The organism is Luteolibacter yonseiensis (assembly GCF_016595465.1).
GTDB classification, from domain to species: domain Bacteria; phylum Verrucomicrobiota; class Verrucomicrobiia; order Verrucomicrobiales; family Akkermansiaceae; genus Luteolibacter; species Luteolibacter yonseiensis.
In genome coordinates this window covers 230,687-346,029 of record NZ_JAENIK010000004.1, presented here as the reverse complement: position 1 = coordinate 346,029, position 115,343 = coordinate 230,687, and the positions used below count along the sequence as shown (strand labels likewise).

The 115,343-nt window shown below is 61.6% G+C and carries 72 protein-coding genes and 1 tRNA gene (1 of these 73 cut by a window edge); 31 read left to right on the top strand and 42 right to left on the bottom strand.

Translation table 11 applies throughout. The annotated features are described in order from the left end of the window. Both JIN84_RS03080 and JIN84_RS03075 read right to left on the bottom strand, forming a co-directional pair. Window positions 1-658 carry the 5' end (the start) of an anaerobic C4-dicarboxylate transporter family protein gene (locus JIN84_RS03080; RefSeq protein WP_200349539.1) on the bottom strand. It extends 668 nt beyond the left edge of the window, so 658 of the gene's 1,326 nt are visible here — the first part of the coding sequence; the start codon lies at window positions 656-658; the stop codon falls past the left edge of the window. A 12-nt stretch (window positions 659-670) separates the two neighbouring features. Beyond that, window positions 671-2,158 carry a DcaP family trimeric outer membrane transporter gene (locus tag JIN84_RS03075; protein WP_200349538.1) on the bottom strand — a complete coding sequence of 496 codons (1,488 nt, stop codon included), beginning with the start codon at window positions 2,156-2,158 and terminating at the stop codon, window positions 671-673. A gap of 264 nt (window positions 2,159-2,422) precedes the next feature. Between JIN84_RS03075 and JIN84_RS03070 the strand changes: the two genes are divergently transcribed. Both JIN84_RS03070 and JIN84_RS03065 read left to right on the top strand, forming a co-directional pair. Continuing rightward, entirely contained in the window at window positions 2,423-4,093 is a 1,671-nt protein-coding gene (locus tag JIN84_RS03070; RefSeq protein ID WP_200349537.1) for a putative transporter, read from the top strand. Next, window positions 4,090-5,388, top strand: coding sequence for an ATP-dependent 6-phosphofructokinase (locus tag JIN84_RS03065; protein WP_200349536.1), 1,299 nt, complete (start codon window positions 4,090-4,092; stop codon window positions 5,386-5,388). The genes JIN84_RS03070 and JIN84_RS03065 overlap by 4 nt, the downstream gene beginning before the upstream one ends. A 2-nt stretch (window positions 5,389-5,390) precedes the next feature. Here the strand turns inward: JIN84_RS03065 and JIN84_RS03060 are convergent, their stop codons facing one another. The 4 genes from JIN84_RS03060 to JIN84_RS03045 form a co-directional block, all read right to left on the bottom strand. Next, on the bottom strand, window positions 5,391-7,547 hold the full coding sequence (locus JIN84_RS03060; protein WP_200349535.1) for an esterase/lipase family protein: 2,157 nt from the start codon (window positions 7,545-7,547) through the stop codon (window positions 5,391-5,393). Between the two features lie 216 nt (window positions 7,548-7,763). Next, on the bottom strand, window positions 7,764-8,795 hold the full coding sequence (locus JIN84_RS03055; protein ID WP_200349534.1) for an SbmA/BacA-like family transporter: 1,032 nt from the start codon (window positions 8,793-8,795) through the stop codon (window positions 7,764-7,766). Window positions 8,796-8,819: 24 nt separating this feature from the next. Beyond that, the gene (locus tag JIN84_RS03050; RefSeq protein WP_200349533.1) at window positions 8,820-9,272 is read right to left on the bottom strand and encodes a potassium channel family protein; all 453 of its coding nucleotides are present in this window, start codon (window positions 9,270-9,272) and stop codon (window positions 8,820-8,822) included. Window positions 9,273-9,290: 18 nt separating this feature from the next. Beyond that, complete coding sequence (locus JIN84_RS03045) at window positions 9,291-10,685, bottom strand: efflux transporter outer membrane subunit (RefSeq protein WP_200349532.1); 1,395 nt, start codon at window positions 10,683-10,685, stop codon at window positions 9,291-9,293. A gap of 353 nt (window positions 10,686-11,038) precedes the next feature. Between JIN84_RS03045 and JIN84_RS03040 the strand changes: the two genes are divergently transcribed. Both JIN84_RS03040 and JIN84_RS03035 read left to right on the top strand, forming a co-directional pair. Next, window positions 11,039-12,238 carry an efflux RND transporter periplasmic adaptor subunit gene (locus JIN84_RS03040; RefSeq protein WP_200349531.1) on the top strand — a complete coding sequence of 400 codons (1,200 nt, stop codon included), beginning with the start codon at window positions 11,039-11,041 and terminating at the stop codon, window positions 12,236-12,238. Between the two features lie 6 nt (window positions 12,239-12,244). Then, window positions 12,245-15,388: an efflux RND transporter permease subunit gene (locus JIN84_RS03035; protein WP_200349530.1), complete on the top strand. Its 3,144-nt coding sequence runs from the start codon at window positions 12,245-12,247 to the stop codon at window positions 15,386-15,388. A 610-nt stretch (window positions 15,389-15,998) separates the two neighbouring features. Here JIN84_RS03035 and JIN84_RS03030 read toward each other — a convergent pair. The 5 genes from JIN84_RS03030 to JIN84_RS03010 all read right to left on the bottom strand — a co-directional run bounded on the left by JIN84_RS03030 (window position 15,999) and on the right by JIN84_RS03010 (window position 23,378). Next, entirely contained in the window at window positions 15,999-16,199 is a 201-nt protein-coding gene (locus tag JIN84_RS03030) for a hypothetical protein (RefSeq protein ID WP_200349529.1), read from the bottom strand. Between the two features lie 130 nt (window positions 16,200-16,329). Next, window positions 16,330-17,334, bottom strand: coding sequence for a hypothetical protein (locus JIN84_RS03025; RefSeq protein ID WP_200349528.1), 1,005 nt, complete (start codon window positions 17,332-17,334; stop codon window positions 16,330-16,332). 151 nt (window positions 17,335-17,485) lie between these two features. Beyond that, window positions 17,486-18,304 carry a tetratricopeptide repeat protein gene (locus JIN84_RS03020; RefSeq protein ID WP_200349527.1) on the bottom strand — a complete coding sequence of 273 codons (819 nt, stop codon included), beginning with the start codon at window positions 18,302-18,304 and terminating at the stop codon, window positions 17,486-17,488. A gap of 12 nt (window positions 18,305-18,316) precedes the next feature. Further along, a complete protein-coding gene (locus JIN84_RS03015; protein WP_200349526.1) occupies window positions 18,317-22,606 on the bottom strand; it encodes an Ig-like domain-containing protein in 4,290 nt (1,429 codons plus the stop codon). Window positions 22,607-22,649: 43 nt separating this feature from the next. Further along, window positions 22,650-23,378 (bottom strand): hypothetical protein, encoded by a 729-nt coding sequence (locus tag JIN84_RS03010; protein ID WP_200349525.1) that lies wholly within the window; start codon window positions 23,376-23,378, stop codon window positions 22,650-22,652. A 229-nt stretch (window positions 23,379-23,607) separates the two neighbouring features. Here JIN84_RS03010 and JIN84_RS03005 point away from each other — a divergent pair, with 229 nt between their 5' ends. Beyond that, window positions 23,608-29,118 carry a DNRLRE domain-containing protein gene (locus tag JIN84_RS03005; protein ID WP_200349524.1) on the top strand — a complete coding sequence of 1,837 codons (5,511 nt, stop codon included), beginning with the start codon at window positions 23,608-23,610 and terminating at the stop codon, window positions 29,116-29,118. A gap of 109 nt (window positions 29,119-29,227) precedes the next feature. Continuing rightward, window positions 29,228-32,917, top strand: a complete 3,690-nt coding sequence (locus tag JIN84_RS03000) for a pilus assembly PilX family protein (protein WP_200349523.1) — start codon at window positions 29,228-29,230, stop codon at window positions 32,915-32,917. A 450-nt stretch (window positions 32,918-33,367) separates the two neighbouring features. Here JIN84_RS03000 and JIN84_RS02995 read toward each other — a convergent pair whose 3' ends face one another. The 14 genes from JIN84_RS02995 to JIN84_RS02930 all read right to left on the bottom strand — a co-directional run bounded on the left by JIN84_RS02995 (window position 33,368) and on the right by JIN84_RS02930 (window position 52,099). Continuing rightward, window positions 33,368-34,204: a DUF4394 domain-containing protein gene (locus tag JIN84_RS02995; RefSeq protein WP_200349522.1), complete on the bottom strand. Its 837-nt coding sequence runs from the start codon at window positions 34,202-34,204 to the stop codon at window positions 33,368-33,370. Between the two features lie 143 nt (window positions 34,205-34,347). Then, window positions 34,348-35,916, bottom strand: a complete 1,569-nt coding sequence (locus JIN84_RS02990) for an alkaline phosphatase D family protein (protein ID WP_200349521.1) — start codon at window positions 35,914-35,916, stop codon at window positions 34,348-34,350. A gap of 15 nt (window positions 35,917-35,931) precedes the next feature. Next, window positions 35,932-36,732, bottom strand: a complete 801-nt coding sequence (locus JIN84_RS02985; protein ID WP_200349520.1) for a glycerophosphodiester phosphodiesterase — start codon at window positions 36,730-36,732, stop codon at window positions 35,932-35,934. A 3-nt stretch (window positions 36,733-36,735) separates the two neighbouring features. Then, window positions 36,736-38,766: a LamG-like jellyroll fold domain-containing protein gene (locus tag JIN84_RS02980; RefSeq protein WP_200349519.1), complete on the bottom strand. Its 2,031-nt coding sequence runs from the start codon at window positions 38,764-38,766 to the stop codon at window positions 36,736-36,738. A gap of 258 nt (window positions 38,767-39,024) precedes the next feature. Beyond that, window positions 39,025-40,977 carry a biosynthetic arginine decarboxylase gene (speA, locus tag JIN84_RS02975; RefSeq protein WP_200349518.1) on the bottom strand — a complete coding sequence of 651 codons (1,953 nt, stop codon included), beginning with the start codon at window positions 40,975-40,977 and terminating at the stop codon, window positions 39,025-39,027. Window positions 40,978-41,022: 45 nt separating this feature from the next. Continuing rightward, window positions 41,023-43,401, bottom strand: coding sequence for a tetratricopeptide repeat protein (locus tag JIN84_RS02970; RefSeq protein ID WP_200349517.1), 2,379 nt, complete (start codon window positions 43,399-43,401; stop codon window positions 41,023-41,025). Between the two features lie 43 nt (window positions 43,402-43,444). Continuing rightward, a complete protein-coding gene (locus JIN84_RS02965) occupies window positions 43,445-43,873 on the bottom strand; it encodes an ExbD/TolR family protein (protein WP_200349516.1) in 429 nt (142 codons plus the stop codon). 11 nt (window positions 43,874-43,884) lie between these two features. Next, window positions 43,885-44,709 carry a MotA/TolQ/ExbB proton channel family protein gene (locus JIN84_RS02960; RefSeq protein WP_200349515.1) on the bottom strand — a complete coding sequence of 275 codons (825 nt, stop codon included), beginning with the start codon at window positions 44,707-44,709 and terminating at the stop codon, window positions 43,885-43,887. A gap of 197 nt (window positions 44,710-44,906) precedes the next feature. Then, window positions 44,907-46,505 carry a prenyltransferase/squalene oxidase repeat-containing protein gene (locus JIN84_RS02955; RefSeq protein WP_200349514.1) on the bottom strand — a complete coding sequence of 533 codons (1,599 nt, stop codon included), beginning with the start codon at window positions 46,503-46,505 and terminating at the stop codon, window positions 44,907-44,909. A gap of 58 nt (window positions 46,506-46,563) precedes the next feature. After that, window positions 46,564-47,016, bottom strand: a complete 453-nt coding sequence (locus tag JIN84_RS02950) for an ExbD/TolR family protein (protein WP_200349513.1) — start codon at window positions 47,014-47,016, stop codon at window positions 46,564-46,566. Window positions 47,017-47,023: 7 nt separating this feature from the next. Continuing rightward, window positions 47,024-47,458 (bottom strand): ExbD/TolR family protein, encoded by a 435-nt coding sequence (locus JIN84_RS02945; RefSeq protein WP_200349512.1) that lies wholly within the window; start codon window positions 47,456-47,458, stop codon window positions 47,024-47,026. 48 nt (window positions 47,459-47,506) lie between these two features. Next, window positions 47,507-48,283: a MotA/TolQ/ExbB proton channel family protein gene (locus JIN84_RS02940; protein ID WP_200349511.1), complete on the bottom strand. Its 777-nt coding sequence runs from the start codon at window positions 48,281-48,283 to the stop codon at window positions 47,507-47,509. Between the two features lie 40 nt (window positions 48,284-48,323). Next, the gene (locus tag JIN84_RS02935) at window positions 48,324-49,163 is read right to left on the bottom strand and encodes a tetratricopeptide repeat protein (RefSeq protein ID WP_200349510.1); all 840 of its coding nucleotides are present in this window, start codon (window positions 49,161-49,163) and stop codon (window positions 48,324-48,326) included. An 11-nt stretch (window positions 49,164-49,174) separates the two neighbouring features. Next, window positions 49,175-52,099: a tetratricopeptide repeat protein gene (locus JIN84_RS02930; protein WP_200349509.1), complete on the bottom strand. Its 2,925-nt coding sequence runs from the start codon at window positions 52,097-52,099 to the stop codon at window positions 49,175-49,177. 192 nt (window positions 52,100-52,291) lie between these two features. Between JIN84_RS02930 and JIN84_RS02925 the strand changes: the two genes are divergently transcribed. From JIN84_RS02925 to JIN84_RS02895, 7 genes are all read left to right on the top strand, one after another. Continuing rightward, window positions 52,292-53,848: an excinuclease ABC subunit UvrC gene (locus JIN84_RS02925; protein ID WP_234043158.1), complete on the top strand. Its 1,557-nt coding sequence runs from the start codon at window positions 52,292-52,294 to the stop codon at window positions 53,846-53,848. 779 nt (window positions 53,849-54,627) lie between these two features. Further along, complete coding sequence (locus JIN84_RS02920; RefSeq protein ID WP_200349508.1) at window positions 54,628-60,024, top strand: RCC1 domain-containing protein; 5,397 nt, start codon at window positions 54,628-54,630, stop codon at window positions 60,022-60,024. Window positions 60,025-60,034: 10 nt separating this feature from the next. After that, window positions 60,035-60,424, top strand: coding sequence for a hypothetical protein (locus JIN84_RS02915; protein ID WP_200349507.1), 390 nt, complete (start codon window positions 60,035-60,037; stop codon window positions 60,422-60,424). Between the two features lie 326 nt (window positions 60,425-60,750). Beyond that, window positions 60,751-61,170: an Rrf2 family transcriptional regulator gene (locus tag JIN84_RS02910; RefSeq protein ID WP_200349506.1), complete on the top strand. Its 420-nt coding sequence runs from the start codon at window positions 60,751-60,753 to the stop codon at window positions 61,168-61,170. Between the two features lie 57 nt (window positions 61,171-61,227). Further along, the gene (locus tag JIN84_RS02905) at window positions 61,228-61,878 is read left to right on the top strand and encodes an NAD(P)H-dependent oxidoreductase (RefSeq protein WP_200349505.1); all 651 of its coding nucleotides are present in this window, start codon (window positions 61,228-61,230) and stop codon (window positions 61,876-61,878) included. Between the two features lie 41 nt (window positions 61,879-61,919). Then, entirely contained in the window at window positions 61,920-62,678 is a 759-nt protein-coding gene (locus JIN84_RS02900) for an SDR family NAD(P)-dependent oxidoreductase (protein ID WP_200349504.1), read from the top strand. Window positions 62,679-62,889: 211 nt separating this feature from the next. Next, complete coding sequence (locus tag JIN84_RS02895; RefSeq protein ID WP_234043156.1) at window positions 62,890-64,077, top strand: MFS transporter; 1,188 nt, start codon at window positions 62,890-62,892, stop codon at window positions 64,075-64,077. Window positions 64,078-64,156: 79 nt separating this feature from the next. Here JIN84_RS02895 and JIN84_RS02890 read toward each other — a convergent pair whose 3' ends face one another. Next, on the bottom strand, window positions 64,157-65,461 hold the full coding sequence (locus JIN84_RS02890; RefSeq protein WP_200349503.1) for a sulfatase family protein: 1,305 nt from the start codon (window positions 65,459-65,461) through the stop codon (window positions 64,157-64,159). 85 nt (window positions 65,462-65,546) lie between these two features. Further along, window positions 65,547-67,733, bottom strand: a complete 2,187-nt coding sequence (locus JIN84_RS02885) for a PQQ-dependent sugar dehydrogenase (protein WP_200349502.1) — start codon at window positions 67,731-67,733, stop codon at window positions 65,547-65,549. A gap of 261 nt (window positions 67,734-67,994) precedes the next feature. On the opposite strand from JIN84_RS02885, the gene JIN84_RS02880 reads away from it, so the two are divergent. The 3 genes from JIN84_RS02880 to JIN84_RS02870 all read left to right on the top strand — a co-directional run bounded on the left by JIN84_RS02880 (window position 67,995) and on the right by JIN84_RS02870 (window position 72,046). Next, window positions 67,995-71,369, top strand: coding sequence for a cadherin-like domain-containing protein (locus JIN84_RS02880; protein ID WP_200349501.1), 3,375 nt, complete (start codon window positions 67,995-67,997; stop codon window positions 71,367-71,369). A gap of 189 nt (window positions 71,370-71,558) precedes the next feature. Next, entirely contained in the window at window positions 71,559-71,885 is a 327-nt protein-coding gene (locus tag JIN84_RS02875) for a hypothetical protein (protein ID WP_200349500.1), read from the top strand. Between the two features lie 86 nt (window positions 71,886-71,971). Beyond that, window positions 71,972-72,046 (top strand) — tRNA-Cys (locus JIN84_RS02870). A gap of 83 nt (window positions 72,047-72,129) precedes the next feature. Here the strand turns inward: JIN84_RS02870 and JIN84_RS02865 are convergent. From JIN84_RS02865 to JIN84_RS02845, 5 genes are all read right to left on the bottom strand, one after another. Then, window positions 72,130-73,365, bottom strand: a complete 1,236-nt coding sequence (locus tag JIN84_RS02865) for a hypothetical protein (RefSeq protein ID WP_200349499.1) — start codon at window positions 73,363-73,365, stop codon at window positions 72,130-72,132. A 134-nt stretch (window positions 73,366-73,499) separates the two neighbouring features. After that, entirely contained in the window at window positions 73,500-74,084 is a 585-nt protein-coding gene (locus tag JIN84_RS02860; RefSeq protein ID WP_200349498.1) for a lipid-binding SYLF domain-containing protein, read from the bottom strand. Between the two features lie 23 nt (window positions 74,085-74,107). Then, window positions 74,108-75,763, bottom strand: a complete 1,656-nt coding sequence (locus JIN84_RS02855; RefSeq protein ID WP_234043155.1) for an esterase/lipase family protein — start codon at window positions 75,761-75,763, stop codon at window positions 74,108-74,110. Next, window positions 75,760-77,478: a SulP family inorganic anion transporter gene (locus JIN84_RS02850; protein ID WP_200349497.1), complete on the bottom strand. Its 1,719-nt coding sequence runs from the start codon at window positions 77,476-77,478 to the stop codon at window positions 75,760-75,762. Before JIN84_RS02850 ends, JIN84_RS02855 begins: the two co-directional genes overlap by 4 nt. Continuing rightward, window positions 77,475-78,392 (bottom strand): polyphosphate kinase 2 family protein, encoded by a 918-nt coding sequence (locus tag JIN84_RS02845; RefSeq protein WP_200349496.1) that lies wholly within the window; start codon window positions 78,390-78,392, stop codon window positions 77,475-77,477. Before JIN84_RS02845 ends, JIN84_RS02850 begins: the two co-directional genes overlap by 4 nt. A 247-nt stretch (window positions 78,393-78,639) precedes the next feature. Here JIN84_RS02845 and JIN84_RS02840 point away from each other — a divergent pair, with 247 nt between their 5' ends. Then, entirely contained in the window at window positions 78,640-79,443 is an 804-nt protein-coding gene (locus tag JIN84_RS02840; RefSeq protein WP_200349495.1) for a transporter, read from the top strand. A 57-nt stretch (window positions 79,444-79,500) separates the two neighbouring features. Here JIN84_RS02840 and JIN84_RS02835 read toward each other — a convergent pair whose 3' ends face one another. Next, window positions 79,501-80,157 (bottom strand): response regulator transcription factor, encoded by a 657-nt coding sequence (locus tag JIN84_RS02835; RefSeq protein ID WP_200349494.1) that lies wholly within the window; start codon window positions 80,155-80,157, stop codon window positions 79,501-79,503. A 206-nt stretch (window positions 80,158-80,363) separates the two neighbouring features. On the opposite strand from JIN84_RS02835, the gene JIN84_RS02830 reads away from it, so the two are divergent. Continuing rightward, window positions 80,364-81,272 (top strand): nuclear transport factor 2 family protein, encoded by a 909-nt coding sequence (locus JIN84_RS02830; RefSeq protein ID WP_200349493.1) that lies wholly within the window; start codon window positions 80,364-80,366, stop codon window positions 81,270-81,272. A 294-nt stretch (window positions 81,273-81,566) separates the two neighbouring features. Here JIN84_RS02830 and JIN84_RS02825 read toward each other — a convergent pair whose 3' ends face one another. Then, on the bottom strand, window positions 81,567-82,118 hold the full coding sequence (locus JIN84_RS02825) for an LbetaH domain-containing protein (protein WP_200349492.1): 552 nt from the start codon (window positions 82,116-82,118) through the stop codon (window positions 81,567-81,569). Between the two features lie 24 nt (window positions 82,119-82,142). Between JIN84_RS02825 and JIN84_RS02820 the strand changes: the two genes are divergently transcribed. The 4 genes from JIN84_RS02820 to JIN84_RS02805 all read left to right on the top strand — a co-directional run bounded on the left by JIN84_RS02820 (window position 82,143) and on the right by JIN84_RS02805 (window position 85,274). Then, complete coding sequence (locus JIN84_RS02820; RefSeq protein ID WP_200349491.1) at window positions 82,143-83,195, top strand: SH3 domain-containing protein; 1,053 nt, start codon at window positions 82,143-82,145, stop codon at window positions 83,193-83,195. Between the two features lie 26 nt (window positions 83,196-83,221). Beyond that, window positions 83,222-83,584 (top strand): SpoIIAA family protein, encoded by a 363-nt coding sequence (locus JIN84_RS02815; RefSeq protein WP_200349490.1) that lies wholly within the window; start codon window positions 83,222-83,224, stop codon window positions 83,582-83,584. Window positions 83,585-83,654: 70 nt separating this feature from the next. After that, the gene (locus JIN84_RS02810) at window positions 83,655-83,984 is read left to right on the top strand and encodes a hypothetical protein (RefSeq protein ID WP_200349489.1); all 330 of its coding nucleotides are present in this window, start codon (window positions 83,655-83,657) and stop codon (window positions 83,982-83,984) included. 27 nt (window positions 83,985-84,011) lie between these two features. Then, entirely contained in the window at window positions 84,012-85,274 is a 1,263-nt protein-coding gene (locus JIN84_RS02805; protein WP_200349488.1) for an alpha/beta fold hydrolase, read from the top strand. Window positions 85,275-85,405: 131 nt separating this feature from the next. Here the strand turns inward: JIN84_RS02805 and JIN84_RS02800 are convergent, their stop codons facing one another. After that, complete coding sequence (locus JIN84_RS02800; protein ID WP_200349487.1) at window positions 85,406-86,755, bottom strand: right-handed parallel beta-helix repeat-containing protein; 1,350 nt, start codon at window positions 86,753-86,755, stop codon at window positions 85,406-85,408. A 347-nt stretch (window positions 86,756-87,102) separates the two neighbouring features. On the opposite strand from JIN84_RS02800, the gene JIN84_RS02795 reads away from it, so the two are divergent. Both JIN84_RS02795 and JIN84_RS02790 read left to right on the top strand, forming a co-directional pair. Further along, window positions 87,103-88,941, top strand: coding sequence for an ABC transporter ATP-binding protein (locus JIN84_RS02795; RefSeq protein ID WP_200349486.1), 1,839 nt, complete (start codon window positions 87,103-87,105; stop codon window positions 88,939-88,941). Continuing rightward, a complete protein-coding gene (locus JIN84_RS02790) occupies window positions 88,938-90,791 on the top strand; it encodes an ABC transporter ATP-binding protein (protein ID WP_200349485.1) in 1,854 nt (617 codons plus the stop codon). Before JIN84_RS02795 ends, JIN84_RS02790 begins: the two co-directional genes overlap by 4 nt. Window positions 90,792-90,820: 29 nt before the next feature. Here JIN84_RS02790 and JIN84_RS02785 read toward each other — a convergent pair whose 3' ends face one another. The 4 genes from JIN84_RS02785 to JIN84_RS02770 form a co-directional block, all read right to left on the bottom strand. Further along, window positions 90,821-91,540, bottom strand: a complete 720-nt coding sequence (locus tag JIN84_RS02785; RefSeq protein ID WP_234043153.1) for an RNA polymerase sigma factor — start codon at window positions 91,538-91,540, stop codon at window positions 90,821-90,823. Between the two features lie 26 nt (window positions 91,541-91,566). Then, window positions 91,567-93,801, bottom strand: coding sequence for a protein kinase domain-containing protein (locus JIN84_RS02780; RefSeq protein ID WP_200349483.1), 2,235 nt, complete (start codon window positions 93,799-93,801; stop codon window positions 91,567-91,569). A 105-nt stretch (window positions 93,802-93,906) separates the two neighbouring features. Beyond that, on the bottom strand, window positions 93,907-94,488 hold the full coding sequence (locus tag JIN84_RS02775) for a pentapeptide repeat-containing protein (RefSeq protein WP_200349482.1): 582 nt from the start codon (window positions 94,486-94,488) through the stop codon (window positions 93,907-93,909). Between the two features lie 45 nt (window positions 94,489-94,533). Further along, on the bottom strand, window positions 94,534-95,661 hold the full coding sequence (locus tag JIN84_RS02770; RefSeq protein ID WP_200349481.1) for a condensation domain-containing protein: 1,128 nt from the start codon (window positions 95,659-95,661) through the stop codon (window positions 94,534-94,536). Between the two features lie 103 nt (window positions 95,662-95,764). On the opposite strand from JIN84_RS02770, the gene JIN84_RS02765 reads away from it, so the two are divergent. The 3 genes from JIN84_RS02765 to JIN84_RS02755 all read left to right on the top strand — a co-directional run bounded on the left by JIN84_RS02765 (window position 95,765) and on the right by JIN84_RS02755 (window position 100,311). Further along, complete coding sequence (locus JIN84_RS02765; protein ID WP_200349480.1) at window positions 95,765-96,769, top strand: sensor histidine kinase; 1,005 nt, start codon at window positions 95,765-95,767, stop codon at window positions 96,767-96,769. Then, complete coding sequence (locus JIN84_RS02760) at window positions 96,766-97,395, top strand: response regulator (protein WP_200349479.1); 630 nt, start codon at window positions 96,766-96,768, stop codon at window positions 97,393-97,395. The genes JIN84_RS02765 and JIN84_RS02760 overlap by 4 nt, the downstream gene beginning before the upstream one ends. Window positions 97,396-97,746: 351 nt before the next feature. Then, entirely contained in the window at window positions 97,747-100,311 is a 2,565-nt protein-coding gene (locus JIN84_RS02755) for an MFS transporter (RefSeq protein ID WP_200349478.1), read from the top strand. A gap of 52 nt (window positions 100,312-100,363) precedes the next feature. Here the strand turns inward: JIN84_RS02755 and JIN84_RS02750 are convergent, their stop codons facing one another. Both JIN84_RS02750 and JIN84_RS02745 read right to left on the bottom strand, forming a co-directional pair. After that, entirely contained in the window at window positions 100,364-102,526 is a 2,163-nt protein-coding gene (locus tag JIN84_RS02750; RefSeq protein ID WP_200349477.1) for an ELWxxDGT repeat protein, read from the bottom strand. Window positions 102,527-102,884: 358 nt separating this feature from the next. Further along, complete coding sequence (locus JIN84_RS02745) at window positions 102,885-104,075, bottom strand: GAF domain-containing sensor histidine kinase (protein WP_200349476.1); 1,191 nt, start codon at window positions 104,073-104,075, stop codon at window positions 102,885-102,887. Between the two features lie 229 nt (window positions 104,076-104,304). Between JIN84_RS02745 and JIN84_RS02740 the strand changes: the two genes are divergently transcribed. The 4 genes from JIN84_RS02740 to JIN84_RS02725 all read left to right on the top strand — a co-directional run bounded on the left by JIN84_RS02740 (window position 104,305) and on the right by JIN84_RS02725 (window position 110,781). Beyond that, entirely contained in the window at window positions 104,305-107,454 is a 3,150-nt protein-coding gene (locus JIN84_RS02740; RefSeq protein ID WP_200349475.1) for a hypothetical protein, read from the top strand. Window positions 107,455-107,662: 208 nt separating this feature from the next. After that, window positions 107,663-108,406, top strand: coding sequence for an RNA polymerase sigma factor (locus JIN84_RS02735; protein ID WP_200349474.1), 744 nt, complete (start codon window positions 107,663-107,665; stop codon window positions 108,404-108,406). Next, window positions 108,403-109,779, top strand: coding sequence for a serine/threonine-protein kinase (locus JIN84_RS02730; protein ID WP_200349473.1), 1,377 nt, complete (start codon window positions 108,403-108,405; stop codon window positions 109,777-109,779). Before JIN84_RS02735 ends, JIN84_RS02730 begins: the two co-directional genes overlap by 4 nt. Window positions 109,780-109,872: 93 nt before the next feature. Continuing rightward, window positions 109,873-110,781, top strand: coding sequence for a dienelactone hydrolase family protein (locus JIN84_RS02725; RefSeq protein WP_200349472.1), 909 nt, complete (start codon window positions 109,873-109,875; stop codon window positions 110,779-110,781). A 100-nt stretch (window positions 110,782-110,881) separates the two neighbouring features. On the opposite strand, the gene JIN84_RS02720 is transcribed toward JIN84_RS02725, so the two are convergent. Further along, window positions 110,882-115,207, bottom strand: coding sequence for a beta strand repeat-containing protein (locus tag JIN84_RS02720; protein WP_200349471.1), 4,326 nt, complete (start codon window positions 115,205-115,207; stop codon window positions 110,882-110,884). Window positions 115,208-115,343: the final 136 nt, after the last annotated feature.

Genomic DNA, 115,343 nt, shown 5'->3' with positions numbered 1-115,343 from the left:
CTTCCGCCCTGCCGGGTGGTTCGATTTCACCGGAGGCGAGCAGGCGTTGGTATTCCGGATCATCCTTCAGTTCCTTGCCCACCCGAAGCTGGACGAACGCCGCGATCAGGACCGCGAGCAGCGTGGAAGGCACGCAGATGAGCAGGATCTGGACAAGTCCGAAACCATGGGTGGAAAGCAGACCGATCATCGCCGCCGTCGCCGCGGACACCGGGCTCGCGGTGATGGCCTGCTGGGAGGCGATCGTCGCCACCGCCATCGGACGTTCGGGACGGATCCCGTTCTCATGCGCCACTTCGTAGATCACCGGCAGTAGGGGATAGACGATGTGTCCGGTGCCGGCGGCGAAGGTGAACGCATAGGTCACCAGCGGAGCGACGACGGTGACCTGCTTGGGATTCTTGCGGATGATCTTCTCCGCGACGCGCACGAGGAAATCGATCCCGCCCGCCACCTCCATCGCGGACGCCGCCATGATCACCGTCAGCACGATGAGCAGCACCTCGCCCGGAATCGCCGAGGGGGCGATGCCGAAGCCGAGGACGAGGATGAGCAGGCCGACCGCCCCCCACAGGCCGAGGCCGACGCCGCCCATGCGGGCTCCCATCGCGAGGGCGCCGAGAATGACCAGGAATTCGAGAATGAGTTTGATGTCCATGATGGATGCCGGTTAGCGGACGAGATCGTAGCGGACGACGAAGTTCAGGCGGTTCGCATCGCCTTCGGAACCGTCGAGCGTTTCCTTGTGACCGTAGAGATATTCGAGACCCATCCGGAAAGACGCGGTCGGATGCCACATCAGGTTCACGCTGCTGTAGAGCGTGTCCTGGATGGCGAAGGGGCCGAGCGAGTCGGGCGCGTCCGTATGCACGTAGCCGCCGGAAATCGTCGAGCGCCACCGGCCGTTCCAATGGTGGGTGTATCCGGCCATCGCCGCGAAGACGGGAATGGCTTCGAAATCACCGCCGTCGAAGGCGGCATCCAGATTCTCACCGCTGAGGTCGTTGATGTAGCGCGAGATGCCCTCGCCATAAGTCGCCTGGGCGGAAAGCTTGTCCTTTTCCCCGATGTTCAGCGAGCCCGAGAAATTCACCCCCCAGCCCAGCACGTCGTCATCCGGGCCGTGGTCGCTTTCATAAGACAGCTCGCGGAAAATCGCCGCACTTTGGATGTGGCCGGTGTCTCCCTCCCAGCGCGCTCCCACCACGCTGTCGGGGAGGCGGCTGACGGTGGAGGAGCCAGGGGCGAAGTCGGGAAGCACCGTATCGATCTTTGATTCGGGTTGCTCCACGCTGGCGAAGAGCTGGACCTCGCCCACGTCGTCATAGACCGGCAGCGTGTAGCGGATTTGCGGCTGGCGGCGGTTGACGATGCCGTTGGGTCCCTGGTAGTCGACCACGTCCGGGAAGGCGTCGATGTCCATGAACGCGGAGAACGTCTGGCCGATGAGGAAGTTCCACGCCTGTCCGTAGAAGTGGCGCGTGCGGAACTTCATCGCGCTCGAAGCCGAGTCATCGAAGAAATCATACTCACTGTAGATGCGCAGCGTGTCGTCGTTCGCGACGGGGCGGCGGAGCTCGAGGCTGAGGCGCGTGCCCTTCGCCTGGAACGCGGTGCGCTCGCCGCCGTCCCATCCGGACTGGCCTGGCACCGGGATGCTCGAAGGCACGAACTGGTTGGGATTGCCATTGTCCTCGAAGTCCAGGATGGAGTCGATGCGGGCGGAGCCGCCGATCTTGAACAGGGTGTCCGTGCCGGGAATAGGGATGAACCCCTTCAGCTTGGGATCCAGCGGGGCATTGTTCACACGTGGCGCGGCTTGCTGCAGGTCGGCAAAGGTATCCGCGTCACGGATGGCGGAAATTTCCTTCGGCTCGGCGACGACCGGGGGGGCTCCAACCGGCACGTCGATTCCGGCGGCCGCCATATCGGGTTCCTTTTCGGCGGGTTTCGGGGATTTCCGGGCGGTGGTTTTTTTTGAAGGGGCCGCCTTCTGGTTTTCGAGCGTGGCGATGCGCGCGTTCTGCTCGGCGATGGTTTTCTGCATCTCCCTCACCATGGCCTTGAGCTCCTCCACATCACCGTTTTCCGCGGATGCGCAAGGTGCCTGCGCGAACAAGGCGAGCGCGGCGAGCGATGACGGCAGACGGGTTTTCATTTGCGTTGGGAACGGCGGGATTGAAAGTGCCTCATTCCTCACCGCGCCTGAGCTTTACCAGCGCGGGATACGAAAAGATGGGAAAGAGACCGGTTATCGAATCGTTCGGGAGAATGCACGTCGTGCAAAACCGGGTCAATCGGACCATGGTCGTATCCGGCCGGGGAAGGGAGTGCCGTCCTCCGATCCGGGGCTGACATCGCAAGCCGGTAGGACCAAGGTCCGATAGACCCGGGGCGGCACAGGCTCCAGCATGCATGCTCCATGAGCTGGCTCTCAGAACTTCACCAGACGCAGCCCGTCGCGCATGCGATCGGGGTGCTTTCCTTCGTCTGTGTATTGGGCATGGCGTTCGGCAGCATGAAATTCCGCGGCATCGGCCTCGGCACCTCGGGAGTCCTGTTCGCCGGGATCATCGTCGGCCATTTCGGCGAAGCGGTGGACCACCAGACGCTGGATTTTGTGAAAGAGTTCGGGCTGATCCTGTTCGTCTTCACCATCGGACTCCAGCTTGGCCCGGGCTTCTTCGCCGCGCTCAGGGAGCAGGGGGTGAAAATGAACCTGCTGGCCTTTGTCATCGTCGTCCTCGGCGCGGTGGGCGCTCCGTTGGCGGGGTGGATCGCAGGCTTTGATCCGGCGGCCGTGCTCGGAATTTTTTCCGGAGCATCCACCAACACCCCTTCGCTCGGCGCGGCGACCCAGACGCTCGGCACCATTCCCGGCATCGCCACGGACCGCCTGACGCTGCCCGCGCTCGCCTACGCGGTGACCTATCCGGCCGCGATCATCGGCATCATCGGCACGCTGCTCCTGCTCAAACAGATCCTGCGGATCGATCCGGTCGCCGAGGCCTCCGGGTTCGCCGCGAAAAGCAGCCGCCAGGTCGAGCCGCTCGAACGCCGCACCCTTGTCGTGACGAACCCGAACCTCGAAGGGGTGGCGCTCGGAAGCATTCCCGGCCGCCTGGAGGCGGGTGTCACCATCTCCCGCATCTGCCATGAAGGGGAAACCCGCATCGCGGGCGAAACGTCCGTCCTCCATCTCGAGGACCGGCTGGCGGTCATCGGCACACCGGCGGCCCTGGACCAGTTCGCACGCGTCATCGGCCGCACCAGCGATGAAGATCTCGTGTTGCGTGATGAATCGATCAGCTATCGCCGCGTGGTCGTCACCGACCGCGGGGTGCTCGGAAAAAACGTGGGCCAGCTCGACCTCGGCGAGCGCTTCGGCGTGGCGGTGACCCGCGTCACCCGGGCCGATCTTGAGATGTCGGCGGTTCCCGGACTGCGCCTGCAGTTCGGCGACCAGCTCCAGATCGTGGGGCGGGACAAGGATCTCGACGCCGCGGCGAAGTCCCTCGGAAATTCCCTGAAGGAGATCAATGAAACCCATTTCGTCCCGTTTTTCATCGGTCTGGTTCTCGGAGTCATGCTGGGCACCATGCCCATCGCGTTTCCCGGCATTCCGCAGCCGGTGAAACTCGGTCTTGCGGGAGGGCCATTGGTCGTCGCGCTGATCCTCGGTCGTGTGGGGCGGATCGGCCGCCAGGTCTGGCACATGCCGGTGAACACGAACCTCGCCTTCCGCGAGTTCGGCATCGCGCTGTTTTTCGCCGCGGTCGGCCTCACCGCCGGTTCCAAGTTCTTCGCCACCGTATTCAGCACCACCGGCGTGCAATGGCTCGCCGCCGGGGTGTGTGTCACGATGGTGCCGTTGCTGGTGGTGGGCGTCTTCGCCCGCGTCGTCTTGAAAATGAACTTCATGGATCTGAGCGGCCTGCTGGCCGGCAGCATGACCGATCCTCCCGCGCTCGCGTTCGCCTCGAACATTTCGGGATCCGACGCGCCCGCCGTGGGTTACGCGACCGTCTATCCGCTCACCACCCTCATGCGCATCCTTGCCGCACAGATTCTCACGATTATCCTCTTCCAGTGAACTCCACGCATCCCACCCTTCTGGGCGACGCCCTCCACCCGTCGCCCCTGTCATTCGCCATTTCGGAAAACCTCCTCGTCCCTGCACATATCGAATGGCCCGGAGGAACTCCACCGGACGACCTGCTGTTGTTCGAGAAAGCGGGGCCGAGAGGACGCCTGTTCTTCGATCCCGCCACGACGGTCGCCGCCATCGTCACCTGCGGCGGGTTGTGCCCCGGCCTGAACAACGTCATCCGCTCGGTCACGCGCGAGCTGATCCGTGGCTATGGGGTGAAATCCGTATGGGGGATCCGCAGTGGTTATCGCGGACTGGATCCTTCCATAGGCAAGCCGCCGCTGGACCTCACCGAAGATGCCGTGGAGGAGATCCATCAGAAGGGCGGCACGCTGTTGGGCACTTCGCGCGGGCCCGTGGACGTGACCCGGGCCGTGGATTTCCTGATCGACCGCGGAGTGAACATCCTCTTCACCGTGGGCGGGGACGGCACCCAGCGCGGTGGTCACGCGCTTTTCACCGAAGCCCAGAAACGCGGACACCCGCTCGCGGTGGTCGGCATCCCCAAGACCATCGACAACGACGTGCTCCACGTCACCCGCACCTTCGGCTTCGGCACCGCCGTCAGCGAGGCCGTGCGCGTGATCGACAGCGCGCACACCGAGGCGCGCAGCGTGGAAAACGGAGTTTCCGTGGTGAAGCTGATGGGCCGCCATGCCGGGTTTATCGCCGCCGCGGCGACCGTCGCCAGCCAGGACGTGAATTTCTGCCTGGTGCCCGAGCAGCCTTTTTCCCTGGACGGACTTCTTGCCGCGCTGGAGAAGCGTCTCGATAAGAAAAGCCATGCCGTGGTGGTGGTGGCCGAGGGCGCCGGACAGGAATTGCTCGGTACCGGCGGAGGGACCGACGCCTCCGGCAACGCGAAGCTCCGGGACATCGGCCAGTTCCTGAGGGATGAGATCAACGCCCATTTCAAATCACGCGGGCTTGAGATGACGATGCGCTACTTCGATCCCAGCTACCAGATCCGCGGTTGTCCGGCCAATACGGAAGACGCCCTGCTCTGCGACCGGATGGGCCGCCACGCCGTGCACGCCGCCATGTCGGGCAGGACGGGACTCGTCATCAGCTATCTGAACGGCCATTTCGTCCATGTCCCTATCAATCTCATCGCCGCCGGCGGCAAACGCCTTGATCTGGAGGGTGAACTCTGGCGTGCCGTGATTTCATCCACCGGCCAACCCGATCTCTCACCCTTGGCAAGCGGCGGGTCCGCAAGTCCGCCAAAGGTCTGCTAATATCAATAGGTCTGGAGCAGGGCCAGAATGAGCAAGCCATAGCACGCGAGCGTCACGCATCTCACCCTGGAGCGCCTCCATCTTCCACCGGCCAGCCACTTGTTCAAAAACAGGGCCGATTTGACCAAAATGTAGCCGATGAGGGTCAGGAGCGCGATGATTCCTGCCCAGATCATCCAGCAGTGATTGACGCACTTTTCAAGAAACAGCTCCCTGCAGCTCCTTGATTGTCCCTCCAGATTCTCCCTGTCCTCTTCCATCAGATAGTGGATCATGGACTGTTTCGCCGCATAATCATCCAAGGCGGCGCTGTGCTGGCCTGTGACGAATTTCGTCTGCAGCATGAATTTCTTCCAGTTTTCCTCAGGCATCTCCGCCGGTTTCTCAAATCCATAATACCCAGCCGCGCCGATGTCCGGATTGATCCACGAGGTCAGGCCGGACTCGAAGAAGTGGGGGAAAATGCCGACCACCCAGTCGGAGCTGCCGACATAGTTGCGGATGCCGCCGACCCTTCCCTCCAGGGAGCTTCCGACATTTGCGAAATAATCCTGTCTGACGACGCTTCCGGCGAAGATCACCTTGTCAACCTTCAGCGCCTTATACTTGGTCAGGGCGCTGGCCAGAACATAGGTTCCGTTGCTATGTCCGACAAAATGGATGGTCTCCATGTTTGGATACTTCGCCATCAGCTCCGTCAGCTCGTCCATGAACCATCGGACGTTTTTCTGCCGCTCCTGCCAGACAAGGAAGGAGCCCATGGGAAAGTAACCGTAACTCGGGCGGTAAACGAGGAGCTTCGGCGTGCGGACCTTTCGCTTCAGGATGGCCAGGTCGGCCTCCGCTTCTTCCTTTTCCTTCAGCAGCGCGGGGTCAGAGTCCTGCCGCAACCGCTCATCCAGAGTCCGCAGGGTTTCCTCAAGTACGATCCTTTGCTTTTTGTCGTCGGCCTTCTCCTTCTCCTTTTTGGCGATGAATTTCTCCTGCAACGGCGTGACGAAGTCCGAAGTCCATTGTCCGAGATCGCGGATGCCGTGGAGGACGATCACGCCTTCCGTAACATCATAATCCTCGGCCTCCGGCACGCCGGGACTCATTCGTTTGAGAACCCGGATCTCATCGTCATCCCCGAATGATCTGAGAAACAGGTCCCGCCTTGCCCGCTTGATTTTCCCCTCCGCGTCCAACCGGCTCACCGGAGTGCATTTGTCGCCAAGATCAACGATGTTCTGATGGTTGGTTTGATTCAGCTGCACCCAAACGAAACGTTTTCCGGAAACGTTCACATCCCGGCTGTCATCCTTGTCCACCAGGTCGTCGGTGTCGCCGAGAAGCTGCACCACTGTCGGGCGCAGGATCTTCCGTTCGTCAACCGGCTTTGAACCGGTTCCCGCGGGCTGGGGCGGGCTTTTCATCACATTGAGCCATTGCATCCGCAGGTTGGAGACGAATGGTGATCCATTCTCAGTCTGAAGAATCAACGAGCCGGTGCGGGTGCTCGTGGCGATCCATTTACCGCACCACATTTTCGTCAACGAGCCGATGCCTGCGGCGGACGGTGGCTTGCGCAGCGACCAGCCCCGGTTCATTCCCGCGAGCAGGACGAAGCGTTTGACATTCCGCGTCCATTCCTGCGGAAACTTCCCGGAGGCATCCGTTGTTGTCGAAGGCGGCACGTCCTGGAGCTGTCCGCATCCATATACATAGGCTTTCCGCGCCAGCAGGGCTCCCATGCTGTAACCCACGAATTCTATCTTTTCATAAGTCTTTTCCTCATGCCGGCGGTTCACCTCATCCCGGATTTCTTTGGATATGCTGAAACAATCCGCATTGGAAAAAGGATCGGAGGAATATGTCATCAGGATGACATCGGCGTCCTTGCGCGCGTCTTTCACCGCGCACAAGACATCATTCATTCCGCCCTCCCTCCCCCTGTAACCCTGCACCACCACCACCAAGGTCCGGGCGTTGGGAACAATCTGCCATTCCTTTGGCGTCACCCAGTTTTTCGGAACCGGCTTTTCACGGTAATGAAGGTAGATTCCGCCGGACAGGGCGCCGGCTGCCAGCAACAGGAATATCACCGCAACGGTTTTCCTGAGGTATCTGAACCAGACGGTTTTCGTGACGGGGGGATGGGTGGTGTCCTGCGTGCTCATGGGAAGGTGGGGAGGGGGTTGCGGAGATGGAATTCCTGCGCCGGAGTCATACCGATCAAACACAGTGCTAACAGATGGCCGCATGCGGAGAAGAAGAATCCCAAATCCCTATCAGGAAATTCAAGGGCGGCGGGAGGTGCGGTCCATGGATGGGTTTGAATCGAATTCCGGCACACCCGCCGGTGGTATGACAGTGAGGAGGCATATGGCGGGCTCTCACCGCCGGTTGTCTCCATATTTCTCCACCGCTTCGACGAACTCCCCCAGCCGGGTGACCACGGAGGCATAGGAGGAGATGGCCTGGAACTGGTTGATGACCAGCGAAAACGCCCCAAGGAGTGTCGCGAACGCCATCGCCGACTGGCCGATCACCCCGAACTCCACCTCCCGGCTGATGAACATCGGCGCCACGATGAGGACCGGGATGAGCTGGATCATGTAGTTGTAGCCGGTCGTGAAAAAGCTGAGGTTCCGGTTGATGGAAATCACCCGGCGGAAGTTGTCCACCAGTCCGTCAACCCGCGCCATGAGGCGTTCGCGCACTTCCGGCTCCCTGCCGTCCCGCGAGATTTCCCGGGCGTGCGAATGGGTTTCGATGAGCGAGGCGCGGAAGTTCGCCTCGAAGTCGGCCTGCCGGTAGTTCAGCCGGATCAGCGGACGGCCCAGCCAGATGGTGAGGACCGAGCCCGCCAGGGCATAGACCACCGCGATCATGAAAAGCCTGGGGCTGATCGTCCACAGCACGCCGGAAAACGAGATCACCGTCATGGTGCCGTTGAGGATCATCAGCACGAACGACAGCGTGCTTGTCGTCAGCTGCCTCACGTCCTCGGTCATCCGCTGGTCAGGATTGCTGACGGTTCCGTCCCCGCTCATGTGCAGGTAGATCCGGCTGTCCATGTAGAGTCCGGCGATCCGGTGGGTCAGGAAATCCCGCCACAGGAGGCCGAGCCGTTCCTCGGTGAAACGGAACATGACGCCGACAAAGGTGGAACCCGCGAAGACACCGATGTACAACCAGGCGAAGTGGACGAAGCCCGCGGAATCACGCCGCTCGATGGCGGACATGAAGTAGCGTCCGACGAAGCTGTTGGCCACGTTCATGCCGTTGATGCACAACATCAGCAGGAGCAGAGCGGCCAGCAGCCACCGGGCCCTGCCTCCCACCGGCGATTTCAGGAACATGCCGATGGCCCCCAACAGGCGGCGGAAGGTCCTGCGGCTGAAAGGTGGGTCGGATTCACTCACAGGAATGCGGATTTCTCCAAGGGGTCAGTGCTCGGGATGCTGCGTGATCGTTCTCCTGAGAACGCGGGAAAGCAGGTGATGGACGATGGTGAAAAGAATTCCGGTGCTCCAGCCGAACATGAGCACGCCGGTGACCGCCTCGACCGCTCCGAGGATGCGCCATTTTTCATCCAGCAGCACGTCGCCATAGCCCAGCGTGGAATAACTCGTGGCGGAGAAATAAAACGAGGTGGCGAAGTCCGCGAAGCAGCCCTGGAACTGGTAGAACGCCGCCCAGATGGTGATCTGGATCAGGTGGAGGAGCAGCAACCCGTAAACCACGCGGACGATCAACCAGAACGTGTGGCCCGGTCTGTAGTCGGTTTCATCCCGCGGCCACAGCCGCCACAGCCAGCGCACTCCCAGGATCATTCCCCCCGAGTGGGTCGCGACGCAGGCGGAAACGAGCAAAAGGAGGTTCAGCAGCAGTGCGAGCATCGGGTGTGGCGGGTTGGCTCACTTCCAGCCGCCGCCCAAAGCACGGTAGGCCTGGACCACGGACAGGAGGCGGTCGCGCCGGGCGTCCGCGAGTTCCAGTTCGGCATCGAAGAGGCTGCGTTCGGCATCAAGCACTTCGAGGTAGCTGGATGAGCCGCCGCTGAAGCGTTCCGAGGAGACCGAGGCCACGTTACGGTAGGAGTTCACGAGGCGGGTTTGCTGTGTGACGATCTCCCCGGTTTTCACATGGGCGTTGATCGCGTCGGCGGCTTCGCGGAAAGCCTGCACGGCGGCGCTCTTGTGCGCGGCCTGAGCCTCTCCCGCGCGGGCCTTGGCGGCATCCACTCGCGCCTTGTTGCGGCCCGCGTCGAAAATCGGCCCGGTGAGGTTGGGGCCTATCGAATAGGTGCCGGACTTGCCTTCCAGCAAATTGTTCAGATCGCTGCTGAGCAGGCCGCCGCTTCCGGTGAGGGAAAGCGTGGGCAGGCGCAGCGCCTCGGCCACGCCGATCTCCGCCACCGCCGCCTGATAGGCCTGGTTGGCCGCGGCCACATCGGAGCGGCGTTCCATCAGGCCCGAGGACAGGCCGCCGTTGATCCGCAGCGACGAGTCGAGGTTGTCCAGGCTGCCCTTGCGGGCGATGCCCCCGGGATACTCGCCCAGCAGCGCGCGGATCTCGTTCTCCTTCTCGAAGATGGCTTTTTCCGTGATGGGGATGGCGGTGAGCGCCTGGCCCACCAGCGCGTCCGCCTGGCCGACCTCCAGATCCGAACTCACTCCGCCATCGCGGCGGCTGGTGACAAGGTCCAGCGATGACTTGCGGCTGTCCGCGGTCCTGCGGGAAATGGCCAGACGCTCCTCGAGGTTTTTCAACTCGATGTAGGCGGAGGCCACGGACGCCACCAGGCTCGTCTGCACGGCGTCCCGCAGGTACTGGGACTGGAGCAGGCGGGAGCGGGCCGCTTCGTTGCTGCGGCGGATGCCTCCCCAGAGGTCGATTTCCCAGCTCAGGTTCGCCGTGATGTCGTAGGATTCCGAGTGGCGGTCGCCCCCGGGTCCTACCTGGCCGGCGTTGGGCGAGGCATAGTGCGCGGTGGCACCCGTGCCAGCACCAATGGTAGGGAACCAGTCGGCACGCGAGACCGCTTCCAGGGCGCGTGCCTGTTCGATGCGGAAGGTGGCTGCGACGAGATCCGGATTGTTCGCGATCGCCCGGCTGATCAGGTTGCGCAGGTCCGGATCCGAAAACACCTTGTGCCAGGACTTGTCTCCGAAGGAGCTGCCATGAGGGGCGGAGTCGCTTCGTATCGCCCCGGGGAGATCCAGTTCGGGAGACCCCGGCTGTGGTCCGAGAACGCAGGAACTCAGGAGGATGGAAACGGAAACAAGGGCTATCGGATCGAGCGGTCGCATCTTGAGGTGAAATCTGGGAATGAAGGAACGCGGAGAGTAAGGTCCGGGCCCTGTTCCGGCAAGCCGGACGTATGGGAACTGGGTGGCGGGAAGAGTATCCGGTTCACTGTTTTCTGAGGGAAGGCGGGGGTGGTTGCGAAGCGTTCCGGATCTCCTTCCCGGAAATAGGCAGGCAATTCACCGTCCAAGGAAGTCCATCTGGTTTGCAACCATCTGCCCAGTCGGACCAAGGTCGTATTGACGTTGGGACGCGGTTTATCCTAGTACCGAGGCGGTTATTTTCGCAGGCCGGTGACGCGTCGTGTCACCGCTTCCGGGGCGAAGGGAGGATTCCGAACCTAGAAAACCATAATTTGAAAACGAATTTCCGAATTTCCAGACAGTGGCCCGACCACGTTTCGAGGACCGGCCTCCTGACCCTGTCCCTGGTGGCGGCCGGGTTGAGTTCCTGCAAGAAGCCCGAGGCCGTCGCTCCGCCGCCTCCCGTGGTCGAGGTGATGGAGATCAAGCCTTCCGACGCGCCGCTTTCCACCACGCTCATCGGCCAGCTTGACTCGCCGCAGAACGTCGAGGTCCGCGCCCGGGTGGAGGCCTTTGTCGACGACATGAATTTCATCGAAGGCGCGGAAGTGAAGGCGGGCGACGTGTTGTTCAAACTCGACCGCAAGCCGCTGCTCGAAAAACTCGATGCGGCGAACGGAGCGCTCGGCGAGGCCGAGGCGGCGCTTCACAAGTACCGGACGGACGTGGCCCGGCTCACTCCGTTGTATGAAAAACGTGCGATCCCCAAGCAGGACCTGGACAACGCCCTCGCCTCCGTCGATGTCGGGGAGGCGGGTGTCGTCACCGCCAAGGCGCGTGTCGAGTCCGCGAAGATCGATCTGGAATATTGCGAGGTGAAGGCGCCCATCACCGGCTTGATCGGCGCGAAGCAGGTTTCCATCGGCGAACTGGTGGGCAAGGGCGAACCGACGTTGCTCGCCACCATGTCCACGCTCGATCCGATCTGGTTCTACTGCAATGTCAGCGAGGTGGAATACATGCGCGCGCAGGTCAAGAGCCAGGAGACGGGCAAGGAGATCTCCAAGCTGCCGCTGTCCCTTTCCCTCGGAGACGGCAAGGTCCGTCCCGATCTCGGTAAATTCGTGTTCATCGACCGCGCGGTGGATGCCAAGACCGGCACCCTGCGGATCAGGGCGGAGTTTCCCAACAAGGACAAGCTGCTCAGGCCCGGCATGTTCGCCCGTGTGAACGTGGACCTCGGAGTCCGCAAGGACAGCATCCTGATCCCGGAGCGCGCGCTGCTGGAGCTTCAGGGAAAAACCTTCGTCTGGGTGGTGGGCCAGGATGCCAAGGCCAGCCAGCGGCCGGTCCAGGTAGGCGAGCAGGTGGGATCCACTTTCGTCATCCTCGAGGGATTGCAGGTCGGCGAGCGCATCATCGTCGAAGGGCTTCAGAAGGCCCGCGAAGGAGCCGCGGTGAACCCGAAGACCGCGGTGCAACTGGCGGAGACGGCATCCGCCGCCCCTGTGGAAAAGGCCCCCAGCAAATAAACCATCATGGCCGAATTCTTCATCCGCCGTCCCATCGTGGCGATGGTCATCTCCATCGTCACCTGTATCGTGGGCCTCATCTCCCTGAAACGACTCCCGATCGCGGAGTATCCGATCGTCAGTCCCACGCTGATCCAGGTGACGTCCACCTATCGTGGAGCGGCCGCGGAAGCGGTCATGGAATCGGTGGCCACACCCATCGAATCCAAGGTCAACGGCGTGGACAAGCTGCTCTACATGCAGTCCTACAATGCCAACGACGGCAAGCTGACCCTCAACGTCACCTTCGACGTCGGCACGGACGTGGACATCATGCAGGTGAACACGCAGAACCGCGTGGGCCAGGCGGAGGCCCAACTGCCGGACGCGGTGAAACGCGAAGGCGTCATCACCAACCGTTCCAGTCCGGACATCCTGCTGGCCATCGGATTGTCCTCGCCCAAGGGCACCTACGACGGTGTCTTCCTCGGCAACTACGCGGACATCAACCTGGTGGACCAGATCAAGCGCGTGCGCGGCGTGGGTGATGTGAAGAATTTCACCGCGCAGGATTATTCCATGCGCATCTGGCTGATGCCGGACAAGCTCGCCTCCCTCGGCGTTACTCCCACCGACATCGGAAACGCCATCAAGGAACAGAACGCCCAGTCGCCCGCCGGCCGCATCGGCGCCGAACCCGCACCCCCGGGGCAGGAAGGCCAGTTCAACGTCCGCGCCCAGGGACTTCTGAAGGATCCGAAGGAATTCGAGGAAATCATCATCCGTTCCAACAGCGACGGGTCGCAGGTGAAGATCAAGGACGTCGGCCGTGTGGAACTCGGCGCGCAGACCTACGACCTCCGCGCCCGGATGAACAAGGCCCCCGCCGGAGCGCTCGGCGTCTATCTGGCTCCCGGTGCCAACGCCCTGGAGACCGCCGGCAACGTGAAGAAGATCCTCGAGGAGGCGAAACTGCGTTTCCCGCCGGACATGAATTACGAGATCACGCTCGATTCCACCCTGCCGATCAAGGCGTCGATGGAATCGATCGTCCACACCCTGTTCGAGGCCATCGTGCTCGTGCTCATCGTGGTGTATATCTTCCTCCAGAGTTTCCGTGCCACGATCATCCCCATGCTGACCGTGCCCGTGTCGCTGCTCGGTGTGTTCATCGCCTTCCCGATGCTCGGCTTCAGCGTGAACACGCTCACCATGTTCGGGCTGGTGCTCGCCATCGGCATCGTGGTGGATGACGCGATCGTCGTGGTGGAGGCCGTCCAGCACCACATCGAGCACGGGCTCTCACCCGTGGATGCCACGCGCAAGGCGATGGCGGAAGTGTCCGGCCCGGTGGTCGCCATCGCGCTCATCCTCTGCGCGGTGTTCGTCCCCGTCGCTTTCATGGGTGGTGTCACCGGCCGCCTTTACCAGCAGTTCGCCATCACCATCGCGGTCTCGGTCATTTTCTCCGCGATCAACGCGCTCACACTCAGTCCGGCGCTTTCCGCCCTGCTGCTGCGCAAGCCGACTCCCGGCCGTGGTCCGATCGCCTGGTTCTTCAAGAAGTTCAACGCGTTCTTCGACTGGATCATCGAGAAATACGGCAACATCGTCGGCGGCCTCACCCGCAAGGCGACATTCTCCATGCTGCTGCTCGTCATCGTCTGCGGCGGCATCTGGGGCCTCGGCAAGGTGGTGCCGGGCGGATTCATCCCGGATGAGGACAAGGGATATCTTTTCGTCGCCATCGAGCTGCCGGAGGGCGCGTCGTTGCAACGCTCGGACGAAATCCTGAAACAGGTGGAGGAAGTCGTGAACAGCACGCCCGGCGTGCGCTCCGCCCTCGCGCTGAGCGGCATGAACATTCTCAACAACCTGAACGTCTCGAACGCCGCGCTCATGTTCATCGGTCTGGATGACTGGAAGGAGCGCGCGTCCCCGGGGATGCACGCCAAGGCGCTCGCGGAAACGTGGAACAGGAAATTCGCCGGCATTCCCGGCGCGCGGATCTTCGCCTTCGGGCCTCCGCCCCTTCCCGGCTATGGCAATGTCTCCGGTTTCACGATGCAGCTTCAGGAGCGTTCCGGCGGCGACATCGCCCAGCTCTCCGAGATTGTCAGCCAGGTGCAGGCCGCCGCGGCGAAGCGCCCGGAAATCGGCCGCCTCACCACCACCTTCAATCCGGCCACCCCGCAGGTGAAGGTCGAGATGGACCGCGAGAAAGCCCGCACGCTCGGCGTGCCGGTGGACAGTGTTTTCCAAACCCTGCAGGCCTACCTGAGCGGCCTATACGTGAACGACTTCGTGAAGTTCGGCCGGGTCTACAAGGTCTTCCTGCAGGCGGAATCGGAATTCACCAACACACCCGACGACATCGGGAAATTTTACGTCCGCAACAATGATGGCGGCATGGTGCCGCTCAGCACGCTGGTGAAGGTCACCAAGATGTCCGGCCCGAACTTCGCCACCCGCTTCAACCTCTTCCTCTCCGCTGAAATGATGGGCGCCCCCGCTCCGGGATACAGCTCCGCGCAGGCGCTCAAGGCGATGGAGGAGGTGATGGCGGAAATGCCTTCCAATGTCGGCTACGAGTGGTCCGGTCTCACGCTCCAGGAAAAAAAGTCGGAAGGGCAGGCGGGCGTCATCTTCGGCATGGCGGTCGTCTTCGTCTTCCTGCTGCTGGCCGCGCAGTATGAAAGCTGGTCGCTGCCGTTCGCGGTCCTGCTTTCCGTGCCCACCGTCATCCTTGGAACGATGGTCGGGCTGTTGCTCAACAAGTATGAGATGAACGTCTACGCGCAGGTCGGCCTGGTCATGCTCATCGGCCTCGCGGCGAAGAACGCCATTCTCATCGTCGAGTTCGCCAAGATGAAACGTGACGAGGGTGTGCCCACGCTCCAGGCCGCGCTGGAGGGTGCGAAGCTGCGGCTGCGCCCGATCCTCATGACATCGTTCGCCTTCATCCTCGGTTGTGTGCCCCTGATGCTTGCCAAGGGGTCGGGTGCCGCCTCGCGCGCCACCATGGGCACCGGAGTGGTTTACGGAATGACGATCTCCACGGTCATCGGCCTGTTCCTGATTCCGGTCTGCTATGTCTTCGTCCAGAAGTTCACCGACCGGAGACAGAAGAACAGCCCCCGGCCGCCCGCCGAACCTGTCGCCGGTCACTGAATCGAGGAAAGTGGCTTGGCGTAATTGGCGCAATCCCTTTGTCCGGCGGCGATGGCGTTTCGCAAAATGCTGTGATCCAAGTGGCGACGCCTTGAATAACACACATTCCTGAAACGAAGCATCGGTTTGCGATCATCCGGCGATCATCCGGCGATCATCCGGCGATCATCCGGCGATCATCCGGCGATCATCCGGCGATCATCCGGCCCGCATCCGGCCCGCATCCGGCCCGCATCCGGCCCGCATCCGGCCCGCATCCGGCCCGCATCCGGCATTTTCCACAGCACCAAAGGTGCGGAATGAGACAGCCCGGGGCAAGCACCGCGCAGCCCCGGTTGGATGTCACATCAGACTCCAAGTCCTACAGGGACGACATCCATGGCACGCCGCACCACCGGATTGCGTCCTTTCAGGACTTCATACTTCGGGGATCGTGGTCCCGGGGTTGCGCTTCGCTCACCCCGGGCTTTCACATTCCGCACCTTTGGTGCTGGGAATACCGCCGTGCCGGACACTCAAACTGTCCCGTCGTGGATCCATGTTTTGTAGGTCCATGTTTGGAAGAGTGCGGGGAGGTGTCCTTCCGCCGGATGCGGCGGAAGGATTGATCTCAGTTCATTTGATGGTCGAACCACTCGTCGGTCCTTTTCTGCCGTGCGTCGGTGCGGATTTCATGGCGTTCGGTGTATTTCGTATACCTTTCATTGCGCCTGTCCATGCGCTCCTGGAGTTGTTCGTTGCTCGCGCACGATGTGCAGAAAGGAATGGCTGCGATGGCCGCCAACAGGAAGGGGATGTTTTTGATTTTCATGGTTTGCTCGTCGGGTTGATTTGCTCGCGTATGCGAAAGATGGCCGGGGAAGATGAAAAACAAGGAAACCCTGTCGGGAGAACCCTGTCGGGAGAACCTGTTGAAAACCTTCACCCCCCGGCAGGAGGCGTCACTCCTTCGATGGCGTGCCTCCGGCGGGAGGCGGATTGTTCTTCAGCCATTCCTCGCGGGCCTTGAGGTTCTCTTTCAGGGAGTGGATATTGGTTCCCTCCCGGTCGAGTTCGGTGAATTTGCGCATGATCTCGGCCATGTCCCGCGCCAGGTCGGCCCGTGCGTCATCCAGCATCGCTTCGCCGTCCCGGGCCTCGTCCCGGCCGATTTCCCTTGTCGCGCCCACGCTGGGCAGGGTGAGTTCGCGCTTCTGCGCACGCAGGTCGTCGATGATGGCATCCGTCCGCCCGAGCTCCTCTTCCATCGCTTCCTTGCTATTTTCCGTCTGCTTGCCGGTCGCCAGGTTGCTGGCGAGGGATGCCCTCCGGGCCTGGTTCCGTTCCAGGGCCTTGTCCAGTCCCTCGACCAGCTCGCGCCGGATCTTTTCGTCCGAGGTCGAGTCCCGGCGGTTCTGTTTCCAATCCTCGCTGATCCGGGTGTTCTCCACCGCCCAGCCTCTCCAGTAGTGGCCGCCGTCGGACTCGTATTTCTCGATGTCCACATGACCGGGCTGGGAGCGCGCGATTTCAACGATCTGCTGGATCCGTTTTCCGACGCGCTCGTCGAAGATCGCGATTTCCCGCTCAAGCATTTCCTTCGGCGCGCCGGGGTCCTTGCGGATGCGCTCGAACGCCTCCATGCGCTTCTGCCGGTAGACGCCGGTCGTGCGGACCAGCGCGTGCATGACGTCGGCCTTCACATTGGCCACGCGGGTTTTCGATTCGTTGGAATCCCTGAGGGACGAGAGCCTCGTCACAATGTCGGAGATCTGCTTCTCCACCCGCTCATCCAGCGCGTGCAGGTCTTTTTTCACCGATTCGAAGCGCACCTCCCTTTGGGCGATGTGCTCCTTCAGGTCGGCCACCGATTCGACACGTGCGGCATAGTCGATGGCCGGAGGTGTCTGTGACAGGCAAAGGGTGGGCAACAAACCCGCCATCAGGATAATTGGGACTTTTGACATGATTCGAAACAAGGATATTCCCCATACCCCATCAAGCGGAGAGTGCTTCGGGGGAATGGGACGTTGGTCTGATCTCGCGGATCCTTTTTTCGCTGGTTTCTTGTCCCGGTTCTGCCGCCTGTGGTGCGGGCATGCATGGGTGGACCGTGGGTCAGGGCCTGCCCAGATTCTCTTCTTTCCGCCGCAGGATCGACTCCCTGAGCTGCGCCACAGGCGGGCTTTCCGTTTCGATATCAAGCAGGGCGATGGCCGAATCACAGGCGGAAGCCGCGTCCCGGTACCGGCCCGCGGCTTCATGGATGTCCGCCCGCAGCAGCGAAAATTCAACCGAAGGTCGATACCTGGCAACCAATGTGTCCACCCGCCGGAGCGCGGCATCATGACGGCCTAGCGAACATTCCAGGCGGATCGCGCTCCGCTGGAGTTCGATGACATTGCCGAAGAGGCCGATGCCGCGGTCCAGCAGCGAGACCGCCATGTCGGCGTCTCCGGAGCCCGCCCGTTGGACCAGCCACGCGGCGGCGTTGAGAAAATCGACGGGAGCCGGCTGGTCGTCGGTTTCCAACTGGCGGAGCTTGGCGGTGATGGCTCCGTCGGTGTTTCCCGCCTCATGTCGCAGGCGGGCCATCAAGGCCCAGGCATCGGCGAACCGGGGAAATCGCCGGTTGATTTCCTCCAGCCGGGTGATGGCGTTTTCCGGGTTTTTCCGTGCGACGCTGACACGCGCCTGCAACAGGAGCGTGGCGGGATCGTCCGGCGAAATGGAAAGCGCCTTCACCGCGACAGGGATCGCCTGCCGGACGTGGCCCGTTTGAAGGAACAGCTCTGCCTTGCGTCTCAATAGTTCCGGATCATCCGGAGACTCCGCGAGATGACTGTCGATCTCCGCCAGGGTGTGCCCCGGGTCCGGATGGGCGGATAGCGGCACGATCAAGCAGGCCAGGCCAAGGGCGGGAAGAGGAAATCTCATGCTCCGGAAATGTCAGGGGCGGACCGCCAGCCGCAGGTGGAACGACGCCGGCAGGGGACCTGCCGTGATCGTGGCCTTCGCCTCCAGCGTTTCAGGATTCTCATCCGGAGAAATCACGCGGGTCGTGATGACCGCGGTCTGGCTGCCGTTGCCCGCACCGGAGAGGTGCCAGTTTTCCAGATCCGTGGACCACTCGATGGTGGCGGTGACATCCACCGCTTCCTTGGACCGCTTGAAATGTGCGACAAAAACCCCATCGCCCGCGTCGATGGCCCTGATTGGATTGCCGCCATCCGCGACGTCGCCACGGCCTCCCGTGTAATACTCGATGATGTTCGGCACGCCGTCCTGATCGTGATCGTCCGAGGGGCCTCCGAAGTCATGTTGGTGGAGCCAAGCGCTGAAGGGGCGGTCGCCGATCATCGCTGTCGCGGAATTCTGAACGCCCAGCTCATAGGATGGCTTCGCCACGAGGGTGACCGTCAGTGTCTCATCGCCTTCCGAAAGGTCATCCGTCAGGACGGTGGTGCTGACGACCGCCGATGTCCGGCCGTCCGGAATGCTGACGCTCCCGGGCATGGTGGTGAAATCGGCGCCGGCCGTTGCGGTGCCGGACAGATGGTAGTCCACCTCGAGAGATCCGTCCGTACCGCCATCACGGCTGAAGGTGAAGGCGAGTGTCTGATCCTCGCCGAATTCACCGGCAGCCGCATCCGTCGCGAGGATGGAAACCTTTGGTTTCGCCACGACCCGTACTTCGGTCGGAAGGGCGGAACCCTCGAGACCCTCGTTGTCGATGGCTTTCACGAAAAGGGTGTGTGTCCCGACGGGCGGGTTTTCCCATAGGAAGGCATGGGGCGGAGTGGTGGATTCGCCCAACAGGGTCGTCCCGGAAAAATAGCGGACCTTCGCGATCTGCCCGTCAGGGTCGGAAGCCGTGGCTTGGAGCGTGATCGGCTGGCCTTCCGTGAAGACGGCGGCATTGGCCGGAGAATCCAGCGAGACGGTCGGCGGGTATTGGGTGCCGGTGGTGGTGAAGGTCCGGACGTCGGTTTTCGCGACGCTCGTGCCATCGCTGGTCTCCGCATACCACTCGTATCGTCCTGCGGGATCAAGGCCACCCCAGTCCATCCCGGTCTCGCCGGGCGGTCCGGCAACCGTGCCGATTTCCTCGAACGGATGCCCCCTGCCCATCAGGTCGACGGAGAGGTTGAACTGGCTGTCCGCATCCGTTTCGTAGCGGTTCAGGGTGGGGGAATAGGTTTTGATTTCGATGCGGTTCAGCGAGGGGCGGAATTTCAGGATCCGCAGCCAGCCATCCCCGCCATTGGTCCGTGACTGATAGTCCGCCAGCAGCGAATGGACCGTGCGTCCCTGCCACGTGTCCGAGCGGCGTCCTTCTCCCGCGATGTGACCGCCATGCATGAGGATGAGGTTGGGATTGTTTTTAAGCGCCTCGTAAATCGCCGAGCCTTGGGGGCTGAATGCGGCGGGATTTCCCGTATTCACCGTCCAGTGGGTGATGATGATCCCGCAGCGGGTCGGGTGGGCCTTGAGCAGCGCGTCCGCCCACGCCAGGTCATCGTCGTCGGGGGTGTTGTCGAATTCGAAGCTGATCACGATGAAATCCAACCCGCCCGCGCTGAAGAGGATGTAATTGTTGTCCGCGCTGTGGGGGACGGAGGTGCCGCCGTAGTAAGGCTTGCCCGCGAAATGATTGACCCCGGTCGTGGGGTGGACGCCGAACCAGGTGTTGAAGCCCGTCGTGGTTCCATCGGCGTTTCCAATCGGCGTCTGGTCATGGTTTCCCACGGCGAGGACGTAGGGGATCCCGTGGGGCAGCAGGGTGGTCAGGGGATTTTCCAGCCGGTACATGGCGTCCGATGCGATGGCCCATTCGCTCGCCGCGGTGGCCGGCTTGTCGCCATACTGCGTGATGTCACCGAGGTGGAGCACGCCTTCGATGCCCAATGTCTTCCTCTGCGAGACGATCCAGTCCGTCTGCGCGGAGAAGATTCTCCCGAGATTGCCACCTTCGTTTTCAGAATAAAACTGGGTGTCCGGCAGGGCGACGAGCGTGAAGTCGCTGAGCGGACCGCTGGCCGTGTCTCTCCCGAAATAACGGACGGTGAGTGACGTGTCATCCGGATCTTCCGTGAGGACTTGCAACCTCGCGTTGCGGGGAACGCCGGATTGCCCGGCCGAGGGAGAGGTCGCCGTGATGGCGGGTGGCACATCCAGATCGAACGGTGCCCCGGTGGTCCTGGACACCCCGTTGGTCAGGATGCCGGAGGCCGCACCGGCCACGCTGCTTTGGATGTCGCCGGAAATTTCGTTCATGTCGTAGCGGGCCACCAGTCCGGATGCCGTGGGGATCCCGCTGTTCAGACCCGAGCGGATCTCGGCGGAAGTGCGGGCCCTGTTCCATACGCGGACCTCGTCCATGAAGCCGGAGAACCACCCGCCGGGTGTGCCGTTGGAATCCAGGCTGGTCCCGAGCGTGGTGTGGAGAACGGAATCCGACCTCGGGGTGGAACCCTTCACCTCAACGGCCGCTTCAAGATTTCCATTCAGGTAAAGGCGGAATTCGTCGCCGTCACAGGTGGCCGCGGCATGATGCCAGACGCCGTCCGGCAGATGGGTTTTTCCGACAAGCGGATGGTACCCGCCCGTCTCCCTATCCTTGAAATTCGCGGCGATTTTTCCTGTAGCCTCGTCGATCCCGAGGAAAAAATTGCACCCGATGTCCTCCGTCCTGCCCTTCGCGACGAGCGGGATGGCTTCGATCCCTCCCACATGGATTGCGACTCCGCCCGGCTCGCGCCGGAACCAGCACTCAAGGGTGAAATCCACCAACCGGAATGCGGGACTGTTGCCGAAGGTGACGAAGTCATCCGTCCCGTCAAAGTAAAGTCCGCCGCTGCCCGAGGCGGGAACGACGTTGATCGTGGCCGGAGCGGAGCGGGTGACGAATCCCCGGTTGTCGGTGACACGGGCGTTCAATGTGTGCGTGCCGAGAGATGCCGCGTTCCAGGTGAACTGGTAGGGCGGCGAGGTATCGGTGCCTAGAAGAACCTCGCCATCGTAAAACCTGACCGCGGAGACCGCGCCGTCGTCGGACGCGTTCGCCGCCAGGAGGATCGGGGAGCCTGCGGTGTGGGTGGCTGCGTTTGCCGGAGAGGTGAGGGAAATCTCCGGAGCATTGCCGGTGGCGGTGATCCTGGAGAAGAAGGCGAAGCTGAAGGCGTCTTCCGCCGCGGTGTCCATGTTCTGGAGCCCGACTCCGGGGAGGTCCCGGCTTTCAACGATCCAGCGGCCGTTGTCCTCATCCCACTCCGCGGAAACGATATTGTCCGCATTGTTTGTCGCTCCCCCCTCGGCGCTGATCAGAAGAGTGCCCGTCAGATGGGTATGACCGGAAATCGACAGGAGCCACTGCCCGGTACCGCCCTTCCTGACGGTGAACGAACCCGCCGCGACATCCGTGGTGGCGTTGCCGTTCACCCGCCCGATCGCCACCAGATTGTTCGTGCCGACGGCGGATTTCGGAAGATAGGAGAAAGCGACCGGGTCGTTTTCGTAAGAGGCTCCGTTGGATCCGTTGTCGTGGCAGAAGATGGAGAAGCTGCCATCGGTGTTGGCCTGGGAAAGCGCGTGGTTGTCCTCGTTTTTCGCGCCAGTCACGAGCAGCACTCCGTTTTGTGAGGCGGCGGTGACGAGAGGTGAAAGGTTGAGCCGGTAGATGCCTTCCGTCGTGGCGGAGTCGATGAAATGGGTCCCCCGCACAAGGCCGGGAGAGCCTGTCAGGCTGGTGATGGGGCCTCCGTTCTCGGCATTGACCGCGACACCGCCGGCCCAGGTGTTGTAAGGCAGGAAGGCGAACGAGACATTGATGTTCGCCTCATCTCCCTCCGGCGCGCGGAAGACGGGTACATAATACCGGGCACCGGAGATCTCAACCGCCGTGGTGGCCTGGTGCGCACCGATGGCGGGACCGCCGACGGCGCTGTCATCACGGCTGTTCTGGGATGGCGAGGTGATGAGGACGCCCGCCGCCGGATCGCTGGTGTTGCCGAATGAGAGATTGTAGTCCCCGCGGTTGCCACCGGTGATGGAGACGCCGGTGGATGCTCCGGCCTGAAGCGCGAGCGAGACCGACGGAGAGGCGCTTGTGAGCGAGTTGTTGGTCCCGTTGAGCTGGCGGACGAGGAGGTTGCCGAATTCGGTTCCCGCAAGGGAGGCCGGATTGAGGAGGACGAATGGGAGCAGCCCGATGGCGGGCCGGATTGGGAAGAAGGACATGCCGCTGGAAATCCTGGTGTGGATGATGCGAGGGAGCTCCAGGTCAACCGGGTTCCTCCAGTTGGAGCACCTTCACCGGCATGCGGGCATCCTTGACATCGGCGGCGTAGATGATGATGCGGTGGAAATTCCCCCGGTTGAATTCCAGGGAGGATGAGTGACAGCTTTTCAGTCCGCCGGAAACGGGATAGGAAATGTCCAGCGGCAGGGCGGCGGCGCCGGGAGCCAGCTTGCGGTCGAAGGTCTTGCCCGGTTCCAGGCGGATTTTTTCGGTCCCGATCACAACCGCCATCGGGGCGGCCGTGAGGTTGGTGAAATGGACGCTGCCCTCGGCGCGCGCCACGGCGTCGTCCGGCACCACGATGGCACGGGGTTCGCTCCAGTCCTTGCCGCCGCGCCAGACGAGCGCGAGGCTTGCTCCGCACGCCTGGAGCGGAAGGTCCAGCCATTTCAAACCCTTGTCCGACCGGAGGCTGAGTTTTCCATCCTTCGGCGCCGTGAAAGTGGCGGGGGCGGTGGTCTGGCCCAGGCGGACCTTGATGGAGGCCCCTTCTCCTTCGCCGGGCGTCCCGTCTTCCGAAAGCGCCGGCAGTTTCACGGCACGGGGCGGGATCGTTCCCTCGGGCGCGGGAAGCTCGTAGCGGACGCCGTCGCGGATTTCCTGCTTGAAGGGCGGCGGGTTGCCCACGGCCAGCAGCCGCAACCGGTGCTGCGGAACCTCGGCCGCCATGGAGAGTCCGGCGAGCCCTAATGATAACAATAGTCGGAACATGCTTTTTAGAAACGCGTGATGACCCGGAATGACACGAACCCGTTTGTTACAATATCGGAACACAATCAGGGGAGTTATGTGACTTTATGTAACAGGATCGATGTGGATTTTGCATGATGGGAATCAAGTCACAGTTTCGTCTCACAAAATCTTTTCGCATCAGGAGGGTTTCAGGGTGTTCTCCGCCAGATCCGCCAGCGCGGTTCATGTTTCCCCTTCCCTTCATACCATGAAATTCAAACATCTATCATCTCTCCCTCTCGCGATCTTCGCCGCGTCCTGCGCGCAGACATGGGCCGCCGAACCGGTGACAATCGTCTTTCAAAACGGCTTGAAACACCCCGCCGACCCCTCGGAGCTATACAATGGAGAGGTGGACCGCCAGATCACCCTGACGGGCGGAAGCTCCGGGACCACGATGAACATCGATGGCGGTGGCGACAAATGGGGGGATTCCGCTTATTCCAACGCGCTGCTCCGGTTCAATGACATCGAAACCATCATCCCGCAGGGCGCGAAGATCATCGAGGCGAAGCTGACCGTAGTGGCGGGAACGGGAGGCAATGACCATAGCGGAGACATCTTCCAGGTCTACCGCCTGACAAGGGAGTTCGACTCGTCGTCAAGCATGGCGACCCGTGATGGCGTCGTGGGTTTCGGTGATGACGGGGTGATCGGTGATTCGGACTGGCTGCTGGGAACCTTCCGGCCACCGAACGTGACCGGCGGCTTGAGCGCTTCCACCGACATCACCCGTGCGGTGCAGTCATGGGTGGATGGATCGCCGAACTACGGCATTGGAATCAACCCGAACCGGGGAACCAACGCGTGGATCTTCAATTCCTCCGGAGCCACCAACCCCAGCCTGCGCCCGAAACTCGAGGTGACCTATATCCTCGGGGATGACGCGAAGTCGGTCGACTATCAGCAGGGACTCAACGGATACACCGGCGCGGCGGACATGATTCTCAACCGGAACGGCGCCACGAGCACGACGCCGGGGAACAGCGAGCTGGGACGCAACTTTCCGAATGAGAAGGGTCTCGACGGATTGAATCCCGCCAACACCAATGAGGCGGACATTCCGGGCCTGTTGCGCTTTGACGGCATCGAGCAGAGCCTCACGGGGCGCAAGATTGAAAAGGCGACGCTGAAATTCGTCACAGGCGGCTTCGGCACACTCAACGCGGACAAGAACCTCGTCTTTGTGGATGACAGTTCGCATAGCTCGGGTCCGTTCACCGTGCACCGCCTGCTGGTTCCATTCACTGAAACCACCAAATATGGCCCGACCGGCAGCTTCACCGGCGAAAGCGGCAAACTCCTCGCCGCAGGGAACATCATCACCCCCGCCGTCGCCACCCTCAGGGACATGGCGAGGACGGAAGTGGTGGATGTGGATGTGACCGAAGCGGTGAAGGCGTGGGCGGCCGGTGCCCAGAACAACGGTCTCTACATCGGCGCGGGCACGCCGGATGCCTGGGCGTTCTATTTTTCCGGAGCCACGAACGCGGCCCGCCGTCCGGTCCTCAACATCGTCTCCAGCGAAATTCCTCCGGTCACGATCACCAGCCCGGTGAACGCCTCGCGCCATACGATCGGCACGCCTTTCGACCTCCAGGCGACCACCACCTCTCCAGCCACGAAGGTGGACTTTGTTGTCGATGGTGAGACCTTCCAGTCCGACGAGAGCAATCCATTCTCGGTGTCCTTCCCTGCGGACAAGTTTGGCAATTTCACCCTCCGCGCGACGATGACCCGCCCGGATCTGACCACCGTCTCGTCGGAGGACGTCAAGTTCTCGGTGCTTCCTCCCGCCGGCGTCGGCGGTCTTTATTTCGACGGAGCGGCGGATCACGTCACCCTGGGGAATCCGGCCGCATTGAAGCTTTCCACCTTCACCTTGGAAACCTGGTTCCGCCGTGAAACGAAGGGAACCTCCACCAACACGGGAGGCGTGGTCGCCATCCCGCTGATCGCGAAGGGTCGCGAACAAGCCGACTCCTCCGCGCTCGACATGAACTGGTTCCTCGGAATCCGCGAAAGCGATGGCGTGCTCTGCGCCGACTTCGAGGGAACCGGCGCCAATGCGGCGGCCGGAGGCGGAGTGAACGCTCCGGTTGTCGGCCGGACTCCCGTCCCATTCGGCCAGTGGCAGCATGCCGCCGCGGCCTTCGACGGCACCCACTGGCGTCTCTACCTGAACGGCAACCTCGAGGCCGTGGTCGAAGCCCCCAAGATCAATGGAAATCCGATCATACCCCGCGCGGACAGCGTCCAGCATGCGTCGATCGCCTCGGCATTGAATTCCGGTGGTCTTCCCGAAGGAGCCTTCGGCGGCTTCATCGACGAAGCCCGCGTTTGGAACGTCGCCCGCACACAGGTCCAGATCCGCGAGACGATCAACTCGGAACTGGAAACCGCCGGGGGCCTCGTCGCCCGCTTCGGCATGAGCGAGGGATCGGGAACTTCAATCACCAGCAGCGTCGCCCCGAACCTGGTGGGAACCTTCGTCAGCGCTCCGGTCTGGGCCACGGGCCAGACCTACAACGGCAGCGCCAACCCGACGATCCGTTTCCTCAGCCCTGCGGAAGGCCTGTCCATCACCAACACCACACCGCTCACCTACACGGTGGAGGCGAGTGATCCGGACGGCACGATCTCCAAGGTGGAATACTACGATAACGACATCCTCGTCGCCACCGTGACCACTCCTCCGTATTCCTTCACCTATGCCACACCTCCTGTCGCGATCCGCCGCATGGTGGCGGTGGTTTATGACAACCTCGGCAACAGCAGCCGCACGGACAACATCCTCACCACCTCTGTGAACTACAATTCACCGACGGTCCCGGGTTACTCGGCGGGAATCATCGACGGCAAGGATGTCGACCTCGCCACCGGAACCGAGCTTGAAACAGAGGCGGCAAGTCCCGCCCCCTGGACCGTGCTCGCCTCCACCGCGGCTCCGCGCGCCTTCACCGGCCTTGGAACGGACTCGGGTGACATCGCGGTCAACATCAATGGCACGGCGGCCCCATTCAACGCGGGCGTGCTGCTCACCACCAACACGAGCCTCAACGGCAACCTCGCGCCATACGACAACGTCGTCGCCCCCTACAACGCGGATGGCGTCTATCACGTGAGCAGCCGCGACAACAGCGGTCCGGGAGACGCGCATCCGACGACCGCTCCGGAGTCCTCGTCGTTCTCGCTCGGTTGGTTCCCGTTCGCCCAAGGCTGGACAGGCGCGAACATCGCCGCGGATGGAACGGTCATCGCCGGCAGCAGCAACCTGCCCGCCACCGCGAGGATCACCCGGCCAACGAACGATCAAGGAGTCATCGCGGGAACCTACCACATCTACGGTCTGCCGATGACAGGCAACGTCATCGTCGTCTCGGCGGGCAATGACTCGGACAACGTGGCCTCGGTCGTCCGCTCCGGAGACAACTGGATCGTCACCACCCGTGACAACTTCCAAACCACCGAGGACAGCGACTTCACGATCCTCTACATCCCGAGCACGGCCACCCGTGTCCTCAGCGGATGGCTGAACCAGAAGACTTCGACCAGCGGGGATTTCGAGACCACCGCGCTCAATGGCGACCTCGCCACTCTCGGGTTCACGGTCAACCAAACCGCCCGGGGGTATGAACTGACCTTTGGTGACGGCAGCGCGATCAATCCCTCGAACACCGCTCTGTTCATCTGTGCGGACAACAATCCGGGACAAAGCAACAACGGCGGTGACAACATCTATCACTACTCCGCCGCGGGGAACAGCTTCCTGATCTTCTCCCAGGATCTTCCCGGCCTCAACCGCGCCAACCAGGCGAGTGGTTTCCGCTTCCTGGCCACCCCGATCAATCCAACCTTGCCCGGTGCGAACGAGGTCTCGATCACTCCGATCAGGAATTCCACCGCCGAGGACGACGCGGATGCCACGTTGAAATTCCAGGTCTCGCGCTCCGGCGCCACGACCGGGGACCAGGTGGTCAACTACACCGTCAGCGGCACCGCCACCTCCGGCAGTGATTTCACCCCGCTCACCGGATCGGTGACGATCCCGGCCGGAGCGGCATCTGCGGAAATCGTGGTTTCCCTCCTGAAGGATTCCACCTTGGAACAGGATGAAACCGTGATCATCACGCTTGCCGCCGGACCGGGTTACACCCCGGGCTCGTCCACCTCGGCAGCCGGTGTGATCCAGGATTCGAGGCCGGTCTTTCCGACGACCACCCTGGTCTTCCAGGAGGGCAACAACTACACCGGCCAGTTCCAACTGCAGATCAGCGACCAAGGAACCACCCGACTCGGCTCCACGATCGAGGTTTATGGTGTCGACGGCGGCATTCCGGATGTGAACGACCTGATGCGCTTCGACAACATCTTCGGCAATACCGCCGGCAGGATCCCTTCGAATGCGAAGATCCTCGATGCCTCCCTCACGATCACCGTCGGCGGTTCCACCAACGACACCTCGCCAGGGCCGTTCGTCGTCGACCGCCTGACGGTGCCTGTCGATGCGACAACCACGCATGACAGCATCTCGAACGGCAACAGCGGACCGCTGCAAGGCGCCCGCGGGGGATCCGCCCGCACACCTGTCGCCGGCTTCCCTCGTCTCGCCCTGAACGCGGTCGGCAGCGCCAATGTGACGAGCATCCTCCGGGAGTGGGCGTCCGGCATGCCGAACTACGGGTTCAGCATCTACGATGGTGGAACGAGCGATGCGCTCAGCTACGGCACCGTTGGCCACAAGACCCTGTCGAAACGGCCGAAGCTGACGGTGACCTACACCACCGTGCCGGTCCGGGAATACACCCTGTTCGGCGATCGTTCCTCGGTGATCAGCTACAAGTCCGGGACCTCCACCGTGGATGGTGCCACGCTCGAGGGCCACATCGGAACAATCGTTTCGGATCCGTTGGCAACCAAGGAGGCCTTCCTGAAGTTCCCGTTCGCGTTTGATGGAAGCCCGAACTCCATTCCTGCGAATGAGGAGATCGTCAGGGCCGAACTGCTCATCCACACGAACGGCGAAGGCGATGGCGAAGGCGAAGGCCAGAGCAGCACGCCGACCGAGATCCACCAGGTGCTGCAGGATTGGACCCCTGCGACCTCGTATGGGCTCAATGGCCCGGTCATCGGCGAGCACGTCGCGGAGAGCACCGCCGCCCTCACGGGTCTCGGACAAAACTCCACCACGGCGGTGGATGTCACCTCGATCATCCGCAACTGGCGCGCCGGAGCCCCGAACTTCGGCTTCTACCTGAAGCCGAAGGGTGGCAACGACAACTGGACATTCTACTTCCCGGGTGCCGCTGCCGACGTCGCTCCGCGTCTCCGGATCTTCACCATCGGTGGCGATGCTCCGGAAGGGAATTCTTTCGAAGCCTGGGCCGCCTCGTTCGATGCCGCCGGGATCACGATGGATTCCGACAACGACCATGACGGCATCACCGCCCTGGTGGAATACGCGCTCGGCTTCAATCCGACCACCCCGAACGTGTTGCCCACGGCCTTGCGCAACGGGAATCAGTTCAGCCTGTCCTTCCCCAAGGGCACCCTGGCTGCGAATGATCCACGGATCAGCTACCGCATCGTGAGCAGCACGGACCTGGGTGTTTGGACCGCCGAATCGTCCGCGGTGAACGACCCCACCGCCATCTCGCTGACCCACACCCTGGGAGCGGACAAGAAATTCTTCCGTCTGGAAGTCGTCCACACTCCTTGATCCACCCGCTCGGGGCGCGTCCGGGTTTCCGCAAGGTCACCGGGCGCGCCCTTCACCTTTCTCCCCCCCAATTCTCAAAAATTCGTTTTTTATCTCTTTTTCCTCCGCCATGAAATTCACCAAACGCAAGAGACCTTCGGGATTCGCATTGGTCGCCACCCTGATGATGATGCTTCTGCTGGTCGTCATCGCTGTCGGACTGCTGGGACTCTCGACCATCGAACTGCGCAAGACCGGCAATGGCAATGCCATGGAGCGCGCGCGTGCGAACGCGCGCATGGGACTGATGATCGCGCTCGGTGAGCTGCAGAAGAATCTGGGACCGGACCAGCGCGTGTCCGCCGACGCGCGGATGGCCAGCAACGGCGTGAATGATCCCGAGCATCCGCACTGGGTCAGCGTTTGGAAAAGCACACAGAAGAACGGAAAGCCATGGATCACGCGTGACGCGGAAAAAGGAGGCCTCAGCGACCAACGCCAGGCCAATGGCTGGAACGCCCGCGACGAGCGGCTCACCACCTTGGTGAGCGGTAATGAAGGCAATGGGGATGATGATGGCAACGGTGGCACGAACAAGATCGTCCATGACGACGACGGTTCCGGCCCCTCCGCCGACCTTGTGGCCCTCGTGGACGTCGGCAGTCTCGGCCAGGGTGCCCCTGACAGGGGAAATCAGAAAGCGGATGCCGTGTATGCTCCGCTGGTGGAGGTCAGCAATGAACCCAAATCCGCTCCGTCCAAAAACAACAATCCATCCAAGCACCGGGGCGGCTATGCATGGTGGGTCGGGGATCTGGGAACGCAGGCGAATGTCGCCACCCGCGACGGCACCCCGGACACGACCGTGGGGCAGTACAAGGCGCTCATGCTCGCGCAGGATTCCTCGTGGAAGGCCTACAAGGACAAGGGTGTGAAAATGGGAAATAAGGAATTGGCGAACGAGGAACGCTCCAAACTCGCCAGCGACCGCCAGCTCGCATTGGTCCAGCCTGGCATGGATGACCGCCGTTTCCATGAGTTCAACGTCTGGTCCGCAGGGCTGCCCGTCAATGTCCGTGAGGGTGGCTGGAAAAAGGATCTCACCGCATTTTTTCAAAGCGAGGGCTCCATTGGTGACGAGAGAGGGGAAGGCTTCACCCTGAAGGGCGTCAACGATCTGGATAACATCATCAGTTCGGACGTCGCATCCTCCCCGTCCGGTTCGGGCAAGCGCCTGGACCCCCTTTCTCCCAAATTCGGCCTGCTCCGGACATGGGCGAAGCGCGCGGACGACGCGCCTTTCGGCAGCTATTCGCCCAAGCTCGATGATCCTGAGTTTTTGAACCTGCCAACCGGCGGAAACAGTAAAAAATCCATCGACTACAACAAACGGGTGAAATCCTATTTCATGCCCGTCCTGGTGGAGGGATCGATGTATTACAACCTGAGTTATTACGAACCCACCACGCCAAAGCCGAACGCCCCCTACGGCCTCCGTCTCCATCTCTATCCGCGCGTCGCTCTGTGGAATCCCTACAACTTCACCATGCGGGTCCCGGCGTCCACCATCTTCATGCACATCAACGGGGCCAAGCAGGTCGAGGTCACCATGGAGGGCGGGATCAAGCGGAACTACCGCATGTTCTGGGGGCTCAACAACGGCGGAGAGAAAGGCGGGGCCACCCGCGGCAGCATGTTCTTCAAAATGGACGCCGCCACCCTGGAACCGGGTCAAACCCTGGTCTGGTCTCCCTCGAAAAACGCGGATTACCAGGAAACGGATAGTTTTGGTGGCAATACCCTCACCACGTCGGTGGCTCCGAGCCCCAGCAGGGCCTTCTACATGGACGCGCATGAAAAGGCGAACCTCTTCACCCCTCTCCAGTACCCCAAGGAGGATCTGACCACCGCGGTGATTGTGGTGAACCGCGCGCAGAGTCGTCCGATCGAGTGGCGCGAAGTCGTTCCCGCACGGCCTGCGGCGGGGGCGAATGTGCAGGAGGACGGATACACCCAGGCCGATGACTATCTCATGTCGTGGAAAATGTCCTCCACGGACACCCTCCTGACATTTCAAGATGCGAAAATGGGCCGTTTCGTGTCCTGCGCCTATCAATATGGCGACGAGGACGAAATGCCCGTCGAATGGACGTCCCTTGATACCGTGCCATTTGCCAAGACCTCGGTTTCCAATACCACGATCAGCCAGATTCCCGACCGCCGCACCCGTGACGGCTTCCGCCTCCGCTGGTCCCAGGAAACGGAGTCCAACCTCATCGGCTCGGGCAAGCTCGCCGGTACCGGCCACCTTGAAGACTCCGCGATCGGCAACTGGAACATGCGCGCCTCGTGGGCGTTCCGCAATCCGTTCGACAACGTGAGCAATCTCGCTCCCAACTTCTTCGGCATCTATACCCGGGACCTCTTCGATGGCGATGTCGACTGGAACAGCATCAGTCCGCGCTCGTCCGGAGGCAAGGCGCTCGGGGATCCCTTCGATCAACCGGTCCGTGGAGTCCCGCAGCGCATTCTTTTCGATGTCCCCCGCAAGGGAACGGAAATCGCATCGCTCGGCGCGCTCCAGCACGTCGGTTTCTCCGAGTTCATCTGGCATCCCACCTACGCCTTGGGGAATTCCCTCGCGGATCCCCGCGTGCCGATGGAACACACCGAGCCGGACCGTTCCGAAAGCATCAACAAGGACAAGGGCGGTTGGAACCAGAGAAGCATCGGTTACTCCACCGACGGCCGCTCGGACAACAACGGAGATGAGACCCGCACCAATGAGGACAACTGGGCTTACACCGCCCGCAACTACATCCACAAGGTGCCGGAAAAACAAAGCGTCATCTACGATCTCAGCTATGAGCTCAACCACAACCTGTGGGACGGCTATTTCCTCTCCAGCGGCACCAACGAGGAGAAAGAAGCTTTCCTCGATGCACCGGACAAATCCCCGCTGCCGAACGGCCGCATGCGCCCGAACAAGATGGGGGGGGAGATCCCACCGGATCATCTCACCGTTCCTGGCCTCGCGTACCACCACGCGGCGTCCCACCTGCTCATCGATGGAGCGTTCAACGTGAACTCCACCAGCGTCAGCGCCTGGGAAGCCCTCCTGCTTTCCGGCGTCGATAAGAAATACGGTGACAAGGTGGCCTTCCCGCGTTTCCTCAACGCTCCCGGTGGTGACTGGGACGGAAGTCAGGCGGGCAATGTCGCCGCATGGTCCGGCCAGCGTGTCTTCGATCGTGGGGAGATCACCAAGCTTGCCGAGCAGATTGTCAAACAGGTCCGGGAACGCGGTCCGTTCATCAGCCTCGCCGACTTCGCCAACCGCCGCCTCTCGAAAGAAGAGGATGGCAAGAAGGGCGCGCTGCAGGCGGCCATCGATCTCTCCGGGGTGAACGATTCATTCAGCAAGGAATGGCCGCTCGACAACACCAGCAAGCTGCCGGACTTCAAAAGCATCGACAACATCGAGGACTCCACAAGAATGGAACAAACCCTGAAGCCGGACACCACCGCATGGGGCGCGCTCGGATTCCTCACCCAGGCGGACCTGCTCCAGTTCATCGGTCCTGCGCTCAGCGCCCGTTCCGACACCTTTCGCATCCGTGCCTATGGCGAAAGCCGCGACGGCGCGGGAAACATCGCAGCCAAGTGCTACTGCGAGGCCGTCGTGCAGCGTTCGCCGAATTATGTGGATATCTCCGACAACACGTTGACGCCCGAATCCTCGCTCAACGAGACGAATAAAAAATTCGGACGCCGCTTCGAGATCGTCTCATTCCGCTGGTTGAAAGAGGAAGAGATCTGATACCGGTTTCCGAAAATAAAGTGATGATTGGAGCCGGCGAAGCTTCCGGAATGCGTGCGGCCCGCCGCGGCTTTCCGTCGTCAGGTTGCTGACATGGCGGAACCACAGCGGATCATTGATTGCTCCGCAGGCTGTCGCACAATGGGAGGCGGGCCTGATGAATTCGAACCTCCGTCCCGGCCAGCGAGCTGGCAGACGAAAGCGGCGGCGGGCCGCACGCGGTTCACGGAGCCGCGACCCGGGATCAAAGTCACCTTATTGATGAAAAATGGTATGACGGGTGACGTTCCGCTTCACATCCATCGCAGCGCGGCAGGTCCCGTGCACCGTGGATTTCTCCCCCTTTGATGACTCCAAGCAAGTCGCCGGGAACCGTGTGATCTGTAAAAGAGAATACCCCGTGGCCAAGGGACGCCAGCGGGGTATTCCGGTTTGTAGGGGAAATGAATTTCACCGGGTCCTGTTGCGGCGCAACAAACCAAGACCCACGACACTGACCAACACGATGGCTCCCGGCTCCGGCACCACGGTGATGGAAGTGAGGTTCTGGCCCAGCGTGCCGACGGACGTGGCCAGACCGCTGGTCAGATTGACCGTGTAGAAATTGTTTCCTGAAACCAGATAGCCCGTGCCGTCCGCGGCGATGTCGAAGCCTACGTCTCCCGCTACTGGAATGCCGAGCGAGCCGACCGCGAGCATGTTGTTGAACGTGGGAGCTCCGGCCATGGGGTGGCTGTAAAGCATGCCATCCGAACCGATGCTGAAGAGAGTGGTCCCGGCGGCGCCGTTGAAAGGATTCGTGTAGGCCACGTCCAACACCGAAATGCCGGGTGCCACGCTGAACAATCCATCCCCTCCCGTCGCCCCATTGACCACCGTGCCGGCGGTCATCCCCGGGATTCCACTGGGAACCATCCGGAAATTGTTCGTTCCTCCCACGGCGATGCGCATGCGGTCCGCGGCCGGATTGAAGTCAAAACCGCTCACATTCCCCCCGAGCGTATGGGAGGGGCTGAATGCCACGGTCGCGGCACCGGTGAGGGTGTTGATGGTGGAGGTGGTACCTGTGGCGGAGAGTCCGTAGAGCCTGTTGTCAGACCCGCGGAAATCGATGTCCACGATTCCACCGACGGTGGCCGCTCCCACGGCGTTGACGGTGCCGGGTGAGGCGGAGTCGAAGCTGTAGAGCTGCCCACCCGGGCCGAGGCCGTAGATGGTGATGGCGTGTGAGGAGCCTGCGAGAATACCCGAGGCGATGGCGGCGGTGATGGTGCTTTTGAGGGACATGGCGGAATTTGGTTGGAAAAGGAAGCCGTTCCCAAAATGCCAGAATCCCTCAATCGCACGATTCCCTAACAATACAAAAATCTTATAGGGTCATATCGGTTTTTGTATTTCCTCATTCCCGCTCCATCCACGGTTGCCGGTTTTCACGCCTTTTGCAAACCGGGGCGGTTGTTCTCCACGATGAATGATGCGGGCGTGAGCACCGGCGCTCCGGGACGGCTCACATATTCAACGGTCCGGAAATCAGACTGCCATTGTTTCGCATCGATCCGGCAGCTGACGTAGCCACGGTGATCGCTGTAGTAACGGACGAACGGATTCTCCGCCTGTATCTCACCCTCCTCCCTCGACACATCCTTGCCATCGCCTTTGGAGGTGATGGAGGAACAGACGAACTCGGAGCCGATGGCGCGGGAGTCCTTGCCATCGTAGTCCATGACCAGATCATTGGCCCAATGGGTGTGGATGTCGCCTGTCAGCACGACGGGGTTGGTGATTTTCCGTTCATCGAAGGCGTTCAAAATCGAGCGACGTTCGATTTCATAGCCCGGCCACTGGTCCATGCTGCATTTTTCGTCAGGGCCGCGTTCGCGATCCACGCGCGCCATCATCACCTGCTGTGCCAGCACGTTCCACTGCGGGCGTGAGTTCGTGAGTTCGTCCAGCAGCCAGGTGCGCTGCGCTTCACCGAGGATGGATGCCTTGGGATCGAGTGCCGCGGATCCGGGGGCCTTCATTCCGTCGCCGTTCGGTTGGTCGCTGCGGTATTGGCGGGTATCGAGGAAATGGAAATCCACGAGTTTTCCGTGACGGATGCTGCGGTAGAGACGCATGCCGGGACCGTCCGGGATGGAGGTGGTGCGCAGCGGCATGTGCTCGTAATACGCCTGGTACGCGGCGGCGCGGCGCTTGAGGAATTCGAGCCGCTCGGTGGGGGACTTCTCCTCGGGAATGTCTCCGGCATAGTTGTTGTCGAACTCGTGGTCATCCCAGGTGACGACCCATGGCGCGGCCGCGTGCATGGCCTGCAGGGAGGCGTCCGTCTTGTACTGGGCGTGGCGGTTGCGATAATGTTCGAGGGTGACCGTCTCCGGGCCGACGTGCGAGCGGACCTGTCCGGTGCGGCTCGGGCCTTCGTAGATGTAGTCACCCAGGTGGAACACCAGATCGGGAGACTCCGCGAGCATGTGGTCGTAGGCCGTGTAGTATCCGGCCTCGAAGTGCTGGCAGGACGCGAACGCCATTTTCAAAGCTGTGGTCTCCGCCGCGGGACGGTTGCGGTGTTCCAGCGTGCGGGTGCGCCCTTTCTGGCTGACCTCGCTGCCTGCCTTGAATTGATACCAGTACCACCGGTCCGGCCTGAGGCCTCCCACTTCGACGTGGACGGAGTGGCCGAGACCCGCGGTGGCGATGGTTTCCCCCCTGGCGACGATCTTGGTCATGGCCTCGTCCTCGGACACCTGCCAGAAGACCTGGACGGATTCAGGCCCCATCCCGCCGCCCTCGAGAGGCTTCGGGGCGAGGCGTGTCCAGAGCACGAAGCCGCTGGAATCCGGATCTCCGGAGGCGACGCCGAGCTTGAAAGGGTAGTCGGGGAAATGAGGTTGCGTGAGGATCGTGCCGGATGCTCCGAACACGCGTTCGGCACCGAGGGCGAGAAGGGCGGAGACCGATCCTACGATACAGGAACGGCGGGTGAGATGAAGGCTCATGAATGGTTGGTCGGATCAGTTGTGCTCCAGCGCTTCACGCAGGAAGGCCGGGCGGTTCGTGGTGATGGATTGGGCTCCGAGGTTGAGGAAGTTTTCCGCAACCTTGGGTTCGTCGATGGTCCAGCTGTGGTATTCGAAGCCCGCGTCGCGGATACCCTTGATGAATTCCGCGGTGAGCCGGGCGTCCGCCTGCGAGCTGAATCCGTCCGCCTTGATGGCGCGGAGGGTGGTCAGCACATCATCCAGCGAAGGTTCCAGTGGTGAGGATTTTTCAAACGAGGAAAGCCAATAGGCTTTGAACTGTGATGCTTTCTCCTTCATCTCGCGGATGACGGGAGCGTGGAAGGAAATGATCACGATCTGGTCGGTCTTCAACCCGGACGCCTCGATGCCGCGCAGGAGTTCCGGCACGATCTCCGGCCCGCATTTCACCTCGATGTAGAATTTTTTCCCCGCCGGCACGGTGGCGGCGACTTCGGAAAACGTCGGCAGGCGCACGCCCTTCCACTGTGGCTGGAACCAGGCACCCGCGTCCAGCTCTTGAAGCTCCTGGAGCGTGCTCTGCTTCACGCTCTTTTTCGTCCCGGACACCCGTAGGGTGTCGTAGTCATGGATGCAGACGATCTTCCCGTCCGCGGTGAGGTGGAAGTCACCCTCGATGGCGTCCGCGCCCTGCTTCCAGGCGAGTTCGAAAGCCGGGATCGTGTTTTCAGGCGCATCCTTCGACGCGCCGCGGTGGGCGACGAGGAACGGCCCCGCGAACAACGGCGTGGCGCACAGGAAGAGCGCGAGAGGCAATAATTTTCTAACGGTCATATTCTATCGGTTTGGGACAAGGGCTGGCTTGCCGCAGCGTTCGGCATGGGCTGCGGACGGGGAACTGTCGGGAAGGCGGAGGCCGGTGATCTCATCCATCTGGAGGAGCAGTGTGGTGTCGGCGTCGCTTTCAATACGCTCGGGCACGGCGATTTCCTCACCTTGATAACGTGGGACCTTCGAAAGGCGGACGTAATCGATGAGGCCGCTGAAATAGGATGTCGCGGTGCCCGCTCCGTCCACATCGCCACCGATGACGAGAGGGAGCTCGTTGCGCTTGCGGACACCTTCGCCAGCTTTGGCCGCGATCAGCTTCCCGTCCAGGTAGAGACGGGCTTCGCGGCCGTCGTATTGACCGGCGAGGTGGTGCCACCGGCCGGGTTCGAGCACCGGTTGGGACGCCGTCACACTGAGGTAGCGCTCGCCGATGAAGGTGTTGAAGGTGGGCTTCCCGTTGCTCACGAAGAGCCCGTAGTCCGAGCCCTGCGCCTTGGTGACGAGGCCGGTGCGGCCGTTGAAGTGATCCGCCTTGAAGCGGCATTCCAGGGTGATGGTTTCACCGGGATCGAAGCTCTTGGACGGAACCCTGAGGAAATCTTCCACACCGTCGAAACGGAGCGCGCGGTTCGGCGGGCCGGCTCCGTCGTTGGGGAAGTCCACCGGCACGGCGATCTCGCGCTTCGGAATGGTGTAGCGGAATCCCGGTGCGAGATATTCCGCCTCCAGCGTAAGGCGCGGATCGCGGAACGATTCGTCGATGGGCGAGGCGAGGCGGGTGACCTGGAATTCCAGGGTCTTCTTCTCACCGGGCTGGAGTGTTCCGTGACGGTGGTCCGGCGAGAACGCCCAGCGGCTGTCCTCGCTGTCCGCGTTGAGTGTGAAATCGACCGGGCGGGTGGATGGGTTCGCGATTTCCAAATGAAAGGACGCGTTGGCGGAGGCATCCGCCGCGAGCGACACCACCGGGCCGGGTGTGAGCTCCTGCTCGCCGAAGAGTTTGGTTTCGGAGATGAGATTGCCGGTCATTTCCCGTGGATCGAGCACCTTGCCGACCGGGATCGCCGCGAGGGAGATGCCATCCTTGCGCACCGTCACCACGTCGTAATGGTGGAGGAACCCCAACGATTCACCGTAGCCGGGCACATGCCCGCCGGTGGTGGCGAGGGTGATGTATTCGATGCCGTCGCGGGGGCCGTCGCTACGCATCTGGTGCACGTGTCCTGCGAATACGGCGGAGACGTTTCCCGCGGATTTCAACAGTTCGTGCACGCGGTTCCAGTCGTCGCCGTAGCCTTTTTTCCCCTGTGCGCCGAGCCAGCGCGGGTGGTGGAGGAAAAGGAACACGTGATTGGCGTCCTTGGCTTTTTTCAACGTCTCGGCCAGCCAGTTGAACTGCTCCGGACTCATTTTCTGGGTCTCCGGGTCTCCGAAGTCCTTGGTGTTGGTTTTCGGATTGCTCTCATCCGAATACAGCACGATGAACCAGGAATCCTTGTGTTCGAAGGCATACCACAAGGGGCCGAAATGTGTCTCGAACAACGAGTCGTGCTCGCCCGGCGGACGCACCTCGTTTTCCTTTCCGCGCCAGTAGGTGTCGTGATTTCCCGCCACCGGAAACCATGGACTCGCCAGCTGGCCCATGATCTCCTTGTATTCGTTGGCCTGGGTGACCCATTTGTCGCCATTGTTGTAGCCTTGGATCAGGTCCCCCACCGTCATCACCATGTCGGGTCCGAGAAGATTCACGTCGCGGACCGCGTCCGCCAGCACGCTGACCCCGTCAACAGGTCCACCGGTGCGGTCGCCGAAGACGACGAACTGGAACGCGTCCTTTTCCTCGGGCAGCATCAGCGCGGCCGCGCCTTCCCGCGAGGTGATGAATCTCTGCGGACTCGCCGCTTCCGTAGGAAGTTTGGCGCCGTGACGGTGGTGGTGGCGGGTGTGTCCGATGTTCGGGTTCACCTCGATGATCTGGGCGCTCACGGGCTCCAGGCTCACCAATATCGCCAAGGCAAGGGGAAATCTCAATCTCATGTCTGGCGAGTTTCCTTCCATCCATGAACGCGACACGTTCCGAACTGTTTCAATATCGTAACCGATGTCTTGAAAGACACCGGGCGGAGAAATCATTCCGACCGGTTTCTCCCGAATGACGGCACATCACGTCCCTCCACCAGCCCGCATGGGGACGTGGCCCCGCACACGGCGCGATCCGCACAGGCGGCCGGCTCTCGTGAAAACGGGCGGCATGCACCGGAATTCGTGGAATCCGGTGAGAAACAGCGGGGGAAATCAGCTTTCGAAATAAGTATATCCCGCAAGGCCCTCGCGGAACAGATCAAGGATCTCGCGGCGTTCCTTCGGTGAAATACGCCCTTCGGTGACGGCCTTTTCGGCAAAGGTCCGGAAGCGGGTCACGAGCTCTTTCGGATCGAACTCCACGTAGCTGAGCACATCCGCCACCGTGTCGCCCTCGACTTCATGGGTGTAGACGGGCTTGCCCTTTTCCAAGTGCACGCCGACGACGTTGGTGTCTCCGAGCAGGTTGTGAAGATCGCCGAGGGTTTCCTGGTACGCGCCGACGAGGAAGACGGCGAGGTAGTAGGGTTCGCCAGGCTTGAAATCGTGCAAGGGCAGGATTTTCGCGACGTCTTCCTTGTCGATGAAGCGGTCGATCTTTCCGTCGCAATCGCAGGTGATGTCCGCGAGCACGGCGCGGTTGCGCGGCTTCTCGTTGAGCCGGTGGATCGGCATGACCGGGAAAACCTGGTCGATCGCCCATGAGTCGGGCAGGGACTGGAAGAGCGAGAAGTTCCCGTAGTAGAAATCGACCAGCGTGGAGGACAGCTCGCGGAGGTCTTCCGGAATATCGTCGTCCAGCTCGGCGATGATGTGGGAGATGCGGGTGAGGATGTGCCAGAACCACGCTTCGGCGAGGCCGCGCTCGCGCAGGGTGGCGGCACCGTAGAAGAACTGCGCGCGCATCTGGTCGCGGTAGTACATCGCGTCGTTGAAGCACTCCTGGAGGTTCTTCTTGTTGATCACCTTGTTCACCTCGATGATGTTCATGAGGTTCTGCGGCGCGTTCTCCGGAATCGGAGGGGCTTCCTCGCTGGTTTGCGCGCTGGTGACATCCAGGATGTTGAAGACAAGCACCGAGTAGTAGGCGACGACGGCCCGGCCGGACTCCGAGATGAGGTTCGGGTGGGCGACGCCGGCCTTGTCACAGATCTGGGAAATAACCTCGACGATGTCGGTGCAGTATTCCGAGACGGAGTAGTTGCAGGACGAGTGGAAATTCGTGTGCGAGCCATCGTAGTCCACGGCCATGCCGCCACCGATGTCGAGCACGCCCATGGGCGCGCCTTCCTTGACCAGGTCGCAATACATGCGGACCGCCTCCGTCGCTCCCTCACGGATCGCCGCGATGTTCGGGATCTGCGAACCCTGGTGGTAGTGCAGCATCTTCAGGCAGCCCATGTAACCGGACTCCTTGAGCTGATCGACCACCGCGATCACCTGGGACGCGTTGAGGCCGAAGACGGATTTGTCACCTGCGCTGTCCTGCCAATGGCCGGATCCCTTGGTAGAAAGACGGACGCGGACGCCGAGGTTCGGCAGGATGCCGAGCTTGCGCGAGCGCTCCAGGATGAGGTCGAGCTCGCTGGGCATTTCCAGCACGAGCATGATGCGCAGCCCCATTTTCTGCGCTTGCAGCGCGAGGTCGATGAACTCCTCGTCCTTGTAGCCATTGCAGATCAGGTAAGCCTCCGGGTCGTGCATGTGCGCGAGCGCGGCGATGAGTTCCGGCTTGGAGCCCGCTTCCAGACCATAGTGGTATTTTTTACCGAACTCGGTGATTTCCTCGATGACCTGGCGCTGCTGGTTGACCTTGATAGGGTAGACCCCGCGATATTCCCCGCGATATTTGGTTTCCTTGATCGCCTTGCGGAACGACTCGTTGATTTCCGCGATGCGGGAATGGAGGAGGTCCCGGAAACGCAACAGGACGGGGAGGTGGGTGCCCCGGTCGCGGAGGCCGTCGATGACTTCGAAGAGGGAAACCTCCGCCTTTGCCTCGTCATCCTCGAGGCGCACGGTGACGTCGCCCTTCTTGTTCACGCCGAAGAAGCCGTGGCCCCATGTGTCGACGCCATAAAGCTCGGAGGATTTCTCCGAAGACCAGGATTCGGCCTTGCGTTTGGCGGGTTTCGAGGGTGATGCGGTGGAGGCTGGAGGAATCATCTGCGGGAAAAAAAACAGGGATCGGTGGAAATGATAGGAGAAAAATCAGGACTTCGGCGCCTTCCAGTCAGGAAACTCGGTCTGGAGCTGCTGGCGGTATTTCTCCGCCTCGGGTTGGTCCGCCTGTTTTTCGAGGGCTTGGATGAGTTTCCAGAGCGCGACAGGCTTCAATTCCTTGTCGTCCACATGGAAGAGTACCACAACCTGATATTTCGCCGCGGCGGGTCCGGGATTTCCGGCATTCATTTCCAGGTCGCCGTAGAGGATGTTCAGTCCCGCGGCGGTGTGGCCCTGCGGGTGAAGCGAGAAGGCTTCGTCGGAGGATTTGCGGGACTCGTCATAGCGCTTGAGCATGAAGAGCGCGCGGCCGCGGTCCACCAGGCTGTCCGCCTTCAGAGCGGGATTGTCCTCAACCGCGAGCACGTTGTTGACGGCGGTCAGGGCTCCCTCCGCATCGTTGGTCTCGAGGCGTGCCTTGGCCAGGTGACGCCAGATCTTGTTTGCCGTCTCGCGGGGTTCCTTCGGGTTGGAAACGAGGGTGAGGAACTTGGCGGAAGTGGCATAATCCCCGGTATAGAACGACTGCATGCCGGCCCACTCGATCGTCTGGTTCGGGATGTCGCCCTCGAATTTCCCCGCGATGGCGAGATTGATTTCCCCGACGAGTTTCGCGGTGTCCTGCGCGGCGAAGTAGCTGAGCGTCAGGATGAGGCCCGCGTGCTTGCGATAGGCGTCCGGCCGCAGCTTGCGGGCGCTTTCGAGGTAGGGGATCGCGTCCTTGGCGGTGTTGTTTTTCCACATTCCCCAGCCGATGTAGTAGTTTGCCTCGGCCTGGAGGTTGTCGGTGAGATCCTTGTCATTCTGCAACAACCCCTGGTAGCGGACGATCATGTCCGCGAAGTTGCCCTCGGTGCGGCGCAGGCGGGCGGATTCGAGCCAGCCGAAAGACTTCAAGTCCGCCGGAGTGGCGGCATTGGTGGTGAGGCGGTCAAAGTCCGCGATGGCTTTCGCGGGTTCCGCGCTTTCGGCGTAGGCCTTCGCGCGCTTGGCGAAGGCGGACGGAACGCGCGGGTCTTCGGGATACTTGGAAATGAACTCGCTCAGCGAACGGATGGCACCTTGGGGATCACCGGATTCGGAAAGGCACCAGCCGCGTTGGTAAAGGAGTCCGGGGCGGTTTTTCTCGCTGATGATGGCGGCGTTGATCTCGCTGTAAACCGCGGCCGCGGCTGCGGTGTCCTTGTTCGAAAAGAGGGCTTCCGCTTTCATCATCAGCGCGGTATGGATGCGCGCGTCGTCAGGCCGGGACTTCCGGTAAAGCTGGAGGAACGCGTCCACCTGATCCGGCAGATGGCGGCCTTCGATCTGGAAAAAGCAAAGCAACCGGTAGTAGGCGGCCTGGAATGCCATGTCGGTCTCGGGTTTCACGAGCTTCTCGACATCGCGGAAGAGCTGGAGAGCCTCGCTCGGTTGCTTGAGCCGCATGTAGGAGCGTGCGGCCAGCATGAGGCGGCCGGCTTCCTTGTCGCCGGTGGCCTTTGCCGAGCCCCGGCGGAAAATCTCGACGACCTCGCGGTATTGCTTCTTCGCGAACAGGTTCCCCATCAGGGCGGTCTGGGCATCGGTCCGGAAGTCGTCCATTCCCGGATTGTTGAGAATGAGCTGGAGATACTTGTCCGCTTGGTCGGTCAGTCCGAGTTTGGTGGCGGCGAGGGAGGCGTTGAGCGCCGCCTCTCCACGGATCTTCGGGGTATAGGGGGAAGAGACGACTTCCTCAAACTGGGCGAGCGCGTCCTGGAGTTTCCCGGCGGAGAGGGCCAGGTGCCCGAGGGCGACCTTCGCCTGCGGGGCATAGAGCGCGCCCGCGGGATCCTCGACGACTTTCCGGTAGACCGCCGTCGCCTCACGTTCCCGCTTCAGGAAACGGTAGCAATTTCCCGCATAGTAATTGCCGCGCGAGCGCTCTTCCGGCTTCGGGGCGTTGGCGGCGAACCGCTCGAAAAGCGGTGCGGCGAAGGCGTATTCGGACTTGTTGTAATAATCCGCCGCCAGCGTGTAGGCGGCGAGTGCGGCCGATTTTCCGTTGGGGTAACGGTTCATCAGCGTGCTGAAACAGCGTTTCCCGTCATCCACCTGGCCGGACAGGTAATAGCAGTTTCCCAAATACCACCAAACGACCTCCGCGTTCGGATGGTTGGGAAACGCATTCAGGTATTCGGAAAAAATCTGCGCGGAACGCTGGAAGTACTCCATGCGGTTCTCCTGCGTGGTGCTGGCCTGCGCGGCGTCATAGAGATTTTTCCCACGGAGGTAGAAATCGTTCCCGGCATCCGGGTTCAACGCGGGATCGATCGCCTCCGCCCGGGGGATCTGGGCGACCATCGGCTCGGAAAAAAGGAGAAAAAGTGCAAGCGCGCGTTTCAAGATGCGGGGAGGATGGTCCGTTTTGGTGGATTTGCCAAGTGAATCACTTCGGCGGAGCGGGCGGCTCCGGGGCTTGGGTGGCGAAGGAGATGTTCCAGATTCCCGCTTTCTGGCAGGTGTCGATGACTTCCACGATTCGCTGGTAGGCCACCGCCGCGTCTCCCCGGATGCGGACGGGCTGGTTTTTATACTGCCTGGCGATGGCGGAGAGCTTTTCCAGCAACTGCTGGCGGTTCACCGTGAGGCCCTCGACACGGATGCCGCCGTCGGCGAGCACGTTGATGATGATTTCCCCGCGGACGCGCTCGGGTTCGGCTCCCTCGTGCGCGGTCGGCACGGAGACGTTCAGCTCGGTCTCCGATTTGCTGAACTGGTAATTGATGATGAAAAAGCTCAGCAGCAGGAGCAGGATGTCGATCATCGGGGCCAACTGGATGGACACCGGCGGTGGCTGGCGTGTGGAAAATTTCATCTCCGGAAAAGTTAGATGCCGTGGATGTCCGGGCGCTCGCCGGCGTGCGGAGACGGAGAGGACTTCTTGTGTTCCTCACGACCGGCGCGGCCCGGCGCGGCGTACTGCGGCTGGCGGTCCATCTGGGTGTGGAGAATGGCGATGAAGTGGGTGGCGGCGGCCTCCAGTTCGGAGGTGTACTTCTGCACCTTCCCCCGGAAAATCGAGTAAAAGGCGAGGGCCGGGATGCTGATGGCAAGACCACCCGCCGTGGCGATGAGCGCCTCGGACACGCCTTCAGCGAGTCCCATCTGGCGGACACCCTGCTCGACGCCGCCGGAGGAGATCTCCAGGAACGCCTTGATCATTCCGATGACCGTTCCGAGCAGGCCGACCATCGGTGCGATGCCGCCGAGGTCGGCGAGGTAGGAGATCCGGGACGTGAGCATGCTGGCTTGGTGCGAGCCTTCCACCTGGGCCACGTCCCGCACGTCCTCGAAAGAGGCGCCTGGATTCGCGTTCATGAATTCCAGCGTCTTCTGGGTGATGCGTGCCATGCACTCGTTCCGGCGGTGGCTGAGGGTGATGAGGCCGAGGAAATCCCGCTTCCGGATCATCGCCTCGGTCATGTTCATGAAGCGGTCGCTGACGATCGCGTTGCGGCGGATGGTCAGCAGGAACACCAGGATGAGCAGCACCGTGATGATGGACATGATGCCGAGCGGATACATCATGACGCCGCCCTTCAGGAGAATCTCGAGGAAATTCATTTCCTTGGCCGCCGGAACCGGAGTCTGAGCGGAAGCGGCGAGCGCGGAGAGGAAAAATCCCGCGACTGAAAGGTAACAGCACTTCATGAATGGGGGTAGTCTATGGATCTGCCGCCCGAACGCAAGCCCGAGCAACAAGTGGGAACATTACCGCTCCCCCCGTATGATTCTTTCCACGGCGTCCGGAAAGATGGCCGCCCGGAAGTGCCGGACCCTACGCATTCCCACAGGATGGCCCGGCTGCCCCCATCCCCCCGGGGATGGCATGGCATCCCGGCGATCCCTCAGATGCTCGGTTTTTCCTTCGTGCCGCCTCCGGTGTTCAGGAAGCGGTAGTAAACCTCCAGCATGAGCGTGCAGAGCGCGGTGCGGTAGATCCTGCCCTGCTTGCTGTTGTTGACGAAGGAATCCGCCGCCACAGCCCGCAGTTCCGCCGGCCTTTTGCCGCCGCCGGGCACTTTCCACGAACCGTCGTCATTCTGGTTGTCGAGCAATTGGTCGCGGAACATTTCATTGTAGAATTTCCACTCCGCCCCTCCGCGCTGGAGCATGGCCTGGGACTCGTAATAGTGTCCGTAGAGATCGCAGAACTCGGAGTTGTAGTCGAATTTCGACTCGTTCATCACGTATTTCGCCGCGCTGCGGACCTCCTCGCGGTTGCCCTTGCCCCACATCTGGTTGCACAACATGCCCACCCCGGTCAGGGTGTAATAGGACTTTCCTCCGTGCAGATCCTTGTTTTCATAGCCGAAGCCGCCGCTGTCGGCCTGGCAGGAGGTGAGGTATTCGAGGCCCTTGCCGATGCATGAGTTCAGCCCCTTGTAGCGGATGGGGGTGTGGCTGCACGCCTTGAGGGCCTGGATCTGCCAGCCGGTGACGGAGACGTCGGTGTGGGCCTTCGATCCTCCTTTCGGATCCTCCGTCATGTAGTGGTAGGCCCAGCCACCGTTCTTGTGCTGGTTGTCGATGATCATCTGTCCGGCCTTTTCGGTGACCTCCATCAGGTTCGGGATATCGATCTTCAACTCCTTGCAAAACGTGGCCGCTTCTCCCAGCGCGTAGGTGGCGATGGCGTGTTCGTAAACCCAGCCGTTGCCGTCGTTGACGGCCATCTTCCCATCGTTGGCCATGCCGAGGCCCACGAGATAGACGATTCCCTTCATGCACGATTCGCCGAACTCTTCCGAGGCCGGGGTTTCGCAATGGCCGAAATAGGCGAGCAGGGCCAGCCCCGTGATCCCAGCCTTGTCACCATCTCCCCATGAGCCGTCGCTGCCTTGCTGGCTTTTGAGCCATTTCAGGGCCTTCGTGACAGCCTCCTCGCAGGCGGGCGTGCCGCCGTTCTCCCTGAGACGGGCGAGGCGGTCTTCCTTGGAACAGCGCTTGCGCATCGTTTCCGGGATGAGTCCGAAAAGCTTGCCCATGCCGGCACCCATTCCCATGCCATTGCCGACGCCGGACCCGCTTCCGAAGCCCTTGCCACTGCCTTCCCCGCCGAGGCCGCCGGACATGCCGCCGCCGCTGAGGGAGCTGAGAGTGGACATTTCACCGAAGGTGTCGCCCTGCTCGGGGATGGAAAAAGTGGATTGAGCACCTTCGGCGAAGACCCGCTTGACGTTCGTGGTGGGGGTGATCTGGGCGCGTTTCTTGTTCTGCACCTGGTGCTCGGCACCGCGTTCTCCGCCCCCGCCGCCGGCGGGCAGGAAGTCCACCTTCTCCTTCGCCGGAGTGATGATCTTGAAGACCCACAAGGCGCCCACGACGAGCAGGACCGCGTGGAACAGGGCGGCGATCATCAGCGAGCCGCCGCCCAGCTTCTGCCAGAGGCTTATCTTGGGTCTCTCGGCGTGAATCAGGTTTCCTTCTTCATCGTAGAGTTCCATGGGTTTTTGGGTTGGGTTTGGGTTTTTGTTTTCCGGGGGAGAAAAACGGGGCCGGAGCTTATTCGGGGTCTCCGGCTTGGAAGCTCACATTCTTGATTTTCGCCCTGCTGAGGGCGTCGAGCACATCCACGACCCGCTGGTAATGGGCGAGCTCGCTGGCGTAGATGGTCACGAGAACCTCGGACTTGGAATCCTCGCTGGATTGGCGGAGGGCGTTGAGATTGCTCGCCAGCTCCGGGAGGTTTTTCGTTTCCGGCGCGTCGAGCGGATCGTCGTTGAGATACACCTGGCCATCGTCATCGATGCGGATGGCGATTTCATCCGGTGTCGAGGTGGCGGTGTCGGATTCCACGGTGCCCGGCAGTTTGGTGACGTGCGAGTTCTCGACCTGGATGTCACCCGCCTGGACGATGAAGAACAGGAGGATGACGAAAACCACGTCGATCATCGGCGCGATCTGGAAGCCCAGGTTCACTTCAGCGGAGGCTTTCCGGCGGCGTTTTCTTCTCATGGGCGTGTTATTTGTTTGAGGCGGCGAAGGCGATGTCCGCGATGCCCGCGGTGCCGATGAGGTTCATGACACGCTGGATTTCTCCTGCGGGCACGGCGGCATCCGCCCGGACGACAACGCGCAGTTTCGGGTCACGCTCGAAGCTGGCCTTGAGGCTCGGCACCACGTCCTGCCAGTTGCTCACGTATTCCACGTCGTCCACCACGACGATGCCCTTGTTGGTCGAGGCATCGAGACGGACGTTCACCGCCATCTCGTGTTTCGCCATTTCCGGTTCGCGCTTGTTCGCATTCGGCGAGACGGGAAGCGTGAGGTTCTTGTCCACCTTGAGCACTTCCGCGGAAGTGATCATGACGAAGAACACGAGCAGCACGAGCAGCACGTCGATCATCGGAGCGATCTGGAACTCCGGTTCCCCATCTCCACTACCAGCACTGGCCATAGGATTGTTTGTTAAACGGGTTTGTTAGGAAAGAAGCCGGCACGGGGCTCAGCCTTCGGCTTGGACCCAGTTTGGGAGAGCCGCATAGGTCTCTTCCTGGCCCACGTCGGCGTCCTTGAGGTAATCGTACGGAGCGTTGCGGAAGAGGCGGTCCGACTCCTCATGGAGGTGGTGGATGGCGCCTTGGAGCTTGTTCCGCAGGAAGTAGAAGGCCATGAACGCGGGGATGGCGACGAGCAGTCCGGTGGCGGTGGCGACAAGCACCTCACCGATGTGGCCGGCGAGTTCGCCGACCCCGCTGGAGAGACCGCCGGAGCCGAGGCTGCCGAAGGCTCCCTTCATCCCGAACACGGTGCCGAGCAGACCGATCATGGGAGCGCAGACACCGATGACGGAGAGGTAGTTGATGCGGGTTTGCAGGGTGGAGTTCACTTTTTCCACGGTGGCGTAGAGGGCGTCCTCGGTGGCTTCCTTGCCGTGGCCGACGGAGCCGAGTCCGGCGCGCACCACTTCCGCGAAGGGGCTGAAGCTGGCCTTCATGGCCTGGTAGGCACCGAGATAGTCACCCGCGCGGAAAAGTTCCTGGGCGGTGGCGACGTCCTCCGTGGGAGTCATCTTCGGGTTGTTCGTGCGGAGCCAGACGTCGATGATGAGCCAGACCATGGCGATCGAACAGACCAACAGGATGTGCATGACCCATCCGCCTTCGGAATAGACATGGAGCAGGCTTTGCTTCTTCACGCCGGCAGCGGGTTCCGCTGCGAAGACGGTCATTGGGAGGAGGACGAGTGCCGCATAGACAGCCTGTTGGATGGTTTTTTTCATGGCTTTTTGATAAGAGGTTTAGTGAGGGAAGGGTGATGGTTTATTTCAGGCTTTCAAGACGCTTGTTGGCTTCGGCCGCCACGAGCGTGCCGGCGGAGTGGCTGACGGAGGAATTGAGCAGCGCGACGGCTTCGTCACGCCGGCCTTGTGCGGCGAGGATGTCCGCGGCGTTGAATGATGCGGCACCGTTGAGGACCATGCCGCCGGAGGGGAAAAGGCCGGTCACCGAGAGGTAGCCTTCGAGCGCGTCCTTGTCGTTCTTGGCACCCTTGAGCAGTTTCGCGCGGAAAAACGAGGCGTAGGCGCAGACGTCCGCCGGCAGGTTGTCCGTCGTCAGGTCCCTCAGGGCGGTTTCCCTGTCGGCCAGCGGGGTGCTGATGGGAAGGAGCAGCGCCTTGCCGAGCGCGACGAAGGGGTCGTTGCCCTGGGCGGGTGTGGCATCGGAGATCGCCTTGCCGATGTCGGTGCACTTGGTGGTGTTGCCGCTCACCGCGTAGGCGACGAGCGCGGCGCGCGCGGCCTCCAGCCAGTAATTTCCCGGAATGGCGGCGGTGATCTGCTGCGAGGCGAGCACGGGTTCCAGCAATTTCACCGCGTCGGCGGGCTTGTCCGTCAGAAGCAGGGCGATGGCCCCGTTGATCTCCGATGGTTTGTCACCGAAGATGTGGTCGGCCGTGGAAAGCGGGAAACTCTGGCCCGCATTGAATCCCTCGGCCGCGGTGGTGACGTTCAGCTTGTCGCCCTGGAGCGAGACGGCGGAGAGAGGCACCGCACGGCCGTTCTGGAAAACGATGCGGATGGGCTCCTGTGCGTTCGCGAGGGGCAGGGCGGCGACGCAGGCCAGGAAAGCCGAGCGTAGGGTGGACGATGAAAGTGACATGGGTTGGATTTTCACTTGGCTAGCTTGAGGGCTTCTTGCGCGCGCTTGGTGTTCTTGAGCTTCGGATCGTTCGCCAGTTGCTTGAGGGTCTCGTCCGCCAGGGCGGTGTCACCCAGTTCCTTGAGCGTCTCGTATGCCTGCCATGCGCCCTCGGCACAGACTTCCGGGCTGCTCTTGTAGGCGGTGTAGACCCGGCCGTAGATGCCGTGCGCCTGCTTCAGCAGTCCTTCCTTCTCCTTGCCGGAGGCTTTCGCGGCCTGCAGGCGGTAAACCTGGCCGATGAAAAGATAGGCTTTCCCCGCGGATTCACCCCGGAACATCTTGTCCCCGGCGATCTGGAGGGCGATTTTCTGCGCTTCGTCGATCCTTCCGACCTCGATCAGGGCCTGGACCTGGCCGAGTGTCGTCTCCTTGAAGCGCGACATGCCGGGGTTGTCCTTCAGAGCGGTTTCGAAAATTTTCAGCGCTTCCTCGGGCTGCTTGCGGGCGAGGGCGATGTAGCCGAGTCCGACAGGTCCGGCATCGGCGAACATGCCTTCCTTGTAGCGGTCCGAGAGGCGCTTGAACATGCCTTCCGCAGCGTCGAGGTCACCCAGCTTGAGGAGGATGTCGCCGGAAATGCTGAGCAGAGCGGGGCTGAGGATCGCAGGATCCTTGGCATTGATGGTTGCGATGCCTTTCAGGTAGAGCTCCGACTTGTCCGGACGGCGGAGCAGGCGGGCGAGCTGGGCCCGCGCGTAGTAGAGGCGGGCGTTCGTGGTGGCGTTTTCGTTTTCGCCGATGGCCTTTTTCAGGACTTCCTGCAGTTGGGCGTCCACCGCGTCGATGTCCACATCGGCCGGCTTTTTCTTGGGAACGAGGGTCTTGACGAGCTCGTCGATGAGAAACTCGACCCTCTCGCTGGAAGGGTCTCCGATGCGGGACTTGAGCGCGTTCGCGAGCATGTCCGCCGCTTCCGGGGACTTGCCTTCGCGTGCCTTCATCTTCGCGACCTGGATGGCGGAAAGCAGCGAGAGCGGGCTGTCCGGTCTCTTTTGGAGGAACTCACCATGCAGTTCGGCGATGGCACTCCAGTCCTTCTTGCCTTGGAGCAGCGAGGTGGCGGTATCCAGCGCGTATTGAACGACATCGTCCGGGCTTTCCGTCCAAACAGCCTTTTTGTAGGCCTCGAGAGCGAGTTTTTCGTATTTCGCGACCTCGTCCGTCTTGTCGGACTTTTCGGACATCTTCTTGTAGGTGTCACCTACGAGGCAGAGCATGGAGCCGACGGAAGCATCGTCCGGGTGGGACTCCACGAAGGTCGTCAGGTCCTTGATGATCTTCTCATTCAGGTCCTCTTCTTTGTTGTTGAAGTCGATGAACGCGAGGCGGTAACGCATGTCCCCCGCGTAGCGACCGTCCGGGAATTTCGAGAGATAGTCCTTGGCGGCCGCCGTCGTCTTGATCGAGTCGTTCGAGAGGAAGCTCGACATCGCCAGGTAGTAGAGCGAGTTTTCCACGAGCGGGCTGTTCGGGAAATCCTCGGGGAATTTGGTGAGAATCGGCGTGGACGAGTTGAAGTCCGCCTTTTGGAACAGGGCGACCGCCTGGAAGAACGTGTAGCGGTCGCGGTGCTCCGAGTTTGGGAATTTCGCGAGCAGGTTGCGGTAGAAGCTTTCCACCTCATCCCAGTTTCCACTCTGGACGAGGACCTCGCCGGCAAGGGTGGCGACCTGTTCCGCGTTTTCCGCCTCGGGGTATTTCAGCAGGTAACGGTCGCAGAGGCTTTTGATCTCCGCGATGTTCTTGAGCTTGTTGAGAAGGACGATTTCCGCATAAGCGGCGGGCTGGGCGTCCGCGGCGGAGGCATACTTGGTGCGCAGGGCGCGGAAGCATACCAGCGCTTCCTCGTTGCGGTTCAGGTAGTAGAAGCAGCGACCGCGCCGCATCAGCAATGCGGCGTCCAGATCCGCCTTCGCCTCGACGGCGGCCAGCGCGGTCTCCGCGAGTTCCACGGCGGGTTTGAGATTGTTCAGGAATTCCGAGGCGGTGGAGCGCTGGTTCAGCGGCTTGGTTTTGTCCGCGTTCGCCCGGGTTTCCAGGAGCTTCACCTCCTTGTGCTGGGCTTCCAAGGCGGTCTTCTGGATTTCCAGAATCTGGCTGCGCGGCGGGACGGATTGATAAATGGCGAGAGCGGCTTCGTAGGACCCCGAGGTGACCAGCTCGTCGCCCCGGACGATCACCTGGTTCGCGTACCAGGCGATGGCGTCGCGCACACCGGCCTGGTTGCTCAGGCGGTCGAGGTAGGCGATGAGGTCGTCGATTTTTCCGGTATCCGCCAGGAGTCCGATGACCTCCACGGCGGCGGTGGTCTGTTGCGGGGAGCGGATGTCCGAACCCATCAGGCTCTTGAAAACCACCATCGCCTCGTCGTGTTTGCCGAGATCGGTGTAAACTTTTCCAAGGTAGAAACCGGCTTCGGAGCGATATTTGGGATCCTGTGCCGCGAGTTTGAGAGCTTCGAGGGCTTCCGCCTTTTTATCATCGCCCCCTTGCAGGATGCAGGCGCGGCCGATACCGAGGTAGCAGCGGCTGGCGTATTCGCCTTTCGGGAAACGCTTGAGGCATTCCCTGAACCCCGCCTCCGCTTCCTGCGGATTTTCGGCCAGCAGGTTTCCGAGACCGATGTTGAAATAGAGCAGCTCGAGCGGGGCCTCCTTGCTGGTGCCCAATGCGGTCAGGAGTTCCTGGATCTTCGCGACCGCACCGGTGTAATCCTTCGCTCCGAAGGCGTTTTCCGCCTCAGTGAAGAGCCGGTTCAAGGTCGCAGGGGCCGCCGGAGCCGTTGGTGCGGCGGGGGGCGTTTCCTGGCCATGTACCCGGGTTTCCGCGGCTACGGCAAAAAGCGAGAGGGACAACGCGAGAAGCGCGGGGGTTTTTTGGGTCTTTCGCTGCATACGGTCTGATTGGAAAAGGGAGAGCCAGTGCTGGGGGTGTGTCAAGCCAGTTAGTCCACCCGGATCGGGAGAAACGATGTTGTCATATTTCCGGAATGGTCGAATTTCGTGAAAACAAACCTCGGATCGTCCGCATGGTTTCAATTGAAATTTGAAATTCCGGTTTTTCCGTCCAGACTTCATACTGCTCACATGTCCACCCCGGATTTCAAATCAAAACTCCGCGAGGTTCCGCACCTGCCCGGTGTTTACCTGATGAAAGACCGCCTGGGCTCCATCATCTATGTCGGAAAAGCGCGGGATCTGAAGCGCCGGATGTCGTCCTATTTCATGGCGTCGCAGAAAATGCGGGCGAACGTGAAAACCCGCGCGCTCATCGATTCCATCCACGACTTCGAGTTCCACACGGTGCGCAACGAGGAGGAATCCCTGCTGCTGGAAGGCAAGCTGATCAAGGACTACCGCCCGCGTTACAACGTCTCGTTCCGGGACGACAAGCGTTTCCTGCTGGTGAAGATCCGCCTGGCGGATCCATGGCCGCGCTTCGTCACCACCCGGATGAAAAAAGACGACGGCTCGCGCTACTTCGGCCCTTTCCCCCACTCCGGCGCGCTCCACAGCACCCTTGAATGGCTGAACCGCAGCCTCGGCCTCCGCGTCTGTCGCCCGCCGAATCCCGGAGAGGCGGACTACAGGCACTGCAATGCCGACATCATCCGGAACTGCTCCGCGCCGTGCATCGGGCGCATTTCCCGGGAGGAATATTTCGCCCGGGTGGAGGAGGCCTGCCGCATCCTCGAAGGGAAGGGGAAGCGCGGGGTCTTCGACAGCCTCCGCGCCGAAATGACGACGGCGGCGGAGAACCTCGATTTCGAAAAGGCCGCCACCCTGCGCGACATCCTGCAGAATCTCGAAAAAACCCTCTCGCCCACCCGCCAATTCGCCCGGGGGCGTGGAGTGCAGACGACCGTCAAGCCGACCGAGGACCTCGCCGAACTCGGTGAGGAACTCCACCTCGCCGGTCCGCCGCGCGTCATGGAGTGCTTCGATATTTCCAACGTTTCCTCGAACCACATCGTCGCGTCCATGGTGCGCTTCACCGATGGCAGGCCGGACAACCAGAACTACCGCCGCTACCGCATCAAGACCGTCAGCGGGCAGGACGACTTCGCCTCCATGGCGGAAGTCATCCGCCGCCGTTATTCCCGCATCCTGCTGGAAAACAGCCAGGCGAATCCCGATGCGGAATTCTCGCAGGAAAGCCTGATCGACTCCCAGCGCCGCCTCGCCCGCGAGGGGAAGGCGAAGATCATCCTGCCGGACCTCGTCATCGTGGACGGTGGCAAGGGCCAGCTCGGCATGGCCGTGAGGGAGCTCCAGGCCCTCGGCCTCCACGACCTGCCCGTCGTCGGCCTCGCGAAACAACACGAGGAGGTCTTCGTCCCCGGTCGGGAACAATCCATCCGCATTCCGCATGACCGCGGCGCGCTGAAGCTCCTCCAGCGCATCCGCGACGAGGCCCACCGCTTCGCGAACGGCTACAACTCGCTCCTCTACCGCCGCCGCATGAAGGAAAGCCTGCTCGACGACTGCCCCGGCATCTCACCGAACAAGAAACGCCAGCTGTTGGAAAAATTCGGCAGCGTGGCCAGATTGAAAAAAGCGGGCGCGGATGAGATCGCGAAGCTGCCCGGCATCTCCCAGAAAACCGCCGCAGGCATCCTGGAGTTTCTGGGGCGGGATGATTGAGAGGGGTGGCATCCGATTCCCTGTCCAGGCGCGGAGGGCATGTCGCGGCTCCGGAACATCTCTTGGGTCACGCCCGATGCAGGCGCCCTGGTCCCGATCAATCTGAACGTCTCGGGGGAGTTTTACCATACCCATGCATCGCCACCCCGAATAGTTCACCCACGCTTCCCCACAATGCTCGATTCCGCGCCGTCATGATTGAAGGGAGAGGTGTCAAAAACGGACATTATAAAAATGATACCTCATAATGAATTGGTTGCAAAGTTCGGAATGGTGGCGCGCGATCTCAAAAATGTACCGATTCGGAACCAATTGATGAATATCTAACAAATGAATCAATGCATTTGTTAGATTTCAAATATGATTTTTTAAAAATGATATTGACGAAGACGGGGGTGGGCGGAGTAAGCGTGTTGTTACTGCGATAAAACGATGTGTTTCGATCTGATTCCGCATGCTGTTGATCTTGGATATTTTTTTTCGGTGTGAATGTCGGTAAATGCCGCGCCGCCGGGACATGTGGAATACCGACAGGAATTTGATGTACCAATCAGGCATTTGAAATTATGACCCACAACTCCTCACCAGGGGCGGACTCTTCCGCTTCAGTCATCCGTTCAATCTTGGGCTGTTTGAAGGCTGTCGCCAGAGCGACGTCGCGACAGCTGGCGATTTCCCATGATGCTCCGGGGCATTCGGATGAGTTTGATAACACTCCGCGCGCCGTATGGATTGTTAGAACATCCGGATTTCGTTCCTATGGGTTTCACCTGTTGGTGATGTCGGGTCTGTCAGCCGGCTCCGTGCTGGCGGTGCAGCCGATGATCTCAAGCGGAAGATCGCATTCGATAGCATTGAAATCGGATGGTACGGTGTGGTCTTGGGGGATGAACAGTTACGGGCAGCTTGGCAATGGAACCCAGGCTCTCCAACCCGCCCCAGTACAGGTCACCGGTCTGACAAATGTGGTTTCCATAGCTTGCGGATCATCTCATTCGCTGGCGTTGAAGTCGGATGGAACGGTCTGGACGTGGGGTTGGAACAGCGCGGGTCAGCTGGGGGACAACACGCTGACGAACAGGAAAACCCCGGTGCAGGTCAGTGGCCTGACGGGAGTTGTTTCTTTGTCCGCCGGATATTCGCATTCGATGGCATTGAAGTCGGACGGGACCGTATGGGTATGGGGTGAAAACAATTTCAGCCAGTTGGGTGACGGCGGGACAACCAATCGGAAAACACCGTTGCAAGTCAGCGGCCTGACCGGAGTGGTTTCCGTTGCTTGCGGGGCGTATCATTCCCTGGCTGCCAAGTCCGATGGCACGGTCCGTTCCTGGGGACGAAACAATTATGGGCAACTTGGAGACGGCTCCACCACCACCCGGACGACTCCTGTGACCGCGACTGGATTGTCAGGCGTGATCAAGCTTGCCGCCGGTGACAATCATGTGTTGGCGTTGAAATCGGATGGGACTGTCCGGGCCTGGGGATATAATAACAGGGGCCAGATCGGAGATGCCAGCAACACGAACCGCCCGACTTCGGTGCAGGTGGGCGGTTTGACGGGAATCGTTTCGGTGGCTTGCGGAGGTAGTCACTCGATGGCGCTCAAATCGGACGGAACAGGATGGGGATGGGGTATGAATACCAATGGGGAACTGGGACTCGGGGATACGTCCGGCAGCACAACGCCTGTGCAGATCACCGGGATAACCGGCGCGACCATGGTGGCCGGTGGCGCCAACTTTTCGCAGGCGATGTTTCCGGACGGGGTGGTCAGGACATGGGGATATAATTATAACAACCAGTTGGGAAATCCGGCCGTGCGTTACCGGACGGAGCCTCTGCAGATATATGCTCTTACCGACGTGGTTTCAGCCTCAAGCGGAATGTTTCACGCGGTGGTTGCCAAATCCGATGGCACGGCATGGGCCTGGGGTTCCAACAGCAGCGGATTGTTGGGGGACGGTACCGTGACGACACGGATGGCTCCCGTCCAGGTGAGCGGACTGACCGGTGTGCAATCCGTATCCACAAAGGAGTATCATTCGTTGGCGGTGAAGTCGGACGGTACCGTCCAGGCATGGGGCGACAACTATTACGGTCAGCTGGGGGATGGCACTGTCATCACCCGGAGAACTCCGGTCGCGGTGAGCGGGCTGACGGGAGTTCTGTCGGTGGCTTGCGGCAGCTTCCATTCCCTGGCTGTCAAGTCGGACGGCACGGTGTGGGGCTGGGGCAACAACACAAGCGGTGAGCTGGGGGATGGAAGCATGACCTCCAAGCAGACCCCTGTGATCACGAGCGGGTTGAGCGGGGTCAAATCAGTGGCGTGCGGTCGTTCATTTTCGCTCGCCCTGAAGTCGGACGGCACGGTTTGGAACTGGGGTGCGGGTTTGTCGGGCACTCCCGTACAGGTTGGCGGTCTGACAGGAGTGGTTGAGATCGCATGCGGGTTTTATCATTCGCTGGCGCTGAAATCGGACGGAACGGTGTGGGCCTGGGGTGAGAACACCCGTGGCCAATTGGGAGACGGGAGCGGGATCAACCAAGCCTCGCCTGTGCAGGTCAGCGGCCTCTCAGGAGTGGTCAGCATCGCGGGTTCTGAGCGGGGCTCCCGTGCTTCCAAGTCGGATGGGACGATATGGGCCTGGGGGGCCAACGAAGTTGGGCAGGCGGGGGATGGAACGACTGATTGGGAGAAATACACACCCGTGCAGACCACCGGTCCCGCCGGGGGGATCTGGACCGTCGTGGATGGCGGTCTCACATCCTTTGCCTTGAAGGAGGATGGCTCGTTGTTCGCATGGGGATACGGCACGGAGGGACAGCTTGCGAACGCGTTTAGAACGATCGTCACCAATCCATCTCCCCTTTTCGGACTCAATCTGGCCGGACCTTCCCCCGTGGTGTCCATCACCTCTCCGGCCGACGGCTCCGAGGTGCTCATGGGTGGAAACGCATCCGTCGTCGCAACCGCGACCATAACGACCGGAACCATTGACAAGGTGTACTTCTATGCGGATGGCATTTATTTGGGGGAGGATAACTCCACTCCCTTCACCTATATCTATACTCCGACAACCTGGGGCAATCTGGATATCAACGCGGTCGCGGTGAGCGCGGCCGGGGCGTTTTCGCTTCCTGCCAACATACGTCTTCAAACTCCTTACGACAGTGATTATGACAGCCTGCCGGACTGGTGGGAGGTGGCGAATGGCTTGATTGTGGGAAACTGGGATTATTATGATGACACGGATTCCGATGGTGTCATCAACTACTACGAATATCTGTTGGGCTTCGATCCCTTGAGCGCGTCCACAGGCGGCATCCCTGATTCCACGAGAGACAGGGACGGCGACGGGATGCCGGATGCTTGGGAGGCACAGAATTCTTTCGACTGGAAGACCGCGGACGGTGCGGGAGATTTCGATGGGGACGGCCTGATCAATTCGGCTGAATACACGGAGGGAACGGATCCCCGCTCGTATGACACGGATTGGGACGGAATTCCGGATGGCTGGGAGGTCGGACATGGCTTGGAGCCGCTGGAATATTGGGATGCAGGCGAAGATCCGGATGGAGATGGAATCATCAATCTGCTGGAATTTGTCCTGGGATTCGACCCGCACGATGCCACGACAGCCGGAACCAACGACAATACGAAGGATCGGGATGGTGACGGACTGCCTGACGCATGGGAGGCTTCATACGGCCAGTTCGAGTGGAACAGTACGTTGGAACACTACGTTTGGGTTTCTATAACCGACTGGACGGTGGCCGACAGCAGCGTGGATGTGGATGGAGACGGTTTGAGCAACACGGCCGAATATCTGGCAGGAACATCGCCGGTGGATTATGATACGGACGATGACTATCTGCCGGATGGATGGGAAATCACCCACGCCTTCAACCCGAAATCCGCCTCCGGAGTGAACGGGGCATCCGGAGATGTGGATGGGGATGGAGTGACGAACCAATATGAATTCCTTTTGAATCTGGATCCTCGGGATTCAACCACACACACGGTGAACGACGGTGTCCGCGACCGTGACGGCGACGGCATGCCGGATCGTTACGAGGCATCTTTCGGCACATTTGAAGGAGGTTCCGGCCTCGGGAACTATGTCTTTACGAGAAAGCTGGACTGGGAGGTGGCTGATGGAGTTTTGGATCCCGATCTGGACGGCCTGAACAACCTGGGCGAATACGTTGCTACCACAGACCCCTTTGACTATGACACGGACAATGACGTCCTTCCTGACGGATGGGAGGTTTCCAAGGGGCTCAACGCCAAGTCTTCCACGGGAAATCAGGGACGGGATGGAGATCCTGACGGAGACGGAATCAAGAACCAGCACGAATATGTCCTGGATCTCGACCCGAACGACTCCACCACGAATTCCACGAACGACAGCACCAAGGACCGAGACGGAGACGGGATGCCGGATGGCTGGGAGGCGAAGTGGGGGATCTGGCGCAAGAACGTCATTCCTTATGTTTACCTCAGCAAGCTGAAATGGAATGTCAACGACGCGGCCCTGGATGCCGATTACGACGGACTCACGAATCTTCAGGAATACGCCACAACCCATACCAATCCTGTCCAGCCTGACAGTGATGGCGACAGGATGGATGACGGATGGGAATACAGCGTCGGCTTCAATCCCAATCTTCACAACCTGAACGATTCGAATCCGAACAACGATCCTGATGCCGATCCCGACGGTGACAACCTCACCAATGAGGAGGAGAGCGTTTATGGAACAAAGCCGTTCGACCCTGATTCCGACGGCGACGGCGTGAACGATGATGTGGAGGTGGAGCAGGGTTCGAATCCGAACGATCCCAACGACAGCGATCCGCCTCCAGGCGGCACCGTGGCGGTCAACATCAGCTTCGGCGACCACAGCGGAAGCCACTCCGAGAAATATCGGGTGTTGCTGCAGCCTACGGAAGGCGACAGCCAGGTGAGGAAACGTACGAACAGGGCTTATGGAGAAGTCCAGACTGATACGGTCCACCTGCCGAAAGGGGCTAAATATACGGTCACGCTGAGCCACGCCGGAACAGACCCTGAGTTCGAGAGCGATGACAAGCCGGACTATGACTACACTCTCAATTTCAACGGAGAATGCATTGTCTTGAAAGATGACCAGGGTATTCTGGGCGGACACGATGAAAGTGATCCCTTCTTCGCCGAAGGCAAGACAGCCACATTATATGTGCCTTTGTTCGAGTGGATCACCCCCAAGGAATCTCCCGTCACCAAGCCGGATGATAGCGGGGACGGACAGAACGAATTCACGTATAGCACGGCAAACACCGGAGTCTTGGAAATCGAGCTGAAAATACGGGTCAAGCCTGACGGCACGGCAGGGCTGACCGGGCACGACGGTGTGAAGTTTTCCGATCGCTGCATCTACAAGCTGCCAGCCATCAGCGGATCAACCTTTGAATGGGATCCTTTGAACACCGACGGGAAATCTTCGGTTTCAGGAGAGCATTTGATCGCGAAGGCGAAATATACGGCGTTGCCTACCGACAACACGGGTTTCGGCCTCAAGCAGGCCGAGTTCGAATGTGATGGCCATGCGGACACGCTGGAGAAGGGGGATTTCGAGGTATTCTTTCCAAAAGAAGCGACGAATCATCCGGGAGTCGGAGCAGGGGTGACGCCGAACTGGTATTTCTATTGGGCGGGAACCGCGGTTCCGGGGTATGATCTTACCAGCGGCACTTATAGTTACGCACCCGGAGGGGCGGACCAATATGCGGAATACAATTCAAATCCCAGCGCTCCGCATTACACCATCCACGGCCCCGCATCAGCGGGCCACGAGGTTTACAACGCTGCGGGCCTGTCGGTGGATCGCAAAGGAATAGACACATTGGCCGCCACCCTGGTTCACGAAAAAACCCACAGGCAGGTTGATCTGAACAATCTTTCCGGCGGGACTTGGCATGGAATGCTTGACAGTGATCTGGATGAGCTGCCGGACCAATGGGAGACCAGCAATTCCAGCCTTGGATTTGATAAGAACAACGACACCTCGTTTCCGGGGTTTCCGTATGGTGACGACGAAGAAGTGTATTGTGAGCGTGCTGCTTACGGGACTACCGGTGATGCGTCAAAAGATTGGGCCAATCCGGGCAAACAGACAAAAAACAAATTTTAAGAAACAACCGATGAAAACATTTCTTTTATTGGCCTCTTCGAGCATTCTGATGTTCTCGGCCTGCAAGGCTGAGCCGGCAAGTGAGGAAACGACCGCCACGTCGCGAACCCTCACCCGTGAGATCATCAGTTTGGCCAAGGGACAAAATACGGCAGAACTGGCGAAAAAAATTCTTCCTGCGGAGGAATCCGGCGTCAAACGACACGCGGCAACGGAGGAAGGTGTTAAAAAAATCCTCGCAGGGGTCGATCCGTTGACGGTCGAGTTCGGGCCTACCTACTACAGCAAGGAAAAAAGTGTCATAGTGGTGAAAATAAAAGCACCTCTACTGATAGATCTGGAATATTCGATTGATCCGAAGACAGGCAAACCGGCGAAACTTCAAGCGCTTCATCCGTAGATAGCATTTTGAAACGGATATTCCGACTTCAAAATCGAACAATGACCCACGGATAAATCGTGGCAGGATGGGGGCGGCGATCCCCGGATCGAGCCCTCCGCCCGCATTGTCCGCTCGATCGGCGGGATTTTGGCATGCAAGTGTTGAAATGCAGCTGCTGTTTCCCCTCGCAATGCTGTGATCCGGAGGCGGAGATGATCACGCCATCACGGGTTGGGCGGGTCGCCTGACCAACCCAATCCGGTGATGGGCCATCCGCACCGTAGTGGATTCCGTCCGGAAATTTCCCTTGCGTGCCTCCAATTGTTACTTTATAAGTCACATCAATGGCAGCCAACAACCAATTCTCGATCGCGGTGCACCTGATGGCCGGGCTCGGGTTTTGCACGGCCACGGACCGGACCTCGGCCCAGCTCGCGGCGAGCGTGAACACGAGTCCGAGCTTCATCCGCCGGACTCTGGCGAAGCTGTCGAAGGCCGGACTGATCGAAACCTCCAAGGGCAAGAACGGTTTCTGCCGCCTTGGCAAGAAGCCGTCCGAGATTTCCCTGTTGGATATTTACCTCGCGGTCGAGGCTCCCAAGGCGTTCTCCATCCACCACTACGAGGAAACCAAGCCTTGTCAGGTGAGCTGCAACATCAAGTCCGTCCTGGAGGACGCGCTGAACAAGACGCAGAAGGGCATGGAAGACAGCCTCGCGAAGATCTCCCTCTGCGACCTCCTCTCGGACATCAAGAAATGCTGAGCTTTTTTTAACAGTTATTGTTACTTAAATAGTCACATTAAAAACACCACCCCTCTCATGAGCACCATCACACGCAACCAACTCCTCGATCAACTCAACTGGCGCTACGCCACCAAGCAGTTCGACCCCTCCAAGAAAATCAGCGCCGAAGACTGGGACACGCTTGAAGAAGCGCTCCGGCTCTCGGCTTCCAGCGTCGGCCTCCAGCCGTGGAAATTCCTCGTCGTCGAAGACCCTGAACTGCGCGCCACATTGCAGCCGGTGTCCTACGGCCAGTCACAGATCGTGGACGCTTCTCACCTCGTCGTTTTCACCACGAAGTTCAATCTCAGCGAGGCGGATGTCGATGCGCACATCGCGAAAACCGCCGAGGTCCGGGGCATTTCCGTCGAAGACCTCGCGCCGCTGAGAGGCATGGCGGTCGGCGGCATCATCGCGGGAAAATCTGAAGAAGAACGCCGCAACTGGGCGTTCAACCAAACCTACATCGCCCTCGGTAACCTGCTGACCAGCGCGGCTTTGCTGGGTATCGACGCCTGCCCGATGGAGGGATTCTCCCGTGAGGAATACGACCGCATCCTCGGCCTGACCGAACAGGGCCTCGCCTCCGCCGCCGTCGTCACGCTCGGCTACCGCTCCAGCGAAGACAAGTACGGCAACGCGCCGAAAGTCCGCTTCGACCGCGACGAGGTCATCCTGCATCTCTGAAATTTTCCACACCCTCTCACCAAACCAAACGTATCCATAGCATGAGCACATCAAGCAAACTCGCGGGGAAAACCGCCATCGTCACCGGAGCATCCAAAGGCATCGGCGCATCCATCGCAATCCACCTCGCCGCCGAGGGCGCGGAGGTCGTCGTGAACTATTCCTCCGACCAGGCCGGGGCGGACAAGACCGTGGCGGAGATCACCGCCGCCGGTGGCAAGGCGGTCGCGGTGAAGGCGAGCGTCGCCGTCCCCGCCGAGATCGAACACCTTGTCGCCGAGAGTGTGAAAGCCTTTGGCAAGGTGGACATCCTCGTCAACAACGCCGGAGTCTATCAATTCGCCCCGCTGGAGGAAACCACTCCGGAACTTTTCCATCGCCAGTTCGACATCAACGTGCTCGGTCTCATCCTCACCACGCAGGCGGCGGTCCGCCATTTCCCTGCGGAGGGCGGATCGATCATCAACATCAGCTCGGTCGCCAGCACGCTCGGCATGCCCGGCGGCGCGGTCTATTGCGGCACCAAGGCCGCGGTCGATGCCGTCACCCGCTCGCTCGCCAAGGAACTCGGGGGACGCGGCATCCGGGTGAACTCGATCAACCCGGGCATGGTCACCACCGAGGGGACGGCCAGCGCCGGCATCGATGGCAGTGATTTCCAAAAAACCGTCATCGCCACGACACCGCTCGGACGCATCGGCGTGCCGCAGGACATCGCCACCGCCGCCGTCTTCCTCGCCTCGTCGGATTCCTCATGGATCTCCGGTGAGACCCTCTTCATCAGCGGAGGCTTCCGCTGATCGAAACACACTGGAGCGCGGAATTCATTCCGCGTGGAATCTACCTCCCTGACGGGAATCCCTGACGGGATAACCGGGCGGAATGATTACCGCGCTCCAGTTTTTTATTTGATCCTCTGTCGGAGCGCCGGCTTCAGCCGCGCCGAAAAAATCCGGCCTGCCGGCTGAAGCCGTCGCTCCGTTTCCGCCACTTCCACCGCCTTCCATTTCCATGACCACCGCTGAGAAAACCTCCATCCTCCCCATCCTGCTGCTGTCGGCGGCGGGGTTCACCGTGCTCACGACCGAGTTCGTCATTGTGGGCCTGCTCCCGTCCATGGCACGGGATCTACACGTCAGCGTTTCTCAAGCCGGGCTGTTGGTCACCTTGTTCGCCTTCACGGTCGCCGTGGTGGGTCCGGCGCTCACCGCCTGGCTCTCGCGCTACGACAGGAAAAGCCTGTTCGTCAGCACGCTGTTGTTTTTCGGAATTTCAAACATCCTGGCCGCGACCGCGCCGAACATCGGGATCATGGGGTTCGCCCGGTTCATCCCGGCGCTCATGCTGCCGGTCTTCTGGGCGCTCGCCAGCGAGACGGCGGTGGACATCACCGGTCCCGAGCGCGCGGGCAAGGCGATCTCCATGATTTCCTTCGGCATCGTCACGGCGACCATCTTCGGCATCCCCGTGGGCACGTTGATTTCCGACGCGTTCGGCTGGCGGGCGGCCTTCGCCTCCATTGCCGTCCTCGCGTTCATCAAGGCGATCGCCCTGATGCTGTTCCTGCCCAAGGTTCCGCTGAAAAAACAACCCGCGTCGTTCCTCAAGCAGTTCGGCATATTGAAGAACCCAGTGGTGGTCGGGCACGTGTTGCTCTCGCTGCTGGTGTTCGCCGGGATGTTCACGGCCTACACTTATCTTGCAGACATACTGGAACGCCTCGCGGGATTCGACGGAGCCACCGTGGGTTGGATCCTGATGGGATTCGGCGGCGTCGGCATGATCGGAAACTGGTTCGCCGGACGCATCGTGGACCGCAGTCCGCTGGGTGCGACCATTCTCTTCGCCGCGCCGATGGCCGTGGGCATGATCCTGCTGGTTTCCATCGTCCGCTCGCACGCCTTGCTGGGAGTGGTGCTGGCTTTCTGGGGAATCGCCCAAGCAGCGTTGTTCACGATCTCCCACGTCCGCGTGATGAAGGTGGCGGCGGAAACTCCCGCGCTGGGTGCCTCGCTGAACATCTCCGGTGCGAACGCCGGAATCGGCATCGGTGCGATCATCGGCGGCCGGGTGATCGACATCAACGGTCTCGACCACGTGGGTGGCGCGGCGGCGGGCGTGATGCTGCTGGCGGTCGCGGTGGCGTTTTTCCTGAAGCTGGGCACCAAGCCGAAACTCGGCCACCGGGTGACGGCGTGAGGGCACGCTCTCAAATCATTCCTCCGGGCTCTCTTCCTCCATCCAAGCCCCGGCAGCCTCTCCGCTCCACAGGCGATGGTCACGGCAGACTCTTCCGCCACGTGAGCAGGGTGGAGGAAAGGCGGGCGGTCACTTCGGGATTCTCCGCGGCGAGGTCTTTTGTCTCGTTTGAATCCGCGTTCAGATCGTAGAGCTCCGCGCCTGTGCCGTCCGCCTGGACGAGGAGTTTCCATTTCCCATCGCGGATGGCGAGATTGGGGCTTTGGTTCCTGCCTTTGGGAAACTTGAAGGAATTGGGATTGCGGCCATATTCCCACAGCAGCGGATGGCTGCGTTTGACGACGGTTCCGCCGAGGGCTGCGGCGACGTTTTCACCGTCGGTATTGGCGGGCGATTCCGCTCCGGCGATTTTTGCGAGGGTGGGAAACAGATCCACCGAACCGAGCACGCTCTCGTTGTCCACCCGGGCGGCGGGGATTTTCCCTGGCTGCCATGCGAGGCACGGGACCCGGGTTCCACCTTCATAGAGGCTCAGTTTGCTGCCGCGCATGCCTCCGACCCGTTTTTGGGCGAAGGTGGGCAGGGCACCGTTGTCGCCGAAAAACAGGACCAAGGTCTCGCGGTCCTTGTTCTCACGCAATGCCGCGAGCAATCTTCCGATCTGCCGGTCCATCTCGGTGAGCACACCCTTGAACTGGCCCGGCGTCTCGGCCTTCGGGTCGGCGGCGTCGTCAGGCACCCACGGTGTGTGGGTGTCGTCGAACCACAGGTTCACGAAAACGGGTTTGCCGGTGTTGGTCTTGAGAAAATCCAGCGTGCGATCCACCATCCAGCGGCTGCGGTCCCAGCGTTTCACCTTGTCCTTCGGCGACCAGATCCAGTCGGTCGCCGTGAGGTCAGGGTCGGGCTCGGGGCTTTCCCAGGTGCCGAGGCCGAGGTCGTATCCGTATGCTTGGAATTTCGGAGCGTCGTCCACATCGCGGCCGCCGCCGAGGTGCCATTTCCCGATGTGGGCGGTGGCATAGCCCGCTGCCTTGAGGGAGCGGGGAAGCGCCGGGAATTTCGGATCGAGGAAATCCGCCTGTCCGCATTCCGCGTTGCCCTTGCGGGTTTGGAGGAAGCTGTTGATTTTCACCCTTCCCGGGAAAAGTCCGGTGATGATCGCCGCGCGGGAGGCGGAACAGATCGGTGCGGCGACATAGAACTGGGTGAAGCGTGTGCCCTCCGCCGCCATGCGGTCCAGTTCCGGTGTCGGCACCGTGCTTCCCTGGGTTCCGATGTCTCCCCAGCCGAAGTCATCCGCAAGCACGATGATGATGTTCGGCTGTTCCGCCGCGGACGAGTGGATCTGGAGGGTGAGCAGGATGAAGAATAAAAAACGCATGGACGGGTGAAGGTATGAAACGGAATCAACCCCGCAAATCCGGAGAAGTTTTCAGCAGCATGTCAGGGCGTGGGCGGAAATCCTGTCATGGATGTGCCTTTTTGTCTCCCGGCGCCACGTGCTCCAGCAGTCCGGCGTCGATGTATTGTCCCCCGGTGTTCTGGTGGCAGTGGATGGCCATGATGTTGCGGCCCGGATGCAGCGTGCGGAGGATTTCTTTTGATAATGGGATCTCGGTGTAACCTTGGGTCCAGCGTGGGAGATCCGCCACCTCCACTCCGTTGAGATAAACCCGCGCATCCTCATCGTGGTGGATTTTCAGGGTGAATTGCGATTTTTCATCAGGCTTGAACGATTCCGGCAGGGTGAATTCCCGGCGCAGCCAGATGTCGCTTGTCCGCCACTCCGTGCGGATCACGCCACCGGGTGTGCCGGGGGAGCCAAAACCGCCGGGCGCTTCGGTCCATGATAAGTCATCGTATCCGGCCGCGGCCCAGTCGCCCTGGGGGCTGTTGGTGACAAAGCGCGAGGTGATCGGCGCGTTTTCGGCGGTCGCGGCCAGAACCCGGACTTCCAGGGGAGTGGGATCCACCGTGCCGAGGTCGAGGTGGTAGATCTTTCCCGAGGTGAATCCGACAAGGTAAAGTTCTCCATCCTTTGTCTGGGACAGGGAAACCGCGCGGGCGGGTGCCTGGCCGATTTCGACAATCTTCTCCAATTTGCGATCCTTCTGGGTGAGCGCCCAGATCCGGCGGCTCTCATGGTCAGCGAAGATATACCATCCCTCCATGGCCGGGGCCTTTTTCCCGCGATACACATACCCGCCGGTGACCGAGTTTCCAAGACGGTGCGAGTAGCTCCAGACCGGCTGGGTCAGCTCGATTCCCTGTTTTTTGTATCGTTCTGAAAACGGATTGAATCCCTCCATGACATTCCAGCCATGGTTCTCCCCCGCCCGGACGATGCCGACTTCCTCAAAGCGGTTCTGCCCGACATCCCCCACCCAGAGGTCCCCGGTCTTCGAGTCCCAACTGAAACGCCACGGTTCACGGAATCCGGATGCCCATATCTCCGGCCTCACGCCCTCGACGTCACGGAAAGGATTGTCCCTCGGTATGGCGTAGGGCAGGCCCGTGTCCTGGTGGTCGATGTCGATCCTCATCATTTTTCCCAGCAGCAGGCTCATGTCCTGGCCGTGCCCTTGCGGATCATCCTGTGGCCCGGTGTCTCCCATGCCGAAATACAGATAACCGTCTGGTCCGAAGGCCAGGCATCCGCCGTTGTGATCCTGGGTGACCGCCGGGATCTTGATCAACTGCCGCGCGGGTTCACCCGAGTCACCGGAGAGGTCTTTGGAAAACCGGCGCTCCATGACGAGCGTGGAGATCCTGCCGTTTTCCACGATCTGATACTTGAGGAAATAGCGGAGATCTTCCGGAAACTTGGGATGGAAGGCCATGCCCAGCAAACCCGTGGCTCCTCCGGCGCGGACCACTCCGCTGAGGTCGAGGAAAGGCTTCCACACATCCGCCCCCGCGTTTTTTTCCACAATGAACGATTTGCCATGGTGCTCCAGCACCACATAGGCGTTCGCCCGGCCAGGCACCTCGCCAAACCAGACCGGCTCGCGGAACCCGATGGCGTCGTCGAAGAACACCTCCAGTTTCGCGGGGCTTCCCGCCTTGGGGATGTCTTCCGGACGCGCGCCCGCCATGTTCTGGTGCAGACTGCGGAGGTAGGCCACGAGGTTGGTGAAATCCTCCGGCTTTCCCGCCCTGTGAAGATTCTCCGGCATCAGGGAAGTCGGGGCGGTCTCGCGTCTGGCGATGTCGGCGTTCCCGATTCTCACCCGGGAGGAGTCCGCGCTCATGAGTTCCACCCAATCATCGGTCGCCTGCTTGATCACGCCGGCCGCCACGGTTCCGTCCTTGCGGGTGACGATGGTGGTGTCGTACCCGATGGCGATGGAGGAGGAGGGTTCCATCACGGCGCGGATGAGGTCGCGCTTCTCGAATTTGTCGCCGATGGCCGAGAGATCCGGTCCCACCTTGCCGCCGCTGCCATCGAGGGAATGGCATTGCGAGCAAGCCATGGAAGTGAAGAGAATGCGTCCTTGCGAGGCATCGCCATCGTGAGAGATCGCGGACTCCCGGAACACGTCATCGGCCGGGGTTTCCTCTTCGATCGCCAGCGCGGTCATGGGACCCGGGATCAAACCCATGAAGGCGACCACTGTGAAAAGGGTGGACCACGGCACATGTCTGGCAGGCATGGGACCAAGTGATCCCCGCCTGCGGATGCCGTCAAACCAATAAGTCCGGCCATCTGGATTGCCTCAATGACGCGGCTGGGCGGGTTCGTGTGATTCTTTCATCCGATCATCCGCAAAACCCATTTTGGCAGGATATGGGAATGGGATTCCGTCGCCACCATGTGACGGATTTGTCACGAATCATTTGCTAGGTCTCGGATTTTTCCTCCGCGCCGCCCGGGTGGATTTCCGACTGAAACAGCGTTCAAAAAACCCCATATCATGAAAAAAACCCCAAGCTCCCCGGGAGCCGTGCCGAGATATCTCGCGGCATCACTCCTGCTCTCCCTGCTTCCCGTGACGGGCCAGACGCTCGTCAACGGGAACTTCGATGCCCAGACATTCTCGTCCTTCCCCGGCTATGCCTCCGCCAACGGCGGCACCGTCACCGGCTGGACGCTGTCAAACACGGCACGCACCGGACTCAACTCCTCCACCGGCCCGTTCTGGACCGCTCCATGCGGACCCATTCCCAGTGCCGGGAACTGTGCCATCATCCAGGCCAGCAACGCTCCCGCCAGCATTTCCCAGACGGTGACGGGCCTCACCATCGGGACCCGATACAATGTTTCGTGCCGGATCTCCGCCCGCTCGGGAAACACCCCGTCCCTCGTGTTTTCGACAGACGGGGATGGCCCGACGGTGAAACTGGAAGTCATCGCACCGCCGTCCACGGGAGCTTTGGCCACCGCCACCGTATTCCGCAACGCATCGTTCGAATTCACCGCGACCGCGACGAGCCACCTGATCACCTTCACCAACGACCGCACCTCCGGAGACCACACGCTGCTCCTGGACGATGTGACGGTCGCCCCATCCGCGACGACCAGCTCATGGTCGTTCGCCCCCTGGACCAGCGATGCGGATTCGGGCATCGATTCCCAGTATGTCTACACACACGCCCATCACCTCAGTTTGGGCAAATCGTGGCAGCCCATCAATATCAATGGAGTTGATTTCAACATCGGCGACGGGACGGGTTCGAACCGGTTCACGCTGACGAACCTCAACGCGAATTTCCTCAACCGCACGCCGAACAACCTGCCCGCGAACACCGGCAGCTACAATCTTGCGAAGGATTTCCGTTACGACGGTCCGAATACGGGAATCACCCTGCAGAACCTGAAGCCGAACACGCAATATGTGTTCACGCTCTACGGACTCGCCTTCGATGCGGCTGGAGTCTACCGGTCCGCCACCTTCAACAGCACGGTACCCGGCAGCAACCAGCTCTCCGTGAACCTGAACCACTACGGGCAGGGGAACGGAATCCGGATCAACCATACCTACACGACCGACGCGCTCGGCTCGCCGGTGACCATCTCCTATCCCACCCACGGATCCGGAACCTTCCATTCGGGCGGCTTCACCAACCGCGAGGCCGTGGCCAGCACCCCGCCGGTCCGGTGGACGGTGCATCCCTGGTCCGGTGACGACACGTCCGGCGTGAGTCCGAACCATCCCTACACCCATGCCTTCAAGTTCGGCTCCGCCACGAACCTGAATGTGAACGGCATCAACTTCACCGGACTTGCCGGAGGAAATCCCACCGGAACGAACTACACCTCCGCAGGCCTGGGGAGCGTTTACAACAACGACGTCAACGCCGTCACCGCTTCGGGATCGATCCTTGGAAGGGATTTCATCTTCGGCGGCTTTCCTGAAACGCACAACCTCTCCGGCCTGACTCCGGGCAAGAACTATGTCTTCACCCTCTACACGGTGGGCTGGAGCGACGGCGTCCGCCGCGCGGCCCTCATCGGCGGCACAGGCGAAGGCTCGAGCGTCCTGCACCAGGACCAGTATGGAAACGACCAGGGCGCCCGCTTCGAATACACCTACACCGCGAGCGCCAGCGGCACCGCCACCATCACCGCCTCGGGAATCGATGTCGCGGTCACCGACCCGTTCGACCGGAAGTCCATCCATACCTACGCCATCAGCAACCGGGAGGCGGACCCGTATGTGAACAAGACACCCGAGTTCACCCTCCAGCCGGTGGGAGCCACCCTCGGTATCGGAGCGAGCTATACCTTGCGCGGAGCGGCCATCGGCAGCGAAACCCTTTCCTATCAATGGAAGAAGGGCACCGCCGACATTCCTGGCGAGACCTCCCCGGTTCTGGTCCTGAACGGCCTCACCGCCGCCGACTCCGGAGCTTACACGCTCGTGGTTTCCAATGGCGTCACCGTGACCAGCAACGTCGCGAACGTGAACGTGCTGGAAAACATCCCCGGCTACGGGAACACCGGCGTCGGAGTGGACGGGCAACTGCTGGCGAACGGCTTGGTGGATCCGCACTTCAAGCTCATCGTCAATCCGGACGACACCTCTTCCGACACCGTCTACGTGCAGACGAACCTGCCCGGTGCCTGGCTCGCCAATTCCGCCACCTCGAAGTGGATCGGCCCACGGGCGAACACCGCCGGTGCGGCGGGACTCGTCACTCCGGCGGGGACCCCCTCGGATGCGGGGGCGGGGGATGGTGTCTATGTTTACCGCGCCCGGTTCGATCTCACCGGCTTCGACCTCTCGACCGTGCTCATTTCCGGAAAATGGTCCACGGACAACGAAGGGGTGAAAATCCGCGTCAACGGAACCGACGTCGGTTTCCCGAATACCGTCGGCACCACCTTCGCCACCCTGGTCCCCTTCTCCATCAGTAACTCGGCATTCCCCGGACTCCTGACCACCGGAGTGAACAACATCGACTTCTTCGTGAAGAACATCGACGCCGGCACCGGTGGCGGACTCACCGGACTCCGGATCGACGAGTTCACCGCCGTCGGAGCCATTCCTCCCGGCACCCCGCCACACATCGCCATCCAGCCGGTGGGTGGCAACGGCAGGCACAACAGCATGGTGACCCTCGCGGTGGGAGCCACCGGATCCTCTCCACTCACCTACCAGTGGTTCAAGGGCGCGGACCCCGTGCCGGATGCGACGGAAGCGACACTGCCGATCTATGTCGAGGACTTCACCGCGGCGGGCAGCTACACGGTCAAGGTCACCGGCAGCGGCCCGACCACCGTCACCAGCGACCCGGCGGTGATCACCGTCACCAATGCCAATCCGGTCACCTCGTTCGACGACGTCGGGTCGACGGATCAGGACGTCGCGAAATCGATCAATGTGGCCGACCTCCTTGCCAACGACACCAGCCCGGATGCCGACGGTGATACGGTGAACTTCACCGGCGTCAGCGCGGCAAGTTCCCAAGGCGGCACGGTTTCGGAAAGTGATGGGATCATCCTCTACACCCCCAAGGCCGGCTTCACGGGTTCCGATACCTTCACCTACTCGGTGGATGACGGCGGCTGGGGCGGCACCGCCACGGAGACCGTGATCATCAACGTGGTCTCCGCCGCCGTCACGCCTCCCGGAAACATGACGCTCGTCATCAGCGGCGGCACGGCCACCGGAACCTTCACCGGCACGGCTGGCAAGACCTACATCCTCCAGCGCTCGACCACCCTGCAGACCGGCAGCTGGTCCACGGTCGATACGGAAGTCGCCCCTCCCTCGGGAATCGTCACCGTGGAAGATCCCGCCCCACCTGCGGGCAAGGCCTTCTACCGCATCGGCTATGGAAACTGATTGAACCAGGATTCCGGACATCAGCTCGGGTCCGTGGGTGCGAACGCGCCCACGGACTTTTTGTTGAAGTCCCTGATCCGGTCCCTCCGACGCCCGCGCGATGGCGAGGAAAGTTTGATGATCATGTCGAATAAACCGCGGAGGCATCCGTCGAAACCAGCGACACGAGACTTCAACCAACCCTCAAAAATGAAAACCATCATCGCAGCCATCGCCATCAGCGCGTTCACTTTCATGGGCACTTCGGTAGCGGACGCCCGGAGCCATCGTCATAGCAGCCGCGTTTACGTGAGCAGCTACACGTCCTGCGGAGCGCCGGTTTACAAGGAGCGCTATTTCGTCGGTTACGACCGTTGCGGAAACGAAATCTGGGGAACCCGCCTCGTTCGCCGGCCCTATCGCCCGGTCGTCCGCCCCGTCTACACCGCTCCCTGCCCGCCACCCCGCTGTGCTCCTCCAAGGTATGGCAGGGGATATGGCAGCACCGTGACGTTCCAGGCGAATTTCGGGCGCTGAAGCCATGGGAAGTGAAAAATCGACGAATCCAAGTGTTGACAGTCCGCTTGGTTCGCCGTACTCACTCGCCCCCGCGCCATGCGAATGGCGGAGTAGCCAAGTGGTAAGGCAATGGTTTGCAAAACCGTCATTCGAGGGTTCGATTCCCTCCTCCGCCTCCAGTCATATCAATGACTTGTGAATAATATTTAATTGCCGATGACTACGCGCAATGACTACGGAGGGCTCCGGTTGCCGGTCTCTATCAAAACCGGAAATCCACCCCGATGAAGGCTCCGGATTCAGCGATGTCGTAGGTGAAGGCTCCGTCGGAGTAGCCGGTGTGGAGGTGGCGGTAGCCGATTTCCGCTGAAACGGTTTCGCTGAACCGGCAACCGACGGTTGCCTGCAGCCGCCAGGTGATGTCGGAGCTGACTCCGAACCCTCCCACATCTCCTTGCGTGGCGAGGAAAAATTGTTCGCCGAGCGGCCACCGGGCGCGGACTCCGAGGATGGGATCGACCCAGCTTTTATCGGCCGAGGCGTCCGCTGGCAGCCGTTCCTCCAATTCACGCTTGATCGCATTCCTGAGTTTTTCCTTCGCCTCCTTCACGCGCTCGCGTGCGTTCGCGACCCTGTCTTTCAATGAGGAGTCCACCGAGGCCCGGAGTTCTTCGATCTTCAAACGCGCCGCGCTCCGCGCCAGTGCGACGCGTTGTTTTTCCACAGCTCCGGCGGTTTGATCCGGATCGAGGCGGACGATCCGGTCAGGGATGGTGTCCCGCAGCTTGATGAGTTCCTTCACCAGATCCCTCCGGATGCTTCCATCCGCCTCATCTTCGATCGCCTCGCGGATCTCGCTTTCGATTTCTTCCCGGCGGGCTGTCGCGGCGGCCTTGAATTCCGCCAGGCGGGCGCTGACAAGCTGTTCGCCCCTTTTCCGGATGGCCTCCGCGATCCTGCCGCTGGTGCGGTCGCTGCTGCCGTTCAGGATTGTCTCGTTCGGATCGGCGCCGAGATCAAGCGAGATGCCGTTGTAGCGGACGCCCGCATACACATCGACGAGCGCGAGGTCGCTTTCATGGACGCTGTAGGACAGCGTGAGTTCCCCGATGAACTGTTTGAAGCCCGCCTCGATGCTCCGGTAGAGAGGCCCCGGTGGTGCTCCCGATGCCGAGAGGTCCGCATAGAATCCGTCGGCGAGGATCCCCCAACGTCCGTTGCGGGCCTCGAACTGGAGCGACGCATACATGTCGAGCTTCTGAAGGATGTCGGAAAACGCGCTGTCGATCCGCGCTTCGAGTCCGTCGATGCCCGCCGAGCCGTCGATGGCGGTCAGCCAGCCGTACGGTTCCAACCGGAATTCCCATCCGGACAGGGGAGCGGGATTTCCGATGACCGGATCCACGGAAGCATCCGCGAAGGCGGAGGAAGCGGTGGCACAGATGGCGGTGGAAATGGCAAGGGCCCGGGAAAAGCCGCGTGATCGCAAGTCTGTCATTTTTCTGGGAAGTCTCGGGGGGCGTGGCCGGATTTTTCCGACCCGACGCCTGCCGCAACGTGGCAACTTCCGGACAGGATCGCTCACCAATCCTTTCGCCGGCCGCCAAGTTGCGACGGGAATTTTTGTTCGGATCAATGGTTCAGTGACTTGTCCGCCCAGACCTTCTCCGCACCGACGGACGCCGAGACGGCCACACCGCTGCGGGTCATGTGATAGACGACGGGATCGACGGTCGGATTGATGGAGACGCCGGCACCCACGCCGGACCGGTCCAGCGCTGCGGCGGCCTGGGCATCGGCGGCGGCGGACCAGCCGCTGCTGATGAATTTGTTGTAGGTGGATGCCTTGCGGAAGATGATGACCGTGCGGGTGTTGGTGAGTCCCGCGCCGAATCCGGCGCTGAGTCCGGCCATGCGCATGTAGGTCTCCTTGCCGGTGGCCTTGTTGACCGCGACGCCGTAGCCGTTCGCGGAGCCGGCGGTGAAGACCTTGGTTTCAATCTGGTTGAAGACCGCGTATCCGGCGGAGTTGGCCACCAGGCTCCTGGCTTCCGGCTTGGTGGAGTAGAGCTCGCCCAGCGTCTGCTTGGTCATCGCGTGGATGTCCGAGCGTTTCTCTCCGCTCGTGTTTCCCGAGGGGGCCGCGCAGTTCGTGATGACGAGCGAGAGGGCGGCGAGGCCGAGGCATTTGATGGTGGTGCGGTGGATCGTTTTCATGATTTCTTGGTTGGTGTGTTTTGTTAGCGGAGATTGAGTTCGAGAATCCTGGCCACTTCGTCGATGGCTTGCGGGTTCTGGTGGGCGCTGTGGCCGGATGGGACGACGAGTTCGGATTCCGCCCCATCCATGTGGGAGCTCCAGTAGGGGACCACTCCGTCGCTGGACTTCGGCGCATTGCCCTTGCCCCGGTCTCCCATGATGGTGTGGTAGGGAACGCCAGGAGTGATCGGAAAGGTATTGATGGTTTTTACAAACCGGTTGGTCGGGGAAAGGGTGTCGACGCTGTTGGGCAACCCCTTGATCCGGAGGTCTCCGGGCTGGAAGGTGATGAGCTGGGCCACTTCGGCACCGGCCTTGAGAAAGGTGGTCGGCGCGTGGACGAGCCTCGAGCCGAGACGGCCCACCCAGTTGTTGGAAAGATCGCTGCCCTTCAGCGGCGCGGCGATGAAGATGACGCGTCCGATTTCCGGGCGGTGTTTGAAGATGAGCGCTTTTTCAAACAGGACCTTGTTTTCCGCGGACAGCTTCACCTGCTCCGGCGGCTTGCCGAAGGTCTTGCGCCAGAGCTTGTCCCCCTCCGTGTCGGTGATGAGCAGACGGCTGATGCAGCCGCCCATGCTGTGTCCGAGGACGACCATCGGCTTCCGCAGGGAATATCTCTTTTCCACGGCGTCGAGATCGTCCCGCAGGATGGAGGCGGAGTAAGGATAGGGATAGCCGCTGGGATAGCTGTAGAACCAGAACTGGTAGTTCCGCCGGATTTCCACATTGCCACGGAGGGTGTTGATCATCGGCGTCCAGGTGGCCGGGGAATCCATCAGACCGTGGATGACGAGGACCACGGTTTTGTTCGGGTCGTAGGGTTGCAGGGCGGTGATGCGGGCGGTTTCGGCATAGTTGCCGGGGCGCAGGACGCGCATGATTTCGAGTTTCCTGGGGTCGTTGCTGGCGAGGAGCACGGCAAGCGGGACGGTGAAGTCCGCGGCGAGCGGATAGGTCTTCCCGTTCATGACGGTGGTTTCGACCGCGAGAGGATCCTCGAAGGAGATTTCACAGTTCCTGCCTTTGAAGCGGACGACCGTGGTGACACCGTAGTAAACGCGGTCCATCGCGAAATCCTCCCTCGCTCCTTCCCGCCTTGCCTTGCCAACCACCACCGTAGGTGCGCCGATACCCGGTCTGAGGGATCTCTTCGTGATATAGCTTCCGCCGATGTCGAATTCGTCGGCCGGGGTGAAATCGAAAAGCGCGGAGTGGTGGCGGGGATTCGGGCCGGGTCTGTTGGTCAAGGTGAAGCCGCCGTTGTCGGTCGGCACGTGCAGGGGCTTGTTCCATGGATCGAACTTCGCTTTCTGGATGATGGAAATGATCCGGGAGGTGGCGAAGTTGTAGTCGAGCCGGGCCTGCTCGTCCCCGGGGTTGGAGGCAAGCTGTCTGGAGGAAAACTCCGCCGCCTCAAGATAGCCTCCGAGGGCCGCCAGGGGACGGCTGGTTCCGACTTTCATGGAGCTCATGATATGTCGTTGTGCGTTGGCGAACTCTCCGATCATGCCCGTGGAGGGGCGGTAAACCGGCTTTCGCACCTTGACCTCGGAGTAGTTGGTGCAGCCCGGGAGTGTGAGCAGGGATATCCCCGCTGACAGGATGAGCCGGCAAATGGTATGGGATCGTTTCATGGATGGTTGCGGGGTTTGTCGTGGGCGGACAGGTATTGTTCCAGCACGGTGGAGACCGTCTGGTCGGGCACGATGGGTCCGTGGAATTTTTCAAATCCGGCGCGGCGGAGCGCTTCCCTTACCCCGCTGTGGGCTTCGGAAAGGCGGAAACCGATGCCCCGCTGCTGGAGGGTTTCGTGGATTTCAGCGAGCATTTCGACTCCCGCGAGATCGATGGCGGGAACGGTGCCGAGATGGAAGACCGCCAGTCTGACTCCGCTGCCCCTGGCGTCCAGCAGTTCGAAAAACCGATCGCGGACAAATTCCGCATTGAAGTACAGGATCGCTCCGTCGCTCCGGAAAATGAAGGATTCCGGCAGCCGTCGGTTGACGGGGTGGCGGATCGCATCGGCGAAGTAGTCGGTTCCGGGCACCCGCCCGAGTTCGGTGGAGCGGGGATACATGGAGCGGTGCAGGAGCAGGAGCAACGAGAGGGTGGCACCGATCAGCACGCCCATCAGCAGGCCCGAGCCGAGCACTCCGAGCAGTGCCGTGGCAGCGACGGAAAACTCGGCCCGGCTGAAGTTCCAGATATGTTTGAGGGCGGACAACTTGAAAAGCCCGGTGACGGCGACGAGCACGATCGCGGCCAGCACCGGTTGCGGCAGGAACCGCAACAGGTCCGACAGGAAAAGGACGACAAGCAGGATGATCAGCGCCGAGATGAATCCGGACAGAGGGGTGCGGGCGCCGGCGGACTCGTTGACAAGGGACTGCGACATTCCGCCGCTGGTGGGGAAACCCTGGCCGAGGCCGGCCATGAGATTGGCTCCCGCGAGGGCGAGGAACTCCTGGTCGCAGTTCAACCGGTAGTCATGCTTTCTTGCGAACATCCGGCCGATGGCGGCGGTTTCGACCGCTCCCAGCAGGAAGCACGCCATGGCAAGCGGCAGCAGTTGGTTCAGGTCGCTGCGGGAAATTCCGTGGAGTCCCAGGGCTGGCAGGCCTTGCGGAACCAGCCCGAGAAGTTTCACGCCGTGCGCCGCGAGATCGAACCACGCTCCGGCGCATAACCCGGCGATCACGACGACGAGCGCGGCGGGTTTGTTCGGCACGAGTTTTTTCGCGAGGAGCAGCAGGACCAGGGCGCCACCGCCGATGGTGATGGAGGCGGGATTCGTGTCTCCCACGTTGCGGATGAAGTGGCTGATCTTGTCCCAGAAATCGCCGTGCGTTCCGGAGAGGCCGCAGAGTTTCGGCAGTTGCGAGCTGGCCAGATAGAGGGCCACCCCGCACTTGAAACCGACGAGAACGGACTCCGAAATGAAGTTCACGATCACCCCCGCCCGGAACAGCCGGGCGAGCAGGGCCAGCACCGCGACCATGATGGCGGTGGTGGCGGCCAAGGCCGCATGGCGGGCCGGATCCCCCGCCGCCATCGGGCCGAGGGTGGAGCCGACGAGCAGTGAGATCGCGGAGGTCACGGTGACCGTCGTCTGGCGGGAGCTGGTGAACAGCCAGAAAACGAGACCGGAAAACAGACAGGCGTAGAGGCCCGCCGCAGGCGGCAGCCCGGCGAGCGACGCGTCACCGATGCTTGCGGGCATGAGATAGGCCGCCAGCGTCACACCGGCGACGAGATCCGCCCGGAGCCAGGCAGGCTTGTAACCGCGCAGCCAGCCCAGCGCCGGAACGATGGAGCAGAGGCCGCGGGCGGTGGTGGCGGGAGAGGTCACGGCTCCGGCTCATGATCCTTGCCCGCGTTTTCCAGCTTCTCCCTGGCGATGGCGAGTTTGGCCAGTTGTGCCTCGCTCACCTTCGGGTATTCGAGGCCGAGATTCTGGATGGAGGTGGTGATGATGTCCGCGACAAGGGCGCGGGCGACGTATTTGCGGTCCGCCGGGATCACATGCCACGGAGCGCGCCTGGTGCTGGTGGCGGCCATGGCGTCCTCGAACGCCTTCCGGTAGCTTTTCCAATGGTCGCGCTCGGCGAGATCGGAATCGGAGAATTTCCAATGCTTGTCCGGATTGGTAAGCCGCTCGAGGAAACGCCGCCGCTGCTCGTCCTTGGACAGGTGGAGGAAGAACTTGATGACGAGGGTGCCGTTGCGGGAAAGGTGCTTCTCGAAGTTGTTGATGTCCTCGTAGCGTTTCTCCCAGAAATCCTTGTCGGGGTTCGCGGGCTGCCCCGGCCCCAGCCATTCGGGATGCACCTTCACCACCAGCACGTCCTCATAGTAGGAACGGTTGAAGATCCCGATGCGGCCGCGCTCGGGGAGGGCCTTCATGTAGCGCCAGAGGAAGTTGTGATCCAGCTCCTCGGCGGACGGTTTCTTGAAGCTGAACACTTGGCAGCCCTGAGGATTCACTCCGGACATGACATGACGGATGGTCCCGTCCTTGCCCGCGGCGTCCATCGCCTGGAGGATGATCAGGACGGAGTGGGTGTCGCTGGCGTAGAGCAGCTCCTGCGCCTTGCTCATCGCCTCGCGGCTCTCCGCCAGGACTTCCTTGGACCGCTCCTTGATCACGTCCTTGCCGAACGCCTTCGCCTCGTCCGTCTCGGTCCAGTCGGTCGCATAATCCTTGAGATTCACTTCGGAGCCCGGCTCCACGAGGAACTGCTTCAACAACTTCGGCTGGATCATCTTGTTATGGTTTTGTGGGGCATGGCGACGCCATGCCCGCAGGTTCGAATCTATCTGACGGGAACTCCCGGGGAAGGCAAGTGAAGCATGGGATGCGGCCGTCGGACCTTGGTCCAATGCGCCGCGCGCTCACGGAGCTTGGCACCGGGGACTGTTTGACTACGGTCCGGGTGATGATCGGTCCTCCCGCAGCCGCGAATTTCCCGCGGCGCGAGGCACCCGTTCAAAAAGAAAAACCCGAACAACCATGAAAACCAACGCGCGTTTCCTGCCGGCCGCCGCTGTTCCGATGCTTGCGGCCTTTTCTCTAACAGGCATATCGACGGCGGGCGAGGAGACCGTCACGGACGCCGACCTGCTGCTCGCCCGGAACCCGATCGTCATCAAAAGCCGGGTCAGGGTAGCCGATGAATACACGGATCTGGACGGTGGCGGCAGCCGGAACAAGTTCATCCTCGCGGGAGTGTACGGGTTCGGCTTCAACGGGCATGACCGCCAGTTCGGCATCGGCTTCGAACTACCGGTCCTCGAGAACGATCCCGAGGGGGCGGACAGCGACACAGGCCTGGGAGATCTGAAGCTCCGCGTCGGCCACCTGCTGATGGATGACCCCGCCGGCTGGCGCGCCGGTTGGTTTTTTGAAACGGAGTTCGACACCGCCGCGGACGATGTCCAGGCCATCGCCAACCAGCGGACCCAGATGGCGGGTGGCGCCGGCGCGGCCTATGCGATCCGCGACAACTTCGTGCTCGCCACCTCGTTGCAATTCGGATGGTCGGCGGACCAGGGCGACACCACCGGCAACAAGAGCGAGTGGGAGGGGCATCTCACCGCCACTTGGAAAATATCCCCCTGCGTCTCCCTCAATCTGGACTACAAGGGCGTCGTCAACATGATGGAGGACGCGGAACTATACAACACGCTCGAGCCAAGCATCGGCTGGACCGTTGGTAACGAAAGGAACATCGGTTTGTTCGCATCGTGCGAGATACCCCTGGATGATTCCTCCACCAATTGCATCGCCAAGGCGGGAGTCACCTGGTTTTTCTAACGACCTCTAACATTAGTAAGTCTTTTCCATCCCGGCATGGGGCGGCATGGAGCCGGGCTATGCGGGATCGGTGATGCCGGCGGTGATGGCGAGCTTGACGAGTTCCGCAACCGAGACGACTTCCGCTTTCCGCATCACCCTCCCGCGATGGACCTTGATGGTTTTTTCGGCGATGCCCAGCTCGGCGGCGATCTGCTTGTTCAGCAGGCCGGCGATGACCCGGTACATCACCCCGAATTCCCTCGTGGTGAGTTTGGCGAATTTCGCCTGGGCCGCGGTCCGGGCGATTTTCGCGGCAAGCGTGGCTTGGGAGCGTGCCAACGCCCGTTTGGCCGCTTCCAGCATGGTCTCGGCGTCCACGGGCTTGATAAGATAGTCGACGGCACCCGCTTTCATGGCGAAGGTGCACATGGAGATGTCCGCGTGCGCCGTCAGGCATACGACCTGATCCGCATTGTCTATCAGGATGGCCTTGAAGTCTCCCTCCCCCATTCCATGCAGGCTGGGATCGATGACCAGGCAGCATGGCCCTTGGTGCGCCCCGCGTTCGAAAAACTCGGAGAAGGACCCGAAGGCGCGGACAGGAAGACTCGCCGAGACAAACAGGTCACAAAGGTTCCGGCGTATTTCCTCCTCATCATCCACCACGCAAACCAAAGGTTCGGACGTGAACGAACCGGAGTGATTTTCGGGTGAGACGGCTTGATCGAACATGCTCATACGAATATGGATTTCCTCCACGAGGCCTTTCACTAGAGCTTCTATTACAATTCGCACGATTGATGCAAATCAGAAGTGTGAAAAAATAAACATCACCCCGGAGGGGATGCATGCCGGTGGGACCTTGGTCTAATGGACAAGGTCGGCGGGGAGTGATTCCATCATAGGAACCCGAGGATCCTAACCATCATCCTATCTTCATGAAAACAACCCTGATTTCCCTGTCATCCGCCGCGGTGATGATATGCACCGGCGCCGGCCAGACTGAAAAGCAGCCTGCCGGAACCACTCCTGAAATGGCCGCCGTTCTGGCCAAGGACCGCGCCTACGAGGAGGCCTATGCCAAGGCGGACGTGAAGGCGCTCGCCGGGTTCTTCACCGATGATGCGGAATACACTTCGGACGACGGACGGATTTTCAGCGGAGCGGCGGCCATCGAAGGCTCCCTGCGCTCCGCCTTCGCGTCTAACAAAGGTGCGAAAATCTCGATCAAGGCGGACTCGGTGAAGGTTCTCACCCCCGAGGTCGTCGTGGAGAAGGGCTCCACCGTCGTGACCTCTTCTTCCGGAGATGAGTCGGAGGCGCTCTACACCGCGGTCTATCTCAAGAAGGATGGCGACTGGAAGATCAGCCAACTGGTGGAGACCCCCGCGACCGAATCCTCGCCGGGCGGGAAGCTTTCGCAGCTCTCCTGGCTGATCGGCGAGTGGGAGGAGGCGGACAAGGATGCCGGAGTGACCATCCACAGCGAATATCAATGGTCGCGCGGCGGCAGCTTCATCACGCGCAACGTCACCGTGAAACAGGGCGACGAACCTGTCCTGGAAGGCTGGCAGATCATCGGATGGGATCCGGTGGAACAAGGCATCCGTTCGTGGACGTTCGACGACCAGGGCGGTTATGCCGAGGGGCGCTGGACCGGCGATGGCCAGCGCTGGCTCTCGCGGGAGACCGGCTACTCCGCCGATGGAAGCCGAACCACCGCCGACAATACGATTTCCAAGTCCGGTGACTCGACCGTTTTCTGGGAGTCGGGAAACCGCACGCTCGACGGCGATCCGCAACCGGGCATCGGACGGATTGAAATCCATCGCAAGAAAGGAGAATAAGCCATGCGCTCGAAATTCGGTTCCGTTTCATTGTTCGTCGCGATCCTCGCGATGCTGATCCAATCGACGCCCATCGCCGAGGGCCGCGGAGGCGGTCGGGGCGGCGGCAGAGGGGGCGGTGGCGGCGCACGCGGCGGAGGGGGTGGCAGCTTCTCCCATTCCTCGGGTGGTGGCTCACGCGCCGCATCGCGCCCGGCGCAATCCTCGCGTCCGTCGGCTTCGTCGCGGCCATCTTCGGGAGGGGCATCCCGTCCGTCGTCGGGAGGAGCGTCGCGCCCTTCCGCTGGAAATTCCTCACGTCCTTCCGGTGGTGCCGCGCAACGTCCCGCGAATGGCGGAAGCCGCCCCGGTGGCGGTCGTGTGCCAAGCTCGCCATCCACCCGTCCGTCCGGTGGTGACAGAGGGGCGCTGGGGGCTGGTGCCTCGCAACTTCCTTCGGGGGGAAGCCGCCCCGGGGCTGGCAACCGTCCAGGTGGGGATAATCGCCCCGGTGGGGACAATCGTCCTGGAGCGGGCAACCGCCCCGGCGGGGATAACCGGCCTGGAGGAGACAATCGGCCGGGTGCGGGCAATCGTCCCGGCATTGATAACCGCCCCGGAATCGACAACCGTCCTGGAATCGACAACCGTCCCGGAGCGGGCAACCGACCTGGAATTGACAACCGCCCTGGAGCGGGCAACCGTCCTGGGATCGACAACCGCCCGGGCACCGGCAATCGCCCGAACCGTGGCGACGTCGGTAATTTCCTCGGTGTTGGCGGTGCTGCCGGGATCGGAGCCATCGGCGGTGCCGGTGGCATCGGCGATCGTGGCGGCTTGGGTGACCGGGGGGGTATCGGCGATCATGGAGGTATCGGTGACCGTGGTGGCTTGGGAGACCGTGGTGGCCTGGGAGACCGGGAGCGCCCGGCACAGCTTCCGCAAGATCGTCCCAATTGGAGCGAACGCTCGCAGAACCGCAACGAAAACTGGAACCAGCGGGTGGACAAGCGTCACGAGAGCATGCAGCAGCGCAACGAGAACCGGCAGCAGCGCCGCGACGACTTCGCGAAAAACCGTGAGGACCGCTGGGACAACCTTGAGGAGGCCCGTAACGACCGTCAGGACTGGCGGGACCAGAACCGCGAGGACTGGCAGGAGCACCGCGAGGACATGTGGGACTACCGCTTCGATCGGGCGGATGAGATCTGGGACAATGCCGGAGATTTCTATGACGATGTCTTTGACGACCATTGGTGGGGCGGCTGCGGCTGGGGCCATGTCGGCCATTATCCCGCCAATCCCTGGTGGTGGTGGGCACCCGTCACCTGGGCTGCCGCGACGACATTCGTCTACGCCACCGCACCGCCGCAACCCATCTATATCGACTACGGAACCAACGTCATCCAGGAGGGGGAAACCGTGTATGTGGATAACAAGCCGGTGCCTGCGAAACAATACAACGAGCCGGTCGTGAACCTGGCCGTCAATGTGGAGCAACCCGCGCCACCCGCTCCGCCAACCTCTGCCGACAAGCCCGCCGAATGGATGCCTCTCGGAGTCTTCGCCCTCGCCCAGGAAGAAAAGGGGGAGCCGGTCATGTTCTTCCAGGTCTCCATCAGCAAGGACGGCAAGGTCAGCGGAGGCTACCAGAGCGTCATCACGGGCGACCAGAAGCCCATCGCCGGCCAGATCGACAAGGAGACGCAGAATGTCGCATGGCGCATCGGGGACAACATCGAAACGGTCTTCGCGACGACGCTGGCGAACCTCACCCAGGACGTTAGCACCTTGGCCATCCATTTCGGGAAGGATCGCGTGCAGAACTGGTTGCTCGTCCGCATGCCCGAACCACCTCCCGCGGACAAGCCCGCGAAGGCTCCCGAACTCGACCGCACGGTTCCTCCGGCCAATCCGATACCGGTGAACGCCACCACGAAATAAAGTCTCCCTCGAAAACACCCATCATCATGCCAATCATATTTCAATACGATCCCGAGAGTTCGGTCTGTGAATTCCATATCAGCAGCACCTTGGGTCGTTCGGAGTTCAAATCCGCCGAAACGGAACTCGCATCCCTGATCTCCACCGGAGTGGAACCCCGCGTCCTGGTGATTCTGGATGGTTTCGGCGGCTGGGAGTCCGGACAGGACTGGGACAATCTCGAGTTCATGTTCACCCATGGAGAGAAGATCGCCCGCATCGCCGTGGTCGGAGACTCCCGCTGGGAGGCCGAGGTGAAAATGTTCACGGGTGCCGGAATGCGCCGCGCCCCCGTGGCATACTTCACACCGGAACGGCTGGAGGAAGCCCGCGCCTGGGTGGCCGCATGATGCCTGTCCGCGATGGTCGGACACCGCGGAGCCACTCCATTCACAAAATCAAAATCCATTACTGAAAAACATGAGTTACGACGATGACTGGCCGGATCAGCTTTGGGAAAACCGTCGGGCGATGGTTGTCAAAACCATCCGTCCCGCGACCTTGGGTGAATTGAAAAAGCTGGGAGAGGAACTCTTCCCGGTCGTCACGGACCCCTGGTGCGTGCGCTACCACGAGTTTTTGCAGGTCCATCCGGATGCCCACTATTACCACGCACAAATTCCCGGCCACGCCGAGATCGTCTATTGCCCCGAAGCCGACCGGGGCATCTGGTTCGTGCCGGGAAAAAGCATGGGGATCATCCAATCGAAGGGATTGGGTATTCTGGCGCAGATCGTCGCCAGGCTCTGACATTGCCGGCCACACCGTTTCTCCAGCATGAACATTCCCCGCTCCATCGGCCACTGCCTGCTGCTGCCGGCCGTGGCGATGGCGGCTTCCTGTTCGATCGTGGGCCTGCGCCAACAGGTGGAGACACTGGAGCAGCGCGGCGGCGTGACCCTGCGGGTGAAGTTGCCCGCCGGGAACAAGGCACCGACTTATGCGCTGGCATGGCGCAAGGAAAACGGCAAGCCCAAGGACTCCGCCGGATTCCATAAAGTCCGCCCGGACGGCATCGCGTCGTTCAACCTGCGGCTGGACGGTGTCTATCAGGTCGGTGCCTTCACCGATGAGAATGGCAACCGCGCCTACGATGCGGGCGAACCGCTCGGAGTGCTGTCGGATGTGAAACCCGTTCCGTTGTCGGACCCGGCGGCGCGGCCGCAGATCCATGGGCTGACACTCACGCGGGACCACGGACTTGCCGCAGGCACCGTCATCCGGGTGCCCGGGGAGAACAAGGAGCTGGGCGGAGTCACCCATCTCGCCTTGGGCGATGTGGTGTCTCTCGACGAAAAACGTTTCGCCGCGGGCGAGGGTGGCGGCGGCTTGTGGCGGCCCCTCGATTTCCTGGGAAGCAACACCCTTGGCATCTACTTCACGGAACCCTACGATCCCGGACGCATCCCCGTGGTGCTGGTCTATGGCATCGGCGGCAGTCCGCAGGACTGGAGATACTTCATCGGACATCTCGACCACAAACGATACCAGCCATGGTTCTATCATTACCCGAGCGGCATGAGGCTGGATCGTGCGGCCGGAGTGCTGGCCTCCGGCCTGCGCGAGCTCAGGCGGCGCCACGGGTTTCCGCGGTGCCACGTGGTCGCGCACAGCATGGGAGGTCTGGTCGCCCGCGCGGCCATCGACCGGGCGGTCACGGAGGAAGGAGTGGATTTCATTCCGAAATTCATCAGCATCTCCACCCCGTGGGGCGGGCACAAGGCCGCCGAATCGGGCGTCCGCCATCTCAAGAAACCCGTGCCTTCGTGGCTCGATGTGAATCCGGACAGCGCTTTCCTGCTAGGGCTTTATGCGACGCCCCTGCCGAAGGGGACGACGCATGATCTCATCTACGGCTCCATCGAAAGACGCCGCTTGTGGATGAGGGAGGAAAACGATGGCGTCGTCACGGTGGAGAGCGAGACGGATCCGCGGATCGCCCGGAGCGCGCGGTCGATCAAGCATTTCCACCGCGAACATGTGGAAATCCTCAACCAGCCGGAGACCGTCGCTTATGTGAACGGCCTGCTGGCAAGGTGATCAGGCAGCCGGGTGCTTTTTTCAATCGACCGGCCACGTGATCCCCCGGCCCGCGATGACCCTTGTCAACATTCCGGACGGGGAGCTGCCGCCAGGTGGAGAGCCAACCCCGCCCGATTCCACCGGAGGATCTATTTCCCGGATTCAAACGCTCCGAGATCCGGTGCCTTTCCCTTGAAGGGGAGGTCCACATCCACGCCTTTGTCGATGGCCGGATTCCCCGCCTTCAGCCTCATGAAGCCGATATCCGGCAGGTCTCCGTTTGCCAGGCGCGGCTGGACCAGTTCGGCTTGGTCGAGGCTCTTGAAATCCCCGTCTTCGAGTTTCAGTTTCAAATCGAAGGAGTTTGCCACGAATTCGCATTGATCCGCATCGAAGTTGGTGAGTTCCCTGCGGCCCTTGTAGCTGAGGTTGTTTTTCAGGACGTGGCCGTATCCCGGCACGTCGGCGGAGTTGTCGGCGTTCCGGTTGAGCAGGTTGAAATTCGTGCTGTTGAGGAACGAGGTGTTGTTGATGAAGTCCAGCCCGCCGGGTTGGTGGTTCGCGTAGAAACCGGAGGCATGGTTCCGCACCGCCAGCGACCGGCGGATGACATGGCGTGGAACGGGGGAGGGGAGCCCGCTGGCGGGACGGCTTCCGTAACCACCGAGTTTGAAGCCGTTGCCATCGCCAAGCACCTTGAATTCGGGACTGAATCCATTGTAGAACGCCCAGCAGTTTTCGATCAGGACCGGTTCGTCCGTGCTGATGAGGTCGAAGCCGTCATCGCTGTTGAACCACGCGCGGCAGCCACGGAAGACATTGCCCGTGCTGCCCTCCGGCGCGTGGAACCCGAAGCCGTCCACATTCCCTCCCCGGCCGTTTTCCGAGGTATGATCATGGTTGCGCCAGGCGTCGCAGTTCAGCACCAGATTGTCGGAACCTCGACCAAGCCAGAAGCCGATGGCCTGGCCGTCGTGCATCTCCAGCAGCTCGTAGATGTTGTTGCTTCCCTCGTTTTGAAAACAGATCGACTGGGTGTGTCCGGTGATGGTGACCTGCACCCCCGTCACGGCGATCCCCTTGAAGTGCAGCCATGAGCCGCCGATGAAAAAAGCCGTCACGCGGTAGCCCGGCGGTTTCACCTCGGAGAAATCAAACACCGGCTTCTCACCGGGTGCCGCGAAGTAGCGGATCGGCTTGCCGGGTACACCGCTTTTCATGAGATTCGTGATCTCCGCCCGGTTGTGAAAGTAGCGCGCGGTCCGCTCCGTCTCCATCCGGTAGGTGCCGCCATGGATCAGCACCGTGTCCCCGGGCTCCGCGGATTTCTCGGCCCGCTGGATGGTTGCGAAAGGCGCGGTCCTCGTGCCAGCGTTCGTGTCCCGGCCATCCGTGGCGACGTGGTATTCCTCCGCCCGGGCCGGAGTGGAGAATGCCCAGGCGGCCACCATCCCGAGGACGGCGGATTTGTTTCCAATAAGATATGGCAGGACTTGCATGAACGAAGTGCCCAACTATCGACGATCGTGAAAAACCACCTATACCCATAACCGGGTTAATATCAGATGACAAACACGTCACCTCCTCCTTTCAAGGAATTTTCTTGCCCGGGTGGCGGCGGCCCGCTAATCAATCCGCGCACCCGAACCGTTTCCTTCACCATGAGCGCGATGTCCCCCAACTTCCACCGATTCCCACTGGGATCAGAAGCGGGCATTGTCTGAGGGTTTGTTGAAACACCCGGCAAGCCCGAACCAAACGCGGGCTGCCAGATTCGAGATGAATTGAAGATGCCGCCCGCCGCCCAGCGGGCTTTTTCATTTTCACTTTCCAACGAATCACCCTCATGGCCGCCAGCCAGTCCGACACACCCAAAACAGCTCCTTTCGTCCTGCTCTGGAAACAGATGCGGGGATTCAGGGGGAAATACGCGTGGGCCATCGCCGCGCTCTTCCTTTTCACGGCGATCAACTACGTGGCCCCGCTTGTCGCGAGCGCCACCATCGACTTCGCGCTTTCCGGCAAGCCGGATGACAGCCGTCCCATCACATGGATCATCGGCCTGATGGGTGGTGCGGATTTCGTGAGGGAGCGCCTGTGGTTCCCCGCGCTGCTGATGGTTCTGCTCACCGTCATCGCGGGTGGTTTCAGTTATCTGAAAGGCCGTTTCGCGGCGGAGGCGTCGGATGGCATCGCGCGGCGGTTGAAGGACCGGCTTTACGACCACCTGCAGCGCCTGCCCGCCCGCTACCATGACCGCGCGGAGACGGGCGATCTCATCCAGCGCTGCACCTCGGACGTGGAGACGCTGCGCATGGCGCTTGCCGCGCAGGTGGTGGAGGTGAGCAACGCGGTCCTGCTGCTGCTCACCGCCCTGCCGGTCATGGTGATGCTGGACGGACGGATGACCCTCGTTTCCTTCGCACTGGTGGTGCCGATCATCCTCTTCGGCTACATTTACATCGGCAAGGTGAAGCACCTTTTCGCGGAAGTCGCGGAGTCCGAGGGCCAGGTTACGCGCGTGGTGCAGGAAAACCTGACGGGCCTGCGCGTGGTGCGCGCCTTCGCCAGGCAGGATTTCGAGATCGATAAATTCGCGGCGCCCAACAAGCTGTATCGCGACCGCAGCCTGAAGCTGCTGCACCTGATGGCCTGGTATTGGTCCGCCTCGGATCTCATCGTGGTGACGCAGCAGGGCATCGTGCTCTTCACGGGAGCCTGTTTCATTTCGCAGGGCTCGCTGACGGTGGGCACGCTGTTCGCCTTCCTCATGTTCCTGAACATGCTGCTGTGGCCCGTCAGACAGATGGGCCGCACGCTCACCGATCTGGGGAAATCCGTGGTCGCGCTGAACCGCATGGGAGAGATCTTGTCCGAACCCGAGGAGAGCGTGCCTGCGGGTTTCGTGCGGCCATCATCTCCCGCCGCCGGGAAGATCGAGGTCAGGGATCTCGTCTTCGGCCACGGCGAGGAAAACGCGGCGATCAATGGCATATCCTTCACCGTGGAGCCGGGCGAGACGCTGGCGATCCTCGGGCCGTCAGGCTCGGGAAAATCCACCATCATGCACCTGCTGCTGCGGTTGTATGACCACACGTCCGGGTCGATCCGATTCGACGGCAGGGAGCTGACGGAGCTGGACCGGCAATGGGTGCGCTCGCAGTTCAGCGTGGTGATGCAGGAGCCGTTTCTTTTTTCCAAAACCATCGGCGACAACATCCGTCTCGGACGCGGCGGCGCGGAAGCCGAGCAGATCCATGAGGCCGCGTTGTTGGCGGACATCCACGATACCATCAAGGGATTCCCCTCGGGCTATTCGACCCTCGTCGGCGAGCGTGGCATCACCCTCTCCGGCGGGCAGCGCCAGCGGGTGGCGCTCGCACGCGCGCTGCTGCAGGACACACCGGTCCTCATGCTGGACGACGCGCTGAGCGCGGTGGATGCCGAGACGGAAGCCACCATCCTCGAAGCGCTGCGCAGCCGCCACGGCAGACGCACCACGCTTGTCATCGCCCACCGCCTTTCCACACTCGCGCATGCGGACAAGGTTATTGTTTTGGAAAAAGGCAGGATCATCCAGCACGGAACCCACGCCGAACTGGCCGCGCGGGAAGGACTCTACCGGCGCCTGTGGACCATCCAGAACGCGCTTGAAAACGAAATGTCACAAGACACCGCACCATGAAGGACGAACCCCAGGAAGATGTTTTCAGCGACAAGCTCGACCTGAGCCTGTGGGTGCGTGTGTTCCGCCACGCGCTGCCCTACAAGCGGCTGCTGGTCCCGCTCGCCATTTCCGCCGTGGCCATCGCGCTGGTGGATGCGAGCTTCGCGCTCGTCACCCGCTGGGCGGTGGATGACGTGGTGAAGGCCGGAGCCATGCCGGACCTCCTGCCGCACATCGCGGTTTATGCGTTCCTGTCATTCTCCCTCGCGGGTGGTGTCTGGGTATTCATCAACTCCGCCGGCGGGCTTGCCAACAACATGAGCCACGACATCCGCGAGGAGTGCTTCAGGCGCATCCAGGAACTGGAGTTCGCCTACTTCGACCACCGCCCGACGGGTTGGCTCATTTCGCGGCTGACGTCCGACTGCGACAAGCTCGCGCGCATCATCGCGTGGGGCAGTCTCGATCTGGTGTGGGCGGTGTGTCTGGTCATCATGATCTCGGTGATCCTCGTGGTGCTGCATCCGGTGCTCGGACTGCTGGTCTTGTCGGTGGTGCCGCCGCTCATCCTCGTGAGCGCCGTCTTCCAGAAAAAGCTGCTGCTCAGCTCGCGGGACACGCGGAAGTTCAACTCGATGATCACCGCCTCTTTCGCCGAGGCGCTGCAGGGACTCCGCACCAGCAAGACGCTGGTGCGCGAGGAGGAGAACCTGCGGGAGTTCCAGGGACTGTCCTCGCAGATGTATGGAGTCTCCATCCAGAACGCGCTGCAATCCGCCGTATACATCCCCATCGTGCTCACCCTCGGCAGTGTCGCCGCGGGCATCGCCCTGTGGCGTGGCGGATCGGGCGTGATCGACGGCAGCCTGTCCCTCGGCACGCTCGTCGCGTTCATTTTCTACGCGGGCCAGTTCTTCAACCCGATCAACCAGATCGCCCAGGTGCTGGTGCAGATGCAGGGCGCGCAGGCCGCGGGCGAGCGTGTGCTCAGCCTGCTCGCCACGGTACCGGGCATCAGCGACAGCGATGATGTCAAAGAACGTTTGGAAAAATGGGACAAGCCGGAACGCCCGGCGGACCTCGCGCCGGATGGTTATGAAAAAAACATCCGCAGTTTGGAATTCCGTCATGTGGATTTCTCCTACACGGATGGCGAATCCGTCCTGAAGGACTTCAACCTGGCCGTGGGTGCGGGAGAAACCATCGCGCTCGTCGGCGCCAGCGGCGGGGGCAAGAGCACCATCGTCAATCTGGCGGCGCGCTTCTACGAACCCACCGGGGGACAGATCCTGGTGAACGGTCACGACCTCCGCGAGCGCGGGCTGGCGTGGTACCAGTCGAATCTCGGGATCGTCCTGCAAGGGCCGCACCTCTTCAGCGGATCCGTCAGGGAAAACATCCGCTATGGCAGGCTGGACGCGACGGATGAGGAGATCGAAGAAGCCGCGCGCGGCGTGAACGCGGATGAGTTCATCCGCTTGCTGGAGAACGGCTACGACACGGACGTGGGCGAGGGGGGCAACCGCCTTTCCACCGGCCAGAAGCAGCTCGTTTCCTTCGCCCGCGCCTTGCTGGCGAATCCACAGATCTTCATCATGGACGAGGCCACCTCATCCATCGACACGGAGACCGAACAACTCATCCAGCAGGGTTTGAAAGCGATCTTCCATGGCCGCATCAGCTTCGTCATCGCGCACCGGCTCTCCACCATCCGCACGGCGGACCGGATCCTGGTGATTGAGAAAGGCAGGATCATCGAGAGCGGGACGCATGTGGAACTCCTGAATGCGAAGGGCCACTACCACGCGCTCTACACGCGGCAGTTCCAACAGGAACGCGAGGCGAGCATGTTCGATGCCGTAGGGTGATGACGGATGCAGGTCCCTTTTCCCCAAGTTCAATCCGGGCGGAATGCGGCGAACAGCGAGCGCAATTCCTCGTCCACCATCGCGGGGTCGGCGAGAGTGCGGGCGATCTCCACGCGCAGGAGGTGGCGGTAGCGTTTGCGGAGCCGGTGCACGGCGACACGGGCCGCTCCGGGGGTGATGCCGAGGATTTCCGCGACTTCCGCATAGGAGGCCTCGCTCCCGGCGGTGTTGAGGAAGTCCTTCAGGATTTCGAAGCGATCCTCGCTTCCTTCCGCGGCGGCCTCGTCCCTCAAATGTCCCAGGACGAGTTCGAGCAACTGCACCCCCCATTCACGGTCGTAGGCATGGTCCGGAGCGGAGTGAGAATCATCCGCCAGATGGAAGCGGGAGTCCGCGTTCCGCCAATCCAGCGAGATGTGGCTGGCATCGCCGCCTCGTTTCTGGCAGCGGGTGGTTTCCCTATGGTTCGCGAGGAAATTCTTCAGCGCCGCCAGCAGGAACGCGCGGAACTTCCCGCGTTCCTGATCGAGCTGCTGCCAGGGTTTCCGTTCCAACAGGTCCATGAAGAACGCCTGCGTGAGATCCTCCGCCTGTTCCCTGGTGTGGCCGTAGCGGCGGACGAAGGCGTAGAGCGGAAACCAATACGCCTGGCAGATCGCCTCCAGCGCCACTTCCGCCGGGCGGCTTTCCCCTCCTCCGGCGGATGCGACGAGGGTCCAGCGGGTGGTGAGGAAGAGGGGGTTTTTCAAAGGGATGGGCATCGTCCGGCAGTGGTTTATTGGATGGAGTAGGAGAAGACACGCCAGTGTCCATCTTCCTGATAAATGAGGGTGACTATTTCCTCTGCGACGCTTTTTCCTGTGAAATCCGAATGAAACAAAAAGACGTGGTATCTCCCTGGGGGAAATCCCTTTATTTCTCCGGTCTCCATCGTGGAATGGAGCTTGCGTCCTACCACGTCTCCCAGCGGTTGTCTGACAGCCTTCATTTTTTCGATCCAGGCGGACTGGGAATCCAACATGCTTGTCAGGGTGGATACTCTGGCCCACGCCTCATCGTATTTCCCGGCGTCGATGGCTTCCAGCCACTCCTCCACAGCCCGGGTTTTATCCACTCTTTTATGCCTCCGTGTTTTTTCAGGAGGTGTCGGTGCCGGAGGCCGTTGGAGTGTGGGGATGGCAACGTTTGTCCATGCCGAATCCAGAAACCGCCATTGCCGGTCGTCGGGCAGCGAACTTTTCAGAAACAAGGTGAGCATGCCGCACCAACTGACCGCCGCGACAAACTTGCCCAAGCGCCCCGCCTTTTCCGAAAGGCCCGAGATCATGGCGGGAATCCCGGCAAGGAGTGCGACCGCTGGCATGAGTTGTATTCCGGGATCCCCGAAAAAGTTAAAAAGGACGAAGACTCCCCATGCGCCGATGATCAGAAACCCGAGGCTGATTCCAGCAGACGTTTTGGAAGCCGGTGCGGAATGGGATTTCCGGCGATATGAAAGGCACAGCAGGCCGAGCGCCGAGAGAAAGATGCCGGACATGACATCCCTTCTCAGCCGGGTGACGAATTTTTGATCGAGTGCCCAGGAATCCGTGCCCGCGCCCGACGACCTGTATTCGGACCAGCTGATCGTTTCCCGGAGCGGGTCGTTATTGCCACGATTCAATGCCTCTTTCACTGCGGATCGTGCGGCATCCAGGGTTTCCCTGGCCTGCTTTTGGTCCGGGCCGCTCACGCTGATCCGCCAGAGGTTGGTAAACTTCGTGCCATCATGCGACCGGAACTCGGTATTCCCGTTCTGTGACGACAGGCTGATACCCGGAAAAGGCCGCAACGCCTGTTTGATGACTTCCTCCGCCTCACGGGTTTCCTGCCCGGGAGCATTGAAGAAGGCTTCTTCCCGGTATTCTTCCGGCTTGCCTGCCCGGTCGAAGACCGGAAGCGCGACTGATAGGGGCAGGCACAGGATCAGCAGGACGCCGGCGATTTGCGGCAATGACGGTTTGCGCGCGGCCGGCGGAGACTTGCCGGGGCTGCCGGCTATCTCCTCCACCCGCGTTTTCAAGTCACCCGCTTGTTGGAACCGGAGCGACGGATTCTGTTGGAGGGCGCGGATGACCACTTCGTCGAGCCGGACATCGATCACTGTCCGGCTCGATGGCGGAGAGATCGGCTTGTCCGGCAGCTCGCCGGTGAGCATCTGGTAGAAGATCACGCCGAGCGCGTAGATGTCCGCGCGGTGATCGACACCGGACGGGTGGTCGATCTGCTCGGGAGCCATGTAGGCGGGAGTGCCCATCAGTTTTCCCGCTTCCGTATAGGCAGGAATTTCCGCTCTCAAACGGCTTCCGGATTCCACGTCTCCGGAAGGCGGAGACATGCGGGAGGACTCCGGGTCTACGAGTTTCACGAGCCCGAAGTCCGCGATCTTCACATTCCCCTGGCGGTCCAGCAGGATGTTCTCCGGTTTGATGTCGCGGTGGACGATGCCCCGGTCATGCGCGTATTGCAGCGCGTCGCAGATGCGCGGAACGATGGTGAGGGCCTCGCGGGCGGACAGGCGCTCGCCCATGAGCAACTGGCGCAGCGTCACGCCATCCACAAATTCCATCAGGAAGAAAAACAGGTCTCCGCTGCGGCCGAACTCGAAGAGTGAGACGATGCCGGGGTGGTTCAGCTTCGCCAGCGCGCGGGCCTCGCGGGAGAAGCGTTCGGAAAACGCGGGGTCCCGGGCGATGTCGGATGGCAGGATCTTCAACGCCACCACGCGGTCGAGTTCGGTCTGGCGCGCCTTGTAGACGGCGCCCATGCCGCCGCGTCCGACGAGTTCCAGAACCTCAAGCGACGGAAAAAGCGGCGCGAGCTCCCCGACGGAGGGCGGGATGAAGGCGGAGCCGGCGATGTTCGATTGCGAATCGAACGCGCCCTGCTCGAACATGCATGCGGGACAGAGTCCGCCCAAGGCCTGCGCGGGCAGCGGCGTGCGGCATTGCGGGCAGAGAGGGGTTTCCATCGGTGAGTCTGAAGTTGAAGCGTCCACACCCTGTTCAGAAGGATTTTCATCCGGGCGTTACCGGATTTTTCAAACGCCGTTTTTCGCCTGATGGGCAGGTTGCCTTCACACGATCCTGATGCCGAAGCTGGACAGCAGGCTCACCGCCTCCGGGAGATCGAACTTCGCGCCCTTGACCTGGTTTTCCCGGACGTCGATGGCATAGTTCCTCGCTCCTGTGAAATCCGCGCGGCTCAGGTCCGTCTGGAGAAAGACGGTGTCCTTGAACTCGCAGCGGGAAAAATCCGCCTCGCGGGCGACGGCGTCCACAAAGGTGACCTCCTTCAGCCGGCTGCCGGTGAAGCGGATCTTGTTCAGCTTCATGCCGAAGAAGCTGGAGTAGTCGAGCTGGGAGTCCAGGAACGAGGCATCGAACGAAAAACCCACCTTGTGCCAGGCGATGCCGTGGAGCTTGCAGTTCCGGAATGTCACGGAGCTGAAACTCGAACCAACGATGCCGGCGAGGGTGAGGTCGCATGTATCAAACAAGCAGTCCTCGAACGAGCAGTCGCTGAAAACGGTGCGCTCGAAGGTGCAGTTTCTGAATTCACAGCCGCAGAACTCGACGCGTCCGACCGTCCGGTCGCTCCAGTTTTCCCTGAATGTTTCCGAAGTTTGAAGAGAGCCGTTTGCCGGGACGTCAGCCATGGCAGGATGCTGGCGGGTGGTCGGGGGAATGGAAAGGCGGGAGTCCTATGCTTTTCCGTCCAGCGTTCGGATCCATCGCTCCAACAATTCGTGCCTGCCCGGTCCCTCCACTTCCAGGCGGAGATCCGGCAGGAGATGGGCGGTGGCGGAGAGCGACTCTCCCTTGTGTTCGTGGAGGATGATGGATTCGACAAATTCCCGAGCTCCCACCTGGTGGGCGAGGGTGCCGCGCTCGACCATGATGACGCTGCTCCATGGGCCATTGACATCAGGGAAAACCCCGGGCGGGAGATCCTCAGCGCCCAGCGACTCGATCCGGCGCAGGTCCGCCAGTTGGTCACCCACGTCTCCCTGCCCGAGCCGGAGTGGCAGGAGGTTCATGGTGAATCCGGCGGTGCCGGGTTGCGGCGGGCCGGATCGGACCTGCTCGACCACCACGGAGGCCGCTCCCGAGCGCCGGGCAAGAGCCTTGCCCCATGACTCGATGAGGAGTGTCGCGGGAGTGACGCCCCCGGCTGCGGCCCGTGATTCGAGCTTGCGGAGGATGTCATCTCCCAACCTGCGGACGGCCGGCGTGTCGTTGGGGAAATCCTCTTCCGGCGCGGAGGAGGGGGCTTCCATGTCCGCGAAAACGCGGCGGAACATCGTGTCGCCCAGCGATCTCATCTCCGCGGTGGGTGGCGGCCACTTGGCAAGTGCGAGCGGCCCGGCCGCTTCACCCGCCACGCGTTTCAAAAACCCGTGGAGGATCCGCGCGATGGAGCGGCCGTCCAGCAACGCGTGATGGAACGTCCAGACAAACCGCATTTCCTCCGGCCAGAACGCCGCACGCCATGGGACGGCATGGGGGAAAAGCAGCGGACGATGCCGGTCGTTCTCCAGCCAGTCATCCCAGCAGGCAGGTGCCGGTCCATGGCTTTGGTGGATGTCACCCGGAGTCACGAATTCCCAACCGCCGGCGGCTTCATCCTCCACCAGGAACGCGAGGCGCAAGGCTTCGGTCTCTCCGACGGTTTCCTTCCACGCGGAGATGATCCGGCCGCCTGCCAGTGATCGTGAGAAGCGTATCTCCACCTGCTCCACATGGCATCCGGCATGCGGTGCCAGAAGCGAATCCCGCAGCATCACACGTTGCAAGGGAGCCAGGGAATGCGGAATCGGAAGAGTGGACATGCGCGCGTCCCCACGCTGGACTCTCCGCGACGGATCATCCAGCGAAACTCTTTTTCAATTCGCCGCTCGACCCTTCCCCCTCCATCCACTATTTCTTCGTTTCGTGAAAGAAGAGCTGGCACTCAAGGATGAAGCCAAGCCCCTCCCGCTTCCGGGACGGGACGCCATGCCTTGGTCCCTGCCCGAGGTCCGCATCGTCATCATCTATTTCATCCTCGCCAGCGCGTGGATCGTCAGCTCCGATAAGATCCTGACCAACACCGTGCCTGATGAGACGGAGTCGCATTTCATCCAGTCGATCAAGGGGCTGAACTTCGTCATCACCACGGCGATCCTTTTGTTTTTCGTCCTGCGCCGGGCGTATCGCGGCTGGCGCAAGGCGGAGCGGCAGCGGCTGGCGGTGATCGAGAGTTCCCGCGAGAAATTCCACAAGCTTTCCTCCCGCATCCAGAGCTTGCGCGAGGAGGAGCGCACCCGGATCGCCCGGGAAATCCACGACGAGCTCGGCCAGCTTCTCACCGGCATCAAGATGGAACTCCGCCTCGTGGAAAACCGGATCTCGGACCGTGACGATCCCACGATGAATCCGGCCATCGACAAGCTGGTGGAAATTTCCGAACTCGTGGACGAGACGATCGCCTCCGTGCAGCGGATCGCCACCGGCCTCCGCCCGAGCAGCCTGGACCACCTCGGCCTGGGCACCGCACTGCTGGATGAGGCGGTGCAGTTTTCCGCCCGCAGCGGCATTCCCTGCGCCATCGTGGTGGAGGACTGCCCCAACATCCTGCCGCGTGAGATCACAACCACCACCTTCCGGATTTTCCAGGAAGCCCTGACAAACGTCGCCCGCCACGCGGGGGCGCGGCACGTCGACGCGCGGGTCTCGGTGGACGAGGATGTCCTGAAGCTGTTGATCCACGACGATGGCAGGGGAATCGATCCCAAGCTGGTCGAAGATCCGAAATCCCTCGGCCTGATCGGCATGCTGGAGCGCGCCGTGCACGTCGGCGGCAATGTCACTTTCACGCCCGGTCCGGAAAAAGGAACCGACGTCACCTTCACCGTCCCCCTGCCGCCGAACGAAACAACACCAGGTTTACCATCATGAAAGCGCTGATCATCGACGACCATTCCATCGTCCGGAGGGGCCTCGCCTCACTGCTGCAGGAACATTTCAAGGATGTCGTGGTCGGAGAGGCGGGCGACGCCTATGAGGGGCTGGCCGCCGTGCTGAAGGACCAGTGGGACATCGCCATCGTGGACATCAGCATGCCCGGCCGCAACGGGCTGGAACTCATCCAGGACATCAAGCGTGAGAAGCCGGACCAGCCGATCCTCGTCATCAGCTCGCATGCGGAGAGGGACTATGCCCTGCGCGCGCTGAAGCTGGGGGCCGCCGGATATGTTTCCAAGCAAAGCGCGCCGGACGTGCTTGTCACCGCCGTGCAGCGGGTGCTCGCGGGACGGCGGTACATCAGCACCGCATTGGCCGAGCATCTTGCCGGGGCGCTCGCGGGAGAAACAAACGCCGCTTCCCATGAGACGCTTTCCAACCGGGAGCTTCTCGTCCTGCGGCTGATCGCTTCCGGAAAAACCGTCAAGGAGATCAGCTCGGACCTGAGCCTGAGCGTGAAGACCGTGGCCACCTACCGCAGCAGGATCGCGGAAAAGATGGGGCTTTCCACGAACGTGGAACTCACCCGCTACGCCATGCAACATGGTCTGGTGGAATGAATTCCCGGGCCTGTAAGTAAAATTGCCGACACGACCCTGCTTTTTTCCTGATGGGAAAATCAGGATAATGCCAATATGTTTTTCCATTGGCCGTGTCATGATTCTGCCGTGGGCGCCGCCCATGACAGCTTTGCCCGAGAGCCACGAGTGTGGGTCGCGGTAGGGTAAAAACTAGAACGCCGTTTTTCCGGGGGGGAGGACGGCGTTCTTCATTTTACGGGGGGAACGCGAAACCGGAAGGACCGACTCCGGCTGCCCCGATCTGTGCGGGTTGATGATTGTTACCCCGATCCCAGATCCCGTTTTCTCTGTCTTGCCCGTCGTGTTTTCAACGACTAGCCTTTCCGGAGAATGAGCGACGCACCGCTGGAAAACGAACCGAACCGAAGACAGTGGATCGGTTTCTGGAGCATGATCGCGCTGCAGACGCAGAACGCCTTCAATGACAAGATGGCCCAGTTCACGCTCATCCCGCTGGGCGCGGCGGTGGGATTTCATTTTCTCATCCCCGGAGCCGGCCTGGAAGTGGACGTGCCTTCCGCCGCCGGGCTGATGATGGCGCTGCCGTTCGTTCTCTTCGCGCCCATCGCGGGCTGGGTGAGCGATCGTTTTTCAAAACGGGACGTCATGCTCGGAGCGGCTGTCCTGCAGGCGCTAGTGCTCGCGTGGATCTGTGGGGCGGTGTTCCTGCGGAGCATGCCGCTGGCGTTGTTCGGATTCTTCGCGCTGGCCGTGCAGTCGGCGTTTTTCAGTCCGGCGAAGATGGGGATCAACAAGGAGCTGGTGGGTTCGAAGCATCTCGGCTTCGCCACGGGCATCCAGCAGATGACCTCGATGCTGGCCCTGCTCTGCGGGCAAATTTTCGCCGGGTGGCTTTTCGACCACCGTTTTGACGGGCATGGCGGCGGTGCGGAATACGCGTGGCAGGCCGCGCTCGGACCCCTGCTTCTGCTCGCCGTGTTCGCGGTGCCCGCGCTGGCGATCATGTTTGCCATCCCACGTGTCCCGGCCCAGCACGGCCCGCCGTTCACGAGGAAACTCGCCATCAGCCACTTCCTGAATCTCGCGGATCTCTGGCGGGACCGCGCCCTCCGCCGCGCGTCGTTCGGCGTGGCGTTTTTCTGGGGATTCGCCGCGTTCATCAACCTGTGGTCGGTGAAACTCGCCAAGCAGATGACGGGCGGTGGCGAGGGCTTCGGCATCCAGTCGTCCATTTTCATGGCCGCCGCGTCGCTGGGAATGGCGGCGGGGTTCGGCAGCGCGTCCGTCCTCATGCGCCGCCGCATCGAACTCGGATGGGTGCCCGTCGCGGGCGCGCTGATGACGCTCGCCGCCCTCTCCCTCGCGCTCCTCACTCCCGGCGACATGTGGTTTCTCGCGGCCCTGGGTTTCCTCGCCTTTTCCGCAGCCGTCTTCCTCACGCCGCTCAATGCCTGGATGCAGGACCGCTATCCGCCGGACAAACGCGGCGAACTCCAGTCCGCCGTCAACCTGCAGGACTGCTTCGCCGGGATCATCGCCGTCATTCTCATCGCCGTCTTCGAATTTGCGGCGAAATGGTTCCACCTCTCCGATGCGGTGGGGTTCCGGTTGGAAATCGCCTTCATCGGCCTCACCTGCGGGGTGATGACGCTGTCCGTCATCCGGCTGCTGCCCGGGGATTTCCTGCGTCTCGTCGGCTGTGCCGTCATCCGGACCCTCTACCGCATCCGGACGGTGCATCCGGAGCGGATCCCGGCGAAAGGCGGGGCGCTGCTCCTGCCGAACCACGTCACTTTCGCGGACGCGTTTTTCATATCCGCCGCCTGCACCCGCCCTGTCCGCTTCGTGATGGACGAAGCGTTCACGGCGAATCCCGCGGTGAAGCTTTTCACCAGCATCTTCCACACGGTGAACATCCGCCGCGAGCAACCGCGCGAGGCCATCCGCATCACCATCGAGGCGCTGCAGAATGGCGATCTCGTCTGTCTGTTTCCCGAGGGCCAGCTCACCCGCACCGGCACGCTGAACGAGCTGCACCGCGGCTTCGAGCTGATCGCGAGAAAAGCCGGCCACCCGCTCATCCCGCTGTGGATGGATGGCTCGTGGGGATCCATCTTCTCCTTCGAGCGCGGCAGCTTTTTCCGGAAGCTTCCCTACCACCTGCCCTACGGCCTGACGGTCGCCTTCGGGAAGGAAATGGAACCGGAAACGGCGGACATGGCGACCGTCCGGCAGGCGCTCCAGACCTGTTCCGCCAAGGCCATCTCCCACCGCTATTCCAAGCCGGCATGGGCGAAACGGGTTCCGGTGGTGAAATGCGGCGCGCTGAAAAAATTCCGCCCGCGTGAAGGCGACGAGCGCCGCAGACTGTGGGCGAACGGCCACCAGATCGGCCAGGTCAGCGCGCTCCAACGTCACGAACCGTTCTTCGTCCTCAAGGAAGATCCCACACTCGCCGAATTTCCCGCCCTGCTTCTCACCTTCCCGGAGCTTTACCAAAGCGAGGTGAAACTCCGTGACTATGTGGACGGCACCCTGCATGCCTGCTGGGTGGGAGGCGATCTTCTCCGCGAGATGCTCGGCACCACCCAGCTTTGCAAACCCGTCGAGTTCTACGACTTCGGATCCCAGGCGCTGGTGCCCGTCTACCGTGCGGAAATCCTCCACCTTCCCTGCCTCGCCGTCGACGGCAGGGTCATTTCCATGTCCATGCCGGACCCCGTCCGCCCGAACGCCCACAGCGATCCACAGGTCGGCCGCAAGCCCGGCACCTGGGGCAAGCTCCTCCCCGGCTGGGTCCTCCTGCCCGGCCCGGACGGAAACCTCCGCGCCTACGGCCCCGCCGCACCGCAAGAGGGGCTGCCGCTTCCGGACAAGGCGTTCCTCGACGCGGAGGGATTCCTCACCGCTTACAAGGCACCGCCGAGGCGGTGATGTTCGTGTCGCTTCAGGTGGGCCTGCCGATGTTGTTCCGGATTTCAGACAGTCAAGGCACCGCCACCACTCTCACTCTTGCGAAGCGCGGGGTGTCTTCGGTCGCGGGCGCCCGCACGGTGACGCGTTCCCAATCCGCGTCGATGGATTGCACGATCTCGTCGCCGCTGTGGTTTTGCCATGGCCCGTTCAGGTCGGTACAGAACTGCGGGGTGTAGGTGGGGCCGGAGCTGCCGGAGGCCTTGAGGCGGACGTATTCGATGGTAAGGACGTGGCCTTGCGGACCTTCGGCGAGGGTGATGGAGGGCAGGCCGGTGGTGCCGTTACCGGGGACGAGGGCGGAGCTGCCGGGAATGAGCGGATGGAGGCGGAAGGCCCGTTCAAGGAGATTTACGACTCCGTCGTGATCCGGGTCGGCGAGGTCGGCGGCGGTGCCGGTGTTTTTTAAATTTCCGAAATAAGTGTCACGCCAGTATTCCGTGGGAGTGAGGCCGGACAGGGTGGCGAATGCTCCAAGCGCGCTGTATGCGGTGCCGTTGACATTGGTGGCGTAGGCCCGGTAGGCGTAAACAGTGCCCGCGGTGAGGTTGCCGTTCTGGAGTTCGAAGGTACCGAGGCTGCCGGCACTCGTGCCCAAGGCCACTTCATTGCCGCCGAGCCGTGGATCCGCGTTGATATCGGCCGGGGAAAAAACGATGCCGCGTGCGGTGATCTCGGAATTGCCGATCGAAGTGACCTCGCCGCCGAAGATGCCGGAGGTGGAAGTGATGGAAAGCACCTGCTGGCCACGGACGGTCGGCAGACCAGCGGTGTCGTAGACAAAGAGTTGGGCACCGGTATCCTCGGTCGTCGCCACGAAGTAAAGTCTGGTCCCTACCCATTTCAGATTGGCTGGGGTCGAACCACCGGTACCCTCCGCGAGGTCGCTTACCATCACGGTTCCGCCGGCGGTGCCGTCGCTTTTCCACAACTCGTGGCCGTGCATGCCGTCTGATGCGGTGAAATACAGGATCCCGCCGGCTTCCGTCAGAGCGGTGGGAGCGCTGGAACCGGGACCCGGGAAAATGTCGCTGACCATCATGGTGCCCGCTTCAGTGCCGTCGCTCTTCCACAGCTCATGACCGTGGGTGCCGTCGGAAGCGGTGAAATACAAGGTGCCGCGGACGTCCGTCAGATGGGCGGGATCGCTGGGGTTGTTTTCCGGATTGATCTCCCTGACCTGCACCGTGCTTTCCGTGGTTCCATCGCTCTTCCAAAGCTCGGTGCCGGACATATGGGTGGAGGCCCGGAAATACAAGGTGTCGCCGACAGCTGTGAAATCGTTGGGATCGTTCCAAACGGGGCCTGAATTGAGATTCATCAACAGGACGGTGCCCGCCTCGGTGCCGTCGCTTTTCCACAGTTCACCTCTATAAGGAGTGTCAGAGGCTTGGAAAAACAGGTTGTCGCCCATTACGACGAGGTCGGAGGGCTCGCTTGATCCGGCACCGGGATTGATGTCCCTGACCCGGACGGTGCCCTCCGTGGTGCCGTCGCTTTTCCATAATTCGATGCCGCCGGTGCCATCGTCGGCACTGAAATATAAACGGCCGCCCATGGCCCTGAGATAAGCGGGATTGCTGGAGGCCGTTCCCGGGTTGATGTCCCTGACCCGGACGGTGCCCGCCGTGGTGCCGTCGCATTTCCACAACTCGGTGCCGTGGGTGGCGGAGGTGGCGGTGAAGAAGAGCTGGTTTCCGACGAGCGTGAAATTCGCTGGATCAGAGCCGACTCCGGGAAAAACCGAGGGGTCGGTGAGTGCCTCGAGGCTCGCGGGCTGGGCGGGTGGGACCAAGGCGGTGATCCGGTAGGACCGCGTGGTCGAACCGTGCCGGGTGTTGATCTGGATGGTATTCACCCCCGCTTGCACCGGGATGGCTCCGCTCGGGGTTCCGGCGTCCACGGGGGTGCCGTTCACCGTGATGGTGTCGTTTTTGTCCGCAGTGGTGGCGGTGAGGGAAATGGCGGAGGCTCCGGCGGGGAGTGCCATGCCATACTGGAAGTTATGGCTGGAGAATGCCGGGGACAGGGTGCCTGTGGAGGGCACGAGGCGGGTGAGGAGGGCATAGTCAGCCGAGGCCGCCATGGCGGGCTGGACGTGGACCAGGACCGCAAGCAGGTGGATGGTGAAAAGCCAGAGGCGGAAGGTCCGGCTACGGAGGGGTGGATCAATCATAGGGGCAACATGTTTTTGGCCGGATTCAAGGGGATCGTCACGATCTATTCTAACGGATTTTTCCGGGTGCATCGGGTTTGGAAGAGGTGGGCGGGATTTGCACGGTCAAGAAGCCAAGGGAGAGAGGACCGGGACTGGCGGGAGAGACAGGCTGCGGCTGTCGGCGGATTCTGAAATGGATGGAGGAACCCGTTCGCGTGGGATGAATCCCGCGCTCCCGGCGGAGGGAGATTCCATGGACAGGCATCCGCTCCTTTCCGGATTCTTTTTACCCCATCCGACGTTCTTATCGCATCGCCCCGTGGCTTGGGGCCACGGCGATCATCAGGCTGTCGCTCTGATGAAGAATGGACCTGCTTCAGACTGGCCCCGATCCGCTTCCGATGGAAGCGCTGAAGGTGAAACGCGTTTCTTTTTCATCGGAAACCACTTCCAGTTTCCCGCCGTGGGATTTCGCGATCTGGGAAGCAATGTAGAGGCCCAGCCCGAGCCCTTCGCGGGAGTCGTTCATGTCTCCGCGATTGAACGGCTCGAACAAGCGGCCGAGGAGATGCGGCGGAATGGGGGCCGCCGCGTTCGCCACGCTGAAAACGAAATTCCCGCCCGCGCAGACGGCGGTCACCTCCACATCCCTCTCCGGGCGGCCATGGGTCATCGCATTGGAAACCAGGTTGGCGACCAATTGGGAAAACCTCTTGGGATCATGGGGGAATGGTTCCCGCAGATCGAACCGTGTCGTGATCCCGCGGTCCGGGAATCCCGTCCTGATTTCATCCAGAACCTGCTCCAGCAGGTGATCCACCGGTTCCTGCGAGAGGCCTTCCAGCGAAATTCCCTGTCCAAGTCTCCCGCGCGCGAAGTCCATCACGTCATCGATCAGGCCCGACATTCTTCCCGCGCTTTTTTCCATCATGTCCACGAGTCCCTCGGCATGGGGTGCGAGTTTCCCCTCTCTCAACAGCGCCGTTCCCATCGTGATCGCCCCCAGCGGGCCGCGCAGGTCATGCCCGAGCACGGCGATGAATTGCTCGCGGAGCTTCGAGTCGTCCTGCTCCTTTCTCAAGTCCTCTTCCGAAACCCTCAGCTTCTCGGCGACGTCGATATGGAACGCGATGAGTTCCGCGAACAAACGGAACATGCCTGTGATGGCGGGAGTTTTCAGCGAAGCCGGTTTCGGATCGATCGCGCAGAGCGTGCCGAAAAACCGCCCGTCCGGCAGCAGGATGGGAAATGAGATGTAGCTCTGGAAACCGTAACAAGCCGGGGTGTGATGGGAGCGGTAGAGCGGATCCTCGTCCACGTGGTCGATCACCACGGGCTGCCGCTGCTGGCGGATCTCGTGGCAGATCGTGGTGGTGAGATCCAGTTCGCCCCCCGGCTCCAGCCCGAAGCGGATGTGATCCAGCACCGCGCATGCGATCCAACGGTTTTCCGTCACCCTCGCCACCGCCGCGAAGCCCATGCCCGTGGTCCTGCACACGACATCCAGGATGGTGGGTATCGCAGGAATCCTGCCCGCGCTCTCGACCTCTTCCGCAATCTCCGCCATGGTGGCGCCGATTGTCGGGAATCACCGGAAAATACGAGGAAAATCGCCCGGAAAATGGAATGCCTCCTCCCCGTGGTTTTTTGTCATGGTGGAGCCGGGAAGAATTCGGCAACTATTTTCCCGAATCATGCAACATGCGCCGCTGGATTCTTAAACAGGTAAGTGAACGGTGGAGTTGGCCCGATGGACGGGTCGCGCTGCCGGGCCCGAAATCCCCGAACACGAACCAATGAAACCATCATCTGCCAAAGTCCTGTTGCTCGTCACGGCCCTGTCCACGCCCCTGCTGCACGCGCAGGACGCTCCGGCAAGGATCCGTGAGATCGAGCAGAAGGTGCTCATGAAACAATACCGGGACTCGGTCCGTGCCCTCGCCGCATCGGCGGGTGAGACGGACGGCTCCTCCCCGGAAGCCATCAGCAAGTACGTGCAATGGCTCGTCAAGGTGGACTCCGAGCTGGACGCGGACGCGAAAGCCTCCGCCGTCGGTACGGAGGACATGAGGGAAAGCGCCTCCACACTCAACGACATGGCGTGGCGCATGATCACCTCGCCGGACGCCGCAGGGCGCCACCCGGAAATCTCGCTCAAGCTGGCGACCATCGCCCTCGAACTGTGCGGCCGGGACAATGAGCTGAAATCGAACACCCTGGATACCAGGGCCCGGGCGCTGTTCCTGCTCGGGAAACGCGAGGAGGCTGTCGCCGAGCAGGAAAGGGCCGTCGCGGCGGCGACCGTGGCGAAAAAGGCCGGGGTGGAAGCCACGCTGGCCTCGTACCGGACCAACCAATTGCCGGAGATATCCCCACCGGCCGGTGGTGAGCAAATTAATTATTGGAAGCTGAACAATGTGCCACACTCGAAGGAGATGCAGCGGATCGTTCATAAACTCAACCGCATGATCATCCCCTCGGTCGACTTCGAAGACGCCCCGTTGGAAGAAGTCGTCGCATTCCTGAGAACGAAGTCCGTCGAGCTCGACACCGCCGAACCCGATCCCGAGCGCAAGGGATTGAACATTGTCGTGCGGCCTTATGGCGGGAAGCTGCCTCCCGCCTCCCCGGCCCCTGCCGACGCCTCCACCCGTGTCAAAAGCCTCCACCTGCGCAACGTGCCGCTTGGAACCGTTCTGGGCTACCTCACCCAGATGACTTCGATGCGCTACAAGGTGGATGATTCCGCAGTCACCCTGGTGCCGGCGAGTGTGGCCGAAAGCGAGCTTTACACCCGCTCCTTCCACGTGCCACCGGATTTCCCATCCCTCATCGCTTCCAATTCGCCATCGGGAGCCGACCGTCCGATCCAGGATTTGCTGAAAGACAACGGCATCCTTTTCGGTGAAGGCAGCTCCGCTTCCCTGCCGGGAGGAGGCGTCCTTCTGGTCACCAACACCCCGAACCAACTGGACAAGCTGGAACAACTGATCATGTGGTCGATCCCGGAAACGGGCACTGCGAAGCCGGTTGACAAGGCTCCGCCCGACCTAACCCAAAGGACTTTGGACAAGCTCAACAGCATCATCATCCCATCGGTCGACTTCGATGATGTCTCCCTGGACGAAGCGGTCGAGTTCATCAGAAGTCGATCCATCGAGCTTGATGCGGCCGAACCCGACCCCATGCTGAAAGGGATGGACTTCGTGGTGCGGCCCCGGACCGGAGGCGGGGAGGCGGCACGTATCAGGAACCTGCATCTCCGCGACATCCCGATCGCACAAGTGCTGAAGCATGTTTGCGACGCCACCGCCTCACGTTTCAAGGTGGAGCGCTCCATCATCACTCTCGTCCCCCAGGCGGATGTCGAAAAGGAACTTCTCACCCTCCGGTTCAAGGTGCCGGTCGATTTCGCTTCGGCATTGCAGGAGGAATCCGGAGCGCCTGCCGACGCGCCCCGCCCCTCGATCTTAAAATTGCTCAATTCCAACGGCATCCGATTCGGCGAGGGATGTTCCGCGCTGCTGACGGAGGAGGGCCTGCTCCTCGTAACGAACACACCGGACGAAGTGGACAAGCTTGAAATGTTGATCCAAGCAATCGGCGGAACCTCCTCACCTGTCGCCCAGGATGTCGAGCTGGAGGTGCCCACCGAGGGGGTCACCCGCATCACGCGCAAGCTCCGGGAGATCGTCATTCCATCGATCCAGTTGGAAAACGTTTCTTTGGAAACAGCCGTCGAACTTCTCAGGAAAAAGTCCGTCGAACTTGATGCAACTGAACCCGATCCCTCGCTCAAGGGGGTGAACCTTGTCATCAGGCCCCGTCCGAATGATCCGGAACCCCTCCCCATCCGGAGTCTCCGCCTTCGCAACGTTCCCCTCGGCGAGGCGTTGAAATACGTCTGCCAAGTGACCCGCATGCGTTACAAGGTGGATGACTTCGCCGTTATGCTCGTTTCCCAGGATTCGATCCATCAGGAACTTTTCACCCGCACCTTCTCGGTGCCGCTCGATTTCACTTCCATACTGGAGCCCCCGTCCGGATCGGAGGAGGCCGCCGCGGATCCGTTCGAAAAGAAGCCGCCGGTCACCGATCGCCCGCCGGTGCGTGTCCCTGTCCAGGAACTGCTGAAAGCCAACGGCATCCTTTTCGGCGAAGGCAGCTCCGCGTCCCTCACATCCGGGGGCACGCTGATCGTGACCAACAATCCGATGGAGCTGGACAAGCTCGAACAGCTGATCCTGGCGATCACCCCGGCCCCGGAGCCTGCCAAGCCGGTTGAAGAGCCGCTGTCCGGCACCGCCTACCTCACCAACAAACTGGAAAAAATCGTCATCCCCTTGACCGACTTCAAGGATGTCTCGTTGGAGGAGGCGGTCGACTTCCTGAGAAAACAAGCTGTCGAACTTGATACCTTGGAACCCGATCCGGGTAAAAAGGGATTGAACTTCGTGATCCGGAAGGAGGCCGCCGCGACCGCTCCGGCGTCCATCCGCATCAAGGACCTGAGCCTGCGCAACACTCCGATCGCCGTCGCCCTCAAGTATATCTGTGACGCCGCCGGCCTGGGCTACCGGGTGGATGACTTCTCCGTTACCATACTGGATCCAAGCGTGCTGGAAAAGGAGATCTATACGCGGACGTTCGCCGTGCCGGCGCATTTTTATTCCGCGCTGCAATCCGCATCAAACGCGAATGCGGCGGCGGAAAATCCCGCCGGCCAGAAGACCCGTCCTTCGGTAACCGAACTGCTCAAGTCGAATGGTATCAAATTCGACAAAGGAACCTCCGCCACGCTCAATTCCACACACCTTCTGGTCACCAACAGCGCGAACCAGTTGGACAAGGTTGAAACCTTGGTCCAGCTCCTGAACTCGATTCCGCCAGATCAGTGGAAGCGGGCCAGGGAGCTCATGGCCCCCGTGGAGCCGTCGGCACGTTAAAGCGGAGGGAGCGGGCACACTCTTGTCGGCGAAGCGGATGGGGAACAGGGAGAAAAGCACGATTCTCCTGCCGGCCATCCGCTTCCCCCTCAGGAGTGTGTGCTTCTTTTCCTCACGAAGCTTTCCGGGTTTTACCGCTTCTCCGGCCTCCGCCATCATGCCATGCTGCTTCCGCCGGATTTCATCCCCATCTGCCTGATCCGATCTCATGTCGCCCGCCTTCCACACCCATTTGGGAGAATTCCACACCACCCGCTGGTCCGTGGTGGTCGGCGCGCAGGGCCATTCCCCGGCACAGGTGAACGCCTCGGTGGAGTCGCTCTACCGGCAATACCTTTCCCCCCTGTATGCCTACGTGCGGCGGCGCGGTTACTCCCCCCATGACGCGCAGGATCTCACGCATGACTTCTTCTCCCGCCTGCTGGAAAAAGGCTGGCTGTCCTCGGCGCACCAGGATCGCGGGCGTCTGCGGACCTTCCTGCTGGTGGCGATGAAGCGGTTCCTCGCGAACGAGTGGGACCGCACCCGGGCGGACAAGCGCGGCGGTGGTTCGCGGTTGGTGAGCCTTCAATCCGAGGAGGGGGAACGCCTGTTTTCCGCCGATGACGCGGCGGGCTCCTCCGTGCCGGACGAGCTGCTGTTCGACCGGAACTGGGCGATGGTGCTCATGCGGACCACCCTGGACCACCTGCGGCGCGAGTATGAACGGAGCACCCGGCCCAATGACTTCGACGTTCTGAAATCCTGCCTCACGGCGGAGCGCGGGGACATCGACTATCCGGCGATCGCACGCGAGCTGCAGCTGCTCCCGGCATCCGCGCGCAGCCTGGTCCACCGGTTCCGGAGACGCTTCCGGGAAATTTTCCGCGAGGAGGTGGCGGGTACGGTATCCTCTCCCGAGGAGGTGGAAGACGAGATGCGGGCGCTGATTTCAACCTTGGGCCGACAATGAACAATTCCACCCTGACAGACATGCCCGTGACGACAGAGGCGGATAAGGAAACCGGATGCCCACGCTGCGGCACTCCGCTGACGGGAAGCGTCGTGGACGGATTGTGCGCGCGCTGCCTGGGCGCGCTGAACTTCGACACGCTCACGCAGATAGGAGGAGTGTCGGACATGTCCTACGCTGTTCCCACTGTGGAAGAGCTGGCGGATTTTTTCCCCCAACTCGACGTGCTGGCCCTCATCGGGCGCGGCGGGATGGGGGTGGTTTACAAGGCCCGGCAGAAATCGCTGCACCGGCATGTCGCGCTGAAGCTGCTCGCTCCGGAACGGGCGGGCGACCCCATGTTCGCACGGCGGTTCGCGAACGAGGCGAGATCGCTCGCGGCGCTGAACCATCCCCACATCGTCAGCGTGCATGATTTCGGCGAGGCCGGCGGATACTTTTACCTGCTGATGGAATTCGTGGACGGGGTGAACCTGCGGCAGCTCATCGACAGCCGGCGTCTGTCCCCGGACGAGGCGCTGGGGATCATCACCCCGGTCTGCGACGCGTTGCAGGCTGCGCATGAGCGCGGCATCGTCCACCGCGATGTGAAACCGGAGAATCTGCTCATCGACCGCAACGGCATCGTGAAAATCGCGGATTTCGGGATCGCCCGGATGATGGACGAGCCGGTCGCGGATGGAGCGCACCCGCTTCCGCAGGATCCGTCCGCGGCACACACCCTCGCCGCCGGGACGCCGGACTATGCCGCTCCCGAGCAACGTGCCTCCGCCCCCTCCGACCACCGCGCGGACATCTATTCGCTCGGCGTGGTGCTGTATGAAATGATCACCGGCCAGCGCCCCGGCAACGGAGTGATCACCCCGCCATCAAAACGCGCGGCGGTGGATATGGGGATCGATGAGGTCCTGCTGAAGGCGTTGCAGAGAGAACCGGACCAACGCTTCCGGACCGTCGCGGAATTCCGCGAGCATTTCGAGGAAGCGAAAGGGCGGACGGAACGGAGCGGAACACCTCAGGCATCCTCTCCATGGTGGCGGAGGCGCGGACCGGCAATGATTGCCTTCGCTGTCTTGGTGGTGGGGATCATCGCAGGGCTGATGACAACCGATCCACCTGCCCATAAACCCGATCTCCGTTCTCCGCAAATTTCCCGGGAAGGGCTGCCGGAGAAAGGATACCCCCTGGATCTGGCATATCGGGACTTCAACGACGCCTTCATGGAATTGCAGTCGGCGCGGGCGGTCCAGGTCATCGGCAGGGCGGACGGATCTCCCGCTCCTCCGGACCATGATGAGAAAGTGAAAAAAATGGAAGCCCTGGTCCAACAGCTGCGGGAGAGGATCCTCCGGATTTCGGAAGGGAAGCATTGATCGGGTCCAAGGGAGGTCTTCTCCCGCCACCTTCACGGAGGCGGCGAAAGCCAGATCTGTGCAACTTCTCCTGATTCGCGCTGTTCCACTGGGATGGACTCCAGAAAAACCGCCCAGGATTTCCCGCAGGAACTCATCGATCTCTATGACGAATATGTCCACGGCCAGGTGGACCGGCGTGGCTTCCTGGACCGCGCCTCGCGCTTCGCGATCGGTGGCGTCACGGCGGCGGGCCTGCTCGCCGCGCTCAGTCCGAGATATGCCTGGGCGGAACAGGTGCCGAAGGACGACGGACGGATCAGGACCTCCTACGAAACCTATGAGTCCCCGGCTGGCGGAGGAAAGATCAAGGGCTACCTCGCCCGCCCCGCGAAAGCAGAAGGCAAGCTGCCCGGCGTCATCGTCATCCACGAGAACCGCGGGTTGAATCCTTACATCGAGGACGTGACCCGGCGTCTCGCGATCGAGGGTTTCGCCGCCTTCGCGCCGGACGCGCTCACGCCGCTCGGAGGTTATCCGGGCAATGACGACGAGGGCCGCACGATGCAGGCCAAGCGCAAGAAGGAAGAGATGGAGGAGGATTTCATTGCCGCGGCCAAGTGGTTGCAGGCGCGGGATTTCTGCGGCGGCAAGATCGGGGCGGTCGGATTCTGCTTCGGCGGCGGGATGGCGAACACCCTGGCGGTGCGCCTGCCGGAAATCATCACGGCCGCCGTTCCATTCTATGGAGGCCAGCCACCGGCGGAGGATGTGCCGAAGATCAAGGCAGCGCTGCTGCTCCAATATGCGGAACTCGACCAGAGGGTGAACGCCGGCTGGCCGGTCTACGAGGAGGCGCTGAAAAAAGCCGGGGTGAAGTACGAAGCCTTCATCTACCCGGGAGTGAACCACGGCTTCCACAATGACACCACCCCGCGCTATGACGAACCCGCCGCGAAACTGGCGTGGCAGCGGACGGTGGATTTCTTCAAAAGCCGGCTGGCGGCCGGTGATGTGAAGTGATGGACCGCCGCCCCTTCGCTACGTGGGGGCGGTTTTTCGAAATCGTTCCCGACCGGGTGGCTGCCTCGGCCGATGCTGAAGCAGCCACCCGCGGGGAATATCAGCTTGGTTTCACGACCAGGCGGGCGAAGCGGACGCTCGGTCCCGAGGGGAATGTGAAGACGACCGAGGTGCCGTTATCGACCACCGATCCGCCAGGAGCGGAGGTCCAGCTGCCGAGGTCGGACGAGACCTGCACCTCGTAGGCTCCGGTGAAGGCCGCGCTCTTCGGCCATGTGATCGTTCTCACACCCGCGTTCGACACCACCGAAGGAAGGGCGGTGAAACCGCTGCCGGTGGCACCGACGAAGAACTCCACACCGTTTGGCACGCCGTCGTTGTCATGGTCATCGCTTGGGGATTGGCCGGTGGCTCCGTTGTTCGAAGCCCAGGTGCCAAAACCGGACGGGCCACCCGAGCCGGTGGTGACGATGAGGCTTCCCGCACCCGAGAAGTGGATTCCGTCGCCTGCGGCGGTGTAGGTTCCCGCTGGCTGCTGGACGCCGCCGAAGAAGAGTTTGTCCACGGTTTCGGATCCCGTCAGATTCACTTTTCCGGCATTGATGACGACCGTTCCCGTGTCCGCGATGGAATTGCCGGTGACGGCGAGTTCCCCGGCGTTGACGGTGGTGGTGCCGGTATAGGTGTTCACCCCGGTCAAGGTGGCGGTGCCGGCCCCGTTCTTGGTGACCGAACCGGTGCCGCTGATGACATATCCCGCGGTGTGGCTCGCGGCCCAGTTGTAGACGAGGGAGGCGTTGTTGACGACGCTGCTGCTCATCGCGATCGTGCCATCCGTGGTGCCGTTACCCAGTTGCAAGGTGCCCTCGCTGATGGTGGTGACACCGGTATAGGTATTGGATCCCGTCAATATCCAGAGGCCCGATCCGGCTTTGGTCAGCGAGTTCACGCCGGTGCCGTTGATGATCACCCCGCTGACGGTGTTCGCTCCCGTGGAAACACCGTGCAGGGTCAGCGTGCGGGCCTGGTCGTTGGTGATGTTTCCGGCAAGGGTGAGGCTGCCGCTGTCCGACTGGATGCGGGTGCCTCCGGCGCCGCTGGTCATCGTGATCACGCCGTTGATGGTGTTGTCACCGCTGACGTTGGCAATGGCGTAACCGGTGCCGCCGACACCCGTGCCGTCGTTGCTCGTCAGATACGTCACCGTGGCGGGAAGGCTGATTCCACCTTGGAGTTGCAATCCGGCACCTTGGGCGAGGATCCGGACACGGCTGTTGCCCAGGGCGTTGTTGCTCCTCACATTGATGATACCGCCGCCGACCACCGTGGGGCCGGTATAGGAACTCGTCCCCGTGAGGGTGAGGGTCCCCACGCCTTGTTTGTTCAAGGCCAGGGCCGCGGTGCTGCCGTCGGCGATCGTGCCGCCGAAGGTGTTGTCGACGGCGTTGTTGATCTGCAGGGAGCGCTCGGTGGCGGTGGCTCCGCTGGTGATCGTTCCCGTCCCCGCAAGGCCGGCCGCGACAAAGTCGCCTGTCGTTGTCAGGGAGTTTCCATTGCTGCGGTTGATCTGCAGGGTGGTGCCGCCGTTCACGGTGAGGGTGCCGCCGATCTTGCTGGCATCCCCGAAACTGCCGATGCTGGTTGCGACGAGCGTTCCTCCGCCTGTGAGGGTGAGTCCCTGGGTGCCGGACTTGATTTCTCCAACCGTGAGGATGTCACCAGCTCCGCCAACCGTCACGATGCGGTCTCCACCACCGCCGAGGGTCACGTTGCCGGTGCCCATGTCGAGATTGCCGGTGCCGGTGAAGTTGAAGTCTCCGTTCCATGCCTGAGGCTTGTTGGAGGTGGTTGCGATCGCTCCGCCGCTGGTGTTGTCGAGGATGCCGCCGTTGATCTCGACCACTCCCGATCCTCCGCCGAGGGCGGAGGGGCTGTTGATGTTGAGGGTGCCGGCATTCAGCGTGAAGCCGCCGGTGACCGTGCTCGCGCCGGAGAGGGTCAGGCTGCCATTTCCATTCTTGACCACGGCACCGCCGCCGGTGATGGGGCTCGAATACACGTTCGATGGGCCTGCCAGATCAAAAACCAGTTTTGCGTTGTTCGCGACGGCGAGGGTCGAACTGCTGGCGATCGAGCCGCTGACTTCCAGCGTTCCTCCGGTGATGACGGTCGCTCCGGTGTAGGAGTTGGTGTTGGCGATCGTCACCTTCGCGAAACCGTTCTTCGTCAGCGAGCCGGACGCGATTCCGACAGCCCCCGTGCTCGTCACCGTGTAATCGTTGAAATCGTTGGTGAAAATCGCCGCCAACGGGCCGACACTTCCCGTGATGTTCACGCCGAAAACGCCGGAGGTATCATCGAAAAGCACCGCCTCGGTGTCGGAATACGCGATCGCCTCGTCGTTTTTCAACCAGTTGGTGGGACCTCCCACCAACCAGTTCGAGTTCGTCGATCCCGTCCACAGGATGGCATTGGTGGTGATCCGCAGGACGAGCCCGGTTTCTGTTCTGACCAGCGACGCCTGTTGGCTCGGGTTCAGGCCGACGGGAGGCACCAGCGTGAAGTGCGATGCGTCGGGAGCGGACGGATAGTTCGTGAATTCGATCAGGCTGTAGTCCACGTTGTCCTGCCACACTCCGGTGGAGGAAGCGACGGTCACCACGACATCAGCCGAGGAACTCGTCGCAAGGTCGGTGACATACAACTGTTGGCCGCCGAACGGGCCGTCTTTCGTCAGGTTCAACGAAGCCGCTCCCTGGAAGGTCAGGGTGCCCACACTGAGGGCGCTTTGCTGGCCGTTCCCTGCGGCCACGGTGTTGGCGATTCCGTCCGCGACCGTGAGCGTGTTGATGCTCCCGTTGCCGTCGATGGTTCCCTGGGTGAGGGTGACAGGTTGGGCGAGCGTTCCCGAGCCGCTGAGAATCAGCTTCGCGCCGGTACCGTTGATGGTCACCGAGCTTGAGGAATCCAGCGGAGTGGGGTTGTTCAGGGTGAGGGTTCCCTGGCTGACGGTGGTCGGACCTGCGAAAGTATTCGCTGCGGACAGGATCAAGGTGCCGCCGCCGCTTTTGGTAAGGCCGCCGTTTGAAATCACACCGGAAATCGTGGAATCCAACGCCTGGGTCGTATCCGCCACGGTCACGGTGCGGTTGACACCTCCGAGGTCGATGGTTCCCGAGAAGTTCATCTGGTTTCCGACCAGCGGCTGGCCGATGATGAACTCCGCCGCCAGCGAGATCGGGTTGGCGATCGTGCGGCCCTGGATCCGGGGCACAAAACCACCGCCGGTCACCGTCACTGAGCCGGCACCCAGTGCGGAATTGTTTCCGATGTGGAGAAAACCGGCCGCCAGGGTGGTTCCCCCGCTGTAGGTGTTGTTTCCGTCGAATTTCAGTCCGCCGGCTCCTTCCTTGATGATGCGTGTCACGGTGGTGCCATCCGCCACCACACCGCCGACACTCAACACGGCGCTTCCGCGGGTGGTCACGGTGCGGCTCGTGCCGGCCGCCGTGCCCAGGCTGACCGCGCCATTCCCCAAACCGAGGTCGTTCAAGGTGGTGCCCGCTTCCGTGCCGAACGTGAAGTCGCTGTTCCAAACCTGCGGGTTGTTGTTGGAGATCGTCTTGGCCGATCCGCTGGTATTGTCGAGTGTGACTGCTCCGGCGATGGTGAATGTGCTGGCGGCCGCGCCCAGCGCGGTGGCCGAATTGACATTCAGCGTGCCTTCATTCAGCACGAGACCGTCGGAGAAGGTGTTCGTGGCCGCCAGGGTGAGGGCTCCCGCTCCGCTCTTCACGATACCGAGGGAACCCGTGACATTGGTGACGTTGATGCCCAGAGGGGCCGTCACGTTCCAATTTCCCGTGCCGTTGAAGGTCAGGATGCGGCTGCTGGAACTGCCGTTGCCGAACCGGATGTCCGACTGGATCAGCGCCGTGGCTGCGGAATTGTTGGTGAATGAATTGTTGGTGTACGGTGCGGTGGCATTGCCGAGGTAGACCCACGGGGTACCCCCGCCATTTCCCAAGGAAAAGGCGGCGCCCGAGGTCTCGAAGGCCCCGGCGTCGATCGTGATGTCATAGAGCCGCACGAAATTCGTGGTGCTGGAGGGAGGGTCGATGGTGAGCGAGGAATCCTGCCCCGCCGTCACCTGGACGCTCCACGGGTTGGTGCCCGCGCTCGGGCCGCTTGTTCCGAGGAGAAGATTCCCGGCGGCGGTCCCGTCGAATTGACCGATGTTCCCGGCGGCGGACGCCGGAACGCCGTTGGGACTCCAGTTGGTGGCGACGTTCAGGTTCGTGCTGGCACCCGCGCCGGTCCAGACGAAGGTCGCGGCGGATGCGTTGGCGAAAAGGCATAAAGCAAGCGTGCCTGCCAAAGACGATGCTGCGGGGATAAAACGGCTAGGGGAGTTTTTGGGTTTCATAGGAGGAGTGTCGGGGTTTTGGAATTTCAAAGATGATTACCCGCCGCAAGGGACGGAGAATCGATGGGTTCAGGGTTGCGTGATCGGAAGTGGACGCGTTGCAAAGTGCCTCGCGACAAAGGGTTGGGTCGGAAAA

Coding starts and splice junctions, on each gene's coding strand:
- JIN84_RS02930 (WP_200349509.1), bottom strand. CDS start 52,099: ATGCAGCGAAAGACCCAAAAAACCCCCGCGCTTCTCGCGTTGTCCCTC.
- JIN84_RS03070 (WP_200349537.1), top strand. CDS start 2,423: ATGAGCTGGCTCTCAGAACTTCACCAGACGCAGCCCGTCGCGCATGCG.
- JIN84_RS02845 (WP_200349496.1), bottom strand. CDS start 78,392: ATGATCCAGCCGAAGTTGTTGAAGCAGTTCCTCGTGGAGCCGGGCTCC.
- JIN84_RS02865 (WP_200349499.1), bottom strand. CDS start 73,365: ATGACAGACTTGCGATCACGCGGCTTTTCCCGGGCCCTTGCCATTTCC.
- JIN84_RS03035 (WP_200349530.1), top strand. CDS start 12,245: ATGGCCGAATTCTTCATCCGCCGTCCCATCGTGGCGATGGTCATCTCC.
- JIN84_RS03025 (WP_200349528.1), bottom strand. CDS start 17,334: ATGTCAAAAGTCCCAATTATCCTGATGGCGGGTTTGTTGCCCACCCTT.
- JIN84_RS02760 (WP_200349479.1), top strand. CDS start 96,766: ATGAAAGCGCTGATCATCGACGACCATTCCATCGTCCGGAGGGGCCTC.
- JIN84_RS02800 (WP_200349487.1), bottom strand. CDS start 86,755: ATGCAAGTCCTGCCATATCTTATTGGAAACAAATCCGCCGTCCTCGGG.
- JIN84_RS02965 (WP_200349516.1), bottom strand. CDS start 43,873: ATGAAATTTTCCACACGCCAGCCACCGCCGGTGTCCATCCAGTTGGCC.
- JIN84_RS02855 (WP_234043155.1), bottom strand. CDS start 75,763: ATGAAACGATCCCATACCATTTGCCGGCTCATCCTGTCAGCGGGGATA.
- JIN84_RS02825 (WP_200349492.1), bottom strand. CDS start 82,118: ATGATCGCCGATACCCCCCCGGTCACCCAAGCCGCCACGATCGCCGAT.
- JIN84_RS02775 (WP_200349482.1), bottom strand. CDS start 94,488: ATGGCTGACGTCCCGGCAAACGGCTCTCTTCAAACTTCGGAAACATTC.
- JIN84_RS02790 (WP_200349485.1), top strand. CDS start 88,938: ATGAAGGACGAACCCCAGGAAGATGTTTTCAGCGACAAGCTCGACCTG.
- JIN84_RS02960 (WP_200349515.1), bottom strand. CDS start 44,709: ATGAAGTGCTGTTACCTTTCAGTCGCGGGATTTTTCCTCTCCGCGCTC.
- JIN84_RS02750 (WP_200349477.1), bottom strand. CDS start 102,526: ATGATTGATCCACCCCTCCGTAGCCGGACCTTCCGCCTCTGGCTTTTC.
- JIN84_RS03010 (WP_200349525.1), bottom strand. CDS start 23,378: ATGTTCCGACTATTGTTATCATTAGGGCTCGCCGGACTCTCCATGGCG.
- JIN84_RS02945 (WP_200349512.1), bottom strand. CDS start 47,458: ATGGCCAGTGCTGGTAGTGGAGATGGGGAACCGGAGTTCCAGATCGCT.
- JIN84_RS02830 (WP_200349493.1), top strand. CDS start 80,364: ATGAAAACAACCCTGATTTCCCTGTCATCCGCCGCGGTGATGATATGC.
- JIN84_RS02900 (WP_200349504.1), top strand. CDS start 61,920: ATGAGCACATCAAGCAAACTCGCGGGGAAAACCGCCATCGTCACCGGA.
- JIN84_RS02920 (WP_200349508.1), top strand. CDS start 54,628: ATGTCGGGTCTGTCAGCCGGCTCCGTGCTGGCGGTGCAGCCGATGATC.
- JIN84_RS03005 (WP_200349524.1), top strand. CDS start 23,608: ATGAAATTCAAACATCTATCATCTCTCCCTCTCGCGATCTTCGCCGCG.
- JIN84_RS03030 (WP_200349529.1), bottom strand. CDS start 16,199: ATGAAAATCAAAAACATCCCCTTCCTGTTGGCGGCCATCGCAGCCATT.
- JIN84_RS02735 (WP_200349474.1), top strand. CDS start 107,663: ATGTCGCCCGCCTTCCACACCCATTTGGGAGAATTCCACACCACCCGC.
- JIN84_RS02890 (WP_200349503.1), bottom strand. CDS start 65,461: ATGCGTTTTTTATTCTTCATCCTGCTCACCCTCCAGATCCACTCGTCC.
- JIN84_RS02780 (WP_200349483.1), bottom strand. CDS start 93,801: ATGGAAACCCCTCTCTGCCCGCAATGCCGCACGCCGCTGCCCGCGCAG.
- JIN84_RS02940 (WP_200349511.1), bottom strand. CDS start 48,283: ATGAAAAAAACCATCCAACAGGCTGTCTATGCGGCACTCGTCCTCCTC.
- JIN84_RS02840 (WP_200349495.1), top strand. CDS start 78,640: ATGAAAACCAACGCGCGTTTCCTGCCGGCCGCCGCTGTTCCGATGCTT.
- JIN84_RS03000 (WP_200349523.1), top strand. CDS start 29,228: ATGAAATTCACCAAACGCAAGAGACCTTCGGGATTCGCATTGGTCGCC.
- JIN84_RS02935 (WP_200349510.1), bottom strand. CDS start 49,163: ATGTCACTTTCATCGTCCACCCTACGCTCGGCTTTCCTGGCCTGCGTC.
- JIN84_RS02745 (WP_200349476.1), bottom strand. CDS start 104,075: ATGGCGGAGATTGCGGAAGAGGTCGAGAGCGCGGGCAGGATTCCTGCG.
- JIN84_RS02795 (WP_200349486.1), top strand. CDS start 87,103: ATGGCCGCCAGCCAGTCCGACACACCCAAAACAGCTCCTTTCGTCCTG.
- JIN84_RS03015 (WP_200349526.1), bottom strand. CDS start 22,606: ATGTCCTTCTTCCCAATCCGGCCCGCCATCGGGCTGCTCCCATTCGTC.
- JIN84_RS03075 (WP_200349538.1), bottom strand. CDS start 2,158: ATGAAAACCCGTCTGCCGTCATCGCTCGCCGCGCTCGCCTTGTTCGCG.
- JIN84_RS02985 (WP_200349520.1), bottom strand. CDS start 36,732: ATGACCGTTAGAAAATTATTGCCTCTCGCGCTCTTCCTGTGCGCCACG.
- JIN84_RS03020 (WP_200349527.1), bottom strand. CDS start 18,304: ATGAGATTTCCTCTTCCCGCCCTTGGCCTGGCCTGCTTGATCGTGCCG.
- JIN84_RS02990 (WP_200349521.1), bottom strand. CDS start 35,916: ATGAGCCTTCATCTCACCCGCCGTTCCTGTATCGTAGGATCGGTCTCC.
- JIN84_RS02770 (WP_200349481.1), bottom strand. CDS start 95,661: ATGTCCACTCTTCCGATTCCGCATTCCCTGGCTCCCTTGCAACGTGTG.
- JIN84_RS02905 (WP_200349505.1), top strand. CDS start 61,228: ATGAGCACCATCACACGCAACCAACTCCTCGATCAACTCAACTGGCGC.
- speA (WP_200349518.1), bottom strand. CDS start 40,977: ATGATTCCTCCAGCCTCCACCGCATCACCCTCGAAACCCGCCAAACGC.
- JIN84_RS02730 (WP_200349473.1), top strand. CDS start 108,403: ATGAACAATTCCACCCTGACAGACATGCCCGTGACGACAGAGGCGGAT.
- JIN84_RS03050 (WP_200349533.1), bottom strand. CDS start 9,272: ATGCTCGCACTGCTGCTGAACCTCCTTTTGCTCGTTTCCGCCTGCGTC.
- JIN84_RS02895 (WP_234043156.1), top strand. CDS start 62,890: ATGACCACCGCTGAGAAAACCTCCATCCTCCCCATCCTGCTGCTGTCG.
- JIN84_RS02980 (WP_200349519.1), bottom strand. CDS start 38,766: ATGAGATTGAGATTTCCCCTTGCCTTGGCGATATTGGTGAGCCTGGAG.
- JIN84_RS02805 (WP_200349488.1), top strand. CDS start 84,012: ATGAACATTCCCCGCTCCATCGGCCACTGCCTGCTGCTGCCGGCCGTG.
- JIN84_RS02880 (WP_200349501.1), top strand. CDS start 67,995: ATGAAAAAAACCCCAAGCTCCCCGGGAGCCGTGCCGAGATATCTCGCG.
- JIN84_RS02860 (WP_200349498.1), bottom strand. CDS start 74,084: ATGAAAACGATCCACCGCACCACCATCAAATGCCTCGGCCTCGCCGCC.
- JIN84_RS02740 (WP_200349475.1), top strand. CDS start 104,305: ATGAAACCATCATCTGCCAAAGTCCTGTTGCTCGTCACGGCCCTGTCC.
- JIN84_RS02835 (WP_200349494.1), bottom strand. CDS start 80,157: ATGTTCGATCAAGCCGTCTCACCCGAAAATCACTCCGGTTCGTTCACG.
- JIN84_RS02815 (WP_200349490.1), top strand. CDS start 83,222: ATGCCAATCATATTTCAATACGATCCCGAGAGTTCGGTCTGTGAATTC.
- JIN84_RS02810 (WP_200349489.1), top strand. CDS start 83,655: ATGAGTTACGACGATGACTGGCCGGATCAGCTTTGGGAAAACCGTCGG.
- JIN84_RS02910 (WP_200349506.1), top strand. CDS start 60,751: ATGGCAGCCAACAACCAATTCTCGATCGCGGTGCACCTGATGGCCGGG.
- JIN84_RS02755 (WP_200349478.1), top strand. CDS start 97,747: ATGAGCGACGCACCGCTGGAAAACGAACCGAACCGAAGACAGTGGATC.
- JIN84_RS03060 (WP_200349535.1), bottom strand. CDS start 7,547: ATGAGCACGCAGGACACCACCCATCCCCCCGTCACGAAAACCGTCTGG.
- JIN84_RS02915 (WP_200349507.1), top strand. CDS start 60,035: ATGAAAACATTTCTTTTATTGGCCTCTTCGAGCATTCTGATGTTCTCG.
- JIN84_RS02875 (WP_200349500.1), top strand. CDS start 71,559: ATGAAAACCATCATCGCAGCCATCGCCATCAGCGCGTTCACTTTCATG.
- JIN84_RS02885 (WP_200349502.1), bottom strand. CDS start 67,733: ATGCCTGCCAGACATGTGCCGTGGTCCACCCTTTTCACAGTGGTCGCC.
- JIN84_RS03045 (WP_200349532.1), bottom strand. CDS start 10,685: ATGCGACCGCTCGATCCGATAGCCCTTGTTTCCGTTTCCATCCTCCTG.
- JIN84_RS02720 (WP_200349471.1), bottom strand. CDS start 115,207: ATGAAACCCAAAAACTCCCCTAGCCGTTTTATCCCCGCAGCATCGTCT.
- JIN84_RS02925 (WP_234043158.1), top strand. CDS start 52,292: ATGTCCACCCCGGATTTCAAATCAAAACTCCGCGAGGTTCCGCACCTG.
- JIN84_RS02955 (WP_200349514.1), bottom strand. CDS start 46,505: ATGGAACTCTACGATGAAGAAGGAAACCTGATTCACGCCGAGAGACCC.
- JIN84_RS02995 (WP_200349522.1), bottom strand. CDS start 34,204: ATGTCCCTCAAAAGCACCATCACCGCCGCCATCGCCTCGGGTATTCTC.
- JIN84_RS02725 (WP_200349472.1), top strand. CDS start 109,873: ATGGACTCCAGAAAAACCGCCCAGGATTTCCCGCAGGAACTCATCGAT.
- JIN84_RS02950 (WP_200349513.1), bottom strand. CDS start 47,016: ATGAGAAGAAAACGCCGCCGGAAAGCCTCCGCTGAAGTGAACCTGGGC.